Source organism: Calothrix sp. NIES-2098, assembly GCF_963875125.1.
Classification (GTDB): domain Bacteria; phylum Cyanobacteriota; class Cyanobacteriia; order Cyanobacteriales; family Nostocaceae; genus Aulosira.
This window is the reverse complement of record NZ_CAWNKJ010000001.1, coordinates 8441999-8557341: the sequence shown is the minus strand read 5'-3', so window position 1 is coordinate 8557341 and position 115343 is coordinate 8441999. Positions and strand designations below refer to the sequence as shown.

The 115343-nt window shown below is 41.6% G+C and carries 98 protein-coding genes, 1 other RNA gene and 4 pseudogenes (2 of these 103 running past the window's edge); 52 read left to right on the top strand and 51 right to left on the bottom strand.

What is annotated here, in order from left to right; genetic code table 11:
- Positions 1-632, bottom strand: partial view of an arginine--tRNA ligase gene (argS, locus tag AACU33_RS35990; protein ID WP_096595007.1) — the beginning only. 1135 nt of this gene lie to the left of the window's left edge; 632 of the gene's 1767 nt are visible here — the first part of the coding sequence; it begins with the start codon at positions 630-632; its stop codon lies beyond the left edge, outside the window.
- A gap of 113 nt (positions 633-745) precedes the next feature.
- Here argS and AACU33_RS35985 point away from each other — a divergent pair.
- Positions 746-1432: pseudogene (locus AACU33_RS35985) on the top strand (Uma2 family endonuclease).
- A gap of 44 nt (positions 1433-1476) precedes the next feature.
- On the opposite strand, the gene AACU33_RS35980 reads toward AACU33_RS35985, so the two are convergent.
- On the bottom strand, positions 1477-2070 hold the full coding sequence (locus AACU33_RS35980) for a macro domain-containing protein (protein ID WP_096595006.1): 594 nt from the start codon (positions 2068-2070) through the stop codon (positions 1477-1479).
- 112 nt (positions 2071-2182) lie between these two features.
- On the opposite strand from AACU33_RS35980, the pseudogene AACU33_RS35975 reads away from it, so the two are divergent.
- Positions 2183-2290 (top strand): annotated as a pseudogene (locus tag AACU33_RS35975) (element excision factor XisI family protein); the annotation flags it as partial.
- Between the two features lie 89 nt (positions 2291-2379).
- Here AACU33_RS35975 and ssrA read toward each other — a convergent pair.
- The 12 genes from ssrA to AACU33_RS35915 all read right to left on the bottom strand — a co-directional run bounded on the left by ssrA (position 2380) and on the right by AACU33_RS35915 (position 12240).
- Positions 2380-2768: a transfer-messenger RNA gene (gene ssrA, locus AACU33_RS35970) on the bottom strand.
- 226 nt (positions 2769-2994) lie between these two features.
- Complete coding sequence (locus tag AACU33_RS35965; protein WP_096595005.1) at positions 2995-3942, bottom strand: F0F1 ATP synthase subunit gamma; 948 nt, start codon at positions 3940-3942, stop codon at positions 2995-2997.
- 84 nt (positions 3943-4026) lie between these two features.
- The gene (atpA, locus tag AACU33_RS35960) at positions 4027-5547 is read right to left on the bottom strand and encodes a F0F1 ATP synthase subunit alpha (protein WP_096595004.1); all 1521 of its coding nucleotides are present in this window, start codon (positions 5545-5547) and stop codon (positions 4027-4029) included.
- A gap of 43 nt (positions 5548-5590) precedes the next feature.
- Positions 5591-6145, bottom strand: a complete 555-nt coding sequence (gene atpH, locus AACU33_RS35955; RefSeq protein WP_096595003.1) for an ATP synthase F1 subunit delta — start codon at positions 6143-6145, stop codon at positions 5591-5593.
- The gene (locus tag AACU33_RS35950; protein ID WP_096595002.1) at positions 6145-6702 is read right to left on the bottom strand and encodes a F0F1 ATP synthase subunit B; all 558 of its coding nucleotides are present in this window, start codon (positions 6700-6702) and stop codon (positions 6145-6147) included. Before AACU33_RS35950 ends, atpH begins: the two co-directional genes overlap by 1 nt.
- Positions 6703-6865: 163 nt before the next feature.
- Positions 6866-7297: a F0F1 ATP synthase subunit B' gene (locus AACU33_RS35945; protein WP_096595001.1), complete on the bottom strand. Its 432-nt coding sequence runs from the start codon at positions 7295-7297 to the stop codon at positions 6866-6868.
- A gap of 180 nt (positions 7298-7477) precedes the next feature.
- Positions 7478-7723 (bottom strand): ATP synthase F0 subunit C, encoded by a 246-nt coding sequence (atpE, locus tag AACU33_RS35940; RefSeq protein ID WP_008233924.1) that lies wholly within the window; start codon positions 7721-7723, stop codon positions 7478-7480.
- Between the two features lie 149 nt (positions 7724-7872).
- Positions 7873-8634: a F0F1 ATP synthase subunit A gene (gene atpB / locus AACU33_RS35935; protein ID WP_339376471.1), complete on the bottom strand. Its 762-nt coding sequence runs from the start codon at positions 8632-8634 to the stop codon at positions 7873-7875.
- Positions 8635-8695: 61 nt separating this feature from the next.
- Entirely contained in the window at positions 8696-9175 is a 480-nt protein-coding gene (locus AACU33_RS35930) for an ATP synthase subunit I (protein ID WP_339376470.1), read from the bottom strand.
- 284 nt (positions 9176-9459) lie between these two features.
- Complete coding sequence (locus tag AACU33_RS35925) at positions 9460-10050, bottom strand: PEP-CTERM sorting domain-containing protein (protein WP_096595000.1); 591 nt, start codon at positions 10048-10050, stop codon at positions 9460-9462.
- A 360-nt stretch (positions 10051-10410) separates the two neighbouring features.
- A complete protein-coding gene (locus tag AACU33_RS35920) occupies positions 10411-11592 on the bottom strand; it encodes a class I SAM-dependent methyltransferase (RefSeq protein WP_096594999.1) in 1182 nt (393 codons plus the stop codon).
- Positions 11593-11709: 117 nt separating this feature from the next.
- Complete coding sequence (locus tag AACU33_RS35915) at positions 11710-12240, bottom strand: hypothetical protein (protein ID WP_096594998.1); 531 nt, start codon at positions 12238-12240, stop codon at positions 11710-11712.
- A 469-nt stretch (positions 12241-12709) separates the two neighbouring features.
- Here AACU33_RS35915 and AACU33_RS35910 point away from each other — a divergent pair.
- The 6 genes and pseudogenes from AACU33_RS35910 to AACU33_RS35890 all read left to right on the top strand — a co-directional run.
- Positions 12710-15400, top strand: a pseudogene (locus AACU33_RS35910) (phycobilisome rod-core linker polypeptide); the annotation flags it as partial.
- A 54-nt stretch (positions 15401-15454) separates the two neighbouring features.
- A pseudogene (locus AACU33_RS37710) lies at positions 15455-15940 on the top strand (phycobilisome rod-core linker polypeptide); the annotation flags it as partial.
- A gap of 436 nt (positions 15941-16376) precedes the next feature.
- Positions 16377-16862 (top strand): allophycocyanin subunit alpha, encoded by a 486-nt coding sequence (apcA, locus tag AACU33_RS35905; RefSeq protein WP_096594996.1) that lies wholly within the window; start codon positions 16377-16379, stop codon positions 16860-16862.
- Between the two features lie 66 nt (positions 16863-16928).
- A complete protein-coding gene (gene apcB / locus AACU33_RS35900; RefSeq protein WP_096594995.1) occupies positions 16929-17417 on the top strand; it encodes an allophycocyanin subunit beta in 489 nt (162 codons plus the stop codon).
- A 239-nt stretch (positions 17418-17656) separates the two neighbouring features.
- Positions 17657-17863, top strand: coding sequence for a phycobilisome linker polypeptide (locus AACU33_RS35895; protein ID WP_045870451.1), 207 nt, complete (start codon positions 17657-17659; stop codon positions 17861-17863).
- A 100-nt stretch (positions 17864-17963) separates the two neighbouring features.
- The gene (locus AACU33_RS35890; RefSeq protein WP_096594994.1) at positions 17964-19142 is read left to right on the top strand and encodes a glycosyltransferase family 4 protein; all 1179 of its coding nucleotides are present in this window, start codon (positions 17964-17966) and stop codon (positions 19140-19142) included.
- Here the strand turns inward: AACU33_RS35890 and AACU33_RS35885 are convergent.
- Positions 19103-20293, bottom strand: coding sequence for a glycosyltransferase family 4 protein (locus tag AACU33_RS35885; protein WP_096594993.1), 1191 nt, complete (start codon positions 20291-20293; stop codon positions 19103-19105). The two genes, AACU33_RS35890 and AACU33_RS35885, sit on opposite strands and share 40 nt — an antisense overlap.
- A gap of 188 nt (positions 20294-20481) precedes the next feature.
- Between AACU33_RS35885 and AACU33_RS35880 the strand changes: the two genes are divergently transcribed.
- From AACU33_RS35880 to AACU33_RS35850, 7 genes are all read left to right on the top strand, one after another.
- Positions 20482-21381 carry a hypothetical protein gene (locus AACU33_RS35880; RefSeq protein ID WP_096594992.1) on the top strand — a complete coding sequence of 300 codons (900 nt, stop codon included), beginning with the start codon at positions 20482-20484 and terminating at the stop codon, positions 21379-21381.
- 8 nt (positions 21382-21389) lie between these two features.
- Positions 21390-22061, top strand: a complete 672-nt coding sequence (locus AACU33_RS35875; RefSeq protein WP_096594991.1) for a hypothetical protein — start codon at positions 21390-21392, stop codon at positions 22059-22061.
- A gap of 3 nt (positions 22062-22064) precedes the next feature.
- The gene (locus AACU33_RS35870; RefSeq protein WP_096594990.1) at positions 22065-22673 is read left to right on the top strand and encodes an FHA domain-containing protein; all 609 of its coding nucleotides are present in this window, start codon (positions 22065-22067) and stop codon (positions 22671-22673) included.
- Positions 22674-22767: 94 nt separating this feature from the next.
- Positions 22768-23784: a UDP-N-acetylglucosamine--LPS N-acetylglucosamine transferase gene (locus AACU33_RS35865; RefSeq protein ID WP_096594989.1), complete on the top strand. Its 1017-nt coding sequence runs from the start codon at positions 22768-22770 to the stop codon at positions 23782-23784.
- Between the two features lie 202 nt (positions 23785-23986).
- Positions 23987-25189, top strand: a complete 1203-nt coding sequence (locus tag AACU33_RS35860; protein WP_096594988.1) for an FtsW/RodA/SpoVE family cell cycle protein — start codon at positions 23987-23989, stop codon at positions 25187-25189.
- Positions 25190-25203: 14 nt separating this feature from the next.
- A complete protein-coding gene (locus AACU33_RS35855; protein ID WP_096594987.1) occupies positions 25204-25725 on the top strand; it encodes an NUDIX hydrolase in 522 nt (173 codons plus the stop codon).
- Between the two features lie 720 nt (positions 25726-26445).
- Positions 26446-26751, top strand: a complete 306-nt coding sequence (locus AACU33_RS35850; protein ID WP_096594986.1) for a hypothetical protein — start codon at positions 26446-26448, stop codon at positions 26749-26751.
- 30 nt (positions 26752-26781) lie between these two features.
- Here the strand turns inward: AACU33_RS35850 and AACU33_RS35845 are convergent, their stop codons facing one another.
- From AACU33_RS35845 to aroB, 3 genes are read right to left on the bottom strand one after another with little or no spacing between them, the layout of a single operon-like run.
- Positions 26782-26931 (bottom strand): hypothetical protein, encoded by a 150-nt coding sequence (locus AACU33_RS35845; RefSeq protein ID WP_339376469.1) that lies wholly within the window; start codon positions 26929-26931, stop codon positions 26782-26784.
- 5 nt (positions 26932-26936) lie between these two features.
- A complete protein-coding gene (locus tag AACU33_RS35840; protein WP_096594985.1) occupies positions 26937-27512 on the bottom strand; it encodes a Uma2 family endonuclease in 576 nt (191 codons plus the stop codon).
- A gap of 47 nt (positions 27513-27559) precedes the next feature.
- A complete protein-coding gene (gene aroB / locus AACU33_RS35835) occupies positions 27560-28651 on the bottom strand; it encodes a 3-dehydroquinate synthase (protein WP_096594984.1) in 1092 nt (363 codons plus the stop codon).
- A 189-nt stretch (positions 28652-28840) separates the two neighbouring features.
- On the opposite strand from aroB, the gene petL reads away from it, so the two are divergent.
- Positions 28841-28936 carry a cytochrome b6-f complex subunit PetL gene (gene petL, locus AACU33_RS35830; RefSeq protein ID WP_086756995.1) on the top strand — a complete coding sequence of 32 codons (96 nt, stop codon included), beginning with the start codon at positions 28841-28843 and terminating at the stop codon, positions 28934-28936.
- A gap of 83 nt (positions 28937-29019) precedes the next feature.
- Here the strand turns inward: petL and bioB are convergent, their stop codons facing one another.
- Entirely contained in the window at positions 29020-30033 is a 1014-nt protein-coding gene (gene bioB / locus AACU33_RS35825) for a biotin synthase BioB (RefSeq protein ID WP_096594983.1), read from the bottom strand.
- A gap of 467 nt (positions 30034-30500) precedes the next feature.
- On the opposite strand from bioB, the gene rimJ reads away from it, so the two are divergent.
- The gene (rimJ, locus tag AACU33_RS35820) at positions 30501-31076 is read left to right on the top strand and encodes a ribosomal protein S5-alanine N-acetyltransferase (RefSeq protein WP_096594982.1); all 576 of its coding nucleotides are present in this window, start codon (positions 30501-30503) and stop codon (positions 31074-31076) included.
- Between the two features lie 305 nt (positions 31077-31381).
- The gene (locus AACU33_RS35815) at positions 31382-32839 is read left to right on the top strand and encodes a protein adenylyltransferase SelO (protein WP_096594981.1); all 1458 of its coding nucleotides are present in this window, start codon (positions 31382-31384) and stop codon (positions 32837-32839) included.
- A gap of 89 nt (positions 32840-32928) precedes the next feature.
- Here AACU33_RS35815 and AACU33_RS35810 read toward each other — a convergent pair whose 3' ends face one another.
- A complete protein-coding gene (locus tag AACU33_RS35810) occupies positions 32929-33969 on the bottom strand; it encodes a glycerate kinase (RefSeq protein WP_096594980.1) in 1041 nt (346 codons plus the stop codon).
- A 5-nt stretch (positions 33970-33974) separates the two neighbouring features.
- Positions 33975-34307: a DUF565 domain-containing protein gene (locus tag AACU33_RS35805; RefSeq protein WP_096595506.1), complete on the bottom strand. Its 333-nt coding sequence runs from the start codon at positions 34305-34307 to the stop codon at positions 33975-33977.
- Positions 34308-34922: 615 nt separating this feature from the next.
- Here AACU33_RS35805 and AACU33_RS35800 point away from each other — a divergent pair.
- Both AACU33_RS35800 and AACU33_RS35795 read left to right on the top strand, forming a co-directional pair.
- Positions 34923-35555, top strand: coding sequence for a hypothetical protein (locus AACU33_RS35800; protein ID WP_096594979.1), 633 nt, complete (start codon positions 34923-34925; stop codon positions 35553-35555).
- A 180-nt stretch (positions 35556-35735) separates the two neighbouring features.
- Entirely contained in the window at positions 35736-37598 is a 1863-nt protein-coding gene (locus tag AACU33_RS35795) for an ArnT family glycosyltransferase (RefSeq protein WP_096594978.1), read from the top strand.
- 415 nt (positions 37599-38013) lie between these two features.
- Here AACU33_RS35795 and AACU33_RS35790 read toward each other — a convergent pair whose 3' ends face one another.
- Positions 38014-40728 (bottom strand): zinc-dependent metalloprotease, encoded by a 2715-nt coding sequence (locus AACU33_RS35790; RefSeq protein ID WP_096594977.1) that lies wholly within the window; start codon positions 40726-40728, stop codon positions 38014-38016.
- 542 nt (positions 40729-41270) lie between these two features.
- On the opposite strand from AACU33_RS35790, the gene AACU33_RS35785 reads away from it, so the two are divergent.
- Both AACU33_RS35785 and AACU33_RS35780 read left to right on the top strand, forming a co-directional pair.
- Positions 41271-41693 (top strand): DUF2809 domain-containing protein, encoded by a 423-nt coding sequence (locus AACU33_RS35785; protein ID WP_096595505.1) that lies wholly within the window; start codon positions 41271-41273, stop codon positions 41691-41693.
- Positions 41665-41892 carry a DUF167 domain-containing protein gene (locus tag AACU33_RS35780; protein WP_096594976.1) on the top strand — a complete coding sequence of 76 codons (228 nt, stop codon included), beginning with the start codon at positions 41665-41667 and terminating at the stop codon, positions 41890-41892. Before AACU33_RS35785 ends, AACU33_RS35780 begins: the two co-directional genes overlap by 29 nt.
- A gap of 87 nt (positions 41893-41979) precedes the next feature.
- On the opposite strand, the gene AACU33_RS35775 is transcribed toward AACU33_RS35780, so the two are convergent.
- Positions 41980-42591, bottom strand: coding sequence for a glutathione S-transferase family protein (locus AACU33_RS35775; RefSeq protein WP_096594975.1), 612 nt, complete (start codon positions 42589-42591; stop codon positions 41980-41982).
- Positions 42592-42794: 203 nt separating this feature from the next.
- Here AACU33_RS35775 and AACU33_RS35770 point away from each other — a divergent pair, with 203 nt between their 5' ends.
- The 7 genes from AACU33_RS35770 to AACU33_RS35740 all read left to right on the top strand — a co-directional run bounded on the left by AACU33_RS35770 (position 42795) and on the right by AACU33_RS35740 (position 50409).
- Positions 42795-43478 carry an SOS response-associated peptidase gene (locus AACU33_RS35770; protein ID WP_096594974.1) on the top strand — a complete coding sequence of 228 codons (684 nt, stop codon included), beginning with the start codon at positions 42795-42797 and terminating at the stop codon, positions 43476-43478.
- Positions 43479-43670: 192 nt separating this feature from the next.
- On the top strand, positions 43671-44192 hold the full coding sequence (locus tag AACU33_RS35765; RefSeq protein ID WP_096594973.1) for a photosystem I assembly protein Ycf3: 522 nt from the start codon (positions 43671-43673) through the stop codon (positions 44190-44192).
- Positions 44193-44290: 98 nt separating this feature from the next.
- Complete coding sequence (gatC, locus tag AACU33_RS35760) at positions 44291-44581, top strand: Asp-tRNA(Asn)/Glu-tRNA(Gln) amidotransferase subunit GatC (RefSeq protein WP_096594972.1); 291 nt, start codon at positions 44291-44293, stop codon at positions 44579-44581.
- 76 nt (positions 44582-44657) lie between these two features.
- The gene (locus AACU33_RS35755; RefSeq protein WP_096594971.1) at positions 44658-45626 is read left to right on the top strand and encodes a glutathione S-transferase family protein; all 969 of its coding nucleotides are present in this window, start codon (positions 44658-44660) and stop codon (positions 45624-45626) included.
- A gap of 114 nt (positions 45627-45740) precedes the next feature.
- Positions 45741-47216, top strand: coding sequence for an Asp-tRNA(Asn)/Glu-tRNA(Gln) amidotransferase subunit GatB (gatB, locus tag AACU33_RS35750; protein ID WP_096594970.1), 1476 nt, complete (start codon positions 45741-45743; stop codon positions 47214-47216).
- Between the two features lie 965 nt (positions 47217-48181).
- Positions 48182-49423, top strand: a complete 1242-nt coding sequence (argJ, locus tag AACU33_RS35745; protein WP_096594969.1) for a bifunctional ornithine acetyltransferase/N-acetylglutamate synthase — start codon at positions 48182-48184, stop codon at positions 49421-49423.
- A gap of 203 nt (positions 49424-49626) precedes the next feature.
- Positions 49627-50409: a Mut7-C RNAse domain-containing protein gene (locus AACU33_RS35740; protein WP_096594968.1), complete on the top strand. Its 783-nt coding sequence runs from the start codon at positions 49627-49629 to the stop codon at positions 50407-50409.
- Between the two features lie 7 nt (positions 50410-50416).
- On the opposite strand, the gene AACU33_RS35735 is transcribed toward AACU33_RS35740, so the two are convergent.
- Complete coding sequence (locus AACU33_RS35735; RefSeq protein WP_096594967.1) at positions 50417-50623, bottom strand: hypothetical protein; 207 nt, start codon at positions 50621-50623, stop codon at positions 50417-50419.
- A gap of 86 nt (positions 50624-50709) precedes the next feature.
- On the opposite strand from AACU33_RS35735, the gene AACU33_RS35730 reads away from it, so the two are divergent.
- On the top strand, positions 50710-51660 hold the full coding sequence (locus AACU33_RS35730; RefSeq protein ID WP_096594966.1) for an ROK family protein: 951 nt from the start codon (positions 50710-50712) through the stop codon (positions 51658-51660).
- Between the two features lie 19 nt (positions 51661-51679).
- Here the strand turns inward: AACU33_RS35730 and AACU33_RS35725 are convergent, their stop codons facing one another.
- Positions 51680-51940, bottom strand: a complete 261-nt coding sequence (locus tag AACU33_RS35725) for a hypothetical protein (protein ID WP_096594965.1) — start codon at positions 51938-51940, stop codon at positions 51680-51682.
- Positions 51941-52495: 555 nt separating this feature from the next.
- Between AACU33_RS35725 and AACU33_RS35720 the strand changes: the two genes are divergently transcribed.
- The 4 genes from AACU33_RS35720 to AACU33_RS35705 all read left to right on the top strand — a co-directional run bounded on the left by AACU33_RS35720 (position 52496) and on the right by AACU33_RS35705 (position 60977).
- Positions 52496-53887 carry a serine/threonine-protein kinase gene (locus AACU33_RS35720; protein WP_096594964.1) on the top strand — a complete coding sequence of 464 codons (1392 nt, stop codon included), beginning with the start codon at positions 52496-52498 and terminating at the stop codon, positions 53885-53887.
- A gap of 72 nt (positions 53888-53959) precedes the next feature.
- Positions 53960-55429, top strand: a complete 1470-nt coding sequence (locus AACU33_RS35715; protein ID WP_096594963.1) for an ABC transporter substrate-binding protein — start codon at positions 53960-53962, stop codon at positions 55427-55429.
- Positions 55430-56063: 634 nt separating this feature from the next.
- Entirely contained in the window at positions 56064-59048 is a 2985-nt protein-coding gene (locus tag AACU33_RS35710) for a GAF domain-containing protein (protein WP_096594962.1), read from the top strand.
- 246 nt (positions 59049-59294) lie between these two features.
- Positions 59295-60977, top strand: coding sequence for a response regulator (locus tag AACU33_RS35705; RefSeq protein WP_096594961.1), 1683 nt, complete (start codon positions 59295-59297; stop codon positions 60975-60977).
- A gap of 217 nt (positions 60978-61194) precedes the next feature.
- On the opposite strand, the gene proB is transcribed toward AACU33_RS35705, so the two are convergent.
- The 8 genes from proB to AACU33_RS35665 form a co-directional block, all read right to left on the bottom strand.
- Positions 61195-62304, bottom strand: a complete 1110-nt coding sequence (gene proB / locus AACU33_RS35700; RefSeq protein ID WP_096595504.1) for a glutamate 5-kinase — start codon at positions 62302-62304, stop codon at positions 61195-61197.
- A 269-nt stretch (positions 62305-62573) separates the two neighbouring features.
- Positions 62574-63113 (bottom strand): YqeG family HAD IIIA-type phosphatase, encoded by a 540-nt coding sequence (locus tag AACU33_RS35695; protein ID WP_096594960.1) that lies wholly within the window; start codon positions 63111-63113, stop codon positions 62574-62576.
- A gap of 565 nt (positions 63114-63678) precedes the next feature.
- Positions 63679-64251: a DUF3727 domain-containing protein gene (locus AACU33_RS35690; RefSeq protein WP_096594959.1), complete on the bottom strand. Its 573-nt coding sequence runs from the start codon at positions 64249-64251 to the stop codon at positions 63679-63681.
- 144 nt (positions 64252-64395) lie between these two features.
- Positions 64396-64845, bottom strand: a complete 450-nt coding sequence (gene ruvX / locus AACU33_RS35685; protein WP_339376468.1) for a Holliday junction resolvase RuvX — start codon at positions 64843-64845, stop codon at positions 64396-64398.
- Between the two features lie 28 nt (positions 64846-64873).
- Positions 64874-66112: a GNAT family N-acetyltransferase gene (locus AACU33_RS35680; protein WP_339376467.1), complete on the bottom strand. Its 1239-nt coding sequence runs from the start codon at positions 66110-66112 to the stop codon at positions 64874-64876.
- 225 nt (positions 66113-66337) lie between these two features.
- Positions 66338-66544 (bottom strand): hypothetical protein, encoded by a 207-nt coding sequence (locus AACU33_RS35675; protein WP_096594957.1) that lies wholly within the window; start codon positions 66542-66544, stop codon positions 66338-66340.
- Between the two features lie 160 nt (positions 66545-66704).
- The gene (locus tag AACU33_RS35670; protein ID WP_096594956.1) at positions 66705-70370 is read right to left on the bottom strand and encodes an NB-ARC domain-containing protein; all 3666 of its coding nucleotides are present in this window, start codon (positions 70368-70370) and stop codon (positions 66705-66707) included.
- A 188-nt stretch (positions 70371-70558) separates the two neighbouring features.
- Positions 70559-70966: a universal stress protein gene (locus tag AACU33_RS35665; protein ID WP_096594955.1), complete on the bottom strand. Its 408-nt coding sequence runs from the start codon at positions 70964-70966 to the stop codon at positions 70559-70561.
- A gap of 90 nt (positions 70967-71056) precedes the next feature.
- Here AACU33_RS35665 and AACU33_RS35660 point away from each other — a divergent pair, with 90 nt between their 5' ends.
- The 4 genes from AACU33_RS35660 to AACU33_RS35645 all read left to right on the top strand — a co-directional run bounded on the left by AACU33_RS35660 (position 71057) and on the right by AACU33_RS35645 (position 76801).
- On the top strand, positions 71057-72259 hold the full coding sequence (locus tag AACU33_RS35660) for a phosphoglycerate kinase (protein WP_096594954.1): 1203 nt from the start codon (positions 71057-71059) through the stop codon (positions 72257-72259).
- 207 nt (positions 72260-72466) lie between these two features.
- The gene (gene thrC, locus AACU33_RS35655; RefSeq protein WP_096594953.1) at positions 72467-73771 is read left to right on the top strand and encodes a threonine synthase; all 1305 of its coding nucleotides are present in this window, start codon (positions 72467-72469) and stop codon (positions 73769-73771) included.
- Positions 73772-73858: 87 nt separating this feature from the next.
- Entirely contained in the window at positions 73859-74134 is a 276-nt protein-coding gene (locus AACU33_RS35650) for a MoaD/ThiS family protein (RefSeq protein ID WP_096594952.1), read from the top strand.
- Between the two features lie 330 nt (positions 74135-74464).
- Entirely contained in the window at positions 74465-76801 is a 2337-nt protein-coding gene (locus AACU33_RS35645; protein WP_096594951.1) for a cation:proton antiporter domain-containing protein, read from the top strand.
- A gap of 17 nt (positions 76802-76818) precedes the next feature.
- On the opposite strand, the gene AACU33_RS35640 is transcribed toward AACU33_RS35645, so the two are convergent.
- The gene (locus AACU33_RS35640) at positions 76819-77055 is read right to left on the bottom strand and encodes an Hfq-related RNA-binding protein (protein WP_096594950.1); all 237 of its coding nucleotides are present in this window, start codon (positions 77053-77055) and stop codon (positions 76819-76821) included.
- Positions 77056-77255: 200 nt separating this feature from the next.
- Between AACU33_RS35640 and dapF the strand changes: the two genes are divergently transcribed.
- Together dapF and AACU33_RS35630 are read left to right on the top strand one after the other, a co-directional pair.
- The gene (dapF, locus tag AACU33_RS35635; protein ID WP_096594949.1) at positions 77256-78095 is read left to right on the top strand and encodes a diaminopimelate epimerase; all 840 of its coding nucleotides are present in this window, start codon (positions 77256-77258) and stop codon (positions 78093-78095) included.
- Positions 78096-78180: 85 nt separating this feature from the next.
- Positions 78181-78942 (top strand): DUF4058 family protein, encoded by a 762-nt coding sequence (locus AACU33_RS35630; RefSeq protein WP_096594948.1) that lies wholly within the window; start codon positions 78181-78183, stop codon positions 78940-78942.
- A 20-nt stretch (positions 78943-78962) separates the two neighbouring features.
- On the opposite strand, the gene AACU33_RS35625 is transcribed toward AACU33_RS35630, so the two are convergent.
- Entirely contained in the window at positions 78963-79652 is a 690-nt protein-coding gene (locus AACU33_RS35625) for a DNA-3-methyladenine glycosylase family protein (protein WP_096594947.1), read from the bottom strand.
- A 95-nt stretch (positions 79653-79747) separates the two neighbouring features.
- Here AACU33_RS35625 and AACU33_RS35620 point away from each other — a divergent pair, with 95 nt between their 5' ends.
- The 3 genes from AACU33_RS35620 (at position 79748) to AACU33_RS35610 (ending at position 85036) form a co-directional block, all read left to right on the top strand.
- Entirely contained in the window at positions 79748-80356 is a 609-nt protein-coding gene (locus tag AACU33_RS35620; protein ID WP_096594946.1) for a hypothetical protein, read from the top strand.
- Between the two features lie 230 nt (positions 80357-80586).
- Complete coding sequence (locus AACU33_RS35615) at positions 80587-83061, top strand: sensor histidine kinase (RefSeq protein WP_339376466.1); 2475 nt, start codon at positions 80587-80589, stop codon at positions 83059-83061.
- A 202-nt stretch (positions 83062-83263) separates the two neighbouring features.
- The gene (locus AACU33_RS35610) at positions 83264-85036 is read left to right on the top strand and encodes a sensor histidine kinase (RefSeq protein ID WP_096595502.1); all 1773 of its coding nucleotides are present in this window, start codon (positions 83264-83266) and stop codon (positions 85034-85036) included.
- Between the two features lie 145 nt (positions 85037-85181).
- Here the strand turns inward: AACU33_RS35610 and AACU33_RS35605 are convergent, their stop codons facing one another.
- From AACU33_RS35605 to AACU33_RS35570, 8 genes are all read right to left on the bottom strand, one after another.
- Positions 85182-85928 carry a hypothetical protein gene (locus AACU33_RS35605; RefSeq protein WP_096594945.1) on the bottom strand — a complete coding sequence of 249 codons (747 nt, stop codon included), beginning with the start codon at positions 85926-85928 and terminating at the stop codon, positions 85182-85184.
- Positions 85929-86053: 125 nt separating this feature from the next.
- Positions 86054-86338, bottom strand: coding sequence for a peptidase (locus tag AACU33_RS35600; protein WP_096594944.1), 285 nt, complete (start codon positions 86336-86338; stop codon positions 86054-86056).
- Positions 86339-86370: 32 nt separating this feature from the next.
- Positions 86371-87132, bottom strand: a complete 762-nt coding sequence (locus AACU33_RS35595) for an intradiol ring-cleavage dioxygenase (protein ID WP_096594943.1) — start codon at positions 87130-87132, stop codon at positions 86371-86373.
- A 72-nt stretch (positions 87133-87204) separates the two neighbouring features.
- Entirely contained in the window at positions 87205-87453 is a 249-nt protein-coding gene (locus tag AACU33_RS35590; RefSeq protein WP_096594942.1) for a hypothetical protein, read from the bottom strand.
- A 603-nt stretch (positions 87454-88056) separates the two neighbouring features.
- On the bottom strand, positions 88057-88368 hold the full coding sequence (locus tag AACU33_RS35585; protein ID WP_096594941.1) for an RNA recognition motif domain-containing protein: 312 nt from the start codon (positions 88366-88368) through the stop codon (positions 88057-88059).
- Between the two features lie 219 nt (positions 88369-88587).
- Complete coding sequence (locus AACU33_RS35580) at positions 88588-89682, bottom strand: DUF6745 domain-containing protein (RefSeq protein ID WP_096594940.1); 1095 nt, start codon at positions 89680-89682, stop codon at positions 88588-88590.
- A gap of 87 nt (positions 89683-89769) precedes the next feature.
- Positions 89770-91011, bottom strand: coding sequence for a DUF6745 domain-containing protein (locus AACU33_RS35575; protein ID WP_339376464.1), 1242 nt, complete (start codon positions 91009-91011; stop codon positions 89770-89772).
- Positions 90998-91291 (bottom strand): hypothetical protein, encoded by a 294-nt coding sequence (locus AACU33_RS35570; RefSeq protein ID WP_096594939.1) that lies wholly within the window; start codon positions 91289-91291, stop codon positions 90998-91000. Before AACU33_RS35570 ends, AACU33_RS35575 begins: the two co-directional genes overlap by 14 nt.
- 470 nt (positions 91292-91761) lie before the next feature.
- Between AACU33_RS35570 and topA the strand changes: the two genes are divergently transcribed.
- From topA to AACU33_RS35545, 5 genes are all read left to right on the top strand, one after another.
- Positions 91762-94452 (top strand): type I DNA topoisomerase, encoded by a 2691-nt coding sequence (gene topA / locus AACU33_RS35565; protein ID WP_096594938.1) that lies wholly within the window; start codon positions 91762-91764, stop codon positions 94450-94452.
- A gap of 373 nt (positions 94453-94825) precedes the next feature.
- The gene (locus tag AACU33_RS35560) at positions 94826-94963 is read left to right on the top strand and encodes a hypothetical protein (protein WP_339376463.1); all 138 of its coding nucleotides are present in this window, start codon (positions 94826-94828) and stop codon (positions 94961-94963) included.
- Complete coding sequence (gene aroQ, locus AACU33_RS35555; RefSeq protein ID WP_096594937.1) at positions 94941-95441, top strand: type II 3-dehydroquinate dehydratase; 501 nt, start codon at positions 94941-94943, stop codon at positions 95439-95441. Before AACU33_RS35560 ends, aroQ begins: the two co-directional genes overlap by 23 nt.
- A gap of 93 nt (positions 95442-95534) precedes the next feature.
- Positions 95535-96563, top strand: a complete 1029-nt coding sequence (locus tag AACU33_RS35550; protein ID WP_096594936.1) for an ADP-ribosylglycohydrolase family protein — start codon at positions 95535-95537, stop codon at positions 96561-96563.
- A 264-nt stretch (positions 96564-96827) separates the two neighbouring features.
- Positions 96828-99557 carry an HD family phosphohydrolase gene (locus AACU33_RS35545; protein ID WP_096594934.1) on the top strand — a complete coding sequence of 910 codons (2730 nt, stop codon included), beginning with the start codon at positions 96828-96830 and terminating at the stop codon, positions 99555-99557.
- Positions 99558-99605: 48 nt separating this feature from the next.
- Here AACU33_RS35545 and AACU33_RS35540 read toward each other — a convergent pair whose 3' ends face one another.
- From AACU33_RS35540 to AACU33_RS35520, 5 genes are all read right to left on the bottom strand, one after another.
- Entirely contained in the window at positions 99606-101132 is a 1527-nt protein-coding gene (locus AACU33_RS35540) for an ArnT family glycosyltransferase (protein ID WP_096594933.1), read from the bottom strand.
- A 119-nt stretch (positions 101133-101251) separates the two neighbouring features.
- Positions 101252-102940, bottom strand: coding sequence for a glycosyltransferase family 39 protein (locus tag AACU33_RS35535; RefSeq protein WP_096594932.1), 1689 nt, complete (start codon positions 102938-102940; stop codon positions 101252-101254).
- Positions 102941-103268: 328 nt separating this feature from the next.
- On the bottom strand, positions 103269-104507 hold the full coding sequence (locus AACU33_RS35530; RefSeq protein ID WP_096594931.1) for a DUF445 domain-containing protein: 1239 nt from the start codon (positions 104505-104507) through the stop codon (positions 103269-103271).
- A 235-nt stretch (positions 104508-104742) separates the two neighbouring features.
- Positions 104743-105432, bottom strand: a complete 690-nt coding sequence (gene ubiE / locus AACU33_RS35525) for a bifunctional demethylmenaquinone methyltransferase/2-methoxy-6-polyprenyl-1,4-benzoquinol methylase UbiE (RefSeq protein WP_096594930.1) — start codon at positions 105430-105432, stop codon at positions 104743-104745.
- 70 nt (positions 105433-105502) lie between these two features.
- On the bottom strand, positions 105503-106459 hold the full coding sequence (locus AACU33_RS35520) for a response regulator (protein WP_096594929.1): 957 nt from the start codon (positions 106457-106459) through the stop codon (positions 105503-105505).
- Positions 106460-106815: 356 nt separating this feature from the next.
- On the opposite strand from AACU33_RS35520, the gene AACU33_RS35515 reads away from it, so the two are divergent.
- Positions 106816-107901, top strand: coding sequence for a RuBisCO accumulation factor 1 (locus AACU33_RS35515; protein WP_096594928.1), 1086 nt, complete (start codon positions 106816-106818; stop codon positions 107899-107901).
- Positions 107902-108005: 104 nt separating this feature from the next.
- Positions 108006-109244, top strand: a complete 1239-nt coding sequence (locus AACU33_RS35510; protein WP_096594927.1) for a cation:proton antiporter domain-containing protein — start codon at positions 108006-108008, stop codon at positions 109242-109244.
- Here AACU33_RS35510 and AACU33_RS35505 read toward each other — a convergent pair.
- Positions 109201-109917, bottom strand: a complete 717-nt coding sequence (locus AACU33_RS35505) for a potassium channel family protein (protein ID WP_096594926.1) — start codon at positions 109915-109917, stop codon at positions 109201-109203. The genes AACU33_RS35510 and AACU33_RS35505 overlap by 44 nt on opposite strands.
- A 248-nt stretch (positions 109918-110165) precedes the next feature.
- Here AACU33_RS35505 and AACU33_RS35500 point away from each other — a divergent pair, with 248 nt between their 5' ends.
- Both AACU33_RS35500 and AACU33_RS35495 read left to right on the top strand, forming a co-directional pair.
- Positions 110166-111026 (top strand): tetratricopeptide repeat protein, encoded by an 861-nt coding sequence (locus tag AACU33_RS35500; protein ID WP_096594925.1) that lies wholly within the window; start codon positions 110166-110168, stop codon positions 111024-111026.
- Between the two features lie 247 nt (positions 111027-111273).
- Positions 111274-113724 (top strand): ATP-dependent helicase, encoded by a 2451-nt coding sequence (locus AACU33_RS35495; RefSeq protein WP_096594924.1) that lies wholly within the window; start codon positions 111274-111276, stop codon positions 113722-113724.
- Between the two features lie 274 nt (positions 113725-113998).
- On the opposite strand, the gene AACU33_RS35490 is transcribed toward AACU33_RS35495, so the two are convergent.
- Positions 113999-115006 carry a DnaJ C-terminal domain-containing protein gene (locus AACU33_RS35490; protein ID WP_096594923.1) on the bottom strand — a complete coding sequence of 336 codons (1008 nt, stop codon included), beginning with the start codon at positions 115004-115006 and terminating at the stop codon, positions 113999-114001.
- A gap of 166 nt (positions 115007-115172) precedes the next feature.
- A protein-coding gene (gene dnaK / locus AACU33_RS35485; protein WP_096594922.1) for a molecular chaperone DnaK crosses the window boundary here: on the bottom strand, positions 115173-115343 show its 3' portion. Its footprint extends 2082 nt past the window's final position; only the last 171 of its 2253 coding nucleotides appear in the window; its start codon lies off the right edge, out of view — the gene reads right to left on this strand; it ends in the stop codon at positions 115173-115175.

Below are 115343 nucleotides of genomic sequence, written 5' to 3'. Positions count from 1 at the left end.
TCATCTGCATCAAACCGCTGTTTCGCTTTGCGGTAAAAACTAACTAAATCGCCAATATCTAAAGCATTTGCCGTAGTCAGTGCTTCTGGATAAACTTCTCGGAGGTAGGCAATTAACATCCCAAATTGAGTACCCCAATCACCCACATGGTTTAACCGCAAAACATCATGTCCGAGAAATTCCAAAATCCGGGCAATACTATCACCAATAATAGTTGAACGCAGATGCCCAACATGCATTTCTTTAGCAATATTGGGACTGGAAAAATCTACAATTTCTCGCTGTGGTGTTTTCGCTGTTGGTACACCTAATCGAGCATCTGACTGAATAGCGTTTAATTGTGCTTCTAGGTATGCTGGTGTTAGCTTGAGATTGATAAACCCAGGCCCCGCTATCTCTGGTGCTTCGCAGATTTCTGATACATCTAATTTATCAGCGATCGCCGCTGCAATTTGTCTTGGTTGCTTTCCTAACCTTTTACTCAGGGATAAAGCCACATTTGCCTGATAATCACCAAACTTAGGATTACTCGCAGGAACCAAAATCGGATCTACTTCAGCGTACTCAGCGCCAAATGCAGCTACCAAAGCCTGTGCAAATTGATGTTTTAGTTTTTCTTGTGTAGCGTTCATATATAAATTGCGATCTGTGACAGGCGAAATGTGACTGTTGAGAGTTTGATATTCTCAGGAGCTTGATTATTTTAACCTTAAAATATAGTCACCTACTCTAACTCAAGACTGTCATGGTACAGTACAACCCCCTTGACTGTCTGCCATCCGCAGCAGAACTTCCCGACTCTGACGATACCCCTGTGGATAACGAACTGCAAAACCTCATCCCTAATTTATTGGAAGCGATTTTGGCTTTAGCATGGAATGACCGTAATGACTGGTTTTTTGGTGTAGATATGGGCATTTATTATGCACCATTACAACCGCCATTAGTCCCAGATGGATTTCTCAGCTTAGGAATAGAACGCTTTGTAGAAGAAGAGGACGCTTAAGTTATGTACTTTGGGAAGAGGAGGGTACTGTTCCTATCTTAGCTCTAGAAGTTGTCTCGAAAACCTCTGGTGGCGAGTACGAACAGAAAAAAAATTGATTATGCCCAACTAGGAATTTTGTATTATGTGATTTACTTACCTAGTCTCACATATCGGCGTAAACGAGAACCTCTAGAAGTTTATCGCTTAGTTGAGGGCAACTATATTTTACAACCAGGCTCACGGGTATGGATGCCAGAGATTGGTTTGGCAATAGGGCGAGAACGGGGTACTTACCTGGGACGGACGCGAGATTGGTTATATTGGTACGATCGGGAAGAACGGAAATTACCGACACCAGAGTAATTAGTACAACAAGAAAGAGAACGCGCTGAGAGAATGGCGCAAAAGCTACGAGACTTAGGAATTAACCCAGAAGATATTTAGGAAATTGAAGAGTGCGATCGCCATTAGAAAATAGAATTAGTACCTTAACAACTTCCTTCCCAAATCAAAAGTTGTCTTGAAGCTGCAACAAAGCAGTTGAGATGCTTAGGTGGGTAAAGAAAATGATCGTAGGCTAATGCCATCTGTCTAGCAGCCTCACTATATGGTACTCTACCGATTCCCGTACCTAAACCGGGACAAGCAATGCTACTAATTTGGTACTGAGCTTGTTGGTTATGTTGTCGCACAGACAACAGCATAGCCCACATCGCTATATAAGGAATGTCTGTCCCAATAATCGACATAGGAACTCGCATTGTAGGTGTGTGAGCTAAAAACGGGTGCAATGAATGACCTGTTTCTACAATCATTGATGTTCCTACTGGCTGTTCGCCTAAATACTTTGTCAGTATTTGTTGCTGGACTTTTTCCATCAAGGAACTACCAAAAAATTTGATAATGGCAGCATCTATCCCACCATCCATCATGCCAAATGAATTACCAGGGCTGACTAAACAGTCATAGTTGGCTAACCACTCAAAGTAGTTATTAACTATTTCAACATTAGGTAAATAATAAAAATGTTCTTGAAATGCGGCTGCTAACGATGAATCGGGTGCTACTAATATTAGTTTCAAGCTTTATTCCTCTGCTTGAATACTTATTGTACACGCATTCATTTTTCAGTAACCAAAGGGAACCGTTTTTGACAGACTACCTCATGAGAACATTATCAATGGCAAAATCTGAGTTCAGCAAGATGGAACAGAGGTTGGTATCGCCAATCGATTGGTTGAACTCTGTGTACCAGAACAAGACATCGTTTTGGGCTTCGATCCTCCAAAAATGCGACACTAGACTGACTTTGCGGTAGAATGCTCGCAGCTATTCTCAAAAACAAAATCCACCTGGATATGGAATTATCAGGTGGACTTGTTAAATATTTTTAGTGGATCCGAGCAGAGTCGAACTGCTGTCCAAATTGGGTATTAACCCTCCGCTCATTCACAGGTTTAGCCTATCTGACCCTCAAGGCGGGAATCGTTCATTATCCCGAACGTAGGATGCTCTGATTAAGTCTTAGCTAGCAAGTCAACCAGAGAATACTTGCTAGAGCATCCGTTGGGGTTGGTCTCTAGCCCTTAACGGAGTCGGACTAAAGACGCTCGAACCAATTAGAGGTTTTTAGGCAACTGCTAGAGCAGGCTTACGAGCAAAGCTTACGATGTTATTCGCATTTACTTTTGTTTTGAGCCTTTGATTTCCGAGAGACGACTCACTCTCGACCTGAATCACAGAGCAGCGTTCGCCAACCTGTCGAAACCGTGACGGACCCATGTACTCTATACTTCAATTATAATACGTCGTTTTAATATTGTGTGTTGAGACAAAAAATTTTATGCATAGTCAATAGTCAATAGTCCAACGACAAATGAGCCATGACAGCCTCGACTAGAAATCTATAAGACGAAGCTTTAAGCGTTTTACGAACAATAGCCAATTGCTAATCTTAATACAAGTAGCAATTGGCTATTTATCGCAAAGTAACAATTGACAATTCCCTAAGTTAATGCTTCTGCACCACCCACAACTTCTAGGAGTTCTTGGGTAATTGCCGCTTGTCGAGCTTTGTTGTAAGACAAGGATAGGGTTCTAATCAATTCACCTGCGTTGTCGCTGGCGTTGTTCATCGCAGTCATCCGTGCTGCTAGTTCGCTAGCTGCTGATTCTTGTAGTGCGCGTAATAGCTGGTTCCCCAGATACAAAGGTAGTAAGGAATCAAGAATCTGCACTGGATCTTGCTCGAAAATCATATCCCGAGGCAAAGGACGGATTTCCGTAGTCACTTTTTGCCTTTCTACTTCAAATTGACCGCCACGGGTTGTTAAGCGGAAGATTTCATCGTCTGATGCTTCTAAACCTTGCGGATCTAAAGGAAGCAGGGTTTGCACAACTGGACGAGAACTCACCAAAGAGACAAATCGAGTGTAGATTAATTCAATCCGGTCTACACTTTCTGAGAGGAACAAAGACAGCAGTTCGTCAGCAATCTTTGTCGCTTCGGCGGCGGTAGGAATTTGTTCTAAGCCGCTGTAGGTAGCATCAATGGGTTGGTCTCGGCGTTGGAAGTATTGAATAGACTTGCGTCCTACCAACACAAATTTGTAATTCACACCTTCGGCTTGGAGTTCCTTGGCACGGTTTTCAGCGCGACGAATGACGTTACTATTGTAACCGCCACACAAACCGCGATCGCCTGCAATGACCAACAAACCTACTGTTTTTACTTCCCGCTTTCTCAGCAGGGGTAAGTTGGCTTCTTCAAACCGCAGACGGGTTTGTAAACCGTATAAAACTTGCGCTAGTTTATCAGCAAAGGGACGAGTTGCTAATACTTGTTCTTGCGCCCGGCGTACTCTCGCCGCCGCTACCAGCCGCATGGCTTCTGTAATTTTTTTGGTGTTTTTGACCGACTGAATGCGATCGCGTATTGCTTTAAGATTGGGCATATTCTTGAGTCCTGAGTCCTGAGTCCAAAGTCAAGAGTCCAGAGTCTCAAGTTTTTTGACTGTTGACCCTTGACCCTTGACTAATTACGCTGTTGCTTTGAAGGTCTTCTTGAATTCGGTTAGCGCTTCCTTTAAAGCAGCTTCTTCTGCGTCACCCAGTGCTTTAGAGCTTTGTACTGCTTGAGCGTACTGAGGTTTGCCTGTCTTTAAGTAATCGCGGAGACCTCTGGTGAAGGTGGTAACTTTGTCTACAGGGATATCATCTAAGTAACCGTTGATACCTGCGTAGAGAATGGCTACTTGCTCGTATACAGACAGTGGGTCATTTTGGGGCTGCTTCAGTAATTCCCGTAAGCGTTGACCCCGCGCCAATTGGTCTTGGGTAGCTTTATCTAAGTCAGAAGCAAATTGCGCGAAAGCTTGCAGGTCATCAAATTGCGCTAGTTCCAACTTAATCTTACCGGCAACTTTTTTCATTGCCTTAGTTTGTGCCGCAGAACCTACACGGGATACTGAGATACCGGGGTTTACAGCGGGACGGATACCAGCGTTGAACAAGTCAGAAGATAAGAAGATCTGACCGTCGGTGATGGAAATTACGTTTGTGGGGATGTATGCTGATACGTCACCGGCTTGGGTTTCAATAATAGGTAGAGCAGTCATGCTACCTTTACCCAATTCATCACTCAACTTCGCTGCTCTTTCTAACAAGCGGGAGTGAATGTAGAATACGTCTCCAGGGTAAGCTTCCCGTCCGGGTGGACGACGTAGCAGCAAGGACATTTGGCGATAAGCTTGGGCTTGCTTGGAAAGGTCGTCGTAAATTACGAGAGTAGCTTTGCCTTTGTACATGAAGTACTCAGCAATGGTAGCTCCGGTGTAAGGAGCGAGGAATTGTAGGGTTGCAGGGTCACTGGCGTTAGCAGCAACAACTACGGTGTAGTCCATTGCACCTTTGTCTTGCAGTGTTTGGACAACGTTAGCTACGGTAGAAGCCTTTTGACCAACGGCAACGTAGACACAAACTACATCTTCACCTTTTTGGTTGATGATTGTGTCAATTGCGATCGCAGTTTTACCTGTTTGACGGTCGCCGATGATCAATTCCCGCTGACCGCGACCGATGGGAATCATGGAATCGATAGCTGTAATCCCGGTTTGCATCGGTTCGTGTACCGACCGACGAGCAATAATACCAGGAGCTGGAGATTCAATCAAACGGCTTTCTGTGGTCTTGATATCTCCCTTACCATCGATGGGACGACCCAATGCATCAACAACGCGTCCAATCAATGCTTCGCCTACGGGTACTTGGGCAATTCTACCAGTTGCGGTGACAGAGCTACCTTCTTGAATTTCCCGTCCTTCACCCATCAGTACCGCGCCCACGTTATCTTCTTCTAAGTTCTGGGCGATACCAATTGTGCCGTCTTCAAATTCTAATAGCTCCCCAGCCATAGCCTTTTCCAGACCATAAATCCGGGCAATACCATCACCGACTTGCAGCACGGTACCGACGTTAGCAACTTTGACATCTTGGTCGTATTGCTCGATTTGCTGTTGAATAATGCTACTAATTTCGTCTGGTCTGATTGAAATGCTCATGTTTCTAACTTTTTTCTTGGAAGACTGAACAGAGTTATCTTGACTAGGAACTGGTTAAGCGTAAAGAAAGGCGGCGCAATTGACCCCGTAAACTGGCATCAATTACCTGTGAACCTACTCTAATAATCAAACCACCAATTAAGTCGCGGTCGATTTTAGTTTCTAGTTCTACTTGGCGAGCATTAGTGATGGACAGAACTTTATCTATTACAGCCTGTTGTTGAGCTTCTGTGAGGGGAACGGCTGAAGTAACTTCCGCTAATACGGTTTGATTCAGCTGCCGCAACAACGCTAAATACTGCTGTAAAATCTGCTCCAAGAAGAAAATTCGCCGTTTATCTACCAGCAACAGTAAAAAATTGCGCAAGTAAGGGTTAGCGCCATCACCCAATATCTGAGCGATTACTGCCTTTTTCCGTTCAGGCTGAATAAACGGGTTGTCGATTAAGTTCCGCAATGGCGCTGAATCTTTCAACAAATTGATTAACGCACGTGCATCTTCGCCAAACTGTTCTGTCAGATTTTTGGATTGAGCTATTGACATCAAAGCCTGTGCGTAAGGCTGGGCGATTTCGGCTGTTTCTACATTACTTTTCATCAGCGTCCTCCCACCTGTGCGATACTGCGGTCAATGATTTGTTGTTGAACATTGTCAGCAATTCCAGATCGCAGTTCTGACTCGACTTTTTGCAATGCTAGCGCGGCTACCCGCTGCCGCAGTTCTGCTAGCGCTCGCTCTCTTTCTGTGTTTAAGTCTGCTGCTGCTGTTTGTCGCAAGCGTTCTACATCTTGTGCTGCTTTTGCTAATAGAGCTTGCTTTGTTGCTTGGGCGTTTTCTTCAGCAGCTTGGCGGATGCGTTGTGCTTCTGCCTGAGCTTGCGTTAACTGCTCTTGCGCTTGGGATAAAGCAACTTGTGCTTCTTTTAAGCGTTGTTCGGCTTCCTGAACTGCGGTGGCAATCTTAGACCGTCGCTCGCTCAGGATATTGCTTAAAACTTTACGTCCAAAGTAGAATAAAATGCCAACCAGAATCGCCAGGTTAATGAGATTGGTTTCTAATATGTCTAGGTTTAGACCGAAACCACCTTCTGCTGCGCCTTCTGCTAATTCAGAGTGTTCTGCGGCAAGTAATAAGAATGTGCCCATGTTACCCATCTACAAGTGCGCTGCTCGCTTGCTAATACATTGTATTTTCCTGAAGGGAAATTAAAGTGTTTTAACTTCCCGAAGGAAAAAAGTGCCTTTTTTGACACTTAATTATGCGCTTTGGGACAATTGCCCATCTACGCCTATGCTTTCACAGAACCTCAACTATCGCTTATCTAGCTAAAGTCGGTCCTAATAGTTTTTCTAGAATCTGTCTGCTTAGAGCATCAACGCGTTGTTCTAAGGAACGCATAGCTTCTTGCTTTTGTTGCTCTATTTCAATAGCAGCGCGTTCTCGCTCTTGCTGAGCTTGTTGTTGCGCCTCAGCGATTTTCTGGGCAGTAATTTTCTTAGCGTCCACTTGAGCTGCTTCTATAGTAGCTTGCGATTGCCTGCGAGCTGCTGCGAGCTGCTGCTCATATTCTTGGGTTAAGCGTTCGGCTTTAGCCAAGCGTTCCTTGGCATCAAGGGTATTCGTTCGGATGTAATTATCGCGATCGTCCAGTACCTTGGTCAGTGGCTTATAGAAAATTACATTCAACAAAGCTGCCAATAGCAGGAACTGCAATGCCATGAAGGGCAAGGTAGCATCGAAATCAAACATTTCTCTCCTCTTTGGCTGGAGTAGCAGTTTTCATGGCTAGCAACAACATCCAACCTTTCATATTTTAGAGACCAATAGCCAACAAGGGTCAACTTACATCAGAACGACTAGATACCCAAAAGATTGCGATTTGTAGAGACGTGAATCTTCACGCCTCTACATTAACAAAACTCTTAGGCCTTAGGAAAAGGGGTTAGCAAATAGCAATACCAGAGCGATTACCAGACCGTAGATGGTCAAGGATTCCATGAACGCCAAGGTTAACAGCAGAGTACCCCGAATCTTGCCTTCTGCTTCGGGTTGACGGGCAATACCTTCTACTGCTTGACCTGCGGCATTACCTTGACCAATACCAGGGCCAATTGCAGCTAAACCAATTGCTAGAGCAGCAGCCAGAACTGAAGCAGCAGAAACTAATGGATCCATGTTGATTTTCCTTGCTTTAAGTACAGAACTACAAAAGTACGTTAACTAGTAAAGACGTGTTTTTCACGCTGCACCGAGTTCTCATAAATCGCGCTTGGCGAAGTTTTGAGCGTGGATGCTCTCGGAACTGTGCTATCTACTGAGCAGCTTTAATGCTCCTCATGCTCTTCTCCGCCGTGTCCCTCCATCGCCTCATGAATATAAGCCCCGGCTAGGGTCGCAAACACCAGGGCTTGGATGGCACTGGTAAACAAACCCAAAGCCATTACAGGCAGAGGTATAAATAGAGGAACAAGCAGAACCAGCACCGCTACAACCAATTCATCCGCCAATATATTCCCGAAAAGACGGAAGCTTAGGGAGAGGGGCTTGGTGAAATCTTCAAGAATGGCGATCGGCAACAGGACAGGTGTTGGCTCAATATATTTTTTAAAGTAGCCCAAACCCCGCTTGCTAAAACCAGCGTAAAAGTACGCTAAAGAAGTCAGCAATGCCAACGCTACAGTCGTATTGATATCATTGGTGGGAGCTGCTAATTCACCAGATGGCAACTTAATTAGTTTCCAAGGAATGAGTGCGCCTGACCAGTTCGATACGAAGATAAACAAAAACAATGTGCCCAAGAATGGCACCCAGGGGCGGTACTCTTTCTCACCCAGCTGGTTTTTTGCCAGATCCCGAATAAATTCTAGGGCATATTCCATCAAATTTTGGATGCCCTGGGGAATTCTTTGAGCATTGCGAGTAGCAGCTAGTGAAGCTATTACTAGCAGGCCAATCACAAACCAGGAAGTGAGAAAAACCTGCCCATGAATTTTCAGATTTCCCAATTGCCAGTAGAAATGATGACCTACTTCTAATGCGGCGAGGGGAAATGAATTAAAGGCGTTTAAGACACTAAGCATTTGCATTCTTCAAGCATTTTCCCCAACGAGCGAGGATGGGAGTATTGTCTTTGTGAGCCTGACTTTATTAAGAATCAGGAAGGAACGCAGTTTGCACGGTGTAGACGAGGAGCGTGGCTTTGTAAGTTAAAAATCCCAAGAATATGGGCATAACCTGTAGCTCATGCCATTGAGTTGCTAATACAATCAACCCAATAAATAGAGCAAAACGACTTTTACTCAGACGCTTTTTCTCACCACCGAGTCGCTCAACGTCTTTGGCCAGCATTTTTAAGTAAACCACACCTGCACACGCCCCAAGCAAATAATTCAGAGCAATGTTTAGTGAATAAAAAATCCACACAGAGATAAAAATAATCCCTGTTAAGACAAGTGTGATTACCAACAACTTCTGGTAGAGTTGATAGAACTCCTCCATTGAGTTTACTCGTTCTGTGTCAGGAGAACCAGACTCAGCATTTTGACTTGTTGTTGGAGTTGATGCAGTTGATTCGTCTGACAAGCTCACAGGACTCAAAACCAGTACAGCTAACGATGATGACTGCACATTCAGTCAGCTGAATCATATCACGATCTGGTAACAATACTTTAGAAAAAAACAATTAACTTCTTGTCAGCAAACAGGAACAAGCTGATTTCGAGGAGTCAGGAGAAAGGTTAGTTGTATTTTCATAGTTCATACTTCAACCTTTGGTTGGCTACTGACATACGAAGCTTTAATTAAAAATAAATGCCCCTAAAACAGCTTTAGAATAAAGGCTCTTAGGGGCATAATATTAATTTTGTCAATCGATTAAGGTGTTGCACCCTGGTTATTTACCCTGCTATGCACTAGGCCTTATTTGTAACACCAGCCTGCTTACGCTTCATCCAAGCACCAAAACCAAGAGCAATAGCAGAACTAGCGATTGTTAGTGGTTCGGGGACAGGTTCACTGAAAGGTGCACTGAAATCAGAAATGGTTACAGAACCTCTGCCATATTTATTGTCACTGGTTTTGACTTGGAAGCTGAAGAAATCACCAGCGGCAACGTTTGTGCTAAAGGTGCCCTGACCAGTCGTTGAAAGACTAGAGAAAAGATTGGTAACAATGCCATTTTTCACAAAGCTAAAAGGGTCAAAGAAAGCAGCCGCATCCGCAGTTGAATAATTCCACTTGAAGCTCAACACTCCATCAGCTACGGCCTGAACTATGTAATCAGTTGTTCCATAGGAGTTACTACCGTTATCTCCGCCAAAAAGGGTGACGGAACTAGGCGCACCAGTAGTGTTAACAAAGCCATCAGCATTTCTGTTGATCAATGTCCAGTTACTAGGAGCATATGGGCCAATAAAAGCAGCTTCGGCTGGTTTAGCACCAACAGCAGCGAATGACAAAGCAATACTGGCAGTAGCCATGCTTAGCTTTGTAGCTAATTTCATGAAATAATTCTCCAAAATCCGAAGGTTATTCAGTACTAACTCAGAGGTGAGTTTCTATTAATGTATTCTTTGATATTTTTTATACACTGGACGAAAAAGCTTTATTGATACAAACTTTATACTATAGCCCTAAGTATAAAGTTTTCATGAATTTATAGGGTGAAAATCACAGTATTATTACTTTATATGGATAGTTCATACTAAATTTACGTAGAAACCATATGTATATTACACAAGAGTTAGAGATTGCCATCTCTAACTCCGAGAGCATGAATTACTAGGCACAAGGCTAGTAGAGTAAGCTACTAAATAATTGATTCTCGTAGCTTTAGATTGTGGAATATCAAGTTGACAATTTAGTTAACGTGGGCTTAACAAAATTATCTGCTGCTTGAGGAGGCTTCTAATTTTTTCCAAACCTGTCTGTGTAATTGCTACAATCTCTGCCACTGTGGAATTACCATCACAGCGTTGCAAAAATTCCAACTCGTCTGCTGATAAGTTAACTACTTGGTAATCGTAATTAAATACACATGTACTGGGAAATCCCTCTAAACAAGGATTAAGTTCAGGAACTGCTTTGAGTAGAGTGTCATTATTTGACCAATCAGCTTTGGTAATGGGAGGGCGATCGAGAAAAAATTCGTAATGAGTAACTTCTGGGTCTAGCAATTCTATTAAGCGATAACGTTGGCGATCGCTCAACTCTTTTGTCCGTTCAATTAACTCTGGTGCTTTACTTAAAAGTCTGTCTAATTGCCAGAAACCTGGATTTGAGAAGCCGATAAACTCTAAACCAGAAGCATCAATGAGTTCAAATAACGTCTCGATGTTGTAATCGATTTCTTGGGGATGAACGTACATATCAGCAAAGTTTTCATCCCGTTGATTTTCCAATGACCAGCGCTCTTTTTCGCGCTTGACAATTCTGTTATTTTCTGGTAATGAAGAAAATATTTGTCGCCCTAACTGCACGCCATCGCGATAGTCGCCGCGTTTGTCACCTTGAAGAAGAGCGATCGCTTTTTGCATGAGTTGAATTTCCCAGCGTCCCAACTCTCCATAGACAAAAATATGCATCAAGCCACCAGGTGCTAACTTCTTCGCCAAGGCTTGAATACCGCGAATCGGGTCAGGTGTATGATGCAAAACCCCAACGCAATTAATTAAATCAAACTCACCTGGTAATTGTTCCACATCGAACAAACTCAGGTGATGAAACTCAACGCGATTTGCTCCAGAACGCTGACAGCGCTCTTTTGCTACTGCTAAAGCACCAGCACTCAGGTCAATTCCGACAACAGAAGCTTGAGGATTGAGGTGAACCAAGTATTCTGTCCCTACACCTGTACCACAACCAGCATCCAAAATGCGGATGTCTTGTTTTTGAGGTTTTTGACCAGTGCAAAAATTGTAAGCAGCTAACCAATTCCAGCGCCAGTTATAGCCTGGAGGTGGTTCATCCAATAGAGGTTCTGGCGGAAAGGGATAAGTGTTGTAGAGTTTGGCAACAGCAGCGCTAACAGTTTGGGCGTCGGACATAACAAGTAATTCTGGCAGCAAAACTGAGTTTAGCAGATGAGGTTTGACACTTTACTACTAAAAGGTGTTTCCCTCTTGCCTAACTCTACAAGTAAGTCAGAAGTCTAAATAAGAGTGCTAGAGATCGCATTGATGGGTTTGGCAATATTTAGCATTATTGATTTCGGCTTGTAAATTCTTCAGGGTAACGATCCGCAAGTTAGTTCCACCTTGCACCTCAGCAGCGATATAGCCATAATTTTCGCCCCGATAAAATTGGTCTCGATCTATTTTTGTTACATAGCGAGACTGCTGAAAATCATTGGCAATCTTGGAGTTGTAAATATCTTGAATTAGTTTTATTGCTTTGGCATTTTTCTTAGTGAATTTGAGGCTAGAGTCACCACTGACAGTTATTCCCTCTTTAGTTACTGTGCCATTTTGAGAAGTTACATCAGCATAAAAATACAATTTTCCTTTTGTGCCTTCATAACCATGTGCTTCGCTGTTGTACCTAAGGGTTGGTAATGTTGCCCTGGTCTTTGCCCAATTGACTACGGTAGTTATACTTTGTCCGGGTAAAGCATTAGCGGGATTAAAAGACAAAGTTACAGTCAAAGCGGATAAAGCAGGATAAAAAATTGCGTAAAAATTATTACTTTTGCGCATGAGTTTATGTAGTTAGATGTATTTATAGCAACAGCATAACTTACAAAACCTCAGTAACAAGTTTTTTGACTCTCAACTCTACAAAAGAGCGCCGGGAAGGGAAATGAGAGAAAAATAACAAATGGCTCTAAACTCTTACCCATTACTATTGATCCTTGACTCTGGACTCTGGACTACAAAAATATCTTTTGTGGGTTTTGAACACAAATAGATACAAAACTTAGTCTTAATCTCAGAGAAGCGAGAGCATGAGTTCTGCAACTTATCGTATTTGATGCGTCAGATTCTACATACTTCTTAATAAATCAACAGGGAAGCCGCAAAACGTTCTAATCTAAAAGCTGACTGGGTTAATTTACTGGCAGTTTTGAAGGCGGTACTCTTAAGGCATGACTACACCGATGTGTCAAGCCTCAAAGCGACCCAGACTTAACACATAAATGATTATGATGGGAGTTTTACAAATCCGATGAGTGTTAAGGCAAGTGGTGGAAGCTCAGTTGCGCGTCCGCAACTATATCAAACCCTAGCAGTAGCTACGATTACCCAAGCGGAGCAGCAAGACCGCTTTTTGGGAACTGGTGAACTGAATGAACTGGCAAGCTATTTTGCATCTGGTGCAAAGCGTTTAGAAATTGCCCAGACGCTCACGGAAAATTCCGAGATTATCGTATCTCGGGCTGCCAACCGAATTTTTGTTGGTGGTTCGCCAATGGCTTTTTTAGAAAAGCCAAGAGAACCAGAATTGGCAATGGCCAGTGCTGGTGCTGGGAATGTTCAAGAAGGCATGAAACTAGGAACTGTAACCTACGTTGAAAGTCGAGGCGGCTTCCTAGAAAATTTACGCTCAATCTTTAACAGTTCCCCAAGTGGTCCAACACCTCCAGGTTTTAGACCAATCAACGTTGCTCGTTATGGCCCTAGCAACATGGCCAAGAGCCTGCGGGACTTATCCTGGTTCTTGCGCTATGCTACCTATGCGATCGTGGCAGGCGACCCCAATATCATTGCTGTGAATACACGGGGTTTGCGGGAAATTATTGAAAATGCTTGTTCTGGTGAAGCAACAATTGTGGCTTTACAAGAAATCAAAGCAGCATCACTTTCGTTTTTCCGCCAAGATGCTAAGGCTACAGAGATTGTGTCTCAGTACATGGATGTGTTGCTGACAGAATTTAAAGCAGCAACACCTTCCAATAAACTGCGCCAACGTCCTTCTGGAGACCAACAAGGGTTGCAACTGCCCCAAATTTACTTTGAAGCGGCAGAACGGCGGCCCAAGTTTGTGATGAAGCCTGGGTTATCAGCAAGCGAAAAAAATGAGGTAGTCAAAGCTGCCTATCGACAAATCTTTGAGCGCGATATTACCCGTGCTTACAGCTTGTCAATCTCCGACTTAGAATCTAAGGTGAAGAATGGCGACATCTCAATGAAAGAGTTTGTCCGCCGTCTCACCAAATCTCCTCTTTACCAAAAACAGTTTTACCAGCCTTTTATTAACAGCCGAGTAATTGAACTGGCTTTCCGTCATATTTTGGGGCGTGGGCCAAGTAGCCGTGAAGAAGTCCAAAAATACTTTGCGATTATTTCTAACGGTGGTCTGCCAGCTTTAGTTGATGCTTTGGTAGATTCGCAAGAATACAGCGATTATTTCGGTGAAGAGACAGTACCTTACCTGCGCGGTTTGGGTCAAGAGGCACAAGAATGCCGTAACTGGGGGCCACAACAAGACCTGTTTAACTACAGTGCGCCTTTCCGCAAAGTACCTCAGTTTATTACTACATTCGCTGCTTACGATCGCCCATTACCGGATCGGCATCCCTACGGTTCTGGTAACGACCCCTTAGAAATTCAATTTGGGGCAATTTTCCCGAAAGAAACTCGCAATCCTAGCAGCAGTCCCGCGCCTTTTAGCAAAGATACCCGACGGATCTTAATTCACCAAGGGCCTGGTATTAATAACCAACTGAGCAATCCGGGAGCCAGAGGTGAGTTTCCTGGTAGCTTTGGGCCTAAGGTATTCCGATTGGATCAACTTCCTGGCACAATTGGCAAAAAAGCTGCTAAAGGTGCAAGCATTAAGTTCTCCGAAAGCTCTACTCAAGCAGTAATTAAAGCTGCATACCTACAAGTTTTCGGTCGTGATGTTTACGAAGGTCAGCGTTTAAAAGTCCAAGAAATCAAGCTGGAGAACGGACAACTTTCCGTGCGGGAATTTATCCGTGCTTTGGCTAAGTCGGATGTCTTCCGTAAAACTTACTGGACATCGCTGTATGTTTGTAAAGCGATCGAATACATTCACCGCCGCTTGTTAGGTCGTCCCACCTACGGTCGTCAAGAAATCAACAAATATTTTGACATCGCTGCTAAACAAGGCTTTTATGCTGTAGTTGATGCGATTATCAACAGCGTGGAATATAGCGAGGCATTTGGTGAGGATACAGTACCTTACGAACGCTATCTGACTCCGGGTGGTGTGGCATTGCGACAACTGCGAGTTGGCAGTATTCGCGAAGATGTGGGTGGTAAAGTCCAAAAGCAAGAAACACCGCTGTTTGTCACTTTAGGTACAGTTACCGACACGCGGACAGCACCGGATATTCAATTCCGCATCAACCAAGGTGTTAGCAAGCAACGGGAACAAACAAAAATCTTCAAGCAGGTGGCAAATATCAGCGACAAAGCCGCTGTGCAAACTTTAATTAGTGCTGCCTATCGTCAGATTTTTGAACGCGATATTGCACCTTATATTGCGAAAAACGAATTTTCAGCTTTAGAAAGCAAACTGAGTAACGGGGAAATTACTGTTAAGGAATTCATTGAAGGTTTGGGTTACTCCAACCTCTACATCAAAGAGTTCTACACACCTTACCCCAACACCAAGGTAATTGAACTGGGAACTAAGCACTTCTTAGGACGCGCACCTTTAGATCAAGCAGAAATCCGCAAGTATAACCAGATTTTGGCTACTCAAGGGATTCGCGCCTTTATTGGTGCTTTGGTGAACAGTGCGGAGTATGGCGAGGTATTTGGTGAAGATACAGTGCCTTATCGTCGCTTCCCCACCTTACCTGCGGCTAACTTCCCGAATACTGAAAAGCTGTATAACCAGCTGACTAAGCAAAATGATGATGTTGTAGTACCTAGCTTTAAGACAGTACAACCACGCCTGGTTGGGACAGCCTCATCATCAAACGGAAGCAGTTCTTATGCTGACTTGGGTCGTTCTTCTAACAACGTTCAAGGACAAACTGTAATTAGCAACCGTTGCAAGCCGGCACGCATTTATCGCCTGAGCGAACGCACAAACCAAGCAGAAACACAATTGGCAATCGATGCGATTTACTCTCAGGTATTAGATGTATTTAGCGCTCAAATACCTGCTAATTACCGCTTAACTGCACTAGAGAGCAAACTACAAGCAGGAGACATCTCCGTGCGTGAGTTTGTGCGCGAACTGGCTAGTTCCGATATCTATTGCGATCGCTTCTATACACCTTATCCCAGTGCTAAGGTGATTGAGTTCCTCTGCCGTCACCTGTTGGGACGCACACCAGCCTCTCAAGAGGAAATCAGCGAGCACAACAAGCTGTTGGCAAGCAGGGGGCTAAGAGCCGTTGTTGAGGCAATTGTCGATAGTCCAGAGTATGCCCGCTACTTTGGTGAAGATGTGGTGCCTTATCCACGCTTCTCTTCTTGAGCGTAGGCAACTAACGAGAGAGTTAGTCAATAGTCGACAGTCATAGGTCAAGAGTTTAAAGTTTTAGACTCTTGACCAGATTTAGTGCTGAGTGCTGGGTGAAAAGGCTGACTCAGCACTTGCTTGCTTAACTTTGCGTAATATGGCGTTCAGATTGCAAAAATTGACGTGAATCTGAAAAAAAATATTACAAACTGTTAAGAGCAGTCATAAATGCTCAACAGAATGCCGGAGAATGTTTTGCGGAAGGTAGCGAAATTTTAAAAGCTTGTGTACTTGATATTGACTCAAGCAATTCGTGAAACACTAGCAATGGCATTTTGTCAAGTGCTAAGTAGCAAGAAAAACGAAAAAAAACTAGCTACCGTTATCCAAAATCAAAGTCGCACCAGTTTAATCAAATTCTGGTTTCATTCGTAGTTGGAGGAATCCATTAATGAGTATCGTCACGAAGTCCATCGTGAATGCTGATGCAGAAGCCCGCTATCTCAGCCCTGGTGAGTTAGATCGGATCAAGACCTTTGTTAGTGGTGGTGAGCGCCGTCTGCGGATTGCTCAAATTTTGACCGAAAACCGCGAGCGTCTGGTTAAGCAAGCTGGCGAACAAGTGTTCCAAAAGCGTCCTGATGTTGTATCTCCTGGTGGTAATGCTTACGGTCAGGAATTGACTGCTACTTGCTTACGCGACTTGGATTACTACCTGCGTCTAGTTACCTACGGAATCGTATCTGGCGATGTTACCCCCATCGAAGAAATCGGTGTGATCGGTGCTCGTGAAATGTACAAGTCTTTGGGTACTCCTATTGACGGTATTACTGAAGGTATCCGTGGTCTAAAGAGTGGCGCTGCTTCCTTGCTGTCTGCTGAAGACGCTGCTGAAGCTGGTTCTTACTTCGACTACGTAGTCGGTGCCCTATCCTAGGTTGAAGCGATTTCGCTGCTAATACCGAAGTATTGCAATACTGTTGGAAAAAAGGAATTTACAATAATGGCTCAAGACGCAATTACCGCTGTCATTAACTCCGCAGACGTTCAAGGTAAATATCTCGACTCTGCTGCTTTAGAAAAGCTCAAAGGCTACTTCGCAACTGGCGACTTGCGCGTACGTGCTGCTAGCACCATCAGCGCTAATGCTGCTGCGATCGTTAAAGAAGCTGTAGCAAAATCCTTGTTGTACTCTGACGTTACCCGTCCCGGTGGTAACATGTACACCACCCGTCGCTATGCTGCTTGTATCCGCGACTTGGATTACTACCTCCGCTACGCTACCTACGCTATGTTAGCTGGCGATCCTTCCATCCTAGATGAGCGCGTACTCAATGGCTTGAAGGAAACCTATAACTCCTTGGGCGTTCCCGTAAGCTCTACCGTACAAGCTATCCAAGCTATCAAAGAAGTAACCGCTAGCTTGGTAGGTTCTGATGCTGGTAAAGAAATGGGCGTTTACCTAGACTACATCTCCTCTGGCTTAAGCTAAGAGTTAGTTTGCACTTAGATAATTTAGGTGCAGCTTGATTAAGGTCTGGAAATCAATTGTGAGTGTTAGAGCGTTCTATCGCTTGCCTAGTTGAAATAATCAATTATGATGAGTGTTAGCGGTCTAGTATTGACGCTTGATTTCCAGACTTTGCAGTGATTAATTAAAGAATTGCCTTAAAAAACACTCCCCTTTTTTGAAATAAAAAAGTTTTCACAATTACTACAGGAGAATCTAAGATGGCCCGGTTGTTTAAAGTTACTGCTTGTGTACCCAGTCAAACCCGAATTCGCACCCAACGCGAACTGCAAAATACCTACTTCACCAAGTTAGTGCCCTTCGAGAACTGGTTCCGCGAACAGCAACGCATTATGAAAATGGGTGGCAAAATCGTTAAAGTTGAATTGGCAACTGGTAAGCAAGGTACTAACACTGGGTTGCTGTAATTGCTGTAATTACTATATACGCAACATTATTGTAGGGAGTTATAAAGAGGTCGAGTTAGGCCTCTTTTTTGTTGTTTTTCATTTGTCCCAGCCCCAATTTATGACACGCCTACTTTTCATTACAGAAAGATTTGCGCCAGATTTGGGTGGTTTGGCTAGGAGTGCAACACGATTGGTTGGGACACTCTCGCAAATGGGTATAGAAATTGATGTTGTCACCTGGAGTCGCTATTTACAGCCAGGTGAAGTTTTACCACCAGAAAGTAGAGAAACAAAGACTCGCATTTATCGGATAGGGTTATATCGTCATTGGGATATGACAATGCCCCATACTTTGAATGTTCTGGATTGGTTACACTCTTCTCATGCTTATGATGCTGTTTGGGGTCATTATTTGTTTCCCAGCGGTTTTCTAGCTACCTGGTTTGCTGGGCTTCAAGGATTACCAAGCACAGTTAGCGCCCGTGGTAATGATATTGACCGCGAAATGTTTCCGCCGGGAGATTTTGCCCGCTTGCAGTGGACGCTACAACACACCAATGTAATTACAGCGGTAAGTGCTGATATGTCTCGCAAAATTCAGCTACTTAGTGGGCAGGATGATGTGTTGGTATTGAAAAATGTAGTTGATACAGGAATATTTTCACCGCAGAACCCCAAATCTCAAGGGAGGAGGGAAGAAATTACTAGGGAGTCTTTAGGAATTGCTTCAGATGAGGTGGTACTAGGATTTTGTGGGGAACTGCGAGAGAAAAAAGGGCAGCAGTTTCTATTGAATGCTTTGACAACTGTTCGGCAAGTGCGTCCTGCTTGCTTGTTAATTATTGGTGAGGTAAGGGCATCTCAAGAATCTGTGCTGCAATTATACAAAACTCATCAGCCCGAAAATGCCCAGAGGATAATTATTACTGGACATTTACCCAATCCTGAAGCTGTGGCTGAACATCTGCGGTTGTGTGATGTTTACCTCCAGCCTTCACTGTGGGAAGGAATGCCAAATGCTTTATTAGAAGCAATGGCTTGTGGTTGTTGCTGTATCGCCAGTGATGCGGGTGGTATTCCAGAAGTGATTTCACATGGTAAAAATGGCTTTGTATTACCTCGTTCTCATCTGCACAAACTGGGTGATGCGGTGCTGGAATTTTTGGCGATGACAAGAGAGGACAAAAATCGCATTAGCCAAGCTGCAAGCGATCGCATTCTCTTAGAATACTCCTTAGCTCAAGAAAAGTTGCAACTTCAAACTTTAATTGACCGCTTGATTCCTAATTCTGTATAGGCATTAATTAAGGCTTCCCCTGCACGCTGCCAAGTATAATACTCCTCAATTCGCTGGCGGGCATTGATTGCTAGTTTTTTTGCTAGTTCTTGGTCATTTTGCAAGCGTAACACGGCATCTTTAATAGACTTGGCTGAACCTGGCTTGACTAACAAAAAATGTACTCCATCTTCTCCTAATTCCCTAACTACTGGTAAATCGCTAGCAATTACAGGTATTCCTGTTGCCATGCCTTCTAAAATCTTCAGCGGACAACAACCTTGAACTAAATTGCGATCGTTGGGCGTCAATGGTGCCAAAATTACATCACAAGCATGGATATGCTCAACCAGTTGCGTTTGAGACATTGATGCTAAGATACTTAGCTTCTCAGCCACTCCCAGCTTCAGGGCTAGCTGCTTGATTGCTTGAATTTGATAGTCTCTAGCTTGTCCAATTATTGTGAGACAAGCAGAAAACTCTCGGTTTAGCAAGGCTAAAGCTTCTACTGCGAGATTTACACCTTGCCAAGGTGAAAGCGTACCAAAATAGATGATTTGTAATTCGTTATTTGTCAATTGTGCTTGGCCATTTGTAAAGACTTTTAAATCTACGCCGTTGGGAATTATGCGAATTTGATTTGCAGGTATCCCTCGATTTTGCAAATATTCGCTTGTAATACTGCTGGGGGTGACAATTAAATCGGCTGCTTCTAGACAAATTTGTTCTTGAGAGTGCAATTTATGCAGCAGTTCTCTATCTTCAGCAACAGCAGGATAGCGATATTTCAACTCGATTGAAGGTAAACCATTAACTTCAAAAATTAGGCGATCGCAATATTTATGTTTATTCAAGGCGATGGGAAAGCCTTCGTAAATCGAACGAATATGTATTACCTCAAATCTCCGATTTTGCAACCATGCTATAAGTAAATGACGAAAATATAAAACTCTTTGAATTAAAGTATCGCCGATAGCAGGTAATGCTGTTTGCATAACTTGCGGATAAATTTCATAGGAATTTAAACCTGTGATTGTCGGAGAAACTGTTACTAACTGGATATCTTCAAACACTGCTGCCAAAGCAATAGAAAAAGCTGCAATATGAATTGCAGCTCCCTTCGGTGCAGGAACGGTATCAAAGGCGATATAAGCAATTTTTGATTTGGTCATTAACGTATATAAATTTCGTTGACACTTAATTTTGTGTTTGGTATACTGACGGCTACCTTATAAAAGGTTGTGTATATTCATACAAAATTGATTTTAATCGTAACTTAAATAAAATTAATAAACTTATATGTTGTTATAACTTACAGGGTAAATTTTTATTTACACCGGATTTATGGAGTTTTTATAAAATGCTGATAGACCTTCAAAAATTAAGAAAAAATCAAATTTATACAGCAAAAGCAACAGTTAAAAATTTAATGGCTGATTTGCAGGAAATAGCAGAACTCGATCGCCTTGCAGAGCTACAGCAAAGTAAACATGGTAAACGAGCGCTCCAATATTTTTTAGCAATTCTTGGCTCATTTGTATTAACTGTTGTTTTATCTGTTTTAAAGGTTGAAACCACAGTATTAGGTTTGGCAATAATTCTGCTAGTTCTAGGAATTTTTGTTTTAACAATTCTGCTAATTTATGAATTATTTAAAAAAATCCAGTTTAGCAAATTAAATATTGTCAATTATCGCTATGAAGTAACTCAGCGAGTTGTGCAAATGTTAGCTAGGGATATAGATGAATCTGGCGAAATTGAATTAAATTTATCTTTTAAAAGTACAGTTAGTCAAGAATATAAACAAACTATAATTCATCCTCGCAAACCACAATGGAAGATAGATAAATATCAACACGAATGGTTGAAATTAGAAGGACAGTTTTTAGATAAATCTCACTTTTTACTAACTGCTACTGAATTATCTAAAACTCAATATGGTTGGAAACGTGGCAGTAGTGGCAAAAGCAAGTATAAATCAAAAACTAATGCTGTGGGATTAGATGTATTTTTAACTTTAAACTATCCCCAACGCCGCTATGGAGCAGTGAAGATTTTGCAAAATGAAGTCAGCAATGCTGTCAAGCTTCCTAACTTATCTTATCTGAGAGGTTTAAAGGTGACAGAAAAAGCTATGCATATGTCCGTGAGAATGGCTCCACAAGTAGCAGATAATTCAGGAGAAATTTATCAAACAATTACTATGATGTTCCTCAGTCTTTATCAAGTACTAAATTTAGCAAAAATCCTTTCTAAATAAACAAAAATATGAAATTAGTTATTTTTCGTAGTTTGCTGGCATTATTGTTAATCGCTACTATGATTGGCTGTGGTAGCGGTAAATCTGGAAAGGAAGTCTTAAATCAAACTGTTTCTCAAAATACACCAGCTGCTACTAATGTTGCCGCAAAGCAAGAGAAAATAAAATTTAAGACTGAGGGAGGTACTGACTTATTTTCTCTAAAGCAAGAAGTAGATGGTGCTAAATTAGTTGATGGGAAAAATCAAGAGTTAGCAAGAATTAAAGCAGATAAACCTGGAAAAATTAAAATTAAGAATGCTGCCGATAAAGTCTTAGGCTATGTAGTAACTGAAAAAGGCTATTGGAAGCTAAAGGATGTCAATCAAAGCAAAGATTTATATATTTTTAGACGGCAGAATGATGGTGATTATAAGTTAGAAAATACTGCTAAAAAAGAAGTTTATCGAATTAAGACACGTAATGATGGTTATGAAATAGAAACTCCTGATAAAAAGTCTGTTTATCAGGTAAAAGTTAAAGCAGGAAAAATATCTTTAATAAAAGCATCAGCAGCAACAGTTTTCTCTACTAAATCTCAATTATCTCCTATTGCATTTACCTGTTTTGGATTTGATATTCTCACTCGCGAACAGCAAGCTGCTCTTGCTTATGCTGTAAATTTAACAGGAGGAAAATAAACTTTGCAGATTCAGTTAAGTTGGATAGATCCAAATACAGAAGAACGGCGAGAACCATTATTAGAAACTCCAGTGGCTATTGGGCGAGTATTTGAAGAAATGCCTCAGCAAATCAATGGGCAACGAGTTTCTAGAGTAGCGATCGCAGACGATCTAATAGCAGATTACCATGCTTTGATTGACTGGCAAAACCAAGAATTAACTATTACTGAGCAGAATACTAGTAGTGACATTAAAATCAATGGTCTACAAGTAACTGGTGGTATCCTGAAAAATGGCGATCGCATTACCATTGGTACTTGTGAAATCGCGATCGAATTTACAGCTACAGCTTGGGAGTGCGATCGCATGATAGGCTTCCTGTTTAAACGTCGTTGTGGACGTACCGATAGAATAGGCTGTCCTGACTGTAACCAAACCTACGAAGACGACTACGCCTTTTACTCCGATTATGGTAATTATCGATCGGGATGGGGACGCGATTATTATGATGAGCGCGATCGCTACTCCTACGATCGGGAAACTGGCAATGTAGACTTTACAGAAGCCGATTCTGTAAGTTTAGAAGATGAACGAGATGCTGATTTTGAAAGTAATATGGGAGCCAGTTAATAACATTCACTTGACATTTGGATGAATGTATTTGACAAGTCGATAATAAGCGATCGCTAATAATTAATTACCTTTGAATCTTGACTTTTGAATCTTGACTAAAACTTGGTTGATATACGCCTTGGGTGGTGGTTGGGGACATCTGACTCGCGCTTTATCTTTGGGTAGATTGGCTGCAACTCAAAGAAAAGTGAAAATTATTACTAATAGTCCTTATGCACAGCAAGTAAATAACGAAGGGTGTTTTATTTATGTAATTCCTGAAAATGCAGGTTTTTCAGAAACTTGCTTACAAGTCAGGGAAATATTATGCAACACTGCCTACGATCGCTTAATTATTGATACTTTCCCCAGAGGTTTAGGGGGTGAGTTAGTAGATATATTACCCAATTTGCGTCATATCCCACAAATTTTGATTCATCGGGATATTAAGCCACGTTATATAGCTGCTAAAAAACTACGGTCTTTTGTGCTGGACAACTTTGATAAGGTGATTGTCCCTGGTGAAGGAGAAGATCTACCATTTTGCGATCTACCTATGGTGCAACATACAGCACCCTGGTTAATTCGTAACTCTTGGGAATTAGCCGATAGAATTACTATGCGATCGCATATCCTCAAAGTTGATGAAACTGTCAAAACTATCCTGGTTTGTGCAGCCGGAAGAAAATCAGAATTGTCTTTGTTTGGCAAGTTAGCGTTACATCTACAGCAAAAATTTCCTGATTGTGCAGTCAGAATTTTAGCTGCTACTTTACCGAGAGAATGTCCAGAGGCTTTATGGGTGTCTCATTATCCAGGGATTGAATGTTTAGCCGCTGCTGATGTTGTCGTAGGAGGAGCAGGCTACAACACAGTTTACGAATGTGCCGCCGTCGGTGTACCTTTGGTAGCGTTAGCTTTCGAGCGAATCTACGATCGCCAAGAAAGGAGAGCTTATAAGAGTTATGGGGTGCAAAATCTCACAGATACGCTACTTGACGAGCAGCTACTACGTATCGAACAGACTGTGAGCTTTCTCTTAGAGCAAGCAGAACTAAGAGAAAAATTATCTGTACCATCTTATATTAACGGTGCTGTGCAAGCAGTTGATTGCATTGAGCAAACCTGATAGTTTATACCGTTGAGCATCATCCACAATTCAAACAGCTAACGAATTAGAGGTTATTCGTCTGTTTTAACTGGTAATAATCAGTCCTAGGGTAGTAGGAATTTTTATTTAGCACATATTATACAAACTAATTACTATTTCCCCCTTCCCAAATTTAAATTCTCATAACTAAAATCTAAAAGTTCTTACACCTATACCCATTGTGAATCTGAGCCGCCTGATACCAATATTTGATAATTCTGTCTCCAGCTGGGCTTTAGAGGCGCGGCTGTTGCGTTGGTTAACATTGATTTGGCTGTTCGTCGGTTTGATTATGCTGTTTTCAGCATCTTATACCGTTGCGGCAGCACGTCAGGATGATGGGTTGTATTACTTTAAGCGTCAACTGCTGTGGGTTTTGGTGTCGTTAATTTTATTCAACATTATTGTGCATCTCCCTTTAAAGAAAATTTTGGGAGTAGCCCATTGGTTTTTGATATTTTTTTTAGTCTTAATTTTTATTACCCTTGTACCGGGAATGGGAAAAAAGGCATTTGATGCAGCGCGCTGGATAGCTATCGGGCCCATTCCCATTCAACCCTCAGAACTGATTAAACCCTTTTTGGTATTGCAAAGTGCGCGAGTATTTGGCCAATGGGAAAAATTAAGTTGGCGGATTCGCTTTACTTGGTTGGGAATTTTTGGTCTTGTACTTTTGGGAATTATTGCCCAACCTAACTTAAGTACAACAGCACTTTGCGGCACAACTATCTGGCTAATCGCTTTAGCAGCGGGAATACCTTACAAGTACTTAGGGGGGACAGCAGTTGGTGGAGTTTTGTTAGCTTTACTGAGTATTAGCATCAAAGAGTATCAGCGCAAACGGGTAATGTCATTTATGAATCCTTGGGCTGATGCTACAGGAGATGGCTACCAACTAGTGCAAAGTTTACTCGCCGTAGGTTCTGGTCGGACTTGGGGTTCGGGGTTTGGGCTTTCGCAACAAAAACTGTTTTATCTGCCAATTCAAGACACTGATTTTATCTTTGCCGTATTTGCTGAAGAATTTGGCTTTGTTGGCAGTATAGTTTTGTTAATTTTGTTAGCTTTATTTGCCACTTTAGGATTGATGGTGGCGCTCAAGGCGAAAAATCCCGTATCTCGCCTAGTAGCGATTGGTATCACCATTGTGATGGTAGGACAATCATTGCTGCATATTGGGGTTGCTACAGGTGCGCTACCAACTACTGGCTTACCCTTACCCATGTTTAGTTATGGTGGTAATTCAATGATTGCTAGTCTCATAGCAGCTGCGTTACTGATTCGCGTAGCAAGAGAGAGTAGTGAAGCAGATGTAGTTCCATTAAGAACAACTAGGACTGAACCTCAGCGTCAACGCCGAATTTTCAAGAGAACTAAAGTTTAAGTAATTACTAATTCATGAGTGAGAGCGATCGCCAAAAAACTATCATCCAAGCAGGACAGAAAGTAAATTTTGTAGATTTGGGTAATTCTTTCTTACCTGCATTTGAAAAGGTTACAAGTGTTTTGGTTGTGCCTTTTACTCAGGATGGTTCAATGGTATGCGCTCTCCTGGAACGTGGGCTAGACCTTCCTGGAGGCCACGTGCAGATAGATGAATTGACCTGCGAACAAACCGCCAGACGTGAGGTGATGGAGGAAGTTGGCGTTAGTTTGGGTGAATTAAAACTTGTGAAAGTTCTCCAGTCTGACTATTACGGTAGCGAACCGGAGCAATTGACATACATCGTAGTGATGACTGGATTTGTTGAAGATATACTTTCTGACAACTACATTCACGAAAGTTTAGGTAGAAGTATTATTAATATTGAGGAATTTATCTCACAATATCAAGCTGGCAATAAAGAAGATATGCGCAGCATTGTCCTAGATGCTAAAAGATTACTTTTTGACAGTTGCGATCGCACATCAACTTATTAATATATTCAACAAGAAAGAATATCATCTAAGCGAAGTTGAAGACCAGGTAAAAGTAGCGATCGTATTAAAATTCACACCGCAATTTTGACTAAAAGCTAGATTTATAATGCATTCTCATAGTCCAAGAAGCAGAGTTTCTGCGCAAGACAGCAGGGAAGCGATCGCTCTATTTAATTTACCAAAGGCTTAAGTTGTAGCGAATTTACTAAAGTTGCCTGGTGTAAGTCACTGAAAACACGCAGACTTTAATTACAGAACAATGCAGCAACAATATTTTAACTTGGCTGCTCAAAAGAAAGCGGCATATTGCTATTACATTCTATGTACTAGCATCAAATCATGTTTTATTGATGGTCATCCAAAAAAAACATTAATTTGCTAACTCCGAACACATATCTGCACTATTATCAAGGTATTTTCATGTTTTTTATCATGACTTTACTGACAGTTACATACAACGATTGGAGTATAAAATTTAAAGAAAAATTGGGTAAAACTGCATCAACTAACTTACATAATTGTATTTGTACTCCCCTGGCATATCCTAGATAAAATGTCATCACATTGGAGTTATCTCACTCCTTGAGAACTAACCGTTACTTTTATATTTATTTATCTCTTTATCAAAAGAAAGTTATTAGAGAATAAAGCTATATAAGAATTTATTACTAAAGCTTGACGGTATTAAATACTATAAATCGAATTTAATTGGAGAATGCAATGGCTAAGGAAGAAGATTATATTTCTGATGATTCTATATTCTTATATAGAGGAAAATTGTTAAACCTTGAATTTTACAGAAAAAATTATGGTAATTCTCTAAGGGATGATCGGGTTATAGAAGATGCAAAATCACCTAGAGAAAGAAAAAATAACACTTATAAATCTGAGTATAAATATCTATGTTTACTGATTGGAGTTCTTGCCTTATTAAGTATTGGTATGTGCATACAAGCAGATGCTATTGCTCAAGCTTTGCGCGAAATAGCAAGAACTTCAGTCCAACAAACAATTCGGATGAAATAATTAATCAATGTATTTGTGTGTTCGGGTTTGCTATAGTACTGCTATGCGGAATTGACTGGGAACACTTGTCAAGCGATCGCACTCTTTTTGTATTTCCTGTTGAGTTTTGGCGGATTGAAATTTATCCCACCTTTTTACAATGAGGATTACATCCCGCTTGCGTCTGCTTGGTCGTTTCATCAAGTTTAGCTATTCAATGGAATTTTCGCTTTTTGGAACAATTGCTCAACAGTAAATTCCAACCCTTCAAACAAAGAATCTGTGAGTAATTCATCTCCCATAAAAGTTTGTGGTGGTGCATCTGGGTAAAACACTGTAATGCTTCTGGCTTTAGTATCTACCACCCATACCCGCAAAACTTGAGCATCTAAATAATCTTTGGCTTTAGCCACCATTTGCCCAAAAGTTTGTCCCGGCGAAATAATCTCAATCACCAAATCTGGAGGAACAGGACAAGCTTCATCTTCGTTCCACTCAGGAGGTAAACGTTTATTAGAGATGTACAAAAGATCCGGTGTTGGTACCCAATCTTTTCCTCGACGGGTTAATGCTATAGCCCATTCTGGACAAACTATCCCTTTTCCCTCACACCATTGTTCAATTAGATTAAGAAAGGCGTGGGTAAGCTTGGAGTGAAAAAACTTTGGTGACATTTTAGCAATTGCTTGACCATTAACGAGTTCGTAGGTGACATCTCCCTCACCTGGAGAAAGATTGAGGAACTCTTGCAAGGTCAGTTGATTATTTGCTTGGAGGATCATGGCATAAATTAGCAGTTAGCTAATTTTATTTTGGCATTTTGAATTGTTTACATTCCCTGCAATACTTGCCGAATAGTCTCTGCTGGAACCTCATCGGTAACTGTGACTACACCAATTTGTGTTGGTAAAACAAATCTGACTTTACCCGCTTTCACTTTTTTATCTAGTTGTAGTGCGTCAACAATTGCTGCAATATCCAGTCCAGATGGTAACTGCGTCGGTAAACTTGCTTTCTGAATTAAAGCGTTTTGACGTTCTGTATCTTCTTTTTGCCACATTCCCAGTTCTACAGCAATTTGTCCGGCTGCTACCATGCCAATACCCACAGCTTCACCGTGATTGACTACACGATAACCAGTCAAGCTTTCCACTGCATGACCGATGGTGTGACCATAGTTGAGAATTGCCCGCAGTCCAGCTTCTTTTTCATCTTTACTGACGACATCGGCTTTAGCTTGACAGGAGCAAGTTAAGATAGCGTCGATGAGTTCTGGTTTAATGTAGCGGAGTTGATTTAGGTGTTTACTCGCTTCCATTTGGGCAAATAATTCCGCATCCCAAATTACACCGTACTTGATTACCTCTGCCATTCCCGCCCGGAATTCCCGTACAGGAAGAGTTTTCAACACCTCTGGATCAATTAATACTAAGCGCGGTTGATGGAACGCCCCAATCAAGTTTTTACCTTGGGGATGGTTGACACCCGTTTTACCACCAATAGCTGAATCTACCATTGCTAAAAGTGTGGTGGGAACTTGCACCACGTTAATACCCCGCAACCAAGTTGCAGCCGCAAAGCCAGCCATATCACCAATTACACCACCACCCAAAGCCACAATCGTGGAGGAACGTTCTAAGCGGTTTTCTAAAGCTGCATCGTAGAGTTTTTGAATCGAGTTGAGGTTTTTGTAGCGTTCGCCTGCGGGCAAGATGGAATTAGCCACTTCAAATCCTGCCGTTTTTAAAGATGCGATCGCTCTTGCGCCATAATGTTTAAAAATCGTCGGATTAGAAACCAGCAGTACCTTCTTACCTAACTTCAAACTGCTCATTTGTTCGCCCAGTCGATCTAAGCTTCCAGGTGAGATCGCAATCTCATAAGATTGCTGTGGTAGATTCACTTTAATTACAGAAGTCATTGCCCAGCCCCAAAAACACGCCGTGGGCTGTATTTTATCGCAATCTGGGGGAATAAAAGCAGGGGGACAAGGGAGTGTGGGGAGTGTGGGAAAAAATGCGACAAGGAGGACAAATGACAAATGACCAATCACCAATACCCACTAACTAATGATTCAATATATTTAGTGAAGTATTGTGGAGAAAGATAAATGTTTGCAGTGGTAGCTTATATCGGTTTCTTGGCTTTGTTTGTTGGTATCGCATCTGGTCTGCTGTTCGGTCTGCGCGCAGCCAAGATACTTTAATCAATAAGTAAGTAGGGTAGGCATATTGCCCACCTTTCAGCTAATTGGGGATAGGCAAGATGCCCATTCCCCCACAATCTCAATCATCCCACCACAGCAGGACTTGTCACCTTTACCTCTTTTTGAGCAGGTGGACGCATTTCTAAGCCCAGCAAGTTCAGCATTTCCCTATCAGTGTCGTAATCTGGACAGGGAGTGGTCACGGTTAGCATTTTGTTGTCGTCGCTGGAAAAGATAGAATTGGCTCCAGCCATAAAGCAGAAGGCTTGTTCAACTTGAGAAAGTCTCGCCCTTCCGGCACTGAGACGCACATCGGAAGCTGGCATAACAATGCGTGCTGTAGCAATCATCCTCACTACATCCCAAATGGGGACATCTGGCTGATTTTCTAGGGGTGTGCCTGGTACTTGCGAGAGAATATTAATGGGCACAGATTCGGGATGAGGACTGAGGTTTGCCAAGGTATGTAACATGGAAATGCGGTCTTCAGCAGTTTCACCCAGTCCCAGAATACCGCCGGAGCATACGGTAACATTAGTCTGGCGGACATTTTCAATTGTGTTCAGGCGATCGTCATAAGTCCTAGTGGTGATGATGGTGCTGTAATGCTCCCGTGAGGTATCCAGGTTATGGTTATAAGCGTAAAGTCCGGCTTCTTCCAGTCGCTTGGCTTGTTCTGCTGTGAGCATTCCCAAGGTACAACAGACTTCTAAACCCATAGCGGTTACATCTTGAACCATTTCTAGGACTGTCTCAAATTGGGAATTGTCTCGCACCTCACGCCAAGCTGCACCCATACAGATGCGGCTGACGCCTGTCTGTTTAGCTTTTTGGGCAATGCTAACTACCGTGTCTTTTTCTAAAAGTGCTTGGGCTTTTACTTCTGTTTTGTAGCGGGAAGATTGGGCACAGTAGTTACAATCTTCTGGACAACCCCCGGTTTTAATAGAGATGAGCTTACAAACTTGAATTTGTTTTGGGTCATGATATTGGCGATGTACGCTAGCAGCTTGATATATAAGCTCTAGCAATGGTGTATTGTATATCGCCTGTATTTCTGCTTCTTGCCAATCGTAGCGTATTCTTCCTACCGACATCACTTATCCTTGTTATAGGCTGGATTTATCAAGAGCTGTCTTTTCGTTGAATATCTTAAGATACAGCATTTGGAAATGCGATCGCATAAACTTACGCTGCGGATTGTGCTGGAAATGCGATCGCTTTTTCATCCATCTGCTTTAGATATTAGAAATCAGCTTATCAAGATTTTGGTTGTGTAGTAGATTCACCGTCAAATTACTTGCTCTGCCAATCTTTAACAAAGCAATCTCCGGTAACAGTCACAGTGTTAACCTTTGGGAATATCTTCCTCAAGTTAGATCGAATAACAAAGGCCGCTGCTGATAAATTTATCAATTGTGGACAATGCTTATAAAATTTCTGTAAACTAAATTACACTTTTTTATTTATTCCCAATTCCAGTAACTCAAATTTACTACACATGAGAACGGTTAAAATAACCTAAAAAATTTTGGTGAAGGAGTCAACTTAAGTATTTATTCTTATGAAATCAGAGCTACCCCTGATAACAAGCGATCGCCTATTATTAAGAATCGGTATTCAAGAAGATATACCACAGATTCTCAAATATTTTATCGAAAATAAAGAATATCTTACGCCATATTATCCCGCTTGGGCTGAAGGATTTTTCACACAAAAATACTGGCAATATCAGGTTGAGGGTAATTTAATAGAATTTATTAATGATCGCTCATTAAAACTATTTATTTATCCTAAGAAAAATCTGACTGAAATTATTGGCACAGTCAATTTTAGTAATTTTGTCCGGGGTGCTGCTCACTTTTGCTTTGTGGGATATAGTCTCGCAGAAACTGCACAAGGCAAAGGCTACATGACAGAAGCACTACAAGCAGCTAATCAGTATGTTTTTCAAGAATTAAATATGCATCGTATTATGGCAAATTATATGCCTCACAATCAACGCAGTGGTAATGTACTTAAAAGACTGGGCTTTGTTGTTGAAGGATATGCCAGAGACTATTTGTTAATTAATGGGCAATGGCAAGATCATATTCTGACAAGTCTCACTAATTCTAACTGGCAAATATCTAAAACTTAGCTCAATAATCTGAGAGTGACTTTTACTAGTTACTATTGAAACATAAAAAAAATTCATAGCAATTCCATACAAAATACACAACAACTCCACAATCGAATGTAATAGTATTTGGAGTTCATACCAAGTTGCTTCAGCAACACCAGGTGAAGGGGAATATGATACTAGCGATCGTATTCCCACTTTTTTATCTCAGTATTCAGTCAGTTCTTAGTCGAGACTTTATTCCGGTATCGACAAAACTTTTGCAATGAACCAGTAATGCCAGAGGTACTATTAAGAGAAGAATTAATCAAGCTTTATTTGTAATGACTCTGGCTGAAACTCCCAACCAAACAAATTCTAGCAATCCTTTTCTTCGCCTCAAATACGAACCAGCTTTAGAATCTTTAGGCAATGACTACTACGACGAAGTAGCAGCAGCGGAATTTCCTCAACATATACTACGCTGGCGCAATGACGCAGTTCTACCGCGACTAGGGCTAAATCCCCAAACTGTTACTGATGAAGATTTTATTAACGCCTTTGGCAAATTTCAAGAGCGCAAACCGTTGTTAGCCTTGCGTTATCATGGCTACCAATTTGGCGAATATAACTCTGCTTTAGGTGATGGTAGAGGCTTTCTCTACGGACAAGTACGCGGTATTGATGGCGAATTGTACGATTTTGGCACAAAAGGTTCTGGTAGAACGCCCTACTCTCGTGGTGGTGATGGGATGCTGACACTTAAAGGTGGGGTTAGGGAAGTTCTAGCTGCTGAGGCTTTGCATTACTTGGGTGTACGCACCTCACGCTGTTTAAGCACGATTGAAACAGGTTTATCTCTGTGGCGGGGTGACGAACCTTCGCCAACTCGCTCATCTGTAATGGTAAGGATGAGTAGTTCTCATATTCGGTTTGGAACTTTTGAGCGATCGCACTATTTACGCCGTCCAGATTTAACCCAAAAGTTATTAGACCATGTAATTGAGCATTATTATCGTCACCTAAATACAGAAACAGAGAAATATTCCCTATTTTATGCAGAATTAGTTAAAAGGGTAGCCCAACTTGTAGCTCAGTGGATGGCAGCTGGTTTTTGTCATGGAGTTTTAAATACGGATAATATGTCAATCACAGGGGAGAGTTTTGACTACGGCCCTTATGCATTTATTCCTACTTACGATCCCTACTTTACTGCGGCATATTTTGATTACTATAGACGCTATTGTTACAGCCATCAGCCAGGTATTTGTAAGTTAAATTTAGAAATGCTTCAAGAACCTTTAAAAGCAATCATTGATAGAGGTGATATGGAGCATGGATTAGCTAGCTTTGATGAATATTATCGGGCAGAATATCGCTCTTTGATGTTGAAAAAGTTAGGCTTTGAACAGTTGCTAGTGCCCGAACTTGATGAGCTTTTTCCCTTAACACTAGAATTTTTACAAGATAGCCAGGTTGGTTATCACCAATTCTTTTATGAGATGGCTCGCACCTTTTCAATTCAGTGGCGAGATGACCCAGCATTTGTTTTGCATAGTTCGGATATTGTACCAGCTACGGGATCATCAGCGATTTTTGATAATTGGTGTATTTTATACCATAAGATTCTAAATAATTTTGCTCCCGAACAAATGGAGATAATTGCCCAAACTTTGAAGCGTTATAATCCGAAAACAGCTTTATTAAGACCTGTAATTGAGTCTGTTTGGGAACCAATTGCACAGTCAGATAATTGGCAACCATTTTATGAACTAATTAACCAAATTCAATCAGTTAATTAGGTAGCTATCATGATTCTTTTCTCTTTGTGTCTTTGTGTCTTTGTGGTTCAATATTCTTTACCACTAAGGCACTAAGGCACAAAGTATTTTTAATTTGTGGAATTGCTATAGATTTTCCCAAAACTGCGATCGCCATTAATTTCAATAACTAAATTCGCAGACTTAAGCAAGGGTTTAATAAATAATTCTGGGTGAAGCGATCGCCAAAAATAATTGACAAATTGTTCTATCTCTTGTTCGCTCATTCCTGGCTTACCAGCTGCCATCATCTGCTGTTCTGCTTGTTTGCGCCATGTTAAGGAACAGCGATAATCAGTTGGATATAAAACTATTAAACTATCCAAGCGTTCCCAAAGCGGCAGATAATTCTCTAACTGACGATTCATATCGCGAGCAAAGGAGCGATCCTCGTCTGTGAAAATAGGTGGTGGTGCGTTATCAAAAACCTGTGGATCGATGGGTCGCACTCCCACAAACCAACCTTCAAATAGCAAAATATCCACGTCTGAGACAATTTCTGGAGTAGTGCGATCGCCTGCACCGTTGTAAGCTGATTTATCAAACCGAGGGACGACTACTGGACTTTGTGACTGGTGAATCCGATCTAGTAAATTCAAGCCGAGATCGATATCGTGGGTTCCTGGCGGCCCGCGCCAAATTAAGCGGGGATCTTGTTGGGTTAAAATTAGGCGATCGCTATAGGTTTTGTATAAGTCATCCAAAGATAAATTCAAAGTGCGGTATCCTAACTCTTGCAGAATCAAGGTTAGTGCCTGGCACATTGTGGTTTTACCAGTTCCCTGTACTCCTAAAATTCCCTGAATGAAAGGATGTCCCAATTTTTGGCGCTGGGATGCTATTTTGATTGCTAAAGGTAGCCACAAATCCCAGAGGATAGGTAACATCGCTTGGGGTTGTACTTGCACAGTAGTTTGGCAAAACTCGCGAAAAGCTGGAAGCACAGATTTGAGTAACTGCGATCGCGCTTGGATGACTTCATCCACATTTTCTGGTGTAATTCCAAAAGCTTGCGCCCGGAAATTATCTGCTAAAGCTGCTGCTTTTGCTTGTCTCAACCAAGTTTCCGTAGTTGTATTTGTTGTGAAAATCTCACTCAGCCATGAATCCATAATCTTTACGAACCAAGCTTAAAGGCTTCAATAAACAGGCTGTAGGTAAAACCAACCTTGAGAATATTTAGCGATTCTATCCATAGCGATCGCTTAGATAAAAAGCTACGGCTGTAGAATATTCTGCTAGTAATTTCTGTTAAAAATACTAAAAACGCTGCGACAACAATGTCCAATTCAGCCTTCTGTCCAGCTGTAGTGGAAATTGCCGTTCCCAGAAAAGTCCCAAACAAAAAACTCATAATCAGTAGCGAAAAGCGCCGCCACGGGTTGATAAACCATTGTTCCAAGCGTCTAGCAATGGCATCAAGCAAGTTATTCAGACGGGTGTTTTGCATGATTGGGATGGCAATAAACAAGTCAAGAAATCATGAGATATTTCTCTTTTTGAGGATATCGGTTTTAGCATAAGCTTGTTTTAGCAGTAGTTTAGATATTTATTTGGTTGTTCAGTGTCGATTAAATTTTATACCTGGTGTCATCTTCAGAAAGCACAGATCCTCAGAGAATTTTTGCATGTGAGGTCTCACCCCTCAACAAGAAGAGTTATCTTAAAAGATGAAGCGTGAAATATTAAAAAAAATAAAGCTCATACCCCAAAAAAATTTCAGGGTTTGTAGCTATATGCTTTGTTTTGATCGCTACTTCTAACATCCAAATTGCTCTTTGTGCTTCTCCGAAAAAACTTCCTAGCTATGTATCATATTGTTTGTTTTAGTTGATATTTCCTCAAAGATAATGCCTCGATTCATCGGGTCTCTACCTGATTTTTGCATAGAGAATCAAGGTAATTGTTTTTGCTAGTATGTTTCCTGAAAATGCTACTTATGATACATAGCATGACTTGATTTCAGGAGACTCTATAGTAGGCAGTTTCTGTGCCTGCAACTCCAAAGAATAGGCTACTATTTGGTCAAGCCTAGACAAATACTTATTTCTAATAACTATCAATTATGAAAACGTCAGTGTATCGTAACGCTGCTGTTCTAGCCTGTTCTTTAGGACTGTTAGGGTTACTGGTGGGGTGCTTTGGGATGAGTGTTTCTTTTGAGACGACAGATCCAGACGCAGCTTCATCACAGCCCAATGAAACTCCTCTGGTTTCAAGCAATCCATCGTCAGCTGTTGCTCGTGAAACATTTACCTCCACTAACGTTTCCAATTCAGTAACTACCGCAAGTAACCAAGTAGAACATAGCACTAGTCAGGTTACTACTCGCTTGGCATATAGTCAAGACTCAGTTGGAAATGCCAGCGATCGCGGAACTTTACGCATGAGCAACCAAACTAATCAGCCTGTGCGATTAGCCCTACTAGCCAGAAAGTCTTCACACAAAAGCTCTTCTGCTGCGCAAACGCAGTCTGAGATCCCAGCACATTGGGATTTTGCGCCTCAAGAAGGAAGTGAAAGGGGAATGCTGCTATCTTTACCTAACGGTAATTTAAAGCTAGAGAAGGGAGATATTGTAGTAGCCTTTGCACAAGATGGTTCCCGTCGCTACTGGGGCCCGTATGTGGTTGGAGAAACATCCTTACCTAAATGGGATTCCCAAAAGCAAGAATGGCAGCTGATCCTTACTCAGTAGCCAGTAGGGGCGGGTTTGGCAAAATATTTATCTAGTAAATAGATATATGAGTTAAACTCGCCCTGACAACAGTTAACAGTCCAGAGTTAATTAGCGAACCAAAAGCAGAAATAATAAAGAACAAAATATAACTAGTCAACGACTAATGACTATTGGCTATTAACCATTGACTGATAAGTAATGAAGATGAAATTGAGCCTTCCCCACAATTTTGACGAGTGGTTTAAAAATATACTAAAGCGTCCAGCCCTTGCCGTGGCTGTGTCGGTTCTGTGGTTGATTGTAATTGGTTGGATAGCTTATGGATGGAATTTAGGCAACGTTGGCTTAGTAGATGAAACAGAACCACTGTTTGCCGAAGCTTCCCGTCAAATGCTAGTAAGAGGGGATTGGATCACACCTTATTTTAATGAAGAGACTCGCTTCGATAAGCCTGCTTTAATTTACTGGTGTCAGGCGATCGCCTATACAATTATGGGCGTAAATGAGTGGTCAGTACGACTACCATCAGTGCTTGCAGCGATGGGAGTAGTTAGTTTAGCTTTTTACACAGTACACTGGTCGCTCGCCAGACAAGATGAATTAGAACAAGTTTCACGCCCCGTTCGTCGTTACTTAACAGCCGCTTTAGCAGCAACAATCGTCGCCCTTACCCCAGAAATGATTGCTTGGGGACGAATTGGCGTCTCCGATATGCTGCTGACTGGGTGCATCGCATCAGCCTTACTATGCTTTTTTCTGGGGTACGCAAGCAATTCACAATTCCCGATTGCTAATTCAAAATTACCTAATAAATGGTATTTAGCTTGTTATGTACTAATTGCTGGTGCAATTTTAACCAAAGGGCCTGTGGGGATTGTCCTGCCTGGGATTATTATCGGTGCATTTGTACTCTATCAAGGAAAGTTGCGAGAAGTATGGCAAGAAATGCGTCCTTTAATGGGGATGCTAATTATTTTAGTTTTATCAGTTCCCTGGTATGCCTTAGTAATTTGGCGTAATGGTTGGACTTATATTAATGCTTTTTTTGGTTATCACAACATCGAACGCTTCACAGAGGTAGTTAACGGTCACTCAGCACCTTGGTATTTTTACTTTCTGGTAGTGCTGTTAGGGTTTGCACCATACTCAATCTACTTACCCGCAGCCTTGATCGAGCTGAAGTTTTGGCAGCGATCGCATTGGCTTTCTCAAGAACGTTCTCAACAATTAGGTTTATTTGCTTGCATCTGGTTTTTTGGCGTTTTTGGATTTTTTACAATTGCTGTCACCAAACTCCCCAGTTACGTATTGCCATTAATGCCAGCAGCAGCCATTTTAGTGGCACTATTATGGAGCAACCTAATTTCAGATACGCAAACACCTTCCCCAGCCCCCAAATCCTTTTTCTGGAGCGCTTGGGTGAATGTAGTATTTTTATCAGCAGTGGCAGTAGCCTTATTTCAATTATCTAAGTTAGTCGGCCGAGATCCGGCTGCACCCAATTTATATCAGCTAATTCAACAGTTGGGTTTGCCAATTATGGGAGGTATGATTTGGCTGCTTTGTGCCATCATCATTGCAGCTTCCATCCTGACGCGTAATTGGCGGTGGATTATCAGTGCAAACCTGCTAGGTTTTGTCGCATTTTTTATTGTAGTTTTGATGCCTGCTTTATTGGTGATGGATCAACAGCGTCAGCTACCTTTGCGAGAATTGTCTGCGGCAATAGTGCAAGTACAACAACCAAATGAAGAATTAGTCATGCTTGGCTTCAAAAAACCTAGTGTGGTATTTTACAGCCATAAGCACGTCACCTACTTACCGTCTGCACAAGAAGTTGTAGATCGTATTAACAAGCAGATTACTAAGCCAGTCAAAACTAGCTCAGTGCTACTTTTAGCAGAGCATGACAGATTTGTACACATGGGCTTGCCGCCTGATGATTATCAGTACATAACCGGCAAGGGTGCTTATTATCTAGTTAGAGTTCCTGTGAAAAAAATCAAAAATGAAAAACTGGATATATCCTCATCTTTTGGTAATGAAAAAATATCCAGTTAAGCAAACTCTATAGACCAAAGTAGTCAGCTACAGTCATTCAATAAGAAGATTATTTGGCAATTTTCAGACTATAGAGAAATGGGGTATTATGGCGTTTTCAATCGGCAAGATATAGACGCACAAATACCCCAGATGATGACCTATTTAACCAGCTTGAAAGCTTCTTTTAACAATACAGACGATCTTTACTGCTGTTCTTCTTCATAAAACCAAGCTTCTGCCAAAAGTGTAAAGCCAACCAGCCAAAGCAAGCAGAAAATCGAAACCAACATTACTCCCATCATGGCTACTATCTCCCCCAGCTTAATTTCTGTGCAGAGTTATCTTCAAGGTAGCGATAATTTATCTACCTAAAAGTAAGTTGCAACAAAGCTTGACAATTTACTGATTTTGCCCATCACATAGCAAAATCATCTTAATGAGAGAGTATCTGTGCATTTAAAGCTTTAGTGATGCGATCGCTCGAAACTTCCAAATGGGCTAGCGTAGAAATATCAAGATTTTCACCAAATTGTTTCAGCCTGCTATCAATAGCTGTTTGCAGTTGGCGCAATTCATACCAAGCTAGCGTACGTCCATCTTCTGGGGCTTCAGTATTACGCAACATCATCTCTAGTAAAATCTTCAGATGTTCCCGTTGCAATGAACGGCGGATGCTAGATATTGACTTTGGTTGTTCTAGAGTTAAAACTTCTGTCCAAATGCCTTTTTGGAGAGTATCAAACAGTTCGGGTATGGAGAGGGCTTCCCCAGGTGGTGTTTTTAATTCTATATCTTGTAAACGATTCAGGCGATCGCTATTTAACAGCGATCGCAGTATTCTAGTTTGGAAGCTCAAAATGCGATCGTGTATGGGATAATCGAGGCGATCGTTAGGTATGGGATTACCCCAATGTTGCCAGCGTGACGGTGCTAACTGATTCAGCAATTGTGGCGAGAAATGAAAAGCATCCTCTGCAAAGACATACTCTTGCAACTTGGCTAAAGCTTGACGTTGTTTGATTGCTGAAACTGGTACAAATGCCCAAGACGTGTCATCACCAGCATGGACGCGCCGAAATGATTGCCCACCAATGTATTGAGAAACTAAGGTGGCGTTGCGAAAATAATATCTTAGGACGCGATTAAATAAAATACGCAGATTGCTATAGCTTTCTCCTTTCGGGAGATAACGCTTATCAAGTCGTTGCCACATTACACGAGCATTATCCATTTGCCACTGGGAATAAACAAGTACATCGCTACTCATATCCCAGAGATTTGCCAAGGGATTGATATCCCAGATATCTTCATCGGTAGCGTAAGATAATTCTGGTTGCGGCGAAGCCAATGCAATCTGTTCCAAAAAGCTTTTTTCTGCTTCTGGCATTATAGACTCCAGCGCAGCTTGAGGGCTTCTCTTATAACCATACTCAATTGCCCATTCATCATAAGGGCCAATAACACCTGGAAAATACTCGCCTTGCTGTACTCCTTGCGGTGCGATATTCACGGGTAAATAATCCATCACCGAACCTGCTAAACCTTTGCTGTGGGTGACTTCGGTGTTATTTAACTCCTGGGGCGCTAACATCGTGCTGCCGTGAAAGTTGTGGCGCAAACCCAGAGTATGTCCGACTTCGTGGGCGATTACAGAACGCAAATATTGATGCACGTACTCTTTCATTGCTTCACTACTCGGTGTAGTGTTCTGCAATAGAGATAACGCCAACGCCCCCATAGCGGCTTGATCTAAAGACTCTTTACCAAAGCAGATTTCCGAAGAAGGCAGAAGCATAGAATTCTTACCTTCTGCCATCTGCCTTTCCCCCACATTTTGACATGGGTTCTTACTAGAACTTGCATCCATCAAGGCGCGATATTCTTGCTGAATTGAACGCACCATCCCCGCATCTACGATAATATCTGCATCCAATATTTCCCCGGTGAAGGGGTTAACGCGCATCGGCCCTTGAGCAAAACCTGCATCTAGAGAATTGAACCAACGAATAGTGTTATAACGCACATCTCCAGGTTGCCAATCAGCATCATCTGGCATTTGCCGCACTTCAATAGCATTTTCAAATCCTGCTTTAGTAAAGGCTTTATTCCACATGAGAACGCCTTCACGAATTGCATCGCGGTACTCTAATGGCACAGCATTTTCAATCCAAAACACAATGGGTTTTTTCGGAGGAGATAAAGGTGCGTTGGGATCGGATGGTTCTAGATGCCAACGATTGATGTAACGTACAAATGGTTCTTGAGTATGATTGTGAGAAAAATCTTGAAAAGCAGTAATAAAGTATCCCACGCGATCGTCGGCAAGTCTGGGAATATAACCGTTGTTTTCTCTCAGTTGGGAAAAACTGTAGTGTACTTTTAAAGACAGTGCCCGACTATCAGGTAAAGTAGCTAAATTTGCTCCTTCTAGTGATGAAAAACCGTAAATTGAATCAATCTCTAGATTTTCGGGGAAGCTGTTAATATCATCAAAATATGACTTGCTTGCTTCTAGACGATAATCAGCTTGTAAAGAGTATTTTAATAGCGGTGTTAAACCAGAAAAATCCTGCATCAGCAGACTATCCAGGTTAATCAAAATATTTTTACTACGCGGATCGATAGTTTCTATTTCTACTGCATAAAGAACTGAATCGCTAAAGGAACGAGCAAGCGATCGCTGTTCTGGTTCGCTGGGTTCTGTACGGAATTTAACGTTACGAACCACAAAGTGTAAATTATTATTTACTCGCCGGAAGTAGAAGAGAAAATCCGAAAGCGGTAATCCACTATAAATCCCACTTTCACCCAGCCCAGATTCTAATGTCACTGTAGCTAAGTAGTTTTTATTTAGCTGTTCTGGTGCTAGTTCTAAATAAATTCTGCCATCTTCATGACTGCGATAAACCGTGAATATCCCCTCTAATTTCTCTGTTCCTTTAATTAACTCGCGAAATCGACGGTAATCTTCTTTTCTATTCTCACCAAAAGTATTTTCAGCACTCGCTAAGTTTTCAACTACTGGAACTGTATTTAATCCCTGCACATATATATTTGCAAGTTGGCTGGCGGTGGCGTAATTAGTTCCTAGTACCACGTTGTAAAGCAAGACTGTAAAGATTGCTAATTTCCCGATCCAGTATTTCATCCTTTAGCTTTCCACGTGAAGCGGTTCTCGTTTTGAGGAAAAAATGTGGATTAATGCGTCTGTCAGCCTAGCCAATACGTTCCAAACACTTACTTAGCAATTACGCACTCAATCAATCCACCTTTGTCAAACAAACAATCGTTTATCGTCTGGAAAAACACTACTAACAGAAAAACAGTGTGTTTTTAGAATTTGTGGGCAACTATCCATTTGTAAGATGAAATTTATTATATAGCAAATATTTATGTCTTTAGATAGATACAATTTCTAACTCAAGAGATAGGTTTTTTGACAATTATTTTGTATTTAAAGCCAAAAAATCCGAGAAAGATGTATTTACAGCTACATTTTGCGGCTTCACGTGTCTTCGAGACTGCAAAGTGCGATCGCCCCGCATCCCGCATAATGAATGTGTACAGTGCAAATAACTTTCTACTCAGGACTTAACTCCTGACTCCAAATCGGAAGGGATGGTATTGCTAGGAGCTAAGAAAACAAGATTGGAAAGGCTAAAATCTTGCTTAGTCTCTAAATCTGCAAAAATGCGCCAAAATCGTCAGCAATCAACATTTATCATCTTGTCTGCACTCATCGTCGTAGTGATGGGCTTTTTCTTTAAGTACTATACCGGGCCTGCCCATCTGTGGTTTAACAACTACGGAGCTGCTGTATTTTATGAAATATTTTGGTGTCTGTTTGCATTTTGGTTTGTCCGCAGTCAAAGAGCAGTCACACAAATTTCCATCTGGGTTTTTATTGTTACCTGTATACTCGAATTTTTACAACTTTGGCATCCTCCATTGTTGGAAGATATCCGCGCTACATTGATAGGCAAATGGTTGCTTGGCACTACCTTTGCTTGGTGGGATTTTCCACATTATCTTTTGGGTTGTGCTTTAGGTTGGTTATGGCTTAAGCAATTACAAGGAATCAGCAATGCAAAAAAAAGTAAAAGTGAAACCTAATTCCAAACAGCAAAAGATTGAAGAACAAAGTGACGGTAGTCTGAATGTACATTTAAAATCTCCGCCAGTAGATGGAAAAGCTAATGAAGAGTTAATTAAACTACTAGCAGAAAAATTTAATGTACCAAAATCCCATATTAAAATTAAATTAGGTGCGACTTCTCGACAAAAATTAGTGGAAATTGATACAGATATTTAATATTAACTTAAGAGAAAGCTGCCAGTTAACAGCTATCAGCTTTATGCTGATAACTATTAACTGATAACTGTAGAAAAAATCATGCTTTCACTCTTGATAAATACTGATATATCCTGACTGAGATTTGACTCTTGCTATCCAAGCTTGAATAGCTGGAAACTGTGCCAAATCAAATCCACCTTCATCTGCTACATGAGTGTAGGCAAATAAAGCAATATCAGCAATAGTATAGCGCTCTCCTACAAAAAAGCTATGAGAGCTTAAGTGGTTTTCCATCACTTTTAATGCAGCATAACCAGGTTCTTGGCGTTGTTTTATCGCTTCTTGGTACTCTTCGGGCTTACCTAAAATAGAGATTAAAAATCTCGATGTAGCGATAAAAGGTTCATGGCTAGATTGTTCAAAAAATAGCCATTGCAGTACCTGGGCGCGCAGAAATCTGTCATAAGGTAGAAATTCTGTGCCTTCACTTAAATACACCAATATGGCATTTGATTCTGCTAAGTATTTTCCTGGTTCAATCTCCAAAAGGGGAATTTTACCGTTAGGATTTTTACTTAAAAATTCCGGTGTTCGAGTCTCGCCTTTGATGATGTTGACTTCTATTCTTTCAAATGGCATCCCAATTTGTGTCAATAGAAGACGTATCTTATAGCCATTACCTGAAGGTAAAAAATCGTACAGCCGTAATATTTCCATGCCAAAAATATAATAGGGAATATGTGCAGAAGGGGGGGTTCAAAATACAATATCTTACCAAATGATTTTCAAAAAACCGGATATTTTCTGATTTATATTCAGTATCTAACCGAGAAATAGAATTATCTGAAGAAATAAAAAACTATTAATTATTTATCATAATTTTAGATGTTTGATTTTAATCTGTGGTCGAAAATAAAAATATGTGTGGAAGATTTACTTTAAACCAGACAGCAGCAGCATTAGCTCAAGCTTTTGATGTCGAAGCAGTTCCCGACTTAGCAGCGCAATATAACATTGCACCTACGCAAATGGTGGCGACAGTGGTACACAAACCTGAAAGCCACAAGCGTGAATTTCAGGAGTTACGTTGGGGGTTAATCCCCTCATGGGCCAAAGACCCAGGAATAGGAGCCAAACTCATCAATGCTAGAGCAGAAACTGTAGCGGAAAAACCTTCTTTCCGTTCAGCTTTTAAGTATAGACGCTGTTTAGTATTGGCTGATGGCTTCTATGAATGGCAAAGACAACAGCACAAAAAACAACCCTTTTACTTTCGTTTTCAAAATGGGCAACCCTTTGCTTTTGCTGGTTTGTGGGAGAAATGGCAATCTCCTGAAGGAGAAGAAATTGCCTCTTGTACAATTTTGACAACAGCAGCTAACGAAGTACTCCAACCAGTCCACGATCGGATGCCAGTAATTCTGGCTCCTGACGATTACAATTTGTGGTTAGACCCGCAAGAGCAAAAACCTGAAGTACTACAACAGGTGTTGCGCCCTTATCCAGCCGCAGCCATGACTAGCTACCCAGTGAGCGCTGTGGTAAACAAACCTCAGCATAATACCCCAGACTGCATCCAGCCGATCGGCGAAAATAATCCCTGAGAAATAAGTAGAATTAAGTATTAAGTATAGCGATCGCCAAATTACAGGTCGATACAATTTGTGGCTTTCCCTTTCATCCAGTGTACTAAAGCAGGAAAATAGGAAGGTTCCGCCTATGCCCACACGACCTATAAACAAACTCTCATGAAGGGCATCTTTTGAGCCAATAGCTGCAACCCTACAGAGGCAAGTATGCCAAGAACACAGAAAAACGATAACTTTATTGACAAATCCTTTACAGTCATGGCGGATATCATTCTCAAGATACTGCCAACCAACAGAAAAGCTAAAGAAGCGTTTGTTTATTACCGAGATGGTATGTCGGCTCAAGCAGAAGGCGAATATGCTGAAGCCCTGGAATACTACGAAGAAGCCCTGACATTAGAGGAAGATCCTAACGATCGCGGCTATATCCTCTACAATATGGGACTAATCTATGCCAGCAACGGCGACCATGACAAAGCCTTAGAATTGTACCACCAGGCTATTGAGTTAAACCCCCGTCTACCCCAAGCCTTAAACAACATCGCCGTGATTTATCACTACCAAGGCGAAAAGCTCAAAGAAGCTGGGGATCACGACGGTGGGGAAGCACTATTTGACCAAGCAGCCGACTATTGGATTAGAGCGATTCGCATGGCTCCGAATAACTACATTGAAGCCCAAAACTGGCTGAAAACCACTGGAAGAATGCAAATTGACGTATTCTTTTAGACAATAGTCCTTGGTCATTTGTCCTTTGTCTGTTGTCCGATGACGAATGACCAATGGCTAAGGAATAATGGCTCTTGACCAATGACGACTAATAAAAAATGATCGATCGCGAACTAGTCCATAAAGTAGCCCTTCTGGCTCGTTTAGAGTTAACACCAGAAGAGGAGACGCAATTCACCACTCAGCTGGGAAGCATCCTTGATTATATCGAGCAGTTAAATGAGCTAGATGTCAGTGATGTCCCTCCCACAGCAAGGGCAATTGATGTTAGCAATGTAACGCGAGAGGATGAACTACAACCCTATCCTGACCGGGAAGCCATTCTCAACTGTGCGCCCGAACAGGAAGGGGAATTTTTCAAAGTACCAAAAATTCTCAATGCTGAATAGTTAATAGTCAAGAGTCAAAAGTCCAGAGTAATTAATCTTGACCCTTGACTCTTGACCAAGGTTTAAGGAGGTAATTATGGCTTTGGGAATCCTCAAAGATGGAAAGTGGATATCGGAACGGGAGCAAGAAGATTCCCAAGGAAAATTTATCCGTCCCTCAACTACTTTCCGCAATAAAATTACTGCCGATGGCTCTAGTGGATTTAAAGCTGAACCGGGGCGTTATCATTTATATATTTCTTGGGCTTGTCCTTGGGCTTGTCGCACTGCAATTATGCGTCAGTTAAAAGGGCTGACGGATGTAATTGGTTTATCGGTTGTTGGGGCGGTAATCGATCAAAATAGTTGGGAATTTACTGACGAACCGGGAGCGATTCCCGATACAGTTAACGGTACTCAATATCTTTGGCAACTTTATCTCAAAGCTGACCCTAACTATAGCGGGCGGGTGACAGTGCCAGTTTTATGGGATACTCAGTCAAAGACAATTGTTAATAATGAATCTCGCGAAATCATTCGGATGTTTGATACAGAATTCGATGCTTTGGCGAAAACAGATGTTAACTTCTATCCGCAAGAGTTACAAGAAGTAATTGACGAGACAATCGATAAGATTTATCAACCAATTAATAATGGCGTTTATCGCGCGGGGTTTGCTACTAGTCAGTTGGCTTATGACGAGGGCGTAACAGAATTATTTGCTGCTCTCGATTATTGGGAACAAGTGTTAGACAAACAACGCTATCTCTGCGGTAATAAAATTACTGAGGCGGATTGGTGTATGTTTACTACTTTGTTTCGCTTTGATGCAGTTTATTATGTGCATTTCAAATGCAACATCCGCCGCATTGTTGAGTATCCTAATCTGTGGAATTATCTTAAAGAACTCTACCAAGTGCCGGGAGTGAAGGAAACTTGTAATTTAGACCATATCAAACGGCATTATTACAAGAGTCATAACAAGGTTAACCCTACAAGGATTGTACCGAAAGGGCCGTTGATTGATTTTGATGCGCCTCACGATCGCGATCGCCTACCTATCTAATCGGCAATCCCTATCTACCAGACTCAGCAATCACTACTATTTCCGAATTTAGCGCCACTGATAAGGCAGCTACAATAGTACCCTAAATAAGGATTATGCCTGATTTTTGATTTTATGACTTCTGCTACAACCGTAAAAACTGAGTACGAAGCGATTATTGGTCTAGAAACCCATTGTCAGCTGAGTACCAATACCAAGATTTTTTCTACCAGCTCGACGGCATTTGGTGGAGACCCCAATACTAACATCGACCCAGTTTGTATGGGTTTACCTGGAGTCTTACCAGTTCTCAACCAAAAAGTTCTCGAATATGCCGTCAAGGCTGGTTTAGCACTAAATTGTCAAATCGCTAAATACAGCAAATTTGACCGTAAGCAGTATTTCTATCCCGATCTCCCGAAAAATTACCAAATTTCGCAATATGACTTGCCCATCGCCGAACATGGTTGGTTAGAAATTGAATTAGTAGATGCTGACGGAAATCCAACTCGCAAGCGCATTGGGATCACTCGTCTGCACATGGAGGAAGATGCAGGTAAATTAGTACACGCAGGTAGCGAGCGTCTTTCCGGTTCTAGTTATTCTCTGGTAGATTACAATCGGGCGGGCGTGCCATTAGTCGAAATTGTTTCTGAACCAGATCTGCGTTCTGGACAAGAAGCTGCTGCATATGCCCAAGAATTGCGGCGGATTTTACGCTATCTTGGCGTCAGCGATGGCAATATGCAAGAAGGATCTTTACGTTGCGATGTTAACATCTCGATTCGTCCGGTAGGACAAAAAGAGTTTGGCACAAAAGTAGAAATTAAAAACATGAACTCATTCAACGCCATCCAAAAGGCGATTGAATATGAGATTGAACGGCAAATTGCAGCCACAGAAGCAGGCGATCGCATTATCCAAGAAACTCGTCTGTGGGAAGAAGGTTCGCAACGTACAATTAGTATGCGGACAAAAGAAGGTTCCAGCGATTATCGCTATTTCCCCGAACCAGATTTAGCACCTATAGAGGTTTCAGGAGAACAATTAGAGACTTGGCGTAGCGAACTTCCCGAACTCCCCGCACAAAAACGCCATCGTTACGAAACTGAATTAGGGCTTTCTGCCTACGATACAGGAGTTTTGACAGAAGATAAGCCTGTTGCTAACTATTTTGAAGCAGCGATCGCGGCAGGTGCAAGTCCGAAAGCCGCCGCTAACTGGATTACCCAAGATATTGCAGCTTATCTGAATAAGCAAAAACTTAGCATCAGCGAAATCGGTTTGAGTCCCCAAAATTTAGCTGATGTTATTCTTCGGATTGAACAGGGTAAAATCAGTAACGCCCAAGCTAAACAAAAGTTACCAGACTTGCTTGGTGGCGTATCTCCAGAGAAAGCTTTTGCAGGTCAAGAACTCATTAGCGATCCTGCTGTATTGGAACCAATCGTAGATGAAGTAATCGCCGCCAATCCCAAAGAATTAGAAAAATACCGCAATGGTAATACTAATCTCAAAGGCTTCTTTGTCGGACAAGTGTTGAAAAAGACCGAAAAACGAGCCGATCCGAGGCTGACTAATGAATTGGTAGAGAAGAAACTGAATTCTTAATAGCGATTCAATGTAATGATTGCTTGTCATTAATTCCAGGGTGGGGTTTCCCCGTCCCTACAAAGGGATAATTGATAGAACTGCAAATTTCGATAGATTGGGGTGATATGGGGACGTGGGGAAAATTTTATTCTTCGCGTCCCTACGTCGTCTGTGGATGGACAAATCGCTAAGTATATTTCTCGTACTTGCTTTACACAACTGTTACAAAAAGAAATTATGAAGATGGGTTATACCCCTCAATCCCAAATTGCTATACTCTGTTAATTGAATACACCATGATGGTCTGGAGAGCGCTCTAAGTAGCTCTTCTTTTTCTTTACTAATTAAGGTAAAAAATTTTTTTAAAGATTTAGCTAAAAAATTCTCCTTAGGGGGTGTTGACCATCATCACAAAAGTGCTATACTTATGTTATATAGATGCACCCTGATGACCTGGAGAGCTGCCCAAGTAGCTCTCTCTTTTTTTTGGAATGCGGCGATCGCTCTTCATCATATCTTTGCAATCAGCCAACTTCATCATGGGTATTAGCCCTCAGACGTACAATGATATGCAGTTTAGATGCCAAGCGAACGATCTGGAAAACTGTGCAAGTGGATCTGTTTTTGATTCTGGTATAAACTGAAAAACCAACTTAACTATTTACTATTTTTTTTAAATTTCAGCTTAAGGGGTATTGCCCCTCACAGCAAAGATGTTATAATGTGCTATATAGATGCACCCTGATGATCTGGAGAGCTGCCCAAGTGGCTCTCCTTTTTCACTTTTTATCTGCGTTTTGACTGGGAAATAAGGCAGAAGAGAAAATATATTTATTCTCTCATGAAGGTGTAAGCTTCCTTAGGGAGAAGTGACGCTAACGCCTATGAAAGTCTATTTTGAATCTTGAAGTTTGAATTTTGAATTGCATAAGACTTGATATAATCGCCAGTCGAGCCACTGTATAGTTACGGGGGGAATAATCATGGCAGACTGGCAGGAAATTACTGGTGGGATTACAGCACCAAGGGGTTATCGGGCCGCAGGAATTACCGCAGGGTTAAAACCTTCAGGATTACCCGATTTAGCTTTGATATTGTCAGATGTAGAAGCGATCGCAGCAGGTGTATTCACCACCAGTCAAGTTAAAGCCGCTTGCGTAGATTATTGTCGTCAACGCTTACAAGCCAAGCATAATACGCGAGCGATTCTCTGCAATGCAGGGCAAGCAAATGCTGCAACAGGTAGTCAAGGCTGGGTCGATGCCATAGAATCAGCTATGGCAGTAGCCCAAGCTTTGAATATTTCCAGCGACTCTGTATTATTGGCTTCAACTGGGGTAATTGGACAGCGAATCCGGATGGAGAAACTCAAAGCCGCAATTCCTCAACTAGTAGCAGCACTCTCAGAAACAGGCTCAGATGCAGCAGCCGGGGCAATTATTACTACAGATTTGGTGACTAAATCGATTGCCCTAGAGACAACTATAGGCGATCGCCCCGTGCGCATTGGTGGTATTGCCAAAGGTTCGGGGATGATTCATCCCAACATGGCAACTATGCTGGCATTTGTCACCTGTGATGCGGCTGTGTCGCCAGGACTTTGGCAACAAATGTTAAGTCGTGCGGCTGACAGAAGTTTCAACTCTATTACTGTGGATGGTGATACCAGCACCAATGACAGCTTAATCGCTTTAGCAAATGGTCAATCCCGTACCCCAGCTATTATGGAAATGGGGCCGGAAGCGGAAAAATTAGAAGCGATGTTAACAGCAGTTTGCCAGCATTTAGCAAAAGCGATCGCCCGTGATGGTGAAGGTGCAACTTGTTTGATTGAAGTGCAAGTTACGGGAACTCATGATGAACTATCAGCACGTCAAATAGCTAAAACTATTGCAGGTTCATCCCTCGTGAAATCTGCAATTTTTGGTCGCGATCCCAACTGGGGACGCATCGCCGCCGCCGCCGGACGTGCAGGTGTACCTTTTGAGCAAGAAAATTTGCAAATCAAGCTAGGCGATTTCTTACTATTAGAAAATGGTCAACCTCTCTCTTTCGATCGTGCAGCAGCTAGTGCTTATTTAAAAAATGCCGCGCAAGGTGCGTATCTTAAAGAAGATACAGTATTAATTTCTGTTAGCGTTGGAAATGGTCATGGTACAGGTAAAGCCTGGGGTTGCGATCTAAGTTATGACTATGTGAAGATTAACGCCGAATACACGACTTAAGGAATTCGTAATTGGTAATTCGTAATTCGTAGTTAAAGATATTTTCAGGCAGGGATTTTGACCTTGGTGGAAACTCTCTTCTGACGAAGATGTTACCCTATTTTTAGTAGTCCCACATTGGCTGTAATAGCCAATATGGTCACAACCTCACACAATTAAGTGTAGATAAAAATTACGAATTACGAATTATTAATTATTTAGTTATGGCTGTTGCTTATTTCCATTTTTATGCTGAGTTAAATGATTTTCTACCACGAGATAAAAGACAAATCAAAATAATTCATAAATTTAGTGAGAGAGCTTCAATCAAAGACACGATCGAGTCTTTAGGTGTTCCTCATCCAGAAGTTGATTGTATAAAAGTAAACGATAATTATGTAGATTTTTCTTATATTGTCCGGGATGGAGATGACATCAACATCTATCCTATTTCTGTAAGTTCTCTTACTACACCAACAGTTTCAGTTCGTCCACAATCGCTCAGTACTATCCGCTTTGTTGTCGATATTCATTTAGGAAAACTAGCGACATCGTTAAGGCTTCTAGGCTTTGATACTTTATATCGTAATGATTATACTGATGAGGAATTAGCAGAGATATCCCATACACAAGTAAGGATTCTGTTGACTCGTGATAAAGGTTTATTGATGCGTAGTTTAGTAACCTATGGCTATTATGTCAGAAGTACTAATCCGCAGCAGCAAATATTGGAAGTGTTGCGACGCTTCGATTTATTTAAGTTAGTATCGCCTTTTCAAAGATGTTTGCGGTGCAATGGATTGCTAGAAACTATAGAGAAGGAAACAATAATTGACCAATTGCCAGAAAGTGTGCAATTGCAAAATCATGAATTTCATCACTGCCAAGAATGCAAGCAGATTTATTGGAAAGGGACACATTATGAACGCTTGCAACAGTTTATTGATGGCGTACTTGAATCAGAAAAAGTTAGCGATCGAGTCTTAGCTGTTGAGCCAAATAAATGAAATGCTCCTACCCTGCACTAATATTGGCAGAAATTATTTGGTCTTCTCCAACCTTATCTGCACTTTTTTCTTGGTCATCAAAATTCTCAGAAAGTGGGTTTTGTTCAAGATTTTCTGCTTCTGGTGGTATTGTATCTTTTTCTAGCTCAAGAGAGCGCGCAGGTTCTTTAGCGTCAGAGAAATCGATGAGTGGTTGCGACTGTTCAGAATTCATGAGTTACTAAATTATGGCGTTTTCTATAGTGTTAAATTTATTGCGATCGCAAACCTCTTTCTCAAGAAATAAATCAGGAGTATTCGGTGACATCAATATTAGCCCTCGACTTTGGCGGAACTAAGCTAGCAGCAGCCACGGTAAATCTTGGTTCTAGACAATGGCTGCGTTATGAACGTCGCCTTTCTCCGATGAATGCAGATGCTAACACCGATTTAGAAATTATGCGATCGCTCATTCACTCTTTGCTGCAAGATACTAAACCAACGGCTATTGGTGTCAGCTTTGGGGGGCCAGTAGACGCTACCACTGGAACAGTAAGACTTTCTCATCACGTTCCTGGTTGGGAAAATATTCACCTCAAAGACTTACTAGAGAAAGAGTTTGGCGTTCCTACTTATGTAGATAATGATGCCAATATTGCTGCTTTAGGCGAACATCGCTTTGGCGCAGGTCAAGGTTCTGATGACTTGTTTTACATCACCATTAGCACAGGTGTCGGTGGTGGTTGGATACTCAATGGTCAGCCTTGGCGAGGTTTTGGAGGAATGGCTGGTGAAATCGGACACGTAGTTGTAGACCCAGCTGGCCCTGTATGTTTGTGTGGTAAACGAGGATGTGTAGAACGTTTAGCTTCTGGCCCCTATATGGCGCAAAATGCACGCGAAGTATTAGTAAACGAACCCAAAATAGGAAAAATTCTCCGGGATTTAGTAGGCGATAATTTAGAGTTACTCACAGGGCAATTAATAAGTGAAGCTGCGGCTATGGGAGATGATTTTGCTCAAGAGATTTTACGAAAATCGGCTTGGGCGCTAGGTGTGGGTATTGGTAATGTAGCGAATTTAGTAAACCCACAATTGTTTATTTTAGGTGGAAGCGTCACCAAAGCTGGTAATAGATGGTGGGAAATTCTACGTCACATGGCGCGGGAGACAGCACTACCAGAAGTTGATTTTGCAATTGTCCCAGCGGCTTTAGGTGATGATGCGCCTTTATGGGGTGCTGTTGCACTTGCTCAATCTGCCTTCGAGTAAATTGATTCGGCAATACTATTTATTGATTACGAGATTCTAAGTATTTTAAAATTCTTTGATTTTCCAGTGTTAACTCTCTAATATCTGCTGCTAAATCTCTAATATCTCCTGTATTGTTATCAATTCTTCTTTGATTATCAATCATTTGACGCTGCATATTCACCATTTGCCGTTGCATATCATCTAGCCTAGGTAAAATGCTACTAGCTAAATCAGTTAAAGCTTGAATTGACTTAGCGTTAGACTCTATTAGTTTCTCAAGACGTTCAATATCACTCATATTTTTTCAAAACTTATATAATAACTATGCCCATATACGTCCTGATAGACAATCACACTCAAAAGTTATTATAACAAAACAAGCGCATTATCGAATCATCATAAGTGGCTCATTTTGCTGTAGTTTATTTTTTTAGGTTAATTTTTATCTTATACTAATTCAAATAATGTTGGCGACATATAAATTATTCGTAAGGAACATTATTATCTAACCATCGCATTTTTTTATTAGTATTATAAAGCCCGTCAAGATTAAAGAATTTGCGCTTATTGATTGGCAATATAGCAGATCTAAATCAACTATCAGCTAAAAAATATTGCTTATTGCCAGGCTCTAACAATAGGTTCAGCACGTTGATAGTGAGCCTTGATATGACTGACTCAATAGAGTTATAAGTCAAGGCGATCGCATCTATTACCTAAGACCATATTTCTGTCATGTGCTGTTGTCTAGCTGGCATTCTATAAGAATTATTAGTAAAAAATTAGGCAAGCCTGGAGAACAAAACAATTTAAGGTATATTTTAATTGTGCATAAAATGACAGCAACACTTCTATGATCTGCTGCCTAAATCCCGATTGTCCGAATCCTCTAAATCCTGACGGTTCAAATTTTTGCTTAAGTTGTGGAACAGGGTTAGTACCGCTACTCAGAAATCGTTACCGTATTATCCAACCATTGGGTAGAGGAGGTTTTGCGCGTACTTATCTAGCGGAGGATGTAGATAAGTTAAATGAACCATGTGTTGTTAAACAGCTAGTTCGCGGTCAATTTTATAGTGGCGGTGGTAGTGAAGCCCAGAAAAAAGCTACTGAGTTGTTTGAGCGAGAAGCAAAACGCCTACAAGAATTGGGAAAACACGACCAAATTCCTACACTGTTTGCCTATTTTAAAGAGTATGACTACTTATATTTAGTACAGGAATTAATAGAAGGTCAAAATTTATTGCAGGAGCTAAAACAGCAGGGAATATTTGATGAAATAAAAATTCGGCAATTATTAAATGATTTGTTACCTTTGCTGGAATTAATACATCAGCAACAGGTAATTCACCGAGATATTAAGCTAGAAAATATTATTCGTCGTCAACGCGATGCCTACGGCAAGGGCGAAGCCCAACGCAAGTTAGTGTTGATTGATTTTGGTGTGTCTAAACAAAAGACTGAAACAATCGACACTTCACCAGGGACAATTATTGGTTCTTTAGGTTATGCACCAATTGAACAAATTCAGTTTGGAGAAGCTTATCCTGCTAGCGATCTCTACAGTTTAGGAATAGCTTGTTTTCATCTACTAACTAATATTGCTCCCTCGCAATTATGGATGAAACAAGGCTTTAGCTGGACTAATAGTTGGCGCAACCACATGACCCAACCGATTAGTCAGGAATTAGAGATAATTCTGGATAAGTTATTGCAAGAAAACCACGAACAGCGTTATCAGTCAGCCAGAGAAGTTTTACAAGATTTAAATTCTCAGATGGCTCCACATTGGAATGTACCTCACACCATTATCTCGCCACAGCAAGTCATACCACCACAGCCACAGATTCCACAGCCTACTCCCTCAGCCACACATTTCTCTATGAGAAAATTATTGCCTGGGGTTGTGATTGTCGGTTCAGGTAGTTCGTTTTTAGCTATCACCCTCCTCAGCTTTCTAGGGACTACTTTGATTAGTTCGGGATTATGGTTGATAATTTTAGGTGCTCTAATCTTTACTCAATCTCGCTCTTTGTTTGAAAAAACTTATTTATTGATTATTGCTGTAATTACAAACTTATTCATTGTCTATATATTCCACAGTTGGCAAATAAACAATCCTTTACAGTCTGGAACTAATGGATTGATAATTGTAGTCTTACTAGTTATGCTGGCTGGCTTATTAGCATTTATCCTCATGGGAATATCCCAGATCGTAGACAAATTAATTACTAAACAGTTTTGATTTTGTAATTGATTTTACCTTTTGTTAAACCGTATTTAGATAAATTTATCTAATTAAGAGGGGTAGTTATTTATGACACATAAGGATGAGAATATACGGTTACTAGTCTCTCTGGGAATAGCGGGTGTAATGGTAGCAGTTATTTTATGGTTAGTAAGCAAAGTTGCTTCTAAACCAATCTCAACGCCTTCAACACCCTCAATGGTAAATTCCTCTGGAATGCCGATCGCATCTACTCCAGAATGGATGAGTATAGGTGATAAAATTTTAGTCACAGCAGATAAAACAGATGAAAAAGTAGCAGGAGTAAATGCTTTTAAAGCTGGAGATTTTGGCACTGCTATTATCAAATTTCAAGCATCCTTGCAAAGCCAGCGCAATGACCCAGAGACATTAATTTATTTGAATAATGCCAAAATTGGCAGATCAAAATCTCTCAAAGTAGGCGTTCTTGCGTCAATTGGTAGTAGCTTGAATGAAGCAAAAGAAACTTTGCGGGGAGTAGCACAAGCTCAAGAAGAAGTAAATAGCAGTGGCGGTATTAATGGCGTACCATTGCAACTGGAAATTGCCAGTTTAAATAATTTTGGAGATTTGGAGAAGATAGATACTGAACTGGCTAAAGACTCTAATCTTTTAGCAGTAGTAGGGTTTGGGCGTAACAACAAGCTTTATCAACAGAGTGGTTTGGTGAGAGTATCTCCAAGCAGCGGTAGAACTCAGCCTGGACAAAATCAAGCACAGTTTCTGATGGATAGTAAATATGTCTTTAATGTCAGCCCGAATCGTAATATTTTTAATCAAACTCTTGCTGAATATATTGTCAAAAAAGAACGCCGCACTAATATAGCTATTTGCAGAGATTCTTCATTTAGAACCACTCAAGAGACATCTAACCAGGAAAGATCAAATCAAGAAATTGTCAAAGAATATACCGATTTAATAGGTAAAGCTGGAGGAAAAGTTACTGCTACAGATTGCGATTTAGGAGCAGCTAATTTTAGAGCTAGCGATTTTATTGCTAAGGCCACCAGCGATGGCGCAGAAGCCATACTTCTGATTCCGCGAATCAATAATATTAATCCTGCACTGGATGTGGCGAAAGAGAATAGAGGTAGACTAGCGCTTTTTGGTTCTCAACAGCTTTATGGTGAAAAGATTTTAAAGTATGGACAAGGAGATATCAAAGGGATGGTGATATCTGTACCTTGGCATCGAGATGCTAATCGTAATATGAGTAAAGGTAATTCCTTTGCCGAGAAAGCCGCTAAACTTTGGGGTGGAGATGTAAGTCCGAGAACGGCAACAGCTTATGATGCTCTGCAAGTAATTATCGCTGGTTTGAAAGAAGATAGTACTCGTAAAGGATTGCAAAAGGTGCTATCTAATCCTAATTTTTCAGCGATGGGAGCAACAGGTAAAATTCAGTTTTCACCATCAGGCGATCGCCAAGGTGGAGTCTTTTTAGTCAAAATTCAGCCATGTGAATCTGGTAAGCCTTGTGCTTCTAGTACTGGCTATGATTTTGTGCTCTTACAATAAAATATTGTTTTTATTTATACCCATAATTCTGGAATTTTTCTCAGGTGTTCAATCAGATTGGCACCTATTTTTTATACATTAAAAGTGTCTCAGTATATATTTTCTTGAGTATGAAAAAACTCTACTTTTGTCATACGTATACACAGCAACTTGCTGTATATAATAATTGCAAAAATTATATCAATTTGAAAATTTATGGTGACAGATGAATTCACGCAAGCCAGACTCAGAAGGCAATCCTCAATCTAACATCTCAAACTAAAACTCAAAATAGTATTAGGGAATATACTTCTGCTCAATTAAGCACTAATATACTAAATACACAAAAGTATAAATTAGGTGCATCAAAAACTAAGGCACAGCAAAAAGTCTCAAGAGTGAAGACAAAGCGACTTCAGGTTTTGAGAGCTATTTGTAACCGTATTACAAAGCTCTAGTTTGCCTCAGTTCGTGGAAAATACGCTTTTATCCAAAAGTCTTATGTATAACAAAGACAATTTTGGGCTTTTTGACTCTACTTTAGACACAGCAGTAATCCTAAATAAGTGCACTACCCTAGCAACTTAGTTGATGAAATGACTCTGGCGACGGCTCTTTTTTTCTGAAGAATTTTTGTAGAATTATCTGACTTTATATGACTCAGTCTTCTCCGCGAAAGCAAGTTGGCAAAAGAAAAATTAATCAGTTACAGGGTAGTCAAAAAGACATAGAGAACTCTAAGATAGATAGTTCAAAACGCCCCACAATAATTCAAATTTCTCATCCTCAGCAAGTCGGAAGGCAAGATTGGAGCTTCAAAACCAAAGCAACAATTTGCTCTTGTGCCATTAGTATGCTCCCTATACTGGCAATTGGAGGTATAACATACTACGTTGGAAACCAACTAATTAAAGAGCAGATTCCCCAGACAGAACAAGTAAGCGCTCAAGATTTAACAGCAACTAAACTAGCACTACAAAAACAGTTATCGCTGTTGTTAATTGGAACTGGGGGAATGACTTTATTGGTGGGTGCGATCGCTGCAATTTTAGCTAATCGCGCCATTCGCCCATTCCTGAATGCGGTGGCGCTCTCTAATAATATTGTGCAGAGGCTACTGCCAGAAAATGTCGGGACTCACACAGCGATCGCTAGCAAAAACGAACTAGCTGTTTTAGAGAAAAACATCAGTTTAATCAAAAAAAAGCTGCCAGATTTGCTGTGGAAACAAGAAGGCGAAGCTGAACCTATCGAAGTATTGATGAACATTACCCGCAACATTCAGGAATCCCTCAATGAAGAAGATGTTCTCAAAACCACCGTTGAAGAAGTGCGCAACGCCTTCAGCACTGACCGCGTCACGATTTTCCGCTTTAATCCCGATGGACAAGGAATCTTTGTCGCAGAATCAGTAGCATCAGGTTTACCAAAAACTTTATGGGCTACTGTCAAAGACCCTTGCTTTGAAGGAGAGTATGTTGAAAAATACCAAGATGGGCGCGTTGTCGCGATTGATGATATCTATCAAGCAAATCTCACTGATTGTCACATCGGCTTGTTAGAGCGATTTGCGGTCAAAGCAAATTTAGTCGCACCAATTCGCCAAAAAGATCGATTATTCGGTTTGTTAATTGCCCATGAGTGCGCTAAACCCCGCTTTTGGCAGCAGTCTGAGATTGATTTGTTCGCCCAGATCGCTACACAAGTAGGATTTACTCTCAACTACACTAGTCTGCTGGAACAAGTAAATTCCCAAGTCGATCGAACTCAGGTATTTGTAGATATTACTCGTCGGATTCGAGAGTCACTTAATGAAGAAGATGTTCTCAAAACCACGGTAGAAGAAATCCGCAAAGCAATGAGCACTGACCGCGTCATAGTTTATGGTTTCGATCCTGATTGGTACGGTACCGTAATTGCAGAATCAGTGCTTCCCGGTTTTCCCAAAACGTTGCGAGCTAAAATCAAAGACCCTTGTTTTGCCGAAGGTTATGTAGAAAAGTACCAAGCTGGTAGAGTGCAAGCTATCAGTAATGTTGATGAAGCAGGTTTAACTGAGTGTCACCTGAATCAACTCAAACCCTTTGCTGTCAAAGCTAATTTGGTCGCACCAATTCTCAAAGATGACCAACTCTTTGGCTTATTAATTGCACATCAATGTTCTGCTCCCCGCGATTGGCAGCAATATGAGATTGATTTGTTTGCTCAAGTTGCTATGCAAGTAGGATTTGCTCTCGACCACGCAAGACTACTTCAGCGAATTGATGCTGAAAGCGTACGAACTCATCTACTAGCAGACTTGACGCGCCGCATTCGAGAAACGCTCAACGAAGAAGATGTTCTGAAAACCACCGTTGAAGCAGTTCGCAAAGCTATTAGTACTGACCGCGTCATGGTTTATGGTTTTGATGCCAACTGGTATGGCACCGTAATTGCAGAATCAGTGCTTCCTGGTTTTCCCAAAGCATTGTGGGCAAACATCAAAGACCCTTGCTTTGTACAGGGTTTTGTCGAAAAGTACCAAGCTGGTCGCGTGCAAGCTATCAGTAATATCTATGAAGCAGGTTTGACTGAGTGCCATATTAATCAACTCGAACCCTTTGCTGTCAAAGCCAATTTAGTCGCACCTATTCTCAAAGATAACCAACTATTTGGCTTATTAATTGCACATCAATGTTCTGCTCCCCGTAATTGGCAGCAGTCTGAGATTGATTTATTTGCTCAAGTCGCTATGCAAGTAGGATTTGCTCTCGACCATGCCAGACTTCTCAATCAGGTAGAACAAGCATACCAAACGGCGGAGGCAACTTCTGTTCAGCAGCGTCAAAAACAAGAACAGCTCCGCTTGCAAGTCTCGGAACTGCTCAACACTAGTAATAAAGTAGTGCAAACCCTTTCCACAGAAGTTGCTCTTCAGCAGATGCAATCTATAAATTCCATCTACAATCAAATTCAAATGTTGGGTGATTCGGCTCAAGAAATGATTCTTTCTGCCCAACAAATAGAAATTCAAGAACAGCAGCTTAGTCACAAGGTGCAATACGAAAATGAGTTAATGAACCAAATTTTCCATAGTATCTGTGCTATCCAAGCAAGTGTTTCAGAAGCTGCTGAAAAAGTCAACCTTATAGAGCAACCTTCTCAAAAACTAGCTGAAATAGTCAGTCTTATGAGTAATGTAATCTCGCAGATGAAACTCCAAGCTATGCACACAGCACTGGAAGCATCTCGTACTGGAGAAGCTGGTCAACAATTTGCCGCGATCGCACAAAAAGTACTTTCTTTAGTACATGAGTTAGAATCTGAGATTACAGAAGTTCAACCACTTGTGGCGAGAATTCAAACAGAAAGTCACGAAATTATTGCTACCATCCAGTCCAAAGCAGAATCGGTTAAAAGTAGTGCTGAATTGGTAGAAGAAACTCAGCAGCAACTTAATGAAACGATCGCTGTCACTAATCAAATAAAAACGTTAGTAGCCAGTATTACACAAGCTGCTACTATCCAAGCCCAAACTTCTAACTCTGCAAACCAATCTATTTTGGAAGTTGCTACTATTGCCAATCAGACTTCCGAGCAAGCTTTAGCAATGGCAGAGTCATTAGCTCAGTTGGAGACATTTACACAAGAATTTTCATAAAGGTGGAGGTAGAAGGCAGAATAGAGCAAAGAAGCTTTCTACCTCCCGCTGCACCTGTCGAAATAATTCTTGTTTTCAGCAAGCAATGACCCTCAACTGAATTTTTGATTAATCATTCTTTTGTGATGCTCTCTAACTTCTTTTCTAAAAAATTTATATTCTGATTCAGCGGCGCTCAAATGTTTGAGTATTTTGTTTTACTCATTCAACATTTATTCCCTCTTACTTAAATACAGGAACATAGCTATGGTTCTTGACTTTGGTATCCAAGAAAATCTTGACCAAGACTTTGTTCAAGAAGTCTCAGAACTTCTACAGCAAATTCACAACGGAATACTAGAACTTCCATATAACTATACTTCTGCCAAGATTCGTCACATGGTACGAGCTGCCCAAACTATTAAAGGTACAGCTAGCCAGGTTAATTTAACTGACATTCAAACTCTAGCTCATCGTTTGGAGAAGATTTTTCGGTTTATGTCGCTGGAAAATACTTTCATAGACTCTCAGCTAACAACTTCGCTCCTACAAGCTAACGATTATCTAAGATTAGTTTTGATAGCTCAAATTCAAGCCAAACCTGATGATATCGCTAGTGCCTTAGCGAAAGCAGAACCAGTTTTTGCGCATTTAGAAGCTAGACTCACCCATAAACCATCAGCAGTTACTCCTCAAAGCTCTAATTTAGATGTATCTCAGTTGATTCCTACCACAGAGGTGACACAAGCTTTAGAAACACTAGAAATGATTCTGGCTGAATCGGAAGCTAATCAGTTAGTAGAACAACTGATACAACAGGCAGAGGTATTTTTAGGTTTTGGGGAATTATTAAAACTCTCTGAGTTTGTAGCGATCGCTCAAATTACGATAACTTCCCTGCACACAAGTCCGCAAGCTGCTCAAACCATCGGGCAGATCGCTTTGGCAGGTTGGCGTGCAGCTTACGAAAGTATTGTCAAAAAAGATATTCCTCAGTCAGTTGCAGCTGTAACCAAAAATACTTGCATCCCTACAACACCGCGAAAGCTGACAACTTCTCAGCTATTTGTCTGGGTAACAAATCGTACTATTTTCACGATTAATTCCAACAGCGTTGAAGAAATTTTAGTTGCCAAAGCCGACCAAATTATTTATTCCCAACAAAAGTGGTTTTTACATTGGCAGGGAAAAATTATTCCCACCTATCAACTCTCCCAACTACTCAGCAATGAAAATCTAGCGCCGGAAAAAACTACTAACCCAGCTTTAAGTGCAGTTCAGTATCAAGAGCATCAGCCTGAGCCAATATTAATACTCAGACAAGGTTCGCAAATTTTCGCCTTACAGCCAGAAATTGAATCGCTGATTGCAGAACCAGAGTTAATCATCCAGCCTTTAGAATCAGAAGCCAAACTTCCCAATTATGTTTATGGTTGTACGACTTGGAAAGATAGTCTATTACCAGTGATTGATGTGGCGGCGCTGTTGCAGCAGACAATTGACCAAACTCAAGAGGTTAACGTCACGGCGAAATTGCTCGATTCCCCAAACACAGCAATCGTCAGCCAACAACGTACTATTCTAGTCGTAGATGATTCTAATAGCGTACGACATATTGTATCCTTGGCTTTGCAAAAAGTAGGTTACAAAGTTTTACAGGCAGAAAATGGACAAGCAGCGATCGCCCAGTTACAGCAGAATTCTCACATCCAACTGGTAATTTGTGATGTGGAAATGCCTAATATGAATGGCTTTGAGTTTCTCAGCTATCGTCTGAAAGAGCCGCAATTAGCAAAAATTCCCGTAGTGATGCTCAGTTCTTGCAACACTAATAAACATCGTCTGTTAGCAATGCAATTAGGAGCTACCACTTACTTTACAAAACCTTACGTTGAGCAAGAATTTTTGGCAGCCTTAAAGTTGATTGTGGAACAGAAAAGTTCTTGCTAATAACAATTTGAATTTGAAATTGTCAAATACTGATGTATCTTCTATATATCAGTTGAGAAAAAATTGTGGGTAAAATCAATCAAATGCAGGATACTAAAGAATTTTCTGCAATTTATTCATGTACTAAAAAAGCGTAATGTCTACAGTTCTTATTATCGAAATCAGCCAAGCTATTTTCGATATCTAAAACATCAACTTTTACAGGTGCATCTGTAATTTAAGTCAAAACTAAATTATCTCGGTGAACTACAGTTTCTGCACCTGCATAGCCTAAAATTTGGGGAATTTCTCGTGAATGATAGCCGCGAATTTTTTGCAGTTCTTCGCTGTTGTAGTTTACTAATCCTCTAGCAATTTCGTTACCATTGCTGTCACACAATTGCACGGCTTCTTGAGTGTCAAATTCTCCTTCTACTGCTTTAATACCAGCCGCTAACAAGGATTTTCCAGCTTGAGAAATGGCCGCGATCGCACCTGCATCTAAATATAATTTTCCAGCAGGTATGAGGCCGTAAGCTATCCAGCGTTTACGGGCTGAGGTGGGTTCGGGTTGCGGTTCAAAGTGCGTACCTAGAGGTTCTCCAGCGATGATTTTCTCTATATTGCGGGGAAATCGCCCTTGAGTAATTACCGTCCGCACGCCAGCCGCGATCGCAATTCTCGCCGCCGAAATTTTCGTCACCATCCCGCCTGTACCCCATTGGGAACCTTGGGAGCCTGTTTGGATCTGTAATTCGGCTAATTCTTTAATGCTACTTACTAGTGCGATCGGTTGCGCATCGGGAACGGAACGGGGATCGGCTGAGTACAATCGATCGACATCAGTGAGCAAAAATAGCCAATCTGCTTCTACTAGACTCGCAACTAATGCAGAAAGCGTGTCATTATCGCCAAATTTTAGCTCATCCACCGCTACCGTATCGTTTTCATTAACTACCGGAATCACTCCTAATCCCAGCAATTCCCGAAAGGTGTTGTAGATGTTGAGATAGCGGCTGCGCTGTACCAAGTCGCTACGAGTTAACAAAACTTGGGCGATCGGCTGTTGCAAAGTGGTAAATAAATCATCGTAAACCCGCATTAATCGCCCTTGTCCGACAGCTGCTACTGCTTGTTTGAGAGCGATCGCTTTGGGACGTTCGGTTAAGCCCAAGCGCGCACAACCCACTCCCACAGCGCCAGAGGACACCAAAATCACTCGATGACCTTGGCGTTTTAAATCAGAAAGTGTTTCTGCCAACGTAGCAATGGTAGAAAGTGCTAATTGTCCGGTTTCTGGTTGAGTCAGGCTAGAAGTGCCGATTTTGACGACGATTGTTTGAGGCATTGGGCATTGGGCATTGGGCATTGGGCATGAGTCATTGGTCATTAGTGGCTAAATCACCCAACAAAGGACAAATGACAAAGGACTAAAAAAATTTTAAAGCGCCAGGTCTTCTATAAGTGAAGGCTGACGCTTTACAGTTTTATATGTATTTGTTATGGGCTAGGGTCTTTTTTGGCTGACCCCATCTTATTAATACTTATAATCCCAGATATTTTTGATTGCGAAAGATTCCTTAATTATTTTTTTAGATTTACTTTCCTGACTTATTATCAATCTTTGTGAATTTTTGTATACTTGGGAGCGATCGAAGCTCCTAAGGCTTCTGATACCCAAACTTCAAAGTTTCTGATAGGGTGAGAGCGCAGAGCTACATCTGGGTGAATCATGGGTTCAACCAAGATGGTAAACATTCCCAAGCGATTACCTGCTAAGACATCAGTAAACAAGCGATCGCCTACCATCCCCACTTGATGAACTGGTAAGTTCATCGCCCTCAGTGCTGCTCTAATTTTGCGTCGTGAAGGTTTGGCAGCACCCAAGTAATAAGGTAGGTTAAGAGACCGAGCAATTCCACCAATCCGCATTTCGCTCAGGTTATTGCTCACTAACCAAAGAACAGTAGAGCTGCGGATTTGTTCTACCCACTCTCGTAATTCTGATGAAGCTGCCCCTACTCTTATCGGTACTAGAGTTTCATCTACATCCAACACCAATCCCTTCAATCCATATTGCCGGATAATATCTGGTGTCAGGTTTAAGATTGAACCTTCTAAAATCAAGTCTGGCTGCAAGAGGTTATTCCAGGTCATATTCAAGAGTCAAGATTAGCCCAATTTTATGTGGCACTTTACTTAAGAATAATTAATATTGCTGTACTTTGTTAATTTTGACAACAAATATTTAGTATTTTTTTGAATACGACAGAGCATATTTGTGCTAAAAGTATTTTCTACAAAATATAGCCATCCAGTTTATTTTTGAAAAAATTACCTAATTTTGAAGCTTAATTATAGGCTAGGTAGTGCGCAATGCTAGATGCTTGAAGCTTTAAACTCATGCTATCTACTACCTCCTATAAGTAGATTTTAAAAATCAGATAAAAGTCCTATGGAAACACTTAACTTTTTTCTAGATAAACCTGAAAATAGGGAATTTTGTAACCCAAAATTACAAACCAGGTTGTGAATAAAAAACAATGGGTAAATTGCTGTTTGATAGCTACCCTAACAGCAATAGACAAGAGACAAAATTTTATAAAACGAGCGTCAGGCGAAATGTTTGACTCTTAACAAAAGAGATAACTCTTTTGTGAGTGAATTAAACAATCAAATTCAAAATTAAGAAATGTAATATTTTAATTTTGAATTTTTAATATTATTCAACCTCATTAAAAAGATGTTCTTCTAACAATGGTTGTACCTTGCGGAACTCTTCAGGAGAAAGTAATTCAGGCTGACCTGTTTTTGAGATACGAGCAAAAAACAACAGTGGATCTAGAGGTGTGTAAATTGCATATTCTTGCTCTTCATCGTAGAAACTAGCTAGTAGCTGTAATTGCTCTGGCTCTAAATCTGCCTCATCATCTTCGATTTCTAAGGTGAAGAGTTCAGACTCTTCTACAGGAGGTAACTCACCCGCAACTGTTAGAGCATAGGCAGTATTCTTTAATATTAAATTCTGCTCCGATAAAACAGCTTGGGCAGTGGGAAAAATTTTTTCAATGGTGAAATCATCTTCTACCAGAACAGCCTCTTCTTCTTCGTCTTCACCTTGCCAAGCAAAAATTTCTACAGGTGAATCAACAGGTAGAAGTAAAACATATTCTTGCCCATCAACTGAGAGAGAATGCTCAATATAACAATCGAGGGTGCGCCCTTTGTCGTCTGTCAAACTGATGGAGCCAGCTTGAGCGTTATCATTATCGTCGGGAAATTGAGAAGAAAACATAGCCGAGGTATGGAACTTATAAATACCAGTAAATTTGGAATTTGAAAATTGCACAACTATTTAAGGACATAATGCCTAATAAATAGCTTGATACATATATACAAATACCAGGTAACAGTTTTCAGAATATCATGTTAAAAGGTATCAATACTCAATAGCTATTGCTGAACTCTGAGATTTCGCTCGTCGAGCATCTAGCCATTGTTGCAAAATTAGTGCAGCTGCTTTGCGATCGATCAAAGATTTGTGGCGTGATGGCGAGCGATTCTCCGCTTTTAACAGTTGCTCTGCTTGAAAGGAAGTTAATCGCTCATCCACGTATTCCATTGGCAGATTTAAAGCTTTAGAAAGCCTGGTAGCTAACTTTTGCACGTGACGTGCTTGAAATCCTAAAGAGCCATCCATTGAATAAGGTAAGCCAATGACTAGCACTTGTACTTGGCGATCATGAACTATTTGTCTGAGTTGCTCGACATCTTGCGCAAAGGATGTGCGCTCAATCGTAGTGATACCTGTAGCTATTAAGCCCGTACCATCACAACCTGCTACGCCAATACGCTTGCTTCCTAAATCTAATCCTAATGCTGAAATCAATGGCTTTGATCGCTCCTAGACTGTCACACTATTTCTCTGGCTGCGCATCCGCTGACTCAGGCTGACAAGATGCTTCTAAACTAGAAGGTTTACTGCCAAAAGCCGCAGGTTCTGATTTCGTGGGTATCGATCTATCTTGCGATCGCTTTTGAACTTGTTGTGTCCATGACATACCCCCTGGTATGGGTTTACGCGCCGGTTGCAGCCCTTGCAAAACTTCTGGCCACTGAATTCCCTCTAAGGAGACAAATTTAGACTCCCGTAGCTTGTGCCAAACTGAGCGAGACATGATGAGAGTATGTTCTATGCGTTTAGCTCCAATTCGTTCTAAATACTCTTCTCGCTCTGGCTGATAATCGGAGGAAGCTAGTTGCAAACCTTGCTGGGGAAAATCTTGGACAATGCGCGCTAGTTGCGAGAGCAACTCTGGATAAAGCCACGTATAGGCGGGGTGAACTGTCAGCGTTGCTACGTGGGGGCTATTACCTTTACGATCTAGTTGTACCTGAAAATGCCCAATAGCTGCTTTGCGTTGGGGTTCAAACACATAGCCACTTACTACTTCTGTTTTCGTGACCCACTGTTTGACAGCATCGCTTAAGGCCCCAAACAAACTAGTTTTGAAGTCTCTGGTGTTGCGATCGAACACTTGACGCACCAAAGGCGGCATGGATGCGGTATCTAGTTGATATAACAACTGGGCATCAGCATTACTTATAGGCAGGAGGTTAGGCAAGTCTGGCTCTGCTTGCGCTAATTCAGTCAACAATTCGGGTTCGATTTCCCAGTAGGTCATCTCTGCCAGACGCTGAAATCCATTTTGCCGATATAGTGCTAGCGCCTCTAAATCGTTGACATTTACTTCTAGTATCCAAGTACGTGCTTCGACAATCGACTCAAAGCAATGGCGTAAAAGTTGGGAACCAGTTACTTGTTTATCAGTAGCACTGTCTAGGATCGCGCGATCGACCCGCCAAGTACTGCGCGTGCGGTTAAAAGGTGAGACTTGAATCATTCCTAGAAGCATCCGCCCTTGCTCTGCTACATAGGAACAGAACAGGTATTGTAACGGGTTAGGAAACCAACTCAAAAATTTTAAAAAGCCATACCAGCGTCGCAGCCATTGCATCTGGCGTGTGGCAAAATCTGCTCCTTTGGGAGTTTGGGCCGCGAATGACTCTTGATTTAGGCGTTCAATACCGTCCAGATCCCGATATTGGACAGGTCGGATGATAACGCTGAGATTTCGAGGAAGTAATGAAGTCATTTTAATTCGAGCCGCTATTAAGCCTTAATTAACTGCTCTTGCTGAGTAAGTGCTGCAATAATAATATTAGCGGCTTTCCGCCACTTGGTAGCGATCCAAAAGAGTGATCTTGATAACTAAATACTGCAAATAAATAAAAAAAGCAGATTTGATGATAACACTGGTAGCATTAATCAACCATATCTGCTTCTATTTTATGTGAATTTAATAAAAATATTGTGTAATCTACACTAACCCTTGCCGAGATGCTAATTTTTCAAAGTAGGCTTGGGTTTGATGGAGTAATTGCTCTCGGCTATCTTCTAAGTTTTGTTTCAGGGGTGGAACCAGATTGCGAGCTTGTAAAGTCATGTGTAGTTGTAAATGGGCCACATACTCGCTGAAATCTTCATTATTTACTACACTTGTGCCCGTTAAGAGATTTGATTCCATTGCCACTGGTATTCTCCTTTAATTAGTCTTGTGCAGTTTTTGTTCACATGACCAAAACCTATCATGTTGTTTTGCCCAGCTTTGTATTTTGCAATGAAGTGTAATGGTTCTTAGTTTGGGCATCTGTCATTGGTCATTGGTCATTTCTCCCCACACTCCCTCACTCCCATACTTCCACTGCTCCCAGACTTAACAAATTCGACTTTTGGGCTGCTGTCAAACCTGTAATTCTGTAAATATTCATTTCCTGATAAATTTGTTCTGCCTTGAGGGTGTTGACACACTGTTGGGTCTGTACATCCCAGAATTTAATAGCTGCATAAGCATCACCAGCAATCAAGGTTGTACCATCAGGACTAAAGGCAAGACACATTACCCAGATATCGTGTCCTGCCAAAGTGGCAAGACAATCGCCACTGGCTATATCCCAGAGTTTGATCGTGCCGTCACTACTGCAACTAGCCAACATCCTACCATCGGGACTGAAAGCGATCGCCCAAACTAAATCTTGATGTCCGGGGAGAACATGAAGACATTCGCCTGTTTCTATATCCCACAGTCGCGTAATGCCCTCAAAACTACTACCTGTGGCGAAAGTGCGATTATCTGGACTAAAAGCGATGCTCCAAACCCAATTATGATTACCTGTGAGAGTTTGATAACATTGCCGAGTTTCTAAATCCCAAATTCTCACGGTTTGGTCAAAACTACCTGCTGCTAACTTCTTGCTATCGGGACTAAAAGCAATTGACATTCCCAGGTGTACTGGAAAAGTATCAAGAAGTTGTCCTGTGACAGTATCCCACAGTCTAATCTGGCTATCGTAACAGCTACTTGCTAAAAGCAGACCATCGGGGCTAAAGGCGACTCCTGTCACCATTCCTGAATGCCCATGCAAGATTTTGGTACACTGACAAGTTGCGACATCCCATAACCGAATTGTGCGGTCAGCGCTGGAACTAGCTATGGTGCGTCCATCAGGACTAAAGTCAACAGAGAAAATTAAATCTGTGTGTCCATAAAAAATGCGACATTTACCATCGCTTGTCCATAAACGCACTGTGCGGTCTTCGCTCCCAGTAGCAATGAGATCGGGGAGAATGGGATGATAAGCGATCGCTTTAATCCAATTACTTCTACCTTTAATAACGCGGAAGCACTCGCCACTCGCTACATCCCACAGCCGCAAGGAAAAATCATCTGCACCGCTAGCTAGCTGGGTTCCTTGAGGGTTAGCAGCGATCGCATTCACAGAGTTATTATGCCCTTGTAAAGTCTTCAGACACTGCTGGGTACTAATATCCCAAAGCCGAATTGTACAATCTATGCTACAGCTAGCCAGGATGTTACTGTCATCGACAAAGGCGATCGCTAGTATCCCATTCAAATGTCCTTCTAGAACTCCAATACAAACACCGCGCTCAACATCCCAAAGCCGAATTGTTTTGTCTAAGCTACCACTAGCAAGTACTCCTGTAGCACTAAAGGCTAGGGATTTGATCCAATCATTATGACCATGTAAGGTTTGGATGCAGTCACCTGTAGCTAAATCCCAAAGCTTGATACTCATATCCTCACTACCGCTAGCAAGAATGTCATCTTTTGGACTCAACGTTACAGACCAAACTCGGTTGCTATGTTCTAATAATGTTCTGGTACATTCCCCACTGCTGAAATCCCAAAATTTAATGCTCAAGTCGGCGCTGCTGCTAATTAATGTCTTACCCTCATCTATAAATTTCACGCAAAGAACGCCACCTTTGTGACCTTGGATAGTTTTAATACACTGTCCAGTTAAAACATCCCAAAGCTTGATTTTGGCATCTTCTCCCGCAGTTGCTAAGGTACTACCATCTGGACTAAAAGCTACACTCCAAATAAAACCAATATGCCCCTGATAGGTAATTAATTGTTGACCGCTGTTCGCATCCCACAGACGAAAATAGCCGTCAAAGTGCCCTGTAGCTAGAGTATTGCCATCTGGACTAAATGTAGTGCATACCAATGTAGATAGGGTTTTGGCAAATACAGAATTGGATAAATCTGTATAGCTGAAATTAACTTTTTTCAGTGGCGTATCTTGAAGATATGCCTGCCAAATTGTCAGGTAAGAAAAATCATATCCAGTTAAATCAGTTTCCAGGTGACAGAGTAAATTTAGGATATTGCCACCTGTATATGTCGGCTCTAGTTCTGGCGGTAATTTATCTATATTTTGTTGGAGAGATTTTTGTTGTTGCGATCGCAAAATCTCTTGCAGCCGAGATTCAATAGCTTGTTTAGTTCGCAGGTTTTGCAGTAGCAAATCAATTATTGGTTGCAGAATTAATTTAGTTTGGGCAACACGGATGTAATCTTTGGATGTGGCTTTAATTAAAGCATGGCTGTAAAGCAGGGAGTGTGGCGACGTTTCCCCCAGAATTTCTGCACATACTTCCTGAATTAATTGATCTGTCACATATTCCATCACCACAGGTTGCAAGATGAAGCGAACGGGGTTTTGCGGAACTGATTTTTTTTCAATCAAACTGCGCCTGTTGAGAGATTCTAAAGCCTCTAACAACTTCATCGAAGCTATCGGTAAAACTAAATCAGCGCGTAACTCTGCTAAATTTACTGGTTCGCGATTAATTGCTAGCCAGAACATTAATTCTTTTTCTAAGCTAGAAAGGCGATGAAATTGCTGGTTTATTAAGTCGTAAATACTACCAAAAACTGTAGAACCATGAGCGAAAAATTCCGCTATATTGCCATCAAATAATTCTTGAATCGTGGTAGCAATAATTTTAAGAGCTAAGGGATTACCTGTATAGTGTTGAATTAAATTTTGCCAATCTGTATCTGAGCCACAAAAGAAACTTTTGGTTCTGACTAATTTTAAAGCAGCGATCGCACTCAAGCCTGTGAGTTGCAAAGAGCGAATCGGCAAATTTTCACCTTCTAAAGCTGCGACTTCCTGGGGTTTTTCTCGACTGGTCAGCAACACACAACTTTGATGAGTGGTTTCTCCCAGTTGTTTGAAGAGTTGTCCGTAGTTTTCATAACCAGATTGATAGCGTCCCGACTGATCTCCACTAGCGAAAATAGATTCGGCATTATCCAATATTAGGAGACAACGGTGCGATCGCAAATGCATGATGAATTGTGAGACTAAATCCCCCTTTTCAGATACATTAACTGGCTGTCCGCAGGCAAAAAACTGAAGCAAATTGACCAACAATTCTTCTAGCGACGGACTGTTGCGCAGACTCCGCCACACAACAAACTCAAACTGTTCTTGAATCTGCTGTGCTAGTTTTACCCCTAGGGAAGTCTTGCCAATTCCGCCCATACCTAGTATTGCTACTAAGCGACAGCGATCGTTTAAAATCCAATACTCTAACTTGCTAACTTCGTCAGCGCGTCCAAAAAAAATCGAGACATCAACAGCCTCACCCCAATCAACTTTGAGTGCTGAGTTATGAGTTTTGAGTCCTGAATACGCAGATGGGGAGGAAATTACTTCCCCAACCTCCTCTGCTTCCTCTGTTCCTCTGCTCCTCTGCTCCTCAGTTCCCCCTACCCGCTGATAATCGCTTGGTGTTAACTCTAATCCAAAAGCTCTAAAGAAATATTCCAGGGTTTGCTTATCAACACCTTCTGCGCGTGCTAGGACTTTGGAAACTGTAAAGGGAGCTAATTGAGTGCGATAGCTCAATTCTTCTAAAGTAAATCTAGCGCCATCATTTTCTTTGATTTCTGCCTGATGCCTAGCCTCCTGAAGCTTTTGAAATCCTAGAAGACTGAGAATAATTCCACGCCTGCGTCTTTGCTTATGCGATTCCATTGGATTACACCGCTAACGCCAAGTCGAGATTAACTTTATAAGTTTTCAGGCAATATTATGAGTTTTATCAAATTTTCGCGAAAGTAAGCGATCGCTTTTTATAAGTCTAATTTTTCACGATATATGGAAAAAAGACAGAGTATAGGAGATAAAACAGATTCTCAACCCTCTGCCTTCTGCCTTATGTCCTAAGGCACAATCAAAACTGGACAAGGTGAAAGATTAATCACGCGGGTAGTGACGCTATCAGTTGCGCCTTCTTCGGTTAAGCCTAAACCGCGACAACCCATAATGATTAAATCTGCCCCAATTTCATCGGCTACATCACAAATGGTAAAAGCTGGCTTACCTTGCCTTTCCAGGACTTCGGCTTTAATTCCTTGTTGAGAAAATAAAGTTTGGGCACTTTCAAGTAATTTGGCAACTACCTCCGGTGACACCATTGGATCGGTAACAGGTGCGTCTGCGGGCGGTTCTTCAACTACGGATAGTATTATCAAACGGCTACCATACTTTTGTACAACGTTGGTAACTACCTCAGCCGCTTCTCTAGCTTCCCGGCTTTGATCGATGGGAAATAGAACTGTCTTGAACATCTCTCTCACCTCCGTACCCCTTGCTCCGGTAAAATCTGGATGGTTCTACTTTCAAAACAATAACAAAAAGGCGATCGGGAGGGTCTGGCTGTGTCCAAAAAAACTTTAGCAAATTTATCTGCAACAGATGTATCTGGTAAACGTGCCTTAGTGCGGGTGGATTTTAATGTGCCTTTGGATGACCAAGGCAACATCACAGACGATACTCGGATTCGTGCCGCTTTGCCAACTATCCAAGATTTAACGCAGAAGGGAGCTAAGGTAATTCTAGCAAGCCATTTTGGTCGTCCTAAGGGTGTGGATGACAAATTACGTTTGACTCCAGTGGCCAAGCGGTTGTCTGAATTACTGGGTCAAGAAGTCATTAAAACTGATGACTCTATCGGTGATGATGTTGCTGCTAAAGTTGGAGCTTTACAAAACGGCCAAGTGCTGTTGCTGGAAAACGTCCGCTTCTACAAAGAAGAGGAGAAAAACGATCCAGAATTTGCGCAAAAATTGGCAGCCAATGCTGATTTTTATGTCAATGATGCTTTTGGTACTGCACACCGCGCCCATGCTTCTACGGAAGGTGTAACTAAATTCCTCAGCCCTTCTGTAGCTGGATATTTGGTTGAGAAGGAATTGCAGTATTTGCAAAGCGCAATTGAAAATCCGCAACGTCCTTTAGCAGCTATTATTGGCGGTTCTAAAGTTTCCAGCAAGATTGGTGTCATTGAAACACTGCTAGAGAAGTGCGACAAACTAATCATTGGCGGTGGGATGATTTTCACCTTCTACAAAGCCCGTGGTTTGAATGTTGGTAAGTCTCTAGTTGAAGAAGACAAGCTAGAACTAGCCAAAAGTTTAGAAGCTAAGGCTAAAGAACGCGGCGTTACTTTCCTGTTACCCACAGATGTGGTAGTAGCAGATAAGTTTGCTCCCGATGCTAATGCTCAAACTGTGAGCATCGACAACATCCCCGATGATGGCATGGGTTTGGATATCGGCCCGGACTCAGTCAAAGTGTTCCAAGAAGCGCTTGCAGATTGCAAATCGGTGATTTGGAACGGCCCTATGGGTGTGTTTGAGTTTGATAAATTTGCCGTAGGTACAGAAGCGATCGCTCAGACCCTCGCTGAACTGAGCAAGACGGGCGCTACCACCATTATCGGCGGCGGCGACTCCGTGGCAGCTGTAGAAAAGGTTGGTTTAGCCGATCGCATGAGCCACATCTCTACTGGCGGCGGCGCTAGCTTGGAGTTGCTCGAAGGTAAGGTATTACCTGGTATTGCGGCTTTAGATGAAGCTTAAATAATTAGCCCGTCAGCTAATTTTTGACAATTTTTAGTAAGGGTGCGATCGCGCCCTTACTTTTTTAGTTTCAACTTTCAGCCTCAAAAAGCTGCTACAAGGACAAAAATCATATACCCGACAAAAAAGGTCGGGTATGTTTGACTGGTATTTCTACTCGTGTTACTATCAGGCGACAGTTGACAGACAAACAGGGAAGCTAGGTTTATGACTCAGACAAAATCCGCACTCACAGAAGCAGCCACTATTTCTTTTCAAGCCTTGAAGTGTAAGGAATGTGGCGAGGAATACGAACTGAAAGCCAACCATGTTTGTGAGTTATGCTTTGGGCCTTTAGAAGTCAAGTATGACTACAACGCTCTGCGGAATTCTGTCACTCGTGAAAAAATTCAAGCTGGCCCTAATTCGATTTGGCGCTATCGTCCCTTTTTGCCTGTCGCAACTGACAATGTGATTGACGTGGGAACTGGTATGACTCCCCTGGTTCGTTCTCACCGTCTAGCGCGTCGTCTGGGTTTAAACAAGCTTTATATTAAAAACGATGCTGTCAATATGCCCACCCTCAGCTTCAAGGATCGGGTGGTTTCGGTTGCTTTAACTAGAGCCAGAGAGTTAGGTTTTACTACTGTTTCCTGCGCTAGCACTGGTAACTTAGCAAATTCGACAGCCGCGATCGCAGCTCACGCAGGCTTAGATTGCTGTGTATTCATCCCCGCAGATTTAGAAGCTGGGAAAGTTATGGGTAGCCTGATCTACAGCCCAACATTAATGGCTGTGAAAGGCAATTACGATCAGGTCAATCGTCTGTGTTCGGAAGTAGCAAATACACATGGTTGGGGTTTTGTCAATATCAATCTCCGCCCCTACTACTCAGAAGGTTCTAAGACTCTAGGCTTTGAAGTAGCCGAACAATTAGGTTGGGAACTTCCCGACCATATCGTTGCGCCTCTGGCGTCTGGTTCCTTATTTACAAAAATTTATAAGGGATTCAAAGAATTTGTAGAAGTTGGTTTGGTAGAAGATAAAGATGTCCGGTTTAGCGGAGCGCAAGCTGAGGGTTGTTCTCCCATCGCCCAAGCATACAAAGAAGGACGCGACTTCATTAAACCAGTCAAACCAAATACTATTGCCAAATCGATTGCGATCGGCAATCCAGCAGATGGTGTTTATGCTGTAGAGATAGCTAACAAAACCAACGGTAATATTGAATCAGTCAATGATGCAGAAATCATTGAAGGAATCAAATTGCTGGCAGAAACCGAAGGTATATTTACAGAAACAGCAGGTGGTACAACCGTTGCAGTGCTGAAAAAATTAGTAGAAGCTGGCAAAATTGATCCAGATGAAACTACTGTGGTATACATCACTGGCAATGGTTTGAAAACCCAAGAAGCACTTCACGGCTACATTGGCGAACCTTTGACAATTGATGCCAAACTCGACAGTTTTGAACGCGCATTAGAGCGTTCGCGCACTCTCGATCGTTTGGAATGGCAGCAAGTACTCGTCTAAAGGATAAAGGGTGAAGGCTGAAAGATTAAACTCAATCCTTCATACTTTATACTTCATACTTCATATCTCACACTTCATACTTCAACTATGTCTGTAACAGTTTTAGTTCCCACGGCTCTTCAGAAATTTACCAATAACCAAGCTACGCTAGAATGCAGCGGCAGTACGATTGCGGAACTGTTCGATTCCTTAGAGAATAGCTGTCCTGGTATTAAAGCGCGCTTATGCGATGAAGAAGGAAAGCCGCGGCGATTTTTGAATTTGTATGTCAATAGCGAAGATATTCGCTTTTTGGATGGGACAAGTACATCTCTCAAAGATGGCGATGAAGTCAGTATTGTCCCTGCTGTTGCAGGTGGTTGATAAGCTGAAGTTCTAAATTTTTTAAATATAAATCTTTGAGCGTGCTTTTAAGGCACGCTTATGTTTTTTTATTTTATCGAACCGCATTAGACACGCAGTGGCTTCCCACAGGGTAGACGCCAAGAATGCCAAGGATTCGTAGAGTGTGGACAAGTATTGAGTGTAAATTAATTATACCCAGTATGCCCCTGTCTCCCCTATTCCCTCGCTATATGAATATTTAGCAATCAATCTGCAAATTTTGTTTTCCTTGGATCAATAACCTGAGCGAAGATATATAAAAATTTGTATGCTGTGGTTAATAGGTCTTAATAGTTCTTTTTAAAACTGGTGCAAGAAGATTTTAGGTTAATAGTTGATTTAGTTTCAGTTCTCGCCGTCGCGGCCTGTGGCGGGCTGTTTGCGGCGCTGTTACGACAACCAGTGTTGCTCGGGTATCTCATCGGCGGAATGGTTGTGGGGCCTGCGGGTCTGGGATTGATTAAAGAAGTTATTCAAGTGGAGACTCTGGCTCAGTTCGGGGTCGCTTTTTTGTTATTTGCCTTGGGTGTAGAATTTTCCTTTGCGGAACTCAAGAAGGTAAAAGCGATCGCTCTTGGTGGCGGTGGACTACAAATTGCACTAACGATTTTAATCACGGTCGCGATCTGTGGTGTCACGGGAGCTTGGGGAGCCTTACCTGCTAAGGGCGTGTTTTTGGGGTCAATTCTGTCTTTATCTTCAACCGCAGTTGTCCTCAAATGCTTGATGGAAAGCAACGAAACGGAAACACCCCACGGACAGGTAATGCTGGGCATTTTGGTAGTGCAGGACTTGGCATTGGGACTCATGCTAGCAGTATTACCAGCCCTACACGAACCAGGTGAAGCGATTGGTGTAGCCGTAGTTACAGCATTGGTACGAATTGGCTTATTTGCGGCTGGTGCAGTTGTGGCAGGGATTTGGTTAATCCCACCGTTGTTAAGACTCCTGGCGCGTACTGAAAGCAAAGAGCTATTTTTATTAGGTGTAGTGGCGTTGTGCTTGGGAATTGCCCTACTGACAGAATATTTGGGGCTGTCAATTGAAATGGGGGCGTTTGTCGCCGGTTTGATGATTTCTGAGGTGGAATATGCCGATCAAACTTTGACTTATGTTGAGCCACTACGAGATATCTTTGCCAGTTTATTTTTCGCAGCCATTGGGATGTTAATTGACCCAGTGTTTTTGTGGAAAAACCTAGAATTGATTTTGGGATTGGTGGCAATAGTTTTCGTAGGTAAATTTTTAATCGTTACACCTTTAGTAAAACTGTTCCGTTATCCTTTAAAAACAGCTTTAATTGCAGGGCTAGGACTGGCTCAAATTGGGGAATTTTCCTTTGTCCTTGCCAGTGAAGGGCAGGCGTTGGGCTTAGTTTCTCGCACAGTGTATTTACTGATTTTAGGAACTACAGCAGTAACACTTGTTATCACGCCGTTTGTTCTACGTTTGGTGCCATTCTTATTTACTTTGGCAGAATCGATGCCTTGGCTGAAACCTTATCTAGAAGAAGTTCAGCCGCGAGATGTTTCAGAAGATTTGCCCTTAAAAGACCACGTGGTAGTTTGTGGTTACGGGCGAGTAGGTAAAAATTTAGTCAAGTTGTTGCAACAACACAAGCTACCGGTAGTAGTCATAGATCAATCTGAAAGTCGCATTCAGAAATTACGTGATGCGGGAGTGCCTTATGTATACGGCAATTGCGTGAGTTTTCACGTTTTAGAAACTGCTGGCGTTAATCATGCAAAAGGAATGGCGATCGCACTTCCCGATCCTATGAGTACGCGCCTTTGTCTGAAACGCGCTTTGGAATTATCCCCAGAATTAGATTTGGTTGTCCGCGCTACTCAAGATAAAAATATCGAAGTGCTTTATCAACTGGGAGCCAAGGAAGTGGTGCAACCAGAGTTTGAAGCTAGTTTAGAAATGGCAACCCATTTATTAACAGGTTTAGACTTGTCACCAGATGTCGTACAACGAGAAATGCAGCAAATTCGCAAAGATCATTATTTAGACTTGCGGCCAGAACGTACTGCATCGGAAGTTTCTCGCGATCTACAGCAAGCCACTCGTGACTTAAATCGGCGCTGGTATCCCCTACCGTCTGGTTCACCCCTAATTGGTATGAGTTTAGAAGAAGCAGATATGCGTTACTTAATTGGGGTGAGTTTGATGGCAATTCGCCGCGCTAACGGAGAGGAAATAGACTATCCCGATAATCAAACCCGATTAGAAGAAGGCGATCGCTTACTGGTAGTGGGAGCAGATGAAGAATTAGCAGCTTTGGCTGAATTTGCCGTTGGGAGAACAGCTGTGCCTGGAGAAAATAGCGCTTGTCAGTGGACGACAATTAATGCTGATACTCCAGTTTTGGGTAAAACTCTGGCAAATTTAGATATTAGCGATAAATATGGCGTAAAAATAGAAGCAATCCGGCGTGATGGTAAGTTTATTCGCTCACCTGAAGACAAATTGGACTTGCGAATTGGCGATCAAGTATTGTTATGCGGTGGCTTGGTAAGTCTCAATCAACTACAACCTTTGTTTACCGCACCCGACACAGTACCGCTATCGGTTTCCATCGTCAAGGCTAGTGAGACAGAAGCTCTCAAAGAATTTCTGCCTGTAGAAGAGACACTAGATTGAATAAAGCTGGGTTGAGACTAACTCTTCGGCTTGATGTAAGCGATCGCGTGCTTCCAAACTGTAGTTTGCTGGCTGTTTTCATCCACAATACACACGCAGTTTGGATCTTGCCAAATTACTCTACCCGCGATTAGGTCGCCCGTCACCAGTTTGACATCTACTGTGGCTGTATTTTTTATTAGGTTTTGTACTTGCCGAATACTAGGCAGTGAAGTATCGAAATCTGTAAGGGTTTTTGTTGGTGATGTATGCATAAGACAGAATGTTTTAATAAGGGATTAGAGAAAAAGGGGATAAGGGAGGCAAACAATTCAAAATTCAAAATTAAGAAATGTTGTTGCCTTCTAACGCTGGACTCTTGACCATTGACTCTTGACAAATGACAAAGGACAAATGCCCAATTTCTCATCCATAATCAACAGTAACTAATCTTTGATAATTCATCCTTGGGTAAATGGCAATCGAATTTACTAAGTATCACGGTTTGGGGAATGACTTCATTCTCATTGACAATCGCGCTTCATCCTTGCCAGTAGTGACTCCAGAGCAAGCAATCGAGTTGTGCGATCGCCATTTTGGTATCGGTGCTGATGGTGTGATTTTTGCGTTGCCAGGAGAAAACGGTACTGACTACACCATGCGGATTTTTAATTCTGATGGTTCAGAACCAGAAATGTGTGGTAACGGTATTCGCTGTTTAGGCGTGTTTTTGGCTGATTTAGAAGGCGAATCTAGAAATAAAGACTCATATCGCATTCACACTTTAGCTGGTGTGATTACACCCCAACTGATGGCTGATGGTCAAGTGAAGGTGGATATGGGTTTGCCCAAATTACTGGCTGGGGAAATTCCAACTACCTTAAGTGCTGTGGATACAAAGGTAATTAATCAACCGCTAGAGGTGGCGGGAAAAACTTGGGATGTCACCTGTGTCAGCATGGGCAATCCCCACTGTATTACTTTTGTAGAAGATGTAGCTGCAATTCCCCTGGAAACTATCGGCCCCAAATTTGAGCATCACCCAGCTTTCCCCCAACGGACAAATACCGAATTTATTCAAGTGGTCAACCGTAACTATTTGAAAATGCGGGTTTGGGAACGAGGCGCTGGTATTACCTTAGCTTGCGGTACTGGTGCTTGTGCTTCTTTGGTAGCTGGTGTGTTGACCGAAAAATGCGATCGCACAGCAACTGTAGAGTTACCTGGTGGCCCTTTACAAATTGAATGGTCTGAAATTGACCAACGGGTTTACATGACTGGCCCGGCAAAGCGAGTTTTTACTGGCAAGTTATAGTTTATTGGTGGGTAGGTAGCTTACCTGCCATGCCAAAAAACCGAATTTGGTAGGATATGAGCAATGCGAATCAGATCCTACCTCTATGCGATCGCCATTTCCGGGGATGAATCCCTACCTCGAAAATCCTGAACTTTGGCCAGAAGTTCATAGCTGGTTGATGGTAGCCATAGCTGATGTCATAGCTCCTCATGTACGGTCAAAGTATCGAGTAGCGATTAAACACAGAGTATATAAAATAACCAATAAAGATGTGGGCGTAGGGCGATCGCTGGCAAAAACTGAGGCAGAATTATCTAGTGTTGCAGTTGCAACATCATCAGTTAAGCCGATTACAGTCAATGTTCCTATGCCAGAAGAGGTGCGGGAAGGATACCTAGAAGTTAGGGAAGTAGGAACAGGAGAAGTTGTCACAGTTATTGAGGTTCTCTCACCCAAAAATAAGCGTTCTGGAGAAGGGAGAAATGCTTATGAAGGGAAGCGTCAACAGGTATTAGGTAGTTTGTCTCATCTAGTGGAAATTGATCTGCTACGAGGGGGAAAACCTATGCCGATTTTGGGGACTGAGATTCAGACAAGTTACCGAATTTTGGTAAGTCGCAGCAACTCTCGTCCCAAAGCTGAGTTATATCCGTTTAATTTGCAAGAACCAGTTCCATCTTTTCTGCTACCACTGCGTCGAGGAGATACAGAGCCTTTGTTAGATTTGCAAGCATTGATACATGGGGTATACGATCGCGCAGGATTAGATTTGGCAATAGATTATACCCATGAGCCTGTGCCACCTTTACCGCAAGTGGATGCTATTTGGGTAGATGGTTTGTTGAAGGAGCAAGGCTTGAGGTAATTGATACAGAGGATGAGAGGTTAAGAGTTGACAACATTTTTCAGTTTTGTCTTTGCCGTAACATCACTGAGGTAATAGTGCCAGAGGATTCTAGTAGCAACTGCACGCCAGGGTCGCCATTGTTGAGCGATCGCATCTATTTCTGTTGGTGTGGGGCGTGTTGGTAAACCTTTGAGTTTTTGTAAAGCAATAATTACTCCTAAATCTCCTTTAGGAAAGACATCCGGACGTTGTAGCGCCATGAGTAAGTAAATATCAACTGTCCAGTCTCCAATACCTTTGATTCGCTTTAGTTCAGTTCTAATAGTCATGTCGTCCATTGTCTCCAGTTGAGCTAAATCAAGGCGATCGCGCAGGATTGCATTCGCCAATTCACGACAATAAAGCATCTTTTGGCGACTAAATCCAATCCCTTTTAATTGCAGATCGTCAAGGGTGACAAAAGTCTCTGGTGTTAGCGGTTGAATAACATTACATAGACGTGTAAAGACAGCCTTGGCAGCTGCTAAGGAAACTTGCTGTTCTAGAATTATCCGCAGCAGTGTAGGAAAACCCGCTTCTCTTTCCCACATGGGTGGTGTCCCAAATTTGTCTAAAACATCAGCCAAATCTTTATCTATATTGGCAAGCACTATCAAAGCATGGATAAAAGTCTCATTCGTTAACGATTGTCGATATGATATTTGAAGAAATGTTTCTTTTTCTCTCATCTTTTACAACAATTGATATTGCTAACTAGCTGAGTTATGGTTAACAGTTTAATAAATTCGGGAACCTTAAATTAGGTCTCCAAGGTAGAATTTTTATGAGTAGTGATATTTACTTAATTCAGGAGCATAGTCAGCTAGCAGAACTAACACAAAAAACAGATATTTCAGAAGCTTTATTACAAAAGTTGGTAGCTGACGAACAGATAAATAGTGCTTTACCGAAAAACTGGCTGTTAGTTTCGCAGCCAGAAATAATCCCAAATGCAGAAGACAGCAGTGGATTTTGGACGTTAGATCGTTTGTTCCTCGACCAGAATGGAATTCCTACCTTAGTAAAAGTGAAACGTGACGATCGTACTCCCATAAAACGAGAAATAGTTAATCAAATGCTCAACTATCCAGCTAATGTAGTAAATTACTGGTCGTTGGAAAAAATTCGCACGCAATTTGAAACTAAACCAAATGCCCAACAGTTATTAATAGAACTTATTGGAGAACAAGATGCTAATCTAGATCGGTTTTGGCAACAAGTTGCAACCAATTTACAAGCAGTAAAGATTCGGCTTATTTTTATAGCTGCGCAGATTCCGGCTGAACTTAAGCGTGTAGTTGAATTCTTAAATCAGCAAATGAAACCAGCAGAGTTTTTCGTAGTTGAAATTAACCAATATCTGGGTAAGTCAATTTTAGATTATGGATCTTAAATTGAGAAACTCGCCAATCCCAAATTTAAAACATAAGATGAAAGCAGAGATTTGTTAATGATTCTTTTTAGTCAGGATTTTCAAACTAGGTTCCTAAAATATTGGATAGCAGGTAATATTGTCATAATCTAACAACTGTTCACCCGTTTGGGTGAATGCGATCGCCTTAACCAGAACTAATCTGAAAGAAGAGATATACATCAGTTGGTTGCAAAGCAAAGGCACAAAAAGTGGATGAAACTGTAAAATTACTGCATAAACCAGATTTTCCTCAGGGGACTGCGACTCTGTTGGAAAAAATTGCCGCAAATTTACCAGGGATGATTTTTCAAGTCCTGCAACGCCAGGATGGTTCCCAGCTTGTTCTTTACGTGAGTTCTGGTTGTCGAGAATTATATGAGTTAGAACCAGAAGCGATCGTGGCAGATATGCAGGTACTTAACAAACTGGTTCATCCACAGGATGTCACAGCTTTAAATGAATCTGTTGCTGTGGCTAAAGCTAGTTTATCACCTTGGCGTTGGGAAGGTCGGATTATTACCCCAAGTGGCAAAATCAAGTGGATTCAAGGCGCTTCCCAACTAGAACAACAAGCTAATGGCGACCTGCTTTGGGAGGGTTTGGTGATGGATATTACAGACCGCAAACAAGCAGAAGAAAAATTGCGCCACAGTGAGATGCGCTATAAAGCAATTTTAGCTGCAATTCCCGATTTGATGTTTCGCCTGAGTCGTGATGGTGAATATCTAGATTTGAAGGGCGATGGCGCAAATATTGTGCTTTCTAAAGAAGAAATAGTTGGGAAACATATACAAGATTTATTACCAAGTGATGTGGTTGCAATTAGCCAAGAAGCGATCGCCAAAACTTTGGATTCGGACAATTTGCAAACTTGTGAATATCAGCTAGCGACGCCTTTGGGAATGCGAGATTATGAAGCGCGGTTAGTTGTTAGCGGTACAGATGAAGTTTTAGCAATTGTTCGAGATATTACAGAACGCAAACAAGCAGAAGCTAAATTGCAAAGCCTAGCCCAAAAGTATGCTAAAGCTTTTCGTTGCAGTCCCAATCCGATCAGCCTCAGCACCCTGCAAGAAGGACGCTACATAGAAGTTAACGATAGTTTTGTAATTCTTTCAGAGTACGAGCGAGAAGAAGCGATCGGTCGCACTGCTTTTGAGTTAAATATGTGGGTAAGCAAAAGCGATCGCATGAAATTATTGCAGGAGTTGCGAACTTCCGGTTTGGTGCGGAATTTGGAAGTAGATTTTCGCTCCAAGTCTGGAAAGCTAGTTACAGCTTTGGTTTCCGCAGAAATCATCGATCTAGATAACGTCCCCTGCATTCTCGCCGTTACTCACGACATTACAGAACGCAAGCAGGTAGAAGCGCAATTGCGGCTTTCCGCACAGCGCGATCGCCTGTTGACAGAAACCCTAGCACGAATTCGGTCTTCCCTCGACCTAAACCAAATACTCCAAACTACTGTTACCGAAGTGCGGCAATTTTTGCAAGCAGATCGGGTTTTTATTGGTCTCAACGATCCCCAACTGATAGCAAAAGCTGTTGCTGAATCAGTAGATCCCAAATATCCTCCTGTCTTAGGTTGGACGACAGAGGATGAAACTTATCTTCAGGAATTAAAATCTCTCCTCACAACTAATCGCGTGCGTTTAGTTGAAGATGTTAACAAAATAATTTTATCGCCCAAAATAAAAGCACATTATCAACACTTCCAGACACGGGCTACCTTGGCTGTACCAATTATGCTCAATAACGAATTGTATGGAGCTTTAATTGCTAATCAATGTTCAGGGCCGCGTCAATGGCAAGGTATAGAAATCGATCTCCTACAGCAAATGTCAGAACAGTTAGCAATCGCAATTGAGCAAGCTCGACTTTATCAAGAACTCGCAGCACTTAATACTAATTTAGAACGCCAGGTAGAAGAACGCACCGCCCAACTACAACAGAAAATGCAGGAACTAGAAGGAATGCAACGTGTCAAAGATGTAGTGTTGCATACCATAGCCCATGATTTGCGGACTGCGGTTATGGGGAACTTAATGGTGCTAAAGAATTTGCTCAAAACTCAGCAACAGAGTCAAGAAACCGACCAATCTCAAATCCCCGTGTCGCGTTCAGTGATTGAACGCATGATTCAAGGTAATGACCGTCAATTAGGGATGATTGATTCATTGCTAGAAATTCATAACTGCGAAGGTCAAGGAATTCCTCTCCGCCGCGAATTGGTACACTTTAATACCATGCTGGGCTGTATCATCAAATACTTACAGCCGATGCTCGACCAAAATCAAGCAACTTTGAATAACTTAGTGCGGGACGATTTACCATTGGTAATGGCAGATCCCACGAAGTTGCAAAAGGTTCTGGCAAATATATTTACTTATTGCTTGCAAAATAACCCACCAGGATTAAGTTTTACCCTAAAAAGCAAAGTTGAAGGTGACAAAATTCGCACTGAAATTCAAGACAATGGTGTCACCATGAGCAAACTAGAGTGCGATCGCCTTTTCGATTTATATGTCCCTGAGCCACAAGCTTGTTGTTCTACTAGTATTGCTTTAAAAATGTATCTGAGTCGGCAAGTTATTCAAGCACATGGTGGCGAGATTGGTATTATTAGTCACCGCAAGCGCGGATTAACTTTTTGGTTCACATTGCCCTTGGCAACTCCAGCGTGATAATTCGTAATTAAAGACGATTTTTGTAACTTCTTTTCGAGCGATCGCGAAGGTAAACCATTGCCCAGCATAAAATTTTCAAATTAGGATTCTCCCTTCACACAACCATATTGATAAATTACCGTCCAAATCTCAAGGTGTTATGGCAGTCTGGAAACAGGGAAACACCTGGGATGCTATGGGTACAGTTGGTAAGAAGTTAATGGCTAACTTATTGAGAACACTGCAAAACTGGGGTAAGAAAGCCTTTAGAGCATCAACATCAGATAAAACATCTGCTGTTGCTAAAAGTTGTGTTCACGATTCAGAGTGGCTAGCTGCTAGACACCGCTTTTTGTGGGAGAGATTGCAGTTGTGGTTATTACTAGCCTTGATCTGCTTGTTGACCTTCACTTTGCGCAATATTTATGACCTATTTTTCCCCTTAAAGGAGTTTGAAAAAATACCAGAGTCCTTGAGAACGCAGGGACTATTCATCAATCTTGCTATGTTCCTGACTCTACTGATCTGTTTTATCTTGCATAAAACTCCGTTGGGTCAGCGTCATCCCGGATTGTTATTTTTGGGGTCATCTTGGTCAATAAGCCTAGGAACGCAGTTTTTTGCTACTATCAAAGGCTTCGCCCTACCTGATACTTTAGCTTGGTCGCTATTATTTTTGAGCCAAGCCACATTTATCCCCGTTTGCTGGCGTTTGCACCTGATGTCGCAGGTGGGTTTGCTAATTTACTATTTTGGTGTCAATACAGTACTTGGTTTAAAAACACCCATACCCGAACACCCAGAAATCTATAATGTGACATTTATCTTATATGTTTTTTGGGTATGTGCTATTTGTGACATGGGTGTTTACCTTTACGATCGCCTCCAACGCTCGGATTTTTATGCTCATAGAGAATTAGAATCTGCTTATCAAAAACTCAAAGTTGCAGAAGCTAAATATCGCAGTATCTTTGAAAACGCAGTTGAAGGTATTTTCCAGAGTAGCCTTGATGGCAAGTACATTACAGCTAATCCAGCCTTAGCAAAAATTTATGGTTATTCATCACCTGAAGAAGTAACAGCTAACTTCACGGATATTGAACATCAATTATATGTTGACCCCAACCGTCGAGCCGAATTTGTCCGCTTAATTGAAAAGTATGGCAGCATCTCCGAATTTGAATCCCAAATTTATCGCCGAGACGGAAGCATTGTCTGGATTTCGGAAAAAGCCTACGCAGTGCGCGACGAACGGGGAAATCTGCTTTACTACGAGGGATTAACTGAAGACATCACCAAGCGGAAGCAAGCAGAAGAAGCACTGCGAGTATTTTTCCATGCAGTTTCTCACGATTTACGCAACCCAGTACTTGGGACTTTAATGGTGCTGAAAAACTTGCTAGCAAACCCAGACAGTGAAATTACAATTTCCCGATCGATTTTAGAACGGATGGTCAAAAGTAGCGATCGCCAACTCAATTTGATTAATTCCTTACTAGAAGCTCATGTAGGTGAGGTGCAGGGAATAGTATTACAACTTCAACCCGTGCAATTACATACAGTTGTTGAAGCCGCGATCGCAGATTTAGAACCGATGCTAGCAGAAAACCAAGCCACCCTGACAAATTATGTTACCGCAGATTTACCTGAAATCAATGCCGACCCGACGCAACTATGGCGAGTATTTTCTAACCTAATTGCCAATGCGATTAAACACAATCCCCCTGGTTTAGTCTTAACAATTAACGCCACGCTTCAGGGAAAAATGATTTATTGTACAGTCGGTGATAACGGTGTCGGAATCAGTCAACAACAAAGCGAAAGACTTTTTGACTTATACTACCGAGGTACTAGCACCCGCAATTCTGTAAGTCTAGGCTTGGGATTGTATCTGTGTAAGCAAATTATCCAAGCTCACGGTGGCGAAATTGGTGTGAATAGTTCATCCTCAACCGGAGCAACATTTTGGTTTACATTACCCGTATTGTATTAATTCTTAGCAAATTTTCTTCAGAAACACTTTGTGTCCCTCCGCGCTGACTCTAAGTTCCTGTGCGTTTAAAAAAACAAAAACATATAGAGAAGCAGGAAAACTCGTTTCCTGCCTCCTCTTTTTATTGCATCAGTTGATTACTAAACTATCTGTTTGCAGGAGGCTCTTGGAGATCGTCTTCACTTGGAGGACGATCTGGAACACCCAGCGCATCCTTTAATTGTTGTTCGCTGACACCTAACTTTGCCGCCGCTGCTTGAAAGTCAGGGCGAGGCGGACGCTGATTTCCCTCACCTTCACTTGGGGGATTAGCAGGTACTCCCAGCGCATCCTTTAACTGTTGTTCGCTGACACCTAACTTTGCCGCCGCTGCTTGAAAATCGGGGCGAGGCGGACGCTGATTTCTGTCACCTTGGCTTCTGTCACCTCTGTCACCTTGACTTCTGTCACCTCGATTTCTCTGACCTTGGCTTCTATCACCTCGATTTCTCTGACCTTGACTTCTGTCACCTTCATTTGGAGGATTAGCAGGTACTCCCAACGCATCTTTTAACTTTTGTTCGGTGACACCCAACTTCGTTGCTGCTGCTGCAAAATCAGGACGAGGCGGACGCTGATTTCTCTGACCTTGGCTTGGAGGATTAGCAGGTACTCCTAGCGCATCTTTTAACTGTTGTTCGGTGACACCTAACTTCGCCGCTGCTGCTGCAAAATCAGGATGAGGTGGTCGCCGCTGTCCGTCTTGTTGGTCTTGTGGTTGGTTAGGCCGTTGTGAAGCTTGGGCGAGCCGATAAGATGGATTAGCAGCATTTACCTGATTCAGCGAATTCAGACCAAATGTGCCAGCCAGAACAGAAATTGCTGTTAAGATTACTGCTTTATTAATATTCATAGTCATCCCCCAGAAGTTAGATTGTTGATGTTTTTGATTTAACTCACTTAAAATTACAGTTCACTCTGCTTGCGGATTACAGTTTTGTAATTTTTGTGCTTAGTACCCTACTTCTTTGATGCTCGTTAAAGGTCAAGCGAATTCGGGGGAAAGCGTCGCTCTCGAAATAAACTTGTCATGTAAATTCCGGTAATTAGCAATCCCAGTAAGCCAAGTCCGTTAATAATCGGGAAAATCCCATCCAGTCCAAAAATTTCCAGCGTGTGCAAGTGGATCAGAAAACCCGCTAATTGGCGTTGATGTAAAGCTTTAGCAATTGTAAAAGTCATACCAGTCATGACTGTCAGCAGTAACGGTAGCGCACACACAATTGCTAACCAACGATGATATTTACGAAAAAGACGATACATAAAAGTTCCGAATAGATTGTTGATGTTTCTCATCACGTCATCTGAAGCCCAACATCAAAGGTGGCTGCATAACCTGGTCCCTGCTTGGTGAGTTTAAGCAACATTTGCTCGCCACCATCTTGAAAAATTCCGTCATCAGCGTTTTTCTGCGTGCGCTGTCCCTTGTTGGCGTAGGGTGCTTGAGCGTAAACGCGATCGCTTATTGCATCATCAAAATATAGCTGGGAGGTAAACTCATAACCCTGCCCCGATGTCCCATTTGTGCGAACTTTAAAGTGGATATGGACTGTTCTACCTTGATACCAACCAGGGTAAATGGTTGTGAACTGCACATTTCCCTTAGCATCCGTTACTTGATAGCCGCGCAGAAACTTTTTACCAACAGTATTAAAACTTCTGTCTGTTACGTCCGAATAGACACCTAGGGCGTCACAGTGCCAAATATCCACGATCGCACCTACAACTGGTGTACAGCCAGTACTACCAATCTGAGAAATGTGCAGCGTCAGTTGTAGCGGTACGCCTTCTTTTACCGAACCATCCGCCGGATCGGAACGGATATCGGAACGCTTCAGCTTCTCATCTACGAAATACGGCCCTTCTGTTTGCTCTGGACTCACGACACATGCAGGTGTAGATGATGCTGTCTTAGCTACACTCGATTGTGCTTGTGTAGAACTAGACTTTCTGGGAATGCATCCCACTACAAATAGTGCGGTTACACCTGCTCTAAATAAAGTAAGTGCCTCTCTGCGGCTCAAAATTTGACTTAATCGGCGATTATTGTTGTTCATGATGTTTAATACTCGCTGTTAAGTCTCAAATAGGAATTTACATCTATCTGAAACTTAATTACGAATTACTGATTAATAATTACGAATTGATTGGTTGTGATTTGCATCCTGATGATGAGGTTGAGGAAGACGCTTTTTCTGTTGTGTTTGTGGTTGGCGATGTTTAATTTGTGGTTGTTTGTTAGGTGTTGACTGTTGTGCAATCTGTGCGTTGCGATCGCGTAGAGTTTCGGCGTTTGCTTGATTGGGTGTAATAAAACTGAATGTACCAATTACAAAAGGAATTGCCACCACGGCTAATACTCGACGAATATTTATCACAATTGTCCTTGAGAATTACTATTGCTTACATTGATGATTAAGCCATCTCAAAATGACAGGTTATCTAGTTTCTCTATTACACTTTTGTAATCTAATGAAGGAATATCAAGAGCGTGCGCTTTCCTTTGCTAGTGTAGAGTTTTTGGGAAACGCGATCGCTTGTCGCCGCATCAAAAAAATATAGCTGAGAAGTAAATTGATAATTTAAATTTAAAAAATAATTGTGACAGTTAGATTCACATAACTTAAACGCAGAATATGATTTCCAATCCAAAATCTTAAATCGCTTACTATATCATGTCCAGTTGAACATTTGTCATTGCGACCGGAGGGTAGCAATCGCAAAAGATCGTGGGATTGCGTCGTTCCACTACCCTGCGCGAAGCCGCCTTTCAGGTGTCTACGTTGCACTCGCAATGACATATCGCAACTAATTTAGCGGACATGATATTGGGCACGGAAAAATAAGCAGTTCAGCTATATATTTGAACTGCTTATTATATAAACAAGCAGTCCAGTAGATTACTGAATCTGCTACTTATGGGATAATTTTTGTTTAGCTAATGATTTTTATAGCTTTGCCTTGATGAATATCTTGTAGACTTAATAACGTCGCGAGTATCCACTGGCATTTTTTCCCCAATTGCCACCGCCAGAGCGAGTACCTTTCTCCTCCCGTGGTCTAGCTTTGTTAACCTTCATTACACGCCCCATCCATTCGGCACCATCCAGAGCTTGAATAGCTGCATCTTCGGCGGCTGATGATTCCATTTCAACGAAACCAAAGCCCCGTGCGCGTCCAGTTTCCCGATCCGTCGGTAATTGAACTCGCTTTACAGTACCGTACTCAGAAAATACCTTGGTTAGGTCGTCTTGCGTGACGCTGTAGGATAGGTTCCCTACGTAGATAGACATGAAACTCTCCAGAATCCATTGATGCAGAGATGCTTATCCGGAGAGCCGCTTGCAATTATGACTAAAAACAAGATTCGTATCACCGAATTTAACTTCTCCAATTTTATGCTAACACAAATTTTCTCTAGCAAAGCTATAAATCTTATCCATAAGTCATAATGTGTGCTAGAATGCAGTTTTTTTGATTATTTAGACCTACTATATTTATCTTGTCCGTTTTCAGGTTTGAATAGCAAATTCCTCTGGTGCGATTCCCCAATTCACCCAGCAAATTGCTTCACGTGCAGATTTCATGTCTGGTGGAACTCGCAAAGCGTGTATAAATCCAGTACTGGGACAAGTCATTTTTAGTAGGTAAATTGCTTCTTCATCAACTTCTGCATCTATTTTTAATAGGGTATATTCTGCCCAAGTATCTAATTCAATAGCTTGTAATTCTTGGCAAATTCGCCCATAGCCAATACCTTGAATTAACACTCGCCGCAGTTCGGCATTATCTTCTGTTAATAGCCATTGTGCTTGCCATTGTTGCGGGTGAACTTTACCGTATTTTTCCGGTAAGGTGACACCATGATAAGAGTAGAGGCTAAATCCATCAGCATACTCGATTGCTGGTTCACCTTCTGCGTGGAGACGATGTTGATTATCGAAGCGAATATGAAGCGGGCGATCGCATACTATACAAATATTTTTACCTGCGAAAATCCAACCGCACTCTTTGACTACTAACTCAAAGTACTTCCAGACAATTTCATCATGTTTACAATTCAAAACCGAAATACAAAAATCATAATAACTTGCTTCACAAGCTAATAATTCACATTGAATGCAGTCCATTCTTGCGGCATCTTCAACTTCAAGTTGAAGTTGGCTCTCAAGTTGTCTATATAATTCGCTCCATAATTGCGAGTATGTCTCTGGAGAAACCACAATATTTTTTAGTTCTGTCGTTAATTCTAAATGCAGTTGAGATGAAACTTCTTCACCAATTTGGTTATACAATTCATCTTTTAGGTTGTGACATATGTTTGCAGGAGGTAGTTCATATATACCTAATTCACCCCACAGATCCCCACCATCACAACTCCAGTCAATTTCCTGTGCTAACTGGCTTAAAGTAGTTATCAAAGCAGCATTCGGGCTATCATAAAAAACTACATCAGGTTCTTCTAGACCAATCAAAACATAAGTAGCTTTGACAGCTTCTGCAGCTTTTTCACGATCGATTCGCTCAGTTGAAAGCGCAATCTTTCGCCACTTCTCCCGATAAACTGGAATTAAAGCTTCTTGTTTGGGCGTTAATTTGTCAAGCATAATTGCTCTGATAAAATTTGTGAAATCTGCTTAAATAAAAGCTAAATATAGATTTAATATTGAGTTTTTTATCTGATATTCAATAATTTAAGTTTGAATAGCAAATTCCTCTGGAGGGATTCCCCAATTCACCCAGCAAATTGCCTCATGTGCAGATTTCATTGTTGGTGGAACTCGCAAAGCGTGTATAAATCCAGTACTGGGACAAGTCATTTTTAGTAGGTAAATTGCTTCTTCATCAACTTCTGCATCAATTTTTAACAGCGTATATTCTGCCCAAGTATCTAATTCAATGGCTTGTAGTTCTTGGCAAATTCGAGAGTAACCAATACCTTGAATTAACACTCGCCGCAGTTCGGCATTATCTTCTGTTAATAGCCATTGCGCTTGCCATTGCTGTGGGTGAACTTTACCGTATTTTTCTGGTAAGGTGACACCGTGATAGGAGTAGAGGCTAAATCCGTCAGCGTACTCGATTGCAGGTTCCCCTTCTGCGTGGAGACGATGTTGATTATCGAAGCGAATATGAAGCGGGCGATCGCATATAATTGCAGCTTTATCAAAAGCAAAAATCCATCCACACTCTTTAATTAAAGATTGATATATTAACCATTCTTGGAAAATCTCAGAAAACGATACACAAGCGATAATAAAATCTCTCGAACTATTAATTTTACACTCTTCTTCTGGCTGAAAAGATTTCGTAAATAAATCATTTATCTGAGAGTATAAACAGGCATAGAAAGAAGATGATAGGCGACTTCCAAGTTGCAGGTTTATTTGTTGCCAATCTTCACTTTGTAGTCGTTCATTCAGATATATTTTGATGTATTCTTCCAGTACCCAATTTAGCCTAAAACCTACAATGTCTGAAAAATTATTATCCAATTTACTATACAACAGTTCATCGTATAGGTCTTCATCGAGTTTGATATTCTGAAAAACTTGAGAATATATTGAACAACTCAAATCAGTAAAAAACGAAGTTTGTCTTCCCAATTGCTCTAATGGCTTTTCTAGCAACTCCCGTTGCACACTTTTTAGTTTACTAATTGGTGAATTATTTACTTGGCTAACAACTTTGTTATTTAATTTGTGCTTCAAGTAATCAAGCTTGTCAAAGATAAGAGATTTGATAGCTACATAAGGACTTTCATAAAAAATAATGTTAGGAGCATTCTTACCAATTGTTATATAGGCTGCTTTTACTGCTTCCGCAGCTTTTTCACGATCAATTCGTTCAGTTGAAAGTGCAATCTTTCGCCATTTTTCCCGATAAACTGGAATTAAAGCTTCTTGTTGGGGCGTTAACTTTTCAATCAGCGACATATCGCCAACCTTCAGGCTCGTATTCTCTTTGGATTTTCACCATCCAATGACCTTGGGGAACTGCGATCGCTTTATGCTCCTCATGTGTCAACAAAGCTGTTGTAGAATATACACTTAAGTACAGCGTATCGTTTTTTAAGAATAATTTGGCATCACCCTCAGTAATCCGATGCTTATGCCCAGTTACTTCGCCTTCTGCCAAAGTCAAGTGAGGTATCTTTTCGCCCTCAACTTGTGCTACAGGTTGTAGAATGACATCACCTTGACGAATTGCTTGCATTATTTTGCCTCCAGCGATAGGTACAAATGTTACTTCGCTCTCACCTCAAGTTTGATTAAATTTTGGCACAACCTTCTTGGGAATAGGAAGATAAGGAGCAGGAGGAGGATTAAAGGGATAATAATTGTTCTAGGCTGCCTCATCTTCCCTTTCTGCCTGAACTGCCTCTTGGCTTGAAATTACAGGAGGTATCGCTATATTACACTTGGGGGGTATTTTGAAAACTGTAGTCGCCAATTTTGCTGAGATAAGTTAAAGATTGAAATAGCTGGAAATTCACACCAGGCGTTTTCCTACCTTATTATCTGGAAAGGACTGTGCCGAAACTGTAGCGGATTTTTATCCTCATAGGCAGTTTGTGTGAAGATAAACTCACATCTCATAAGCGCGACGTTTTATTTTAACCTCTCGCCGAAATCATCTAAATTTGCCTGTTTAGCTTAACAGCTATTCTTTTTTTTGAAATTTCCATGTCAACTCTCGTCATCGTCGAATCTCCGACCAAAGCTCGCACCATTCGCAACTACCTACCATCAGGCTATCGGGTGGAAGCGTCGATGGGTCATGTACGTGACCTACCCCAGTCGGCTAGCGAAATTCCCACCGCTGTCAAAGCAGAAAAATGGGCGCAGTTGGGGGTAAATGTAGACGCCGACTTTGAACCGGTGTATGTTGTCCCGAAAGACAAAAAGAAAGTTGTCACCCAGCTCAAAGATGCTCTCAAAGAGGCTGATGAGTTGATTCTGGCAACTGACGAAGACCGGGAAGGTGAGAGCATTAGTTGGCATTTATACCAGTTGCTCAAGCCGAAAGTACCGACAAAGCGGATGGTGTTTCACGAAATTACTCAAGACGCTATCAAAAAAGCTTTGAAAAACTGCCGCAATATCGATGAGCAGTTGGTTCGCGCCCAAGAAACGCGACGGATCTTGGATCGGTTGGTGGGCTACACTCTGTCTCCTTTGCTATGGAAAAAAATTGCCTGGGGGCTATCTGCTGGGCGCGTACAATCTGTAGCTGTAAGGCTATTAGTCAACAAGGAACGCCAACGTCGCGCTTTCCGTGAAGGTAGTTATTGGGATTTAAAAGCGTCTCTGGAGCAGCAAAAAGCTCCGTTTACTGCCCAGTTAGTGACCTTGGGAGGAACCAAAATAGCCAATGGCAGCGATTTTGACCCAGCCACCGGACAAATCGCGGCTGGTCGCAATGTCGTTTTGCTGACGGAAGCGGATGCAGTTGCACTCAAAGAACGCCTCACAGATAAAACTTGGAGTGTCAAAGAAGTAGAAGAACGCCCGGTGACACGTAAACCAGCGCCACCGTTTACAACTTCGACGCTGCAACAAGAATCCAACCGGAAATTGCGCCTCTCAGCCAGAGACACGATGCGGATTGCCCAGAATTTGTACGAGCAAGGGTACATTACCTATATGCGGACAGATTCGGTGCATTTATCCGATCAAGCGATCGCAGCTGCTCGTAGTTGTGTAGAACAACGCTACGGTAAACAATATCTCAGCCCTCAACCCCGGCAATACACTACCAAATCTAAAGGCGCACAAGAAGCACACGAAGCAATTCGTCCGGCGGGTAGTACTTTCCGCACGCCCCAAGAAACTGGTTTAAGCGGTCGAGAACTGGCTGTCTATGACTTAATTTGGAAGCGCACTGTCGCCTGTCAAATGGCTGACTCTCGCCAAACCCAAATTACCGTGCAGTTACAAGTAGAAGACGCTGGGTTCCGTGCTTCTGGTAAAAGAATTGATTTCCCCGGCTATCTCCGCGCCTATGTGGAAGGTTCCGACGATCCCGAAGCCGCATTAGAAGACCAGGAAGTAATTTTGCCAAGTTTGAAAGTTGGCGATCGTCCAGATTGTAAAGAAATAGAAGCAATTGGCCACGAAACGCAACCACCAGCCAGGTACACAGAAGCCACTCTCGTCAAAACCTTAGAAAGTGAAGGCATTGGTCGTCCCAGTACCTACGCCAGTATTATTGGTACGATTATCGATAAAGGTTATGCCCAATTAGTCAATAACGCCCTCATTCCTACCTTCACGGCGTTTGCGGTTACTGACCTGCTGGAAAAACATTTTCCTGATGTCGTCGATCCCAGCTTTACCTCCAAAATGGAGCAAACCTTGGATGATATCGCCACTGGGGAAGCTAACTGGCTACCTTACTTACAGGAATTTTATTTGGGAGACCAAGGTCTAGAAACCTTAGTCAAGGAACGTGAAAATCAAATTGATGCCAACAAAGCCAGGACTGTAGAACTAGAAAATCTCCCAGCCAAAGTCCGGATTGGGAAATATGGCCCTTACATCGAAGTCGAAAACGGTGAGGGTGTTGTCACAGCTTCGATTCCCAAAGACCTGACGCCAGCAGACCTTGACCCCAAACAGGTAGAGGTAATATTGCGGCAAAAAACCTCCGGGCCTGACCAACTTGGTCGCCATCCCGAAACTGGGGAACCAATTTATGTGAAAATTGGCGCTTACGGCCCCTACGTGCAACTGGGTGACAAGACCGAGGAAAACCCTAAACCCAAACAAGCATCTTTACCCAAAGGTGTAACGCCAGAAACCGTCACCTTAGACATAGCCATTGGACTTTTAGCCTTACCCCGGACATTAGGAGTTCATCCCGAAACTGGGGGGAAAATTCAAGCGAGTTTGGGACGCTTTGGCCCTTACATTGTTCACGACCAAGGTAAGGAAGGTAAAGACTACCGTTCCCTCAAAGCTGCTGATAACGTTTTGACAGTTTCGCTAGAACGTGCTCTAGAGTTGTTAGCGGAACCGAAAAAAGGACGCAGTTCCAGCAATGGTAAGTCCAAGGCAGCTTTGCGTGAATTGGGTACACATCCAGAAGATGGTACGCCAGTTAATATCTATGATGGCCCCTACGGCCCTTACATTAAGAATGGCAAAACTAATGTCAGTATTCCAGAAGGTGAATCTGTGGAAGATATGACTTTAGAAAAGGCACTACAATTATTGGCTGGTAAAGCATCGTCAGCAAAATCTACCCGCAAATCAACGAGTAAGTCTACAACTACTAAATCCAAGTCAACTACTAAGTCAACCGCTAAATCAACCTCTAAGTCAACTTCCAAGGCTTCGACAGCCGCTAGTAAAAACAATAATGCAGAGGATTGATGATTAGAACTGATGCTCTTGTGTGTAGTTGTCAGTTGTTTTTTTGGCACTGACGACTTACTCTTAACTATTTCAGATCGCCAAGTCTAGTTATCAAGGTTGGGATGGAAAAGCAAAAGTGCTAAATCCTCCCAAATACTTATATAAGTTGACACTCATATTAACCAAGTTGGAGGAAGGCACGTCTTGAACTTTACAGATATGATAATCTAAAGAAGTAAGGCAGATCACAACTACAAACTTTGATAAAGTGGATTATCCCTTACTTTTGGGAGTGCGATCGGCCAAATTCAAGCCAGAGGTGCGGAAGTACGCCAGTTTCTGCGTAGCTGTTAATCAAAATTGAGGTAGTATCTCAGGAGCAGTCAGTTCAATGGACTATATAGAAAAGGTACTGGAAAAGCTGAAAGAATTGGCGCGGAAGCTGATTGAAGCCCTACTCGGGCCAGAAGGTGAGCCGGAACCGGAATTGATTCCGATTCCTGTAGATGAGCGTTCGCGTCGTCGTTAGTAGCTCGAAAGTGCCGGACTTGACGTTGCAGCCTTTAAGTATTTTGGTGCTGCACGGGCCAAACCTGAATTTGCTAGGACAGCGAGAACCGGGAATTTACGGTTCGCTTACTCTGGCGGAAATTAACAACCTGTTAGCAGCAGAAGGACTGAAACTACAGGTGAAAGTTTTTCCTGTGCAGTCAAATCATGAAGGCGTTTTGGTTGATACTATTCATGAAGCCCTAGGAAAACATCAGGGAATTTTGATTAATGCTGGGGCTTATACGCATACTAGTGTAGCGTTGCGAGATGCGATCGCAGGTGTAAACCTACCCTCTGTGGAAGTGCATTTGAGCAACATCTACCGCCGAGAAGAATTCCGTCATCACTCTTATATAGCACCCATCGCCATCGGGCAAATTAGTGGCTTTGGGGTTCAGAGTTACATATTGGGCTTACAAGCATTAGTGCATCATTTAAGGAAAGATAAAGTATGAAGTATGAAGTATGAAGGTTCAAGGTTGATGGAATTCTCTATTCTTCATTCCTAATCCTTCATTACTGGAAACTTAACACTCGATCCTTGATGTATGCGCTACTCTCTTGTTAGTCGTTTTCGCGGCACGTTACTAGGGGCATTAATTGGAGAAAGTTTAGCCTCTACCGATCGCAAAGAATTTCAGCACCGCTGTGACATCGATCGAATAGCGGTTCTTGGTACTGAAAGTTTGATTGCTCTTGGCAAATTAGATTTAGATGATTGGCGATCGCGTCAGCAACAACCATCTACTAATTTAGCTGTAACTGATAATATTTCCTTGAAAGTGATACTGGCTACATTACCAGTAGCACTTTTTTTTCATGAAAATACACTGAAATTGCGACAAAACTTACTGCTTGTGTTAAAAATCTGGGAGGATAACCCAGTGGTACGCGATGGAACGCTAGCTGTAGGGTATGCGATCGCGCAAATCCTTACAGAAAAACTCCACCCTCGCACCCTGATTCCAGAGGCGATCGCCTTTATTGGGGAAACGCCAACATCTTTGCCACAACAATTATTAAAAGTTAATACTTTGTTAGATCGGGGAGCAGGATTAGAAAGGGCGCAAGTCGAGTTGAGTAAAGAAGACAAGCTCAGTAGCGCTGTTGCTATGGCGTTTTACTGCTTTCTCAGTACTTTAGAAGACTACCGTTTGGCAGTTTTGCGGGCTACTCAACCAGGTGATGTTTGGCAACAAGACCATTGGCGTTTACACTTACATAGTATAAGTGCAATTACTGGTGCTTTATCGGGGGCCTATAATAGCACTGCGGGTATTCCAGTAGGTTGGCAGATCTCATACTCGCAAGCAAATTCGGCAGCATCAGAACAAAGTAATTTTTCTGGGGTGGTGGAATTAGCTGATGCACTTGTGGCTGTTTGGTCAGGATTGTATAATCTTGCCCAAGATTCGAGCCAGCCCACAGCAGAGGCAGATTTGATGCCTGAGTCAGAAGCGTCCCTACCCTTAGGGAAAACCATTCCCCAAGGCGATCGCGACAACTCAGACAATCACAGCCATGTGCAGTCTCCTTTGTGCGTCTACGCAGCTCCTCGTGTTATCCGGTCGCGTTAATGCTATTTCTACGGAGAAGCATTGTAGACGTGACACCAACATTCAATCCTAGCAAGCAGTCAACAAATATAAAATTTAGTAGTTCTTTATACTACAATTTCCAAAGAAACTCTTAACCTGACTCTGTAGGTAGGTATTGTGGCAAATTAGCTGCAAGCAAACCCCACCTCCGAAGTTCTGAGCGACTTCGGTTGCTCCTGCTTGGACTTCCCCTAGGTTTGTCTTGTTTTGAGGTATCAAAGTAAGCAACTGTAGGCAGAGGTAATGAAACATCAGCGATTTTTACAGTCTTTGAACCAGCAACTAACTCACTGGCGACGACATTACAAAGTACTGCGTCGTAAAGGAAAATTATTGAGGGTGGTTAACGATCGAAGCGATCGCAGCCATCTGGGAAAATTCCCTAGAACTGCGATCGAGAACATACTCATGTATGTATCGAATAATCATGAAAGCAGCCACCAGCCAGGAATAGTACTCAGATCGATCGCCAAAGCGGTTAACCACGAGCAGCTGATGGATACAACTGGTTTAAGCTGGGTGCATAAAAATCGTTCCTCTGCGATCTTGGCGATCGCGGTTGTATCCCTAACAGGAGTAATCGGGTATAAGTTTTACAATCAGCCCCAGCTAAGAGTGGGAACTGTTGCACCCCAAACAATTAAAGCCCCACGTACATCTCAGATTGAAGATACCAAAAAAACCGCAGCCCGACGCCAAGTCGCCAGTAACAATTCCTTGCCAATATTAATGATTGATGAAAAAATCAATCAACAAATTGAACGTAATTTGCAACAACTTTTAGATGAGAGCGATCGGCTTCGTGCCATAGCTGGGTCTTTTCCCTTTTTTGATACTTTAGACTTACCTGTAGCTAGCCAGCTTTATCTCCGCACTTGCACGGCTGAAGAATGGAAAAATATATTACTAGCTTTAGAAAAAAGTAGACAAAAACCAGTAGGATTATTGCTGCCAAATCAGAAAAGCAATTCCACAACCGGACAGGAAGCCAGTAAAAAGTTATCCTCGTCCTTGCAATCATCCCCTAAGTCTGGTTCCTTAAATACACCCAAAGTATCTATCAAGCTGCTGCTTGAGAATAAAAAATCAGTTAATGATTCTCAAAAACCTGAATTTATTCAAGTAGTAGCAGAATTAGAAACTTACCGCATGAGAAATTCTGAACAACAATTTGCTTTACTGATTGCTCAAATCTTGCAAGCAAGGCAAAAATACGAGCTAGCTCAGAAACAATTATTACAGTTAGAAACAAACAAATCGGCAGCAATCAAGCAAGAAGATATTCTTTTAGATCTTTCAGATGCAGACTGGGCAACAACACAAACGTTAATTCGTGATATTGCACAACGAATTGTCACTCAAGGGATTCCATACGGGCTACCAGCAAATGCTTTAAAGGATACAGTAGGCTTACAAGTGCAAACATTAGAACCGCAAGAAGCTCAACCTTTAGCAACCAAAGTCTTGTTAGCTGTGCTGCAACCAAATCTGAAGAAAGATGAAGCAAAAACCCAAGAACAGGCAAAAAAGGCAGTTCAAAAAGTTTCACCAATCTTGGTTGAGGTAAAGCAGAATCAGGTAATTGTCACTAAAGGACAAAAAATTACTGAGTGGAATTTGCAGGTACTGGAGCATTATCAATTAAATTATCGCGCAACTAACTGGCCGGAGTTGATTAAGGTGACAGGTATTGTCACTACAGCAATTGGTATTTTTGTGATTACCGAACGCCGTCTGAAAACCCAATTACGACAGCGCGATCGCTTGTTAATCTTACTCTTAACCTTGAGTACTCCGGGAATGGTGACGATGGGTGTGATACATACTACCTGGAGTGCGATCGGTTTATTGTTAGGTAGTTTTTATGGCCCTGCTTTAGGTGCAACAGTTGTCGGACTAATGTTATTAGTGCTACCAGTTAGCATGGAAATTAGTAAAATTGCCTTGATAGCTGGTGCAGCAGGCGGAATCGTAGGCTGTTGTATGGCTAAACGACTGCGATCGCGTGAAGAATTAGCATTATTAGGATTGGCGATCGCCTCAACTCAAGGAGGAATTTACTTAATACTCTCACTGCTCTGGAGTTCAGCTTCTTGGTATATTCTTCTGCAAGAAGCAGCGTTATTTGCTTTATCCGGTTTAGCGTGGAGTATTGTTGCTTTAGGCTTGAGTCCTTATTTAGAAAAACTTTTTGATTTAGTTACTCCCATTCGGTTAGCAGAACTAGCCAATCCTAACCGTCCTTTGTTAAAGCGACTAGCTACAGAAGCACCGGGAACTTTTCAGCATACCTTGTTTGTCGCCACCTTAGCAGAAGCAGCTGCCAAACAACTAGGATGCGATGTCGAACTAGTCAGAGCAGGCACACTTTACCACGACATTGGCAAAATGCACGATCCTCTTGGGTTTATTGAAAATCAAATGGGAGGGCCGAATAAGCATGACACAGAGATTAAAGATCCGTGGAAAAGTGCAGAGATTATTAAAAAGCACGTTAATGAAGGCTTGGTGATGGCAAGGGAACATCTCTTACCAACAGCGATTCAAGCTTTTATCCCAGAACATCAGGGAACGATGTTGATTGCTTATTTCCATCACCAAGCGCAGCAAATGGCTAAAGAAGATCCAAGTTTAATAGTAGACGACGCGGATTTTCGCTACGACGGCCCAATTCCCCAATCGCGAGAAACAGCAATTGTCATGTTGGCAGATTCCTGCGAGGCGGCGTTGCGTACCCTACAAGCATCAACAAAGTCATCACAAAAAGATGCTTCAACCGAACAAGCTTTGACAATGGTTAATAATATTCTCCGTGCCCGCTGGCAAGACAACCAACTCGTAGATTCAGGACTCACACGGGAAGAAGTTACAAAAATTGCCCACATATTTGTGGAAGTGTGGCAGCAATTCCATCACAAACGGATTGCCTATCCTAAGTTAAAGACTAGCAACGAAAAAATATCTCAAGGGTGAATTTTGCATAAATAGCTCGATGCAATTAACTACAAATGGTGAGGAGCGTCATCGATCATTTTTCATTCGTAAGGGTTTTAAAGGAGTTTCTTGCAATAAATAATGAGTACCTAAATTATTGCCATATGTCTTTAAATAGTTTTCATTGAGATAACTATTTAGATAGTTCTGAAGAGTTTGAGATCTGCATAGTAAAACTTGCTCTGGATGATAAGTATCCAAAATAGCAATAATTTGTTTGGGTGTTATATTTTTTGACTCTATCCTTTTACGGGATAAAACTGCAATTTCTGGAGGGACAGATAAGCCTGAATAAAAAGCATACATGGGACAATTTGTAAAAACCCATTTAGTAGATGCTTTCTGTTTTAACAAAATGTTCACAAATTGAATATGCTCCTGAGTTTGTTCTATATATCGATGATTTTCAAAAATAATTACTCCTAACTTAATTGGAGTTACAAGAATTGAGAAAATTACAAATCCTGCTGCTAAACCAGAAACTGTAATTTCTTTTAAATTAACCAGCTTAAGCTTATAATACCATTTCGGCTGTTGAAAAAAACTAAAAGATAATGTTAATCCATAGGTAGCTAACCAGGTAAGCGGAATGGATATTAAAAGGTAATGATGATACCAAACTGGTCGATGATTGATTAGAGCTATAAACCCTATAATTATCCAGAGTACCGGAAAAGATTTTTCCCATGCTTGATTTTTAAAGATAACGATAGTTGCCAGAATTGCTAAAAGTAAATAATCAAAATCCTGAAGTAGAAATGAAAAGGCTAACTTTAGGCTATTTCCTGCTGGAAAGGCTGTTTTTACATTGTTATTTAAATGTGCTTGTAATAATTGTTCGTAAGTGAGAGAGTTGCACAACATACCAATTATTATAAAAACACTTGCAAAAGCCGTAAGCCATAAAATAGCATCAAAAATAAGATTCCGCCTTAATTGAGGATTTTTATTTCTATGGAATAGGAATAAATCAAATATAATTAAAGGAGTTATAAAAGCTGTATATAACTTTATTTGTAGAGATGCTGCTAATAATGCTCCCGATATAATAATGAAAAATATAGAAGATTTTTGTGTAAAATTTTGTTTATATAAAGTTAATGTATAAATTGAGAGCATAACCATTGCTAAAGATGGCAAATCAATCATTACAGATACACTAAGTCTTAGAAAATTGCAGGAAGTTATTAACAATAAAGTGCCAATAATTGCTGGTAAATTTCCTAGATAAATCCTGAGAGTTTGGCAGAAAGACCATATAAGTATTGTGGAAAAGCTCAAAGTTAGAAGCCGTGCAGAATAGATTGATTTACCAAACCAATCAAGCCAGGATGCTAAAATAAATGTGAACAGAGGTGGTTGATCGTTCCAAACCTGCGTATACAGAGCAAATCCATCTAAGTGCAAGGTAGCTTTGATCAACTCAATACCTTCATCGCTGGGATCGAATTGAAATACCTGCTCAATAGGCATAAAGCAAATAGTAAAAATAACAAAACTAGCGGGTATTATGCAATTAAATAATAAAAATGTTTTGATCTTATTGGCGCTCATATATTCATGTATTTATGGAAATATAGCCAGTTGTACAAACCAAATGTACATTTAGGTGATTATACGACAACTAGCTATCAAAATTTGCCTGATTATACTTGCAATGTAATATAAAACTTTTAATTACTGCACCGATAAAGCTGATAAGGAACACCAATGCGATAGTGATGTGAAGGATCTATGTTACAAGTCGTGTGCTGAGAAAGCACAAAATGTTGCGGATAATCTTGCTTAATCATTCCAGGGCCAACTATCCATAAATTCATCCCAGATGTTGTAGGTATCGGTAATTGAGAAAGCTTTTTCCAAAAAGCAGATAAATTAGGTTCTTTATCTAAAAGAGCAAAACTATCACTTTTAAATGTATCAATCGGATGATTAATTTGGAATTCTCCTGAAGAAGGTTGGCTTCTAACTTGCTCTAATGCTAAGGCGAAACTTAGCCCTAAAGCTATATCTTGATAATCGCTATATCCCACCACGAGCATTACTGGTATTTCCGGCTCTAAATTCATATTCTGAGCTACTTGCTCGGGGTAAAAAGGCTTGTGAAAAACTATATTATTGACGATAAAAATACAACTGACAACTCCCACCAATACAATCATTATTTGTGCCTTTTTATTTTTGCTAATACTCGCTCCTAAAAGGGCACAAAAACTAGGATAGTAGACAAAGTGATAGCGGGGTACAATAGTGATGTCTTTACCTAAAAAATAAACAATAGCAAAAAACTCTAAAATAACGATAATAGTAAAAATTAATAGTGTTAATATTGCTAAATTACTGTGATTTTGGCGGCATAGAAGTTTTAAACCTTTGTAGGCTTGCCACCATATCCAAATAGCAAAACTCACCATCAAAAAACCACAAATAGCTATAATTACTAAAGGCTGGTTTTCTACAGGTAGAGCAATTACCATTAATATCCAGCTAATCAAAGTTTGATATATAGGTGCAATATTATTAGGAGTTGGCAACCAATTAGTTTGAGAAGAGTTAGAATGGCTAACTGTCACCAGTAACCAAGGTATGAAGCTAATTACAACTGTACTGGTAGATACAATCAGGGTAAGTAAAATTTTATGCTTGTTAAGTACCTTTGCCTTACTCCAGTAAATCAGGATCAGTAGCGTGAGAATTTCCGCGATGAAAGCTAAAGCGAAAAAGTAGTGTACGTAAAGTCCAATAATATTAATAATTATCCAGAAGACCCAAACCCAAATTCTGATATTTTTTCTCTGAAAAATATACTGCTGAATTTGCATTAGTGCCAATAAAGATAAACTAATCAGAAATATAGGTATGCTATAGTGGCGTGCTTCTTGGGAAAGATAGACAGCAAAAGGGGAAACAGCTATTAGCAATGCTCCTACTATTCCAGCAGTAGAGGAAAAGGCGATACTATTGATAGCATAAATTACTGCGATCGCACCTACACCAAACAAAGCTGGTAATAATCGCAGTTCTTTCACACAAGTTTGGCATAAAGGATTTATCCATTCCAGCCAAGTATACATACCGCAAAAAAATAGCGGTGGATGGGTAGATTGAGTAGCAAGATTATTTGCAATCTGAGCATAAGTAATACCAGGTTTGAAGGTAAAAATTTCTGGTACTCGCTCAAGTGGTGATAGCATATCTAAGGGTAAATCATTATAATTTTTACCCAAACTGAAAATGGCAGTAATTACCTCATCCGTCCACAGAGGTTTTAAGTCTAAATTCCAAAAACGCAAGCTCGCACCCAGTATAATCGCCCCAGCTAAACCTAGATAATGTAGATAAAGTTTGCGCTTTGTTTTCATCTATCTATGGCAATATATTGATTTTTTTGTTGAAGATTTGCAAATATCGGTAGTAAAAGATATGTGAGAAATACTGAAATCTTCAAAAATACCGCTACAATTATTCTGCCTTATTTTGAGCAATAATACTTATTTTGGATTTTGGATTTTATAACAAGTTAGTTAATGGGCATGACATACGGATTGTTACAAAGGCGAGGAAACCCACCCTACAGGCAAATTCATTGTTCAAATTCGTGTTAGTAGCAATTTTAAAAAAAACACATCCGAAGCAGATCCAAACTTAGAAGTGCTTTTAATATCAGGCTTCCGTTATTTTGAATAGGGATTATGGTTGATTAAACAGCAAAAATACAGTTTGTCCTATACCAACAATCACACCCAAAACACCACCTAAAGTCACAATTGCTTGCAATTCATTTTTAACGATACCTTCAATTGCAGCTTCTAAATCGGCGGGTGAAGTTGACTTGACGCGGTCAACAATTACCTGGTCTATGGATAAAATTGGAATTGCTTGAGCTACAATTGCTTCCAAATCTTTTTCTAAATATCGCTCTAAAATTAGAGCCAATTCTTGACTTACTACTTCTAATGAAGTATTAACTACAGGCGAATTACTCAGACGATTTAGTAGTAAAGATGCAATATTTTCCCAGTCAACGGAGTCAGTTAAGCCTTGTAATAGATCGCTACCACTTGTTTGCAGGTAGTGGCGAACGCTTTCTCTCGTGGTTTTTCGTAGTTGTCTGACTGTTCCTACTGGCAAGTTTTGCAAGGATAAATTTTGTAATAATTTCTTGACGCGATCGCGCATTTGCAATTCTTGAATCAATTCTTTCAATCGAGCATTGCTAGCCTCTTTCTCATCTAAGCAAAAAGCTCTGAGTCTGGTGAGAGTATTGCGTAAACCAAACAAATTTGCTACTACCCAATAAGTACCGCTAGTTTTTTCGCGAAAGCTTTCATCAATAGTTTGAATTGTGCGATCGGTTAAAAAATCAACTATAGTTTGTCGCAGTACATCTGGTGGTAAAACTACTTCTAACAGCCAATCAGACAGCCTTGTAGATTGTTCTTCACTCAGTTGAAATTCTAAGAGAACTTGATCAAAAATTTGATTGATTTGTACTTCTAAAAAATCTTCGCGTCGCGCTAAAACTCGCAACAGACGAGGTAATGATTCGCCCAACAAATCGCGCAAAATGCTTGCTACAATTTTGGCGCTTTTCTGATTTTTTTCCTCTGAGCTAATTTGGTCTAAGGCTAGTTTTAACAACCACAAAATTGCTGCTTGTACTCGTTCTGTTTGCAACAGACGGCGTGCGAGATTTTGCAATTCCTCTGGTGTCAAAAGCGACCCCATAATTGTATTAGAAATTTTCTGAGCCAAACGTTCCTGGTTACGGGGAATTAATCCAGGTGTAAACGGTATTCTTTGTTTACCGATATAAATGGCTCGGTAGGGGCGAAACAACATTTTGATGGCTATATCATTTGTGAAATAGCCGATAATTCCACCTAATACCGGAGGTGAGAGATAAAGCCACAGATGAGACCAATCCACAGAATTTTGGACTTACCAATTTTGGATTTTGAACTTGGGGAAAAGTTAAGCTAGTCACTTGTGCGGATTCCCACATTTGTGCAACATAGCTTTTTAGGAGGTAGCCCTGCATTGGCCTCCCAAGCTAGCAAACTTTTCCAAAAGAATTTTAGATTAAATAGTTGATTTTTGGATTCAAGAATTTCTATTTCTTTACCAGTAGGCTTTAATCCAAAAATCTCGAATCTAAAAAAATCTAAAATTTACTAACTACCAGCACTCCCATCATACCGTTCGCAATGGGGTAGTGTGTGGCAGCAAAACCAACTTGAGAAGCTAATTCTACTTGCTCTTTGCCAACGGGAAAGCGGTCTAAGCTAGGACTGATGTAGGCGTATTCTTCTTTTACTCCCAACTGGGTGGCTGCTGGTACAACAATATTCTCTAGATACCATTGCTGAAACGATCGCAGCTGGGGATTCTCTGGTCGATGAAAATCTAAAATTGCGGCTTTAGCACCAGGCTTGAGAACGCGATACAACTCTTTGAGACTACGAGGAATATCTTTAACATTTCTTAAACCATAACCCATTGTTGCCGCATCAAATTTGTTGTCCTCAAAAGGTAAATCGAGGACATCAGCCTCAACCCAAGTAATGTTTGGTTGGCGGTACTGTTTTTGGGAGCGTTCTTTAGCCATTGCGAGAAGGTTTGCAGAGAAATCGACTCCGTAGACCTTTCCTGTTGTTCCCACACGCCTTGCTAAACCTAAACTGAGATCGCCACTTCCACAACACAAATCAAGGCAAGTATCTCCAGGCTGAGGATTACTCCATTTGATTGCCATTGCCTTCCAAATCCGATGTTGTCCCAAACTCAACCAATCATTTAACTGGTCGTAAACAGGAGCAATACGGTTAAAAATATCGCGAATTTCGTGAGTCATTAGCCAAAAAGTCAAGAGTCAACTGTCAAGAGGCAAAAGTCGAACTTTAGCTCCGACAATTAACTCTTGACTAAATTTTTGTTTCCCGATCGCAACTGCTAGTCAAAGCGATCGCTAGCAATTGTGCTGATAAGTGAATTAGCTTTAATTCATCATCTCGCAAAGTGTGAGGTTGTTTCCACTGTAGAGACAAAACTCCCATAACTTTGTTACGGTAGCTAATTGGGACAACTAAGTGTGCTTGAACACCAGACTGTTGGTAGTGAGCGACACCAGCTAATTTTTGATCTTTCAATACATTTAAGGATACTTGCACTTGACCAGTAGCGATCGCCTCGCTCACGAGTGGGTCTTGTGCTAGCCAGTTTTCTAGATTACTGTTATAACCGTAAGATCCCTGAGTTGCAATCAGAGTATTGCCCTCAAGTAGTTGCAGAATGCAGTTATCAGCCCCAAAACTGTGACTAAAAGCCGTAGCTATGGGTATTAAAGTTTCTTCTAAACTATTAGCTGCCTGTGTTACCTCTACCAAAACAGCCAGTAGTGCCATTTGGGCGTTAGCACAGCGCAATTCTTCGGTGCGTTGCTTCAGCAAGTCGTAGGTTTCTGCTGCCCTTTGGACTACAGCCTTAAGTTCTCCTGGGTCCCAAGGTTTGGTGATGTATTTATAGACTTGCCCAGCATTAATGGCTTCCACCAAGTCTTCAATATCTGTAAAGCCCGTCAGAATGATCCTGACTGTATCTGGAAATTGCGGTACAGTCTTGCTGAGAAACTCAGTACCCTTCATTTCTGGCATCCGTTGGTCGGAGATGATTACTGCCACTTCCCCTTCATCTGCCAAAATTTGCAAGGCATTCATGCCGCTATCAGCTTTGAGTACATTAAAATCACGGCGAAAGGTGCGATACAGCAGATCCAGATTGTCTGGTTCATCATCAACTACCAGGATTTTGAGTTTTTTTGGTCTTTCTAAAGTCCTTAATTGGCGACGATCTGTATTAGTTTCCAGACTGGCAGTATCCATTAAAGTTAAGTCCTTTATATATTGGCTATCTTGTTATATTCCATACCAAGTTTAGTCGATAATAAACTACCAGCCTTGCGAAAATTTGCGGATGTAGCTGAAGAGAAACTGAATTAATCCTGAAGAATTACCATAAACAAATTTATACCTATAAAAGCGGTCGAAGAGTTTCCGACTTTTTTCCTATAAAATAAAATTTGCTGATGAAATATTAATTACCCAATAAACTTTAGTACACCAGTAAGTATGAAAATGGGTATTGGGCATGAGAAAAAGATGGGGGAACAGTCCCCTCTCCCGCACTCCCCACCCTTCCTGATCTCCCTACTCCCTACTTTCAAGTTATTGAATTGCTTATGACTGACTTACCACCTAACTCTCAAAATCCTAGTAACGCTGATTTAGATACTGTCCAAGAGTTACTGCGAAAGTTAAGGCAAAAACAAGGTAATTGGGTGGAATGGGGTCAAGCGATCGCCTATTTGCAAAAAGCTGGTTATAATCCCCAAGATATTTTTGAGGCAACTGGATTTGAGCCGATTCAGCAAAATCAGGTGGTTGTTGGTTCCCAAGTTTATAATTCTTTAGAAAAAGGTGGCGCATCTGAGGCAACGCGATCGCATTTCTCTATACGCGGTAGTGATGTTTTATATGAGCTGCGTTTGCTCACCCAAGAAGAACGGGCAGCGGCGGCGGAATTAGCTTTTACCCACAAAATCGACTTGGATGAAGCACGAGAAATAGCTAAGGCGATTAAAGATTTTTCCCGTTTCCGCACCTTGCCAGAAGGATTTTCTGCCCATCCCGGAGATGCTGTAGCTTATGGTGCATGGAAATTAGCACGCCAAAACACAGATTTACAAGAGCGATCGCGCTTAATTGCTAAAGGCTTGCGGTTTGCTCATACGCAAACAGCTAGGAAGCAAATAGAGCAATTACTCACAGATTTTACAGTTGTTCCTAAGCGTCCAGCTCCACTGTTGCCTTTTTATCGCTTGGAGTCTGAGGACGAGTTACCCAGAATTGTACCTGTAGTTGGCGAGTGGCCGCTGACACCAAATGACTTAAAAGCAGTGCCTCTAGTGACAGAAATTGAACCATTTCGCATGGTCAAATTTTCTGGCGAACAAGCTTGGGTGCCATTACCAGGTTGGCAAGTACTGTTGAGTGCCGAAGATCCAGTGGTAATTTTAGCTCATAGCGATCGCCTGCCCAATCAAACCCAAAGTCAGCCCGGAAAAGTGCTGATCGTCGTGGATCGCGCCCAACGTCAATGGGACGCTTCTAGCTACTTTTTAGTAGATAATTCTGGGGATTTAGATATTCAATGGTTTGAAACTGAACCAGAAATTCCTTTATTAGGAAAAATTATTATCATCTTGCGTCCTAAGAAAATCTTGGATGAAGAACTAACCAAGGATTCCTGGCAGATTGACGAATAGAGAATAATCTAAGATTCATTCTCAATACACGGCAACAGCAGTGTAGAGCCTCCTGTAAACTCAAACAGTAACCAATCTCTCAACTTTTGTGAGAAAAGCGCTTTATGGGAGGGCGATCGGTGATGGAGTGGATTCTAGCGCAACAAACCCCTTTGGATAGCAATTCTGCTGTAGATAGTCAAACCGCAGGAACCATTCCTGAACTGGTCATCATTTTGATTATTTTGCTACTAATTGCAACTGCTGTTGCATTGATAACTCAGCGGCTAAGAATTCCTTATGTAACAGGATTGGTACTGGCAGGATTACCCATCACAGAACTTTGGTCGCGTCGGATTGGCTTAGACCCTTCCTTAGTATTAAACCTGTTTCTGCCAATTCTGATTTTTGAAGCAGCGATTAATACGGATATCAGTCGTCTTCGCAGTACTTTTAAGCCTTTGCTCACGGTTGCTCTAGCATTAGGAACCTTTCAAATTGGGCAATTTTTGGGCGTATCAGGTGCGGTGGCTGTGGTGATCGCTGGACTGATTTTTGGCAATTTAGGGCTGCCGCAGAGTTCCTCTGCCTCAGATAGAATTACTCTGCTAAGTTTCTGGGAATACGCAGGTTTTAGCGTTAATACATTTATTTTCCTGTTGATTGGAATTGAAATTAACCCAGTAACGCTGTGGAGAATTTTGCCATCCATTTTGTTCGTCATTCTGGCGTATCAGTTGGGACGGATTCTCTCGGTTTATGTATTATTAGCAGGGCTACGCTGGTTCGATCGCCCGATTCCGCTACGCTGGCAGCACGTTTTGGTTTTAGGAAATATTAAAGGTTCGCTGTCAATGGCGTTAGCAGTTGCTATTCCCTTATCGCTAACGGGACGAGACTTTCTCATCGAGCTGGTGTTTGGTTCGGTTTTATTTTCTTTAGTGATACAAGGATTAGCTTTACCCTGGCTGATCAAACAGCTCAACATCAGCCGTGTTTCCGAGACAATTCAAGAAACTGGGCAGTTGCAGATTCAATTAATTGCGGCGAAAGCTGCTCAGGATGAATTAGATAGTCTGCTGAAATCAGGCGTGTTGCCGAAAGCAGTGTATGAGGAACTATGGGCATCCTATCAAGCGCGGGTAGCAAAGTCGGAACGGGTACTGCGCGATCTCTACAATCAATATCGGGCAGGTAAACTAGGAGGCGATCGCAGTGGCTTAGATAGGATTCGACGGCGATTGCTGCTAGCGGAAAAGGTTGCCGTGAGCGATGCCCTGCGTAAACGCATTGTGCCAGAGGATCTGGTGCAGCCCTACATCAAAGATTTGGATGAGACACTTCTATCGTTGGAAGATGACTAGCTTGAATGCCAAGGTAATCAATCATTTGATGGACTAATTCTGAGCGAGTAACGACCAGGATAGTCGAATCTGCTTCCAGAACAGTATTGCCGTTGGGAATCTCTAGATTGGCGCAAGCATGACATTGGTAGCCAATAATTAACGAACCTTTAGGAAAGCGGGGGTCTTGCGCAATTTGGGCAACAGTGCGACCTGCTACATAGCAATTGCCAGGAACGGGTAACTTCAATACCTCTACTTGGCCTTGCTCAAAGTGCATCATTGACTCGACTTCGGGGTATTCAATCGCATTCGCCATAGTTGCAACTGCCAAATCAATTGTACTGATGACATGACTTGCTCCAGCCAAGCGATAGGCTTCTAGAAATTCGCGATCGCGCATCCGCACGACAATATGGGAAACGCCATAGCTCCTAGACAACACAATCAGCGATAAATTCAATGCATCATCTCTGAGTGCAGCAACTACCGCATTTGCTTGTTTAATTCCAGCTTCCAAAAGTACCGTAGTGTTAACTGCACTGCCCTCAAATGCCATTACCCCAATTTTTTCACGAGCAAAGCGACAGGCAAGCGGATCTAGATCGATGATGGCAACTGTGTGACCTAAGTTCAATAACTGCTGGGCTAATCCCAGCCCCATCATTCCTGCTCCACCAATTACTACATACATAATTTACTGTCATCCAAAGAATTCATGTTATCCCAATTTGCAAACAGCAGGCGACAGATCGGTAATACTATTTCTTGGTAAAGCTGCGGGCATTAATAAAAACTTGGATGCATCCAATTATCAGGCTAGATAATATATCAAATTTTATAACTTATTATGGATAATTAAGTAGGTTTTAGATAAATGCTTTTGGATTGATTTTAAGATCGAAGTAGAAGTATAGTATTAACTTCTATGGGGGCGATGTTATGAAACTCCCCAAAGCATTAACCTTTTTGAGTGTGGCATTAACTCTTGGGTTAGGAATTCCAATAATTACTACTACTGCGATTTTACTATCAGCTAAACCAGCTAATGCTGACGATGTAACATTGTTAGCCCAAGTTGATGAGAAGAATGCAATATTCTACAACAACCGAGGTATTAACAGTTTCCTATCGGGAGACTTCAAAGGAGCCATTGAGGATTTCAATCAAGCACTGCGAATTAATCCTAACAATGCTCAAATTTACAATAACCGGGGTGCTGCCCATTTATTATTGAGAGAAATCAAAGCAGCAATTGAGGATTTTAATCAAGTATTGCGTATTAATCCTAACGATAGTAATACCTACAACAACCGGGGTTTTGCTCATTTTCTATTAGGAGAAATCAAAGCAGCGATTGAGGATTTTAACCAAGCATTGCGGATTAATCCTAACGATGCGCTTATCTATAACAACCGGGGTCTTGCTCAGTTCCAATTGGCAGAAATCAAAGCAGCAATTGAAGATTTTAACCAAGCAGTGCGAATTAATCCTAACTATGCTACTGCCTACAAGAACCGAGGTACCACCCGTTTACATTCGGGAGAACTGAAAGCAGCAATTGAAGATTTTAACCAAGTACTGCATATTAATCCTAACGATGCCGATGCCTATAATCATCGGGGTATAGCTCGTTTCCAATTAGGAGAGAAGAAAGCAGCAATTGAGGATTTCAACCAAGCACTACGAATTAATCCGAACTATGTTGAAGCCTACAAGAACCGAGGTACCGCCCGTTCCCAAATGGGAGACAAGCAAGGCGCAGAGGCTGATTGGCAAAAAGCAGCCGATATGGTTCACTAATAGAGTGGCTATGAAAATACCTGCAAAAAAAGACACTTGTAAATAAATATTGCAGATAATGCCTGATTAATCGCGACAGAAAAATTGAGATGCTCCCAAGCGAAACTTGTTCAGGTCGGGGAGTGTCAAAGAACTATTAGCTGATTGGTTTGTGATGGAAAATTTCCAACCACAGATAAACGCCCATAATTTGTAAAATCTACGGTTTGGCAATTAAATTCAAAATCTCAAATCTAAAATTTTATTAATGTCAGACACTAATTTTATTGAGCAAGTGACGCAAGAATCTCTATTCTCAGAATTATCTGATAAATCACCTGTTTCTACTCTGCGGGAAGAAGCGATCGCCCGCATTCGTAATAGCCTGCGCCCCGGACAGCAGCAAATGGCTGATTGGTATGCTGGCCCTTTGGCTGTTTCTGCCGTACCTGGTGCTGGTAAATCTACGGGAATGGCAGCTGCGGCGGCGATCGCGATCGCGCGTCAGTATGAACGTGCAGCTCAATCGCGCCTCTCTTCTCGCCGTCAGTTGGTAGTTGTTACCTTTACACGTTCTGCTGCTGCCAATATTAAAGCTAAAATCCGCAAATATTTACGCGAGGATTTATCTTTACCCCAGACAGGTTTTGCTGTTTACACTTTGCACGGTTTGGCATTGAATATTGCCAGCCGTCATCCCGATTTATCTGGGTTGCAGTTAGAAAATGTTACATTAATTACACCAAATCAAAGCCATCGTTTCATTCGTACCGCCGTAGAACAGTGGATTGCTAATAATCAAACTACTTATTTACGTTTATTAGAAGGTAGCCAATTTGACGGTGAAGAAACAGAAAGATTACGCCGTCAATCAGTGTTGCGCACAGAAGTCTTACCAGACTTAGCAACTACTGTTATTCATGAAGCCAAAAGTTCTGGACTATCACCCGAAGATTTACGGCAGTGGAATGAACAAACCACAGATCCGTACGCAATTTTAAGCGTAGCCGCAGGCTTGTACGAGCAATATCAAAAATTAATGCGATCGCGCGACTTCATCGACTACGACGACATGATTTTAGCAGCGTTGCGAGTGCTAGAGAACGACAGCGCTCGCCGCCTTGAGCAAAACCAAGTTTTCGCAGTCTTTGAAGACGAAGCTCAAGATTCTAGTCCATTACAGACGAGGTTGCTGGAAATTTTGGCGAGTGATATGGGGGACAAGGGAGACAAGGAGGATAAGGGGGATAATTTTTTACTTCTTACTCCTCACTCAGGACTGAACTTAGTACGAGTAGGCGACCCTAACCAGGCGATTAACTCAACTTTTACCCCAGCCGATCCGATTTATTTTCGGCAATTTTGCGAAGAGTGCGATCGCCTGCGAAGATTGGCGACAATGGATCGAGCTGGGCGAAGTACAAGAATTGTCATTGAAGCAGCTAATTTTGCGCTGGAATGGATTAATAGTTTTTACGGAGTCAAGCTGCAACAATCATCTCATGGCTCTATCTCTTCACTTCCCTTCCGTGACCAGAGAATTTGTCCTGTAGACACTGGCGACCCCCAACAAGATGCTAACCCCGCACCCGTAGGAAGAGGGCTAGAACTTTATACGCCCCGTGATATTCATCACACAGTAGAATTACTTTCCAAGAGAGCGATCGAGTTATTTGCTGAAGACCCCACAAAAGTGAGTGCAGCCGTGTTAGTGCGGGAAAATCGCCAAGGAAGATGGCTAGCTGAAGCACTAGAACCTATATGTAAAGAGCATAAAATTACACTTTACGATGTGGGAGAACGCGATCGCCGTTCTCATATCCCGCAAGAAATTTTAGCATTACTGCAATTTTGCGATCGCCCCCATTCCCCTGATTACCTAAAAGCTGCGCTTGAGGTATTGGTAGAACGCCAGTTAATTCCCACCCAAGACCTCAATGCCTTAGCTAGTTTACCAGAAGAGTTTTTGTATCCCGGCCCCTTGGCAGCACCGCAAACTGAAACAGTCCAAAAAGCTGCACATCTATGTCGTAGTTTACTCCGCGCTCGCTTGGAACTGCCCATATACCAGTTAATTTCTTTTTTGGCTTTGGCTTTAAATTACGACCAAGCAGAACTAGCAACAGCCGACAAACTCGCAGAACGGGTAAACCAGCAAATAGCTGGTAATAGTTCAATGGGAGCAATGCTGTCAGCTTTGAGTGAAATAGTTAGTTCCGAACGCTTTGAAGCTGTAGAAACAGAAGATTTAGAAGCGCGTTACACCCGTAACGGTCAACTGACAATTATTACCATGCACAAAGCCAAGGGGCTAGATTGGGACTATGTTTTTCTCCCTTTTCTCCACGAAAACTTAATTCCCGGTCGGTTTTGGGTTCCACCCCAAAGCCAATTTTTGGGCGACTTTACTCTATCTGAAGTTGCTCGCGCTCAAGTGCGTGCTGCTTTACACAATGAATCGCGCATCCCAGAAGTTTCTCAAGCTTGGGAGATAGCAAAACATCTCAAAACTGCTGAAGAGTACCGTTTACTTTACGTTGCGATGACGAGAGCCAAGCGGTTGTTGTGGATGTCTGCGGCGCAAAAAGCACCTTTCACGTGGAGTAAACCAGAGAATTTACAAGAACAAGCACCTTGTCCAGTTTTCCCCGCCTTAAAGCGCCAATTTCCTGATTGTGTGGTTTCTGGGGCGACAGAGGTTAACAGGAATTTAGACTAGTTCCCGGTGCGAAACCAGTAACAGTGACTCAAGGTTACAGTACGATAGCCTGGATTCCTTAGAACGACAGAAGTTGGGAATTACCATGTTTTTAATGACGAATGTTCCAGATATTAAGTACTCAAAAGTCGGGAATCTTTATGGTGAAAGAACATGGGTAGAATATGGTGCCTAGAGTGACAAAAGAAAGTTATTGCTTGTATATATATGATGAAAAAGATGATTCTGGTCTTCATCAAAATGAAAGTTATTTTCTATTTTTAGATACACAAAATCATCCTAAACCTAGTAAGTCTGCACGAGGTTTAAAGGTTTCAATTTGACGAATTTTTTCGTAGAGTTCTTGTTCTTCAGGACTAATACTTTTTGGCGTAACTATTTGGATTTCCACCAACTGATCGCCACGTTTACCACTATCGTTAGGATAACCTTTATTCGCTAACCGGAATCTTTGACCAGATCTAACTCCTGGGGGAATGGTCATTTTTACAGGGCCATCAAGAGTTGGTGCTTCTACTTGTCCTCCTAAGACAGCCTCACTAGGAGTTACAGGTACTTGGCAAAATATATTGGAACCGTCTAGTTTAAATAAATGATGTGGCTCGACGGTAATTTTTAAGTATAAGTCACCACCACCAATACCTTGGTTACGCAGTCGGATAGTTTGACCTGTCACCATCCCAGAAGGCATAGTTACTTCTAGCGATCGCCCATCTTCAAGACGAATACGTTCGTTACCACCTACATAAGCTTTTTCTAATGGTAAAGTCAATCTAGCTTCAATATCGCGACGGGCGGGGCGTGGTTGGCTTTTGGGTACTGTGTACTCTACCCTACTTTTAGGGGTACGGAACGGATCGCTGTTGGTGTTGCTAGCTGAACCATTTCTAGTGTCTTTTCGACCAACGCCGACACCGATTACTTGATTAATAAAACTTTCAAAATCTGCAAATTGGCTAGGATCTACTTCTTGAGTGCTGTTGCGGTTGTTAGCGCGAGTATCCCAAGCTTTACCCTTTGGTGTTTGTTTGTTACCAAAGCCTTTTTGCTTCCAGTAGCGGCTAAACTGATCGTACTGCGATCGCTTAGTTGAATCGGAAAGGACTTCATAAGCCTCACCGATAATTTTAAATTTTTCCTCCGCCGCTTTGTTTCCAGGATTCAGGTCAGGGTGATACTGTCGTGCTAAACGCCGATAAACCTTTTTAATTTCCTCATTTGAGGCTTCTTTAGGGACTCCTAAAATCTCGTAGTAATCGCGAAAATTCTGCAAATTTTGCATAGTCAGTTATTCAACTTTAAATTTTAGATTTGAGATTTTGGTAATCAGTAACGGGTGCTGTCAGTTGTCAGCTATTTTCTGAAATACTGCTGACTCAATAACAAATTACCAATTACCAATTACCAAATCCGAATTTTGAAGCAATTTCACTCGTTTGTCTGGACTACTACAACCAATCGTCATCATCGTCATCCCAGTTATCCTGGTAGCTGGGACGAGGCGGCTTGCGAGAAGACCGATTATCAGAGGAGGAACGATTATCTCTGCCATAGTCTTTGTTAGAGTCTCTGCCATAACCATAGTCTCTGGTAGAATCCCTGCCATAATCTCTATTCGA

Excerpts from the sequence above, each read along its gene's own strand:
- AACU33_RS35965 (WP_096595005.1), bottom strand. The coding sequence starts at position 3,942 with ATGCCCAATCTTAAAGCAATACGCGATCGCATTCAGTCGGTCAAAAAC.
- atpA (WP_096595004.1), bottom strand. The coding sequence starts at position 5,547 with ATGAGCATTTCAATCAGACCAGACGAAATTAGTAGCATTATTCAACAG.
- atpH (WP_096595003.1), bottom strand. The coding sequence starts at position 6,145 with ATGAAAAGTAATGTAGAAACAGCCGAAATCGCCCAGCCTTACGCACAG.
- AACU33_RS35950 (WP_096595002.1), bottom strand. The coding sequence starts at position 6,702 with ATGGGTAACATGGGCACATTCTTATTACTTGCCGCAGAACACTCTGAA.
- AACU33_RS35945 (WP_096595001.1), bottom strand. The coding sequence starts at position 7,297 with ATGTTTGATTTCGATGCTACCTTGCCCTTCATGGCATTGCAGTTCCTG.
- atpE (WP_008233924.1), bottom strand. The coding sequence starts at position 7,723 with ATGGATCCATTAGTTTCTGCTGCTTCAGTTCTGGCTGCTGCTCTAGCA.
- atpB (WP_339376471.1), bottom strand. The coding sequence starts at position 8,634 with ATGCAAATGCTTAGTGTCTTAAACGCCTTTAATTCATTTCCCCTCGCC.
- AACU33_RS35925 (WP_096595000.1), bottom strand. The coding sequence starts at position 10,050 with ATGAAATTAGCTACAAAGCTAAGCATGGCTACTGCCAGTATTGCTTTG.
- AACU33_RS35920 (WP_096594999.1), bottom strand. The coding sequence starts at position 11,592 with ATGTCCGACGCCCAAACTGTTAGCGCTGCTGTTGCCAAACTCTACAAC.
- AACU33_RS35915 (WP_096594998.1), bottom strand. The coding sequence starts at position 12,240 with ATGCGCAAAAGTAATAATTTTTACGCAATTTTTTATCCTGCTTTATCC.
- apcA (WP_096594996.1), top strand. The coding sequence starts at position 16,377 with ATGAGTATCGTCACGAAGTCCATCGTGAATGCTGATGCAGAAGCCCGC.
- apcB (WP_096594995.1), top strand. The coding sequence starts at position 16,929 with ATGGCTCAAGACGCAATTACCGCTGTCATTAACTCCGCAGACGTTCAA.
- AACU33_RS35895 (WP_045870451.1), top strand. The coding sequence starts at position 17,657 with ATGGCCCGGTTGTTTAAAGTTACTGCTTGTGTACCCAGTCAAACCCGA.
- AACU33_RS35890 (WP_096594994.1), top strand. The coding sequence starts at position 17,964 with ATGACACGCCTACTTTTCATTACAGAAAGATTTGCGCCAGATTTGGGT.
- AACU33_RS35885 (WP_096594993.1), bottom strand. The coding sequence starts at position 20,293 with ATGACCAAATCAAAAATTGCTTATATCGCCTTTGATACCGTTCCTGCA.
- AACU33_RS35880 (WP_096594992.1), top strand. The coding sequence starts at position 20,482 with ATGCTGATAGACCTTCAAAAATTAAGAAAAAATCAAATTTATACAGCA.
- AACU33_RS35875 (WP_096594991.1), top strand. The coding sequence starts at position 21,390 with ATGAAATTAGTTATTTTTCGTAGTTTGCTGGCATTATTGTTAATCGCT.
- AACU33_RS35855 (WP_096594987.1), top strand. The coding sequence starts at position 25,204 with ATGAGTGAGAGCGATCGCCAAAAAACTATCATCCAAGCAGGACAGAAA.
- AACU33_RS35850 (WP_096594986.1), top strand. The coding sequence starts at position 26,446 with ATGGCTAAGGAAGAAGATTATATTTCTGATGATTCTATATTCTTATAT.
- AACU33_RS35845 (WP_339376469.1), bottom strand. The coding sequence starts at position 26,931 with ATGAAACGACCAAGCAGACGCAAGCGGGATGTAATCCTCATTGTAAAA.
- AACU33_RS35840 (WP_096594985.1), bottom strand. The coding sequence starts at position 27,512 with ATGATCCTCCAAGCAAATAATCAACTGACCTTGCAAGAGTTCCTCAAT.
- aroB (WP_096594984.1), bottom strand. The coding sequence starts at position 28,651 with ATGACTTCTGTAATTAAAGTGAATCTACCACAGCAATCTTATGAGATT.
- petL (WP_086756995.1), top strand. The coding sequence starts at position 28,841 with ATGTTTGCAGTGGTAGCTTATATCGGTTTCTTGGCTTTGTTTGTTGGT.
- bioB (WP_096594983.1), bottom strand. The coding sequence starts at position 30,033 with ATGTCGGTAGGAAGAATACGCTACGATTGGCAAGAAGCAGAAATACAG.
- rimJ (WP_096594982.1), top strand. The coding sequence starts at position 30,501 with ATGAAATCAGAGCTACCCCTGATAACAAGCGATCGCCTATTATTAAGA.
- AACU33_RS35815 (WP_096594981.1), top strand. The coding sequence starts at position 31,382 with ATGACTCTGGCTGAAACTCCCAACCAAACAAATTCTAGCAATCCTTTT.
- AACU33_RS35810 (WP_096594980.1), bottom strand. The coding sequence starts at position 33,969 with ATGGATTCATGGCTGAGTGAGATTTTCACAACAAATACAACTACGGAA.
- AACU33_RS35805 (WP_096595506.1), bottom strand. The coding sequence starts at position 34,307 with ATGCAAAACACCCGTCTGAATAACTTGCTTGATGCCATTGCTAGACGC.
- AACU33_RS35800 (WP_096594979.1), top strand. The coding sequence starts at position 34,923 with ATGAAAACGTCAGTGTATCGTAACGCTGCTGTTCTAGCCTGTTCTTTA.
- AACU33_RS35795 (WP_096594978.1), top strand. The coding sequence starts at position 35,736 with ATGAAGATGAAATTGAGCCTTCCCCACAATTTTGACGAGTGGTTTAAA.
- AACU33_RS35790 (WP_096594977.1), bottom strand. The coding sequence starts at position 40,728 with ATGAAATACTGGATCGGGAAATTAGCAATCTTTACAGTCTTGCTTTAC.
- AACU33_RS35785 (WP_096595505.1), top strand. The coding sequence starts at position 41,271 with ATGCGCCAAAATCGTCAGCAATCAACATTTATCATCTTGTCTGCACTC.
- AACU33_RS35780 (WP_096594976.1), top strand. The coding sequence starts at position 41,665 with ATGCAAAAAAAAGTAAAAGTGAAACCTAATTCCAAACAGCAAAAGATT.
- AACU33_RS35775 (WP_096594975.1), bottom strand. The coding sequence starts at position 42,591 with ATGGAAATATTACGGCTGTACGATTTTTTACCTTCAGGTAATGGCTAT.
- AACU33_RS35770 (WP_096594974.1), top strand. The coding sequence starts at position 42,795 with ATGTGTGGAAGATTTACTTTAAACCAGACAGCAGCAGCATTAGCTCAA.
- AACU33_RS35765 (WP_096594973.1), top strand. The coding sequence starts at position 43,671 with ATGCCAAGAACACAGAAAAACGATAACTTTATTGACAAATCCTTTACA.
- gatC (WP_096594972.1), top strand. The coding sequence starts at position 44,291 with ATGATCGATCGCGAACTAGTCCATAAAGTAGCCCTTCTGGCTCGTTTA.
- AACU33_RS35755 (WP_096594971.1), top strand. The coding sequence starts at position 44,658 with ATGGCTTTGGGAATCCTCAAAGATGGAAAGTGGATATCGGAACGGGAG.
- gatB (WP_096594970.1), top strand. The coding sequence starts at position 45,741 with ATGACTTCTGCTACAACCGTAAAAACTGAGTACGAAGCGATTATTGGT.
- argJ (WP_096594969.1), top strand. The coding sequence starts at position 48,182 with ATGGCAGACTGGCAGGAAATTACTGGTGGGATTACAGCACCAAGGGGT.
- AACU33_RS35740 (WP_096594968.1), top strand. The coding sequence starts at position 49,627 with ATGGCTGTTGCTTATTTCCATTTTTATGCTGAGTTAAATGATTTTCTA.
- AACU33_RS35735 (WP_096594967.1), bottom strand. The coding sequence starts at position 50,623 with ATGAATTCTGAACAGTCGCAACCACTCATCGATTTCTCTGACGCTAAA.
- AACU33_RS35725 (WP_096594965.1), bottom strand. The coding sequence starts at position 51,940 with ATGAGTGATATTGAACGTCTTGAGAAACTAATAGAGTCTAACGCTAAG.
- AACU33_RS35720 (WP_096594964.1), top strand. The coding sequence starts at position 52,496 with ATGATCTGCTGCCTAAATCCCGATTGTCCGAATCCTCTAAATCCTGAC.
- AACU33_RS35715 (WP_096594963.1), top strand. The coding sequence starts at position 53,960 with ATGACACATAAGGATGAGAATATACGGTTACTAGTCTCTCTGGGAATA.
- AACU33_RS35710 (WP_096594962.1), top strand. The coding sequence starts at position 56,064 with ATGACTCAGTCTTCTCCGCGAAAGCAAGTTGGCAAAAGAAAAATTAAT.
- AACU33_RS35705 (WP_096594961.1), top strand. The coding sequence starts at position 59,295 with ATGGTTCTTGACTTTGGTATCCAAGAAAATCTTGACCAAGACTTTGTT.
- proB (WP_096595504.1), bottom strand. The coding sequence starts at position 62,304 with ATGCCTCAAACAATCGTCGTCAAAATCGGCACTTCTAGCCTGACTCAA.
- AACU33_RS35695 (WP_096594960.1), bottom strand. The coding sequence starts at position 63,113 with ATGACCTGGAATAACCTCTTGCAGCCAGACTTGATTTTAGAAGGTTCA.
- AACU33_RS35690 (WP_096594959.1), bottom strand. The coding sequence starts at position 64,251 with ATGTTTTCTTCTCAATTTCCCGACGATAATGATAACGCTCAAGCTGGC.
- AACU33_RS35680 (WP_339376467.1), bottom strand. The coding sequence starts at position 66,112 with ATGACTTCATTACTTCCTCGAAATCTCAGCGTTATCATCCGACCTGTC.
- AACU33_RS35675 (WP_096594957.1), bottom strand. The coding sequence starts at position 66,544 with ATGGAATCAAATCTCTTAACGGGCACAAGTGTAGTAAATAATGAAGAT.
- AACU33_RS35670 (WP_096594956.1), bottom strand. The coding sequence starts at position 70,370 with ATGGAATCGCATAAGCAAAGACGCAGGCGTGGAATTATTCTCAGTCTT.
- AACU33_RS35665 (WP_096594955.1), bottom strand. The coding sequence starts at position 70,966 with ATGTTCAAGACAGTTCTATTTCCCATCGATCAAAGCCGGGAAGCTAGA.
- thrC (WP_096594953.1), top strand. The coding sequence starts at position 72,467 with ATGACTCAGACAAAATCCGCACTCACAGAAGCAGCCACTATTTCTTTT.
- AACU33_RS35650 (WP_096594952.1), top strand. The coding sequence starts at position 73,859 with ATGTCTGTAACAGTTTTAGTTCCCACGGCTCTTCAGAAATTTACCAAT.
- AACU33_RS35640 (WP_096594950.1), bottom strand. The coding sequence starts at position 77,055 with ATGCATACATCACCAACAAAAACCCTTACAGATTTCGATACTTCACTG.
- dapF (WP_096594949.1), top strand. The coding sequence starts at position 77,256 with ATGGCAATCGAATTTACTAAGTATCACGGTTTGGGGAATGACTTCATT.
- AACU33_RS35630 (WP_096594948.1), top strand. The coding sequence starts at position 78,181 with ATGCGATCGCCATTTCCGGGGATGAATCCCTACCTCGAAAATCCTGAA.
- AACU33_RS35625 (WP_096594947.1), bottom strand. The coding sequence starts at position 79,652 with ATGAGAGAAAAAGAAACATTTCTTCAAATATCATATCGACAATCGTTA.
- AACU33_RS35620 (WP_096594946.1), top strand. The coding sequence starts at position 79,748 with ATGAGTAGTGATATTTACTTAATTCAGGAGCATAGTCAGCTAGCAGAA.
- AACU33_RS35610 (WP_096595502.1), top strand. The coding sequence starts at position 83,264 with ATGGCTAACTTATTGAGAACACTGCAAAACTGGGGTAAGAAAGCCTTT.
- AACU33_RS35605 (WP_096594945.1), bottom strand. The coding sequence starts at position 85,928 with ATGAATATTAATAAAGCAGTAATCTTAACAGCAATTTCTGTTCTGGCT.
- AACU33_RS35600 (WP_096594944.1), bottom strand. The coding sequence starts at position 86,338 with ATGTATCGTCTTTTTCGTAAATATCATCGTTGGTTAGCAATTGTGTGT.
- AACU33_RS35595 (WP_096594943.1), bottom strand. The coding sequence starts at position 87,132 with ATGAACAACAATAATCGCCGATTAAGTCAAATTTTGAGCCGCAGAGAG.
- AACU33_RS35585 (WP_096594941.1), bottom strand. The coding sequence starts at position 88,368 with ATGTCTATCTACGTAGGGAACCTATCCTACAGCGTCACGCAAGACGAC.
- AACU33_RS35580 (WP_096594940.1), bottom strand. The coding sequence starts at position 89,682 with ATGCTTGACAAATTAACGCCCAAACAAGAAGCTTTAATTCCAGTTTAT.
- AACU33_RS35575 (WP_339376464.1), bottom strand. The coding sequence starts at position 91,011 with ATGTCGCTGATTGAAAAGTTAACGCCCCAACAAGAAGCTTTAATTCCA.
- AACU33_RS35570 (WP_096594939.1), bottom strand. The coding sequence starts at position 91,291 with ATGCAAGCAATTCGTCAAGGTGATGTCATTCTACAACCTGTAGCACAA.
- topA (WP_096594938.1), top strand. The coding sequence starts at position 91,762 with ATGTCAACTCTCGTCATCGTCGAATCTCCGACCAAAGCTCGCACCATT.
- AACU33_RS35560 (WP_339376463.1), top strand. The coding sequence starts at position 94,826 with ATGGACTATATAGAAAAGGTACTGGAAAAGCTGAAAGAATTGGCGCGG.
- aroQ (WP_096594937.1), top strand. The coding sequence starts at position 94,941 with ATGAGCGTTCGCGTCGTCGTTAGTAGCTCGAAAGTGCCGGACTTGACG.
- AACU33_RS35550 (WP_096594936.1), top strand. The coding sequence starts at position 95,535 with ATGCGCTACTCTCTTGTTAGTCGTTTTCGCGGCACGTTACTAGGGGCA.
- AACU33_RS35545 (WP_096594934.1), top strand. The coding sequence starts at position 96,828 with ATGAAACATCAGCGATTTTTACAGTCTTTGAACCAGCAACTAACTCAC.
- AACU33_RS35540 (WP_096594933.1), bottom strand. The coding sequence starts at position 101,132 with ATGAGCGCCAATAAGATCAAAACATTTTTATTATTTAATTGCATAATA.
- AACU33_RS35535 (WP_096594932.1), bottom strand. The coding sequence starts at position 102,940 with ATGAAAACAAAGCGCAAACTTTATCTACATTATCTAGGTTTAGCTGGG.
- ubiE (WP_096594930.1), bottom strand. The coding sequence starts at position 105,432 with ATGACTCACGAAATTCGCGATATTTTTAACCGTATTGCTCCTGTTTAC.
- AACU33_RS35520 (WP_096594929.1), bottom strand. The coding sequence starts at position 106,459 with ATGGATACTGCCAGTCTGGAAACTAATACAGATCGTCGCCAATTAAGG.
- AACU33_RS35515 (WP_096594928.1), top strand. The coding sequence starts at position 106,816 with ATGACTGACTTACCACCTAACTCTCAAAATCCTAGTAACGCTGATTTA.
- AACU33_RS35510 (WP_096594927.1), top strand. The coding sequence starts at position 108,006 with ATGGGAGGGCGATCGGTGATGGAGTGGATTCTAGCGCAACAAACCCCT.
- AACU33_RS35505 (WP_096594926.1), bottom strand. The coding sequence starts at position 109,917 with ATGTATGTAGTAATTGGTGGAGCAGGAATGATGGGGCTGGGATTAGCC.
- AACU33_RS35500 (WP_096594925.1), top strand. The coding sequence starts at position 110,166 with ATGAAACTCCCCAAAGCATTAACCTTTTTGAGTGTGGCATTAACTCTT.
- AACU33_RS35495 (WP_096594924.1), top strand. The coding sequence starts at position 111,274 with ATGTCAGACACTAATTTTATTGAGCAAGTGACGCAAGAATCTCTATTC.
- AACU33_RS35490 (WP_096594923.1), bottom strand. The coding sequence starts at position 115,006 with ATGCAAAATTTGCAGAATTTTCGCGATTACTACGAGATTTTAGGAGTC.